Annotated in this window: 83 protein-coding genes and 2 pseudogenes (2 of these 85 running past the window's edge); 16 read left to right on the forward strand and 69 right to left on the reverse strand. The window is 49.4% G+C overall.

What is annotated here, in order from left to right:
- From mgtE to DWZ40_RS00690, 4 genes are all read right to left on the reverse strand, one after another.
- A protein-coding gene (mgtE, locus tag DWZ40_RS00675) for a magnesium transporter (protein WP_243035141.1) crosses the window boundary here: on the reverse strand, positions 1-315 show its 5' portion. 1,107 nt of this gene lie to the left of the window's left edge; 315 of the gene's 1,422 nt are visible here — the first part of the coding sequence; its start codon is at positions 313-315; its stop codon lies off the left edge, out of view.
- Positions 316-1,225: 910 nt separating this feature from the next.
- Positions 1,226-2,062, reverse strand: coding sequence for a YitT family protein (locus DWZ40_RS00680; protein ID WP_182431571.1), 837 nt, complete (start codon positions 2,060-2,062; stop codon positions 1,226-1,228).
- Between the two features lie 19 nt (positions 2,063-2,081).
- On the reverse strand, positions 2,082-3,371 hold the full coding sequence (locus DWZ40_RS00685; protein WP_118540228.1) for a 2-hydroxycarboxylate transporter family protein: 1,290 nt from the start codon (positions 3,369-3,371) through the stop codon (positions 2,082-2,084).
- 1 nt (position 3,372) lies between these two features.
- Entirely contained in the window at positions 3,373-4,749 is a 1,377-nt protein-coding gene (locus DWZ40_RS00690) for a M20/M25/M40 family metallo-hydrolase (RefSeq protein WP_118540229.1), read from the reverse strand.
- Between the two features lie 125 nt (positions 4,750-4,874).
- Between DWZ40_RS00690 and DWZ40_RS00695 the strand changes: the two genes are divergently transcribed.
- On the forward strand, positions 4,875-5,873 hold the full coding sequence (locus DWZ40_RS00695; RefSeq protein WP_118540230.1) for a LysR family transcriptional regulator: 999 nt from the start codon (positions 4,875-4,877) through the stop codon (positions 5,871-5,873).
- Positions 5,874-5,944: 71 nt separating this feature from the next.
- On the opposite strand, the gene DWZ40_RS00700 is transcribed toward DWZ40_RS00695, so the two are convergent.
- The 5 genes and pseudogenes from DWZ40_RS00700 to DWZ40_RS00720 form a co-directional block, all read right to left on the reverse strand.
- A complete protein-coding gene (locus tag DWZ40_RS00700) occupies positions 5,945-7,240 on the reverse strand; it encodes a TolC family protein (RefSeq protein WP_118540231.1) in 1,296 nt (431 codons plus the stop codon).
- A 14-nt stretch (positions 7,241-7,254) separates the two neighbouring features.
- Entirely contained in the window at positions 7,255-8,529 is a 1,275-nt protein-coding gene (locus tag DWZ40_RS00705; protein ID WP_118540232.1) for a TolC family protein, read from the reverse strand.
- Positions 8,530-8,606: 77 nt separating this feature from the next.
- Positions 8,607-11,620, reverse strand: a pseudogene (locus tag DWZ40_RS00710) (efflux RND transporter permease subunit).
- Positions 11,621-11,634: 14 nt separating this feature from the next.
- Positions 11,635-12,780 carry an efflux RND transporter periplasmic adaptor subunit gene (locus tag DWZ40_RS00715; protein WP_347560016.1) on the reverse strand — a complete coding sequence of 382 codons (1,146 nt, stop codon included), beginning with the start codon at positions 12,778-12,780 and terminating at the stop codon, positions 11,635-11,637.
- Between the two features lie 153 nt (positions 12,781-12,933).
- The gene (locus DWZ40_RS00720; RefSeq protein WP_118540233.1) at positions 12,934-13,356 is read right to left on the reverse strand and encodes a hypothetical protein; all 423 of its coding nucleotides are present in this window, start codon (positions 13,354-13,356) and stop codon (positions 12,934-12,936) included.
- Between the two features lie 242 nt (positions 13,357-13,598).
- On the opposite strand from DWZ40_RS00720, the gene DWZ40_RS00725 reads away from it, so the two are divergent.
- The gene (locus DWZ40_RS00725; protein WP_118540234.1) at positions 13,599-14,288 is read left to right on the forward strand and encodes a response regulator transcription factor; all 690 of its coding nucleotides are present in this window, start codon (positions 13,599-13,601) and stop codon (positions 14,286-14,288) included.
- Entirely contained in the window at positions 14,278-15,909 is a 1,632-nt protein-coding gene (locus DWZ40_RS00730) for a HAMP domain-containing sensor histidine kinase (protein WP_147354117.1), read from the forward strand. Before DWZ40_RS00725 ends, DWZ40_RS00730 begins: the two co-directional genes overlap by 11 nt.
- On the opposite strand, the gene DWZ40_RS00735 is transcribed toward DWZ40_RS00730, so the two are convergent.
- The 13 genes from DWZ40_RS00735 to DWZ40_RS00795 form a co-directional block, all read right to left on the reverse strand.
- Positions 15,890-16,810: an alpha/beta hydrolase gene (locus DWZ40_RS00735; RefSeq protein WP_118540236.1), complete on the reverse strand. Its 921-nt coding sequence runs from the start codon at positions 16,808-16,810 to the stop codon at positions 15,890-15,892. The genes DWZ40_RS00730 and DWZ40_RS00735 overlap by 20 nt on opposite strands.
- An 86-nt stretch (positions 16,811-16,896) precedes the next feature.
- A complete protein-coding gene (locus DWZ40_RS00740) occupies positions 16,897-17,427 on the reverse strand; it encodes a 4Fe-4S dicluster domain-containing protein (RefSeq protein ID WP_118540237.1) in 531 nt (176 codons plus the stop codon).
- Positions 17,424-19,559, reverse strand: coding sequence for a molybdopterin-dependent oxidoreductase (locus tag DWZ40_RS00745; RefSeq protein WP_118540238.1), 2,136 nt, complete (start codon positions 19,557-19,559; stop codon positions 17,424-17,426). Before DWZ40_RS00745 ends, DWZ40_RS00740 begins: the two co-directional genes overlap by 4 nt.
- Complete coding sequence (locus DWZ40_RS00750; RefSeq protein ID WP_118540239.1) at positions 19,552-20,811, reverse strand: NAD(P)/FAD-dependent oxidoreductase; 1,260 nt, start codon at positions 20,809-20,811, stop codon at positions 19,552-19,554. Before DWZ40_RS00750 ends, DWZ40_RS00745 begins: the two co-directional genes overlap by 8 nt.
- A 79-nt stretch (positions 20,812-20,890) precedes the next feature.
- Positions 20,891-22,204, reverse strand: coding sequence for an APC family permease (locus tag DWZ40_RS00755; protein ID WP_118540240.1), 1,314 nt, complete (start codon positions 22,202-22,204; stop codon positions 20,891-20,893).
- Between the two features lie 56 nt (positions 22,205-22,260).
- On the reverse strand, positions 22,261-23,436 hold the full coding sequence (locus DWZ40_RS00760; RefSeq protein WP_118540241.1) for a PatB family C-S lyase: 1,176 nt from the start codon (positions 23,434-23,436) through the stop codon (positions 22,261-22,263).
- 184 nt (positions 23,437-23,620) lie between these two features.
- Positions 23,621-24,352: a GntR family transcriptional regulator gene (locus DWZ40_RS00765; protein WP_182430489.1), complete on the reverse strand. Its 732-nt coding sequence runs from the start codon at positions 24,350-24,352 to the stop codon at positions 23,621-23,623.
- 262 nt (positions 24,353-24,614) lie between these two features.
- Positions 24,615-26,012, reverse strand: a complete 1,398-nt coding sequence (locus tag DWZ40_RS00770; RefSeq protein ID WP_118540243.1) for a phosphodiesterase — start codon at positions 26,010-26,012, stop codon at positions 24,615-24,617.
- 32 nt (positions 26,013-26,044) lie between these two features.
- Complete coding sequence (locus tag DWZ40_RS00775; RefSeq protein WP_118540244.1) at positions 26,045-26,848, reverse strand: shikimate kinase; 804 nt, start codon at positions 26,846-26,848, stop codon at positions 26,045-26,047.
- Positions 26,849-27,049: 201 nt separating this feature from the next.
- Positions 27,050-27,919 carry a DMT family transporter gene (locus DWZ40_RS00780; RefSeq protein WP_118540245.1) on the reverse strand — a complete coding sequence of 290 codons (870 nt, stop codon included), beginning with the start codon at positions 27,917-27,919 and terminating at the stop codon, positions 27,050-27,052.
- Positions 27,920-28,089: 170 nt separating this feature from the next.
- Positions 28,090-28,650 carry a chorismate mutase gene (locus tag DWZ40_RS00785; protein WP_118540246.1) on the reverse strand — a complete coding sequence of 187 codons (561 nt, stop codon included), beginning with the start codon at positions 28,648-28,650 and terminating at the stop codon, positions 28,090-28,092.
- A 76-nt stretch (positions 28,651-28,726) separates the two neighbouring features.
- On the reverse strand, positions 28,727-29,986 hold the full coding sequence (locus DWZ40_RS00790; RefSeq protein WP_118540247.1) for an FAD-dependent oxidoreductase: 1,260 nt from the start codon (positions 29,984-29,986) through the stop codon (positions 28,727-28,729).
- A 43-nt stretch (positions 29,987-30,029) separates the two neighbouring features.
- The gene (locus DWZ40_RS00795) at positions 30,030-31,490 is read right to left on the reverse strand and encodes an SLC13 family permease (RefSeq protein WP_118540248.1); all 1,461 of its coding nucleotides are present in this window, start codon (positions 31,488-31,490) and stop codon (positions 30,030-30,032) included.
- A 221-nt stretch (positions 31,491-31,711) separates the two neighbouring features.
- On the opposite strand from DWZ40_RS00795, the gene DWZ40_RS00800 reads away from it, so the two are divergent.
- Positions 31,712-32,611, forward strand: coding sequence for a LysR family transcriptional regulator (locus DWZ40_RS00800; RefSeq protein WP_243035151.1), 900 nt, complete (start codon positions 31,712-31,714; stop codon positions 32,609-32,611).
- A 68-nt stretch (positions 32,612-32,679) separates the two neighbouring features.
- Here the strand turns inward: DWZ40_RS00800 and aroE are convergent, their stop codons facing one another.
- The 6 genes from aroE to DWZ40_RS00825 form a co-directional block, all read right to left on the reverse strand.
- The gene (aroE, locus tag DWZ40_RS00805; RefSeq protein WP_118540382.1) at positions 32,680-33,552 is read right to left on the reverse strand and encodes a shikimate dehydrogenase; all 873 of its coding nucleotides are present in this window, start codon (positions 33,550-33,552) and stop codon (positions 32,680-32,682) included.
- An 86-nt stretch (positions 33,553-33,638) separates the two neighbouring features.
- Positions 33,639-34,550, reverse strand: coding sequence for an AEC family transporter (locus DWZ40_RS00810; protein ID WP_118540250.1), 912 nt, complete (start codon positions 34,548-34,550; stop codon positions 33,639-33,641).
- Between the two features lie 469 nt (positions 34,551-35,019).
- Positions 35,020-35,934 (reverse strand): calcium/sodium antiporter, encoded by a 915-nt coding sequence (locus DWZ40_RS00815; protein WP_118540251.1) that lies wholly within the window; start codon positions 35,932-35,934, stop codon positions 35,020-35,022.
- A gap of 125 nt (positions 35,935-36,059) precedes the next feature.
- Complete coding sequence (locus DWZ40_RS20265) at positions 36,060-36,191, reverse strand: hypothetical protein (RefSeq protein WP_279220615.1); 132 nt, start codon at positions 36,189-36,191, stop codon at positions 36,060-36,062.
- 57 nt (positions 36,192-36,248) lie between these two features.
- Complete coding sequence (locus DWZ40_RS00820) at positions 36,249-37,568, reverse strand: amino acid carrier protein (protein ID WP_118540252.1); 1,320 nt, start codon at positions 37,566-37,568, stop codon at positions 36,249-36,251.
- 72 nt (positions 37,569-37,640) lie between these two features.
- Positions 37,641-39,419 carry a sigma-54-dependent transcriptional regulator gene (locus DWZ40_RS00825; RefSeq protein ID WP_118540253.1) on the reverse strand — a complete coding sequence of 593 codons (1,779 nt, stop codon included), beginning with the start codon at positions 39,417-39,419 and terminating at the stop codon, positions 37,641-37,643.
- A gap of 244 nt (positions 39,420-39,663) precedes the next feature.
- Here DWZ40_RS00825 and DWZ40_RS00830 point away from each other — a divergent pair, with 244 nt between their 5' ends.
- From DWZ40_RS00830 to DWZ40_RS00850, 5 genes are all read left to right on the forward strand, one after another.
- A complete protein-coding gene (locus DWZ40_RS00830; protein WP_118540254.1) occupies positions 39,664-40,119 on the forward strand; it encodes a tripartite tricarboxylate transporter TctB family protein in 456 nt (151 codons plus the stop codon).
- A gap of 12 nt (positions 40,120-40,131) precedes the next feature.
- Positions 40,132-41,634 carry a tripartite tricarboxylate transporter permease gene (locus DWZ40_RS00835; protein ID WP_118540255.1) on the forward strand — a complete coding sequence of 501 codons (1,503 nt, stop codon included), beginning with the start codon at positions 40,132-40,134 and terminating at the stop codon, positions 41,632-41,634.
- A gap of 47 nt (positions 41,635-41,681) precedes the next feature.
- Complete coding sequence (locus DWZ40_RS00840; protein ID WP_118540256.1) at positions 41,682-42,731, forward strand: tripartite tricarboxylate transporter substrate-binding protein; 1,050 nt, start codon at positions 41,682-41,684, stop codon at positions 42,729-42,731.
- An 87-nt stretch (positions 42,732-42,818) separates the two neighbouring features.
- Positions 42,819-44,396 (forward strand): alpha-amylase family glycosyl hydrolase, encoded by a 1,578-nt coding sequence (locus DWZ40_RS00845; RefSeq protein ID WP_118540257.1) that lies wholly within the window; start codon positions 42,819-42,821, stop codon positions 44,394-44,396.
- A gap of 197 nt (positions 44,397-44,593) precedes the next feature.
- Positions 44,594-45,574, forward strand: a complete 981-nt coding sequence (locus DWZ40_RS00850) for a zinc dependent phospholipase C family protein (protein WP_118540258.1) — start codon at positions 44,594-44,596, stop codon at positions 45,572-45,574.
- An 87-nt stretch (positions 45,575-45,661) separates the two neighbouring features.
- Here the strand turns inward: DWZ40_RS00850 and DWZ40_RS00855 are convergent, their stop codons facing one another.
- The gene (locus DWZ40_RS00855; RefSeq protein WP_182431574.1) at positions 45,662-46,849 is read right to left on the reverse strand and encodes an MBL fold metallo-hydrolase; all 1,188 of its coding nucleotides are present in this window, start codon (positions 46,847-46,849) and stop codon (positions 45,662-45,664) included.
- 83 nt (positions 46,850-46,932) lie between these two features.
- Between DWZ40_RS00855 and DWZ40_RS00860 the strand changes: the two genes are divergently transcribed.
- Entirely contained in the window at positions 46,933-48,477 is a 1,545-nt protein-coding gene (locus tag DWZ40_RS00860) for a BCCT family transporter (protein WP_118540260.1), read from the forward strand.
- Between the two features lie 94 nt (positions 48,478-48,571).
- On the opposite strand, the gene DWZ40_RS00865 is transcribed toward DWZ40_RS00860, so the two are convergent.
- From DWZ40_RS00865 to DWZ40_RS00925, 13 genes are all read right to left on the reverse strand, one after another.
- Positions 48,572-49,519 carry a glycosyltransferase family 2 protein gene (locus DWZ40_RS00865; RefSeq protein WP_118540261.1) on the reverse strand — a complete coding sequence of 316 codons (948 nt, stop codon included), beginning with the start codon at positions 49,517-49,519 and terminating at the stop codon, positions 48,572-48,574.
- Between the two features lie 13 nt (positions 49,520-49,532).
- Positions 49,533-50,378 carry a LicD family protein gene (locus DWZ40_RS00870; protein ID WP_118540262.1) on the reverse strand — a complete coding sequence of 282 codons (846 nt, stop codon included), beginning with the start codon at positions 50,376-50,378 and terminating at the stop codon, positions 49,533-49,535.
- 84 nt (positions 50,379-50,462) lie between these two features.
- A complete protein-coding gene (rfbH, locus tag DWZ40_RS00875; protein WP_118540263.1) occupies positions 50,463-51,800 on the reverse strand; it encodes a lipopolysaccharide biosynthesis protein RfbH in 1,338 nt (445 codons plus the stop codon).
- Between the two features lie 105 nt (positions 51,801-51,905).
- Positions 51,906-52,964 carry a CDP-glucose 4,6-dehydratase gene (gene rfbG, locus DWZ40_RS00880; RefSeq protein ID WP_118540264.1) on the reverse strand — a complete coding sequence of 353 codons (1,059 nt, stop codon included), beginning with the start codon at positions 52,962-52,964 and terminating at the stop codon, positions 51,906-51,908.
- Between the two features lie 113 nt (positions 52,965-53,077).
- Positions 53,078-53,854 (reverse strand): glucose-1-phosphate cytidylyltransferase, encoded by a 777-nt coding sequence (gene rfbF, locus DWZ40_RS00885; protein WP_118540265.1) that lies wholly within the window; start codon positions 53,852-53,854, stop codon positions 53,078-53,080.
- A 147-nt stretch (positions 53,855-54,001) separates the two neighbouring features.
- Complete coding sequence (locus DWZ40_RS00890) at positions 54,002-55,879, reverse strand: hypothetical protein (RefSeq protein WP_118540266.1); 1,878 nt, start codon at positions 55,877-55,879, stop codon at positions 54,002-54,004.
- 30 nt (positions 55,880-55,909) lie between these two features.
- Positions 55,910-56,695, reverse strand: a complete 786-nt coding sequence (locus DWZ40_RS00895; RefSeq protein ID WP_118540267.1) for a glycosyltransferase family 2 protein — start codon at positions 56,693-56,695, stop codon at positions 55,910-55,912.
- A 133-nt stretch (positions 56,696-56,828) separates the two neighbouring features.
- Positions 56,829-57,482: an SIS domain-containing protein gene (locus tag DWZ40_RS00900; protein ID WP_118540268.1), complete on the reverse strand. Its 654-nt coding sequence runs from the start codon at positions 57,480-57,482 to the stop codon at positions 56,829-56,831.
- The gene (gene gmhB / locus DWZ40_RS00905; RefSeq protein ID WP_118540269.1) at positions 57,448-58,029 is read right to left on the reverse strand and encodes a D-glycero-beta-D-manno-heptose 1,7-bisphosphate 7-phosphatase; all 582 of its coding nucleotides are present in this window, start codon (positions 58,027-58,029) and stop codon (positions 57,448-57,450) included. The genes DWZ40_RS00900 and gmhB overlap by 35 nt, the downstream gene beginning before the upstream one ends.
- An 87-nt stretch (positions 58,030-58,116) precedes the next feature.
- On the reverse strand, positions 58,117-59,187 hold the full coding sequence (locus DWZ40_RS00910; RefSeq protein ID WP_118540270.1) for a GHMP kinase: 1,071 nt from the start codon (positions 59,185-59,187) through the stop codon (positions 58,117-58,119).
- Positions 59,181-59,906: a nucleotidyltransferase family protein gene (locus tag DWZ40_RS00915; RefSeq protein ID WP_118540271.1), complete on the reverse strand. Its 726-nt coding sequence runs from the start codon at positions 59,904-59,906 to the stop codon at positions 59,181-59,183. The genes DWZ40_RS00910 and DWZ40_RS00915 overlap by 7 nt, the downstream gene beginning before the upstream one ends.
- A 115-nt stretch (positions 59,907-60,021) precedes the next feature.
- Positions 60,022-64,050, reverse strand: coding sequence for a glycosyltransferase (locus DWZ40_RS00920; protein ID WP_118540272.1), 4,029 nt, complete (start codon positions 64,048-64,050; stop codon positions 60,022-60,024).
- Positions 64,051-64,161: 111 nt separating this feature from the next.
- Complete coding sequence (locus DWZ40_RS00925) at positions 64,162-65,622, reverse strand: ABC transporter ATP-binding protein (RefSeq protein WP_118540273.1); 1,461 nt, start codon at positions 65,620-65,622, stop codon at positions 64,162-64,164.
- A gap of 418 nt (positions 65,623-66,040) precedes the next feature.
- Between DWZ40_RS00925 and DWZ40_RS00930 the strand changes: the two are divergent.
- Positions 66,041-66,505 (forward strand): annotated as a pseudogene (locus tag DWZ40_RS00930) (ATP-binding cassette domain-containing protein); the annotation flags it as partial.
- A gap of 112 nt (positions 66,506-66,617) precedes the next feature.
- Here DWZ40_RS00930 and nrdD read toward each other — a convergent pair.
- Entirely contained in the window at positions 66,618-68,807 is a 2,190-nt protein-coding gene (gene nrdD, locus DWZ40_RS00935) for an anaerobic ribonucleoside-triphosphate reductase (RefSeq protein ID WP_118540275.1), read from the reverse strand.
- Between the two features lie 380 nt (positions 68,808-69,187).
- Here nrdD and DWZ40_RS00940 point away from each other — a divergent pair, with 380 nt between their 5' ends.
- Complete coding sequence (locus DWZ40_RS00940; RefSeq protein ID WP_118540383.1) at positions 69,188-70,567, forward strand: D-alanyl-D-alanine carboxypeptidase family protein; 1,380 nt, start codon at positions 69,188-69,190, stop codon at positions 70,565-70,567.
- Positions 70,568-70,673: 106 nt separating this feature from the next.
- On the opposite strand, the gene DWZ40_RS00945 is transcribed toward DWZ40_RS00940, so the two are convergent.
- From DWZ40_RS00945 to rpsL, 5 genes are all read right to left on the reverse strand, one after another.
- Complete coding sequence (locus DWZ40_RS00945; RefSeq protein ID WP_118540276.1) at positions 70,674-72,257, reverse strand: S8 family peptidase; 1,584 nt, start codon at positions 72,255-72,257, stop codon at positions 70,674-70,676.
- A gap of 397 nt (positions 72,258-72,654) precedes the next feature.
- Positions 72,655-73,848 carry an elongation factor Tu gene (tuf, locus tag DWZ40_RS00950; RefSeq protein ID WP_118540277.1) on the reverse strand — a complete coding sequence of 398 codons (1,194 nt, stop codon included), beginning with the start codon at positions 73,846-73,848 and terminating at the stop codon, positions 72,655-72,657.
- Between the two features lie 207 nt (positions 73,849-74,055).
- Complete coding sequence (fusA, locus tag DWZ40_RS00955; protein WP_118540278.1) at positions 74,056-76,176, reverse strand: elongation factor G; 2,121 nt, start codon at positions 76,174-76,176, stop codon at positions 74,056-74,058.
- A 15-nt stretch (positions 76,177-76,191) separates the two neighbouring features.
- Positions 76,192-76,662, reverse strand: a complete 471-nt coding sequence (gene rpsG / locus DWZ40_RS00960; protein WP_118531413.1) for a 30S ribosomal protein S7 — start codon at positions 76,660-76,662, stop codon at positions 76,192-76,194.
- 164 nt (positions 76,663-76,826) lie between these two features.
- Positions 76,827-77,252 (reverse strand): 30S ribosomal protein S12, encoded by a 426-nt coding sequence (gene rpsL / locus DWZ40_RS00965; protein ID WP_118540279.1) that lies wholly within the window; start codon positions 77,250-77,252, stop codon positions 76,827-76,829.
- Positions 77,253-77,567: 315 nt separating this feature from the next.
- Here rpsL and DWZ40_RS00970 point away from each other — a divergent pair, with 315 nt between their 5' ends.
- Entirely contained in the window at positions 77,568-77,927 is a 360-nt protein-coding gene (locus tag DWZ40_RS00970; protein ID WP_118540280.1) for a TIGR04086 family membrane protein, read from the forward strand.
- A 50-nt stretch (positions 77,928-77,977) separates the two neighbouring features.
- Here DWZ40_RS00970 and DWZ40_RS00975 read toward each other — a convergent pair whose 3' ends face one another.
- Both DWZ40_RS00975 and DWZ40_RS00980 read right to left on the reverse strand, forming a co-directional pair.
- Positions 77,978-79,291: a hemolysin family protein gene (locus DWZ40_RS00975; protein WP_118540281.1), complete on the reverse strand. Its 1,314-nt coding sequence runs from the start codon at positions 79,289-79,291 to the stop codon at positions 77,978-77,980.
- Between the two features lie 37 nt (positions 79,292-79,328).
- Positions 79,329-79,877 carry a signal peptidase II gene (locus tag DWZ40_RS00980; protein ID WP_118540282.1) on the reverse strand — a complete coding sequence of 183 codons (549 nt, stop codon included), beginning with the start codon at positions 79,875-79,877 and terminating at the stop codon, positions 79,329-79,331.
- A gap of 174 nt (positions 79,878-80,051) precedes the next feature.
- Here DWZ40_RS00980 and DWZ40_RS00985 point away from each other — a divergent pair, with 174 nt between their 5' ends.
- Complete coding sequence (locus tag DWZ40_RS00985; protein ID WP_118540283.1) at positions 80,052-81,878, forward strand: S8 family peptidase; 1,827 nt, start codon at positions 80,052-80,054, stop codon at positions 81,876-81,878.
- 70 nt (positions 81,879-81,948) lie between these two features.
- On the opposite strand, the gene DWZ40_RS00990 is transcribed toward DWZ40_RS00985, so the two are convergent.
- From DWZ40_RS00990 to DWZ40_RS01035, 10 genes are all read right to left on the reverse strand, one after another.
- The gene (locus tag DWZ40_RS00990) at positions 81,949-83,790 is read right to left on the reverse strand and encodes a trypsin-like peptidase domain-containing protein (RefSeq protein WP_243035142.1); all 1,842 of its coding nucleotides are present in this window, start codon (positions 83,788-83,790) and stop codon (positions 81,949-81,951) included.
- Between the two features lie 213 nt (positions 83,791-84,003).
- Positions 84,004-86,541 carry an LCP family protein gene (locus tag DWZ40_RS00995; protein ID WP_118540284.1) on the reverse strand — a complete coding sequence of 846 codons (2,538 nt, stop codon included), beginning with the start codon at positions 86,539-86,541 and terminating at the stop codon, positions 84,004-84,006.
- Between the two features lie 43 nt (positions 86,542-86,584).
- Positions 86,585-88,006: an undecaprenyl-phosphate glucose phosphotransferase gene (locus DWZ40_RS01000; protein WP_118540385.1), complete on the reverse strand. Its 1,422-nt coding sequence runs from the start codon at positions 88,004-88,006 to the stop codon at positions 86,585-86,587.
- Positions 88,007-88,223: 217 nt separating this feature from the next.
- Positions 88,224-89,213, reverse strand: a complete 990-nt coding sequence (locus DWZ40_RS01005) for a glycosyltransferase family 2 protein (protein ID WP_118540285.1) — start codon at positions 89,211-89,213, stop codon at positions 88,224-88,226.
- Positions 89,214-89,228: 15 nt separating this feature from the next.
- The gene (locus tag DWZ40_RS01010) at positions 89,229-91,433 is read right to left on the reverse strand and encodes a glycosyltransferase family 2 protein (protein WP_118540286.1); all 2,205 of its coding nucleotides are present in this window, start codon (positions 91,431-91,433) and stop codon (positions 89,229-89,231) included.
- Positions 91,434-91,516: 83 nt separating this feature from the next.
- On the reverse strand, positions 91,517-92,458 hold the full coding sequence (locus DWZ40_RS01015) for a glycosyltransferase family 2 protein (protein WP_118540386.1): 942 nt from the start codon (positions 92,456-92,458) through the stop codon (positions 91,517-91,519).
- A gap of 115 nt (positions 92,459-92,573) precedes the next feature.
- Positions 92,574-93,521 carry an NAD(P)-dependent oxidoreductase gene (locus DWZ40_RS01020; RefSeq protein ID WP_118540387.1) on the reverse strand — a complete coding sequence of 316 codons (948 nt, stop codon included), beginning with the start codon at positions 93,519-93,521 and terminating at the stop codon, positions 92,574-92,576.
- Positions 93,522-93,624: 103 nt separating this feature from the next.
- Positions 93,625-94,965, reverse strand: coding sequence for a class I SAM-dependent methyltransferase (locus DWZ40_RS01025; protein ID WP_118540287.1), 1,341 nt, complete (start codon positions 94,963-94,965; stop codon positions 93,625-93,627).
- Positions 94,913-95,851 carry an NAD(P)-dependent oxidoreductase gene (locus tag DWZ40_RS01030; RefSeq protein WP_118540288.1) on the reverse strand — a complete coding sequence of 313 codons (939 nt, stop codon included), beginning with the start codon at positions 95,849-95,851 and terminating at the stop codon, positions 94,913-94,915. The genes DWZ40_RS01025 and DWZ40_RS01030 overlap by 53 nt, the downstream gene beginning before the upstream one ends.
- Positions 95,851-97,806 (reverse strand): thiamine pyrophosphate-binding protein, encoded by a 1,956-nt coding sequence (locus DWZ40_RS01035; protein ID WP_118540289.1) that lies wholly within the window; start codon positions 97,804-97,806, stop codon positions 95,851-95,853. The genes DWZ40_RS01030 and DWZ40_RS01035 overlap by 1 nt, the downstream gene beginning before the upstream one ends.
- 470 nt (positions 97,807-98,276) lie before the next feature.
- On the opposite strand from DWZ40_RS01035, the gene DWZ40_RS01040 reads away from it, so the two are divergent.
- Both DWZ40_RS01040 and DWZ40_RS19315 read left to right on the forward strand, forming a co-directional pair.
- On the forward strand, positions 98,277-99,785 hold the full coding sequence (locus DWZ40_RS01040; protein ID WP_118540290.1) for a cell wall-binding protein: 1,509 nt from the start codon (positions 98,277-98,279) through the stop codon (positions 99,783-99,785).
- A gap of 296 nt (positions 99,786-100,081) precedes the next feature.
- Positions 100,082-100,405 (forward strand): hypothetical protein, encoded by a 324-nt coding sequence (locus DWZ40_RS19315; protein WP_182430481.1) that lies wholly within the window; start codon positions 100,082-100,084, stop codon positions 100,403-100,405.
- 77 nt (positions 100,406-100,482) lie between these two features.
- Here DWZ40_RS19315 and DWZ40_RS01050 read toward each other — a convergent pair whose 3' ends face one another.
- The 9 genes from DWZ40_RS01050 to DWZ40_RS01090 form a co-directional block, all read right to left on the reverse strand.
- Positions 100,483-100,836: a hypothetical protein gene (locus tag DWZ40_RS01050; protein WP_147354118.1), complete on the reverse strand. Its 354-nt coding sequence runs from the start codon at positions 100,834-100,836 to the stop codon at positions 100,483-100,485.
- A 10-nt stretch (positions 100,837-100,846) separates the two neighbouring features.
- On the reverse strand, positions 100,847-101,395 hold the full coding sequence (spoVT, locus tag DWZ40_RS01055; RefSeq protein ID WP_118540293.1) for a stage V sporulation protein T: 549 nt from the start codon (positions 101,393-101,395) through the stop codon (positions 100,847-100,849).
- Positions 101,396-101,541: 146 nt separating this feature from the next.
- Complete coding sequence (locus DWZ40_RS01060; protein WP_243035143.1) at positions 101,542-103,692, reverse strand: ATP-binding protein; 2,151 nt, start codon at positions 103,690-103,692, stop codon at positions 101,542-101,544.
- Positions 103,693-103,717: 25 nt separating this feature from the next.
- The gene (locus DWZ40_RS01065) at positions 103,718-105,916 is read right to left on the reverse strand and encodes an ATP-binding protein (RefSeq protein WP_118540295.1); all 2,199 of its coding nucleotides are present in this window, start codon (positions 105,914-105,916) and stop codon (positions 103,718-103,720) included.
- Positions 105,906-106,715, reverse strand: a complete 810-nt coding sequence (locus DWZ40_RS01070; protein ID WP_118540388.1) for a transporter substrate-binding domain-containing protein — start codon at positions 106,713-106,715, stop codon at positions 105,906-105,908. The genes DWZ40_RS01065 and DWZ40_RS01070 overlap by 11 nt, the downstream gene beginning before the upstream one ends.
- Before the next feature lie 196 nt (positions 106,716-106,911).
- On the reverse strand, positions 106,912-110,499 hold the full coding sequence (mfd, locus tag DWZ40_RS01075) for a transcription-repair coupling factor (protein ID WP_118540296.1): 3,588 nt from the start codon (positions 110,497-110,499) through the stop codon (positions 106,912-106,914).
- Positions 110,500-110,504: 5 nt separating this feature from the next.
- Positions 110,505-111,080 carry an aminoacyl-tRNA hydrolase gene (pth, locus tag DWZ40_RS01080; RefSeq protein WP_118540389.1) on the reverse strand — a complete coding sequence of 192 codons (576 nt, stop codon included), beginning with the start codon at positions 111,078-111,080 and terminating at the stop codon, positions 110,505-110,507.
- Positions 111,081-111,093: 13 nt separating this feature from the next.
- Positions 111,094-112,800, reverse strand: a complete 1,707-nt coding sequence (locus DWZ40_RS01085; RefSeq protein WP_118540297.1) for an AAA family ATPase — start codon at positions 112,798-112,800, stop codon at positions 111,094-111,096.
- Between the two features lie 180 nt (positions 112,801-112,980).
- On the reverse strand, positions 112,981-115,343 hold the 3' portion of the coding sequence (locus DWZ40_RS01090; protein ID WP_118540298.1) for a doubled motif LPXTG anchor domain-containing protein. 3,187 nt of this gene lie beyond the right edge of the window; the window shows 2,363 of its 5,550 coding nt (coding positions 3,188-5,550); its start codon lies beyond the right edge, outside the window; its stop codon occupies positions 112,981-112,983.

A 115,343-nucleotide genomic window follows, 5' to 3' on the forward strand; every position in this document is an offset into this window, starting at 1 on the left:
CTGATCAACTTCCATGCAGGAAAGAACCTCAACCTTCTTTCTTGCATTCAGTTCCTCAAAATAAATTTCTGCGTTATCCAGATATTCAAAAATATCAGAAAGCTGTTCCGCGTCTAAAATGCGGTATAAACGCTCTCTCTCATCTCTTGTCAGCACCTCGAAAGAGGATGCGATATCATTCTCATGGTAGTCGGAAATCCGGTCCTTTAATACACGCGGGGATACGTTGCTCCGCATGATCTGCTCCAGTTCCGTCTGGTAGTCACGTACCTGAACTGCCACGTCTTTGTTCTCGTTCTCGTTCATCTTTTCCATGTCTGCTCCTTTCTCTGCCTGCGCGAAAGTGTTTCTCTTTCTCACAGCGTTTTATTCTCACGGCTGTCATCCGTGGAACCGGAGCATTTTTGATCTGCGCAAACCTGCTGTATTTTTCCAGAAAAATCTCCTGTATTCTTCACGCTTTCTTAACAATAGATTCAAAAAACAAGAAAGAAAAAACAGCAGCGTGTTTCCGCAAATAAAAAATGCCATTACCGGTTTCATCTGAAAACGGGCAATGGCAGACACACGCAAATATAGCCTGATCCGTGCAGTACACCTGTGATGCAGGGACTACCGCTCAGACAGCTTTCCTATAAAAATCTAAACTCAATTCGTGTGAGAAAACGGACAGCGGATTCAGACAGGCTGTCGGTCTTCTTTTCTCTTCCATTGCCGCTCATTCGCTTATAACTGTCCGCGACGTCCATTCCCTCACCTCCTTATATGTGCACGATCAATAAATTCCTCCTAAACTATACTACAGCATTTTTTTCGCGTCAACCACCCAAATTTCCAAGTTGATATTTTTTCACTAGTCACATCACTTTTGATGTGATATATTAAATTTGTTACCGCCTCCAGACTGGTATGGAAAGGAGGTGTTCGGAATGGAATATATCTTATCCTTTATTGTCACCGTTGCGGCTGGTGTAGCTTGCCACTACATCATCAAATGGTTAGACGGTGACAAGTAGCCGGTAACTATAGCCTGTGGGCTTAAGCCTTCCCACTCCAGAAAACAGGAATAGAAAACCCCAGAAGTATGCGAGACTTCTGGGGTTTTCGTTTTGCTGTTCGCAATGGAACATCTTATCCTTTTGCCTAACGGCATTATATCATATGCGATTTTGAAAAACAATATCCTTTTTTGAATAAGATATTTTTTTAATTCTTAATCCACTTCTCAGCGCGGCAGCGTAAATCCTTTTCCCAACACCTCCTGTGTGGTATCCACCAGCACAAAGCTTTCTGCATCGACATTCTGGATCAGCTGTTTGATGTGCGGCAGACGGCGGGGCGCTGCCACACAAAGGATCGCTTTCTGGTTTTGATCTGTATACCCGGTTTCGATCGGAAACAAGGTTGCACCAACATCATTTTGCAAGAGCATTTTTTTGATGGAATCGTATTTTGAGCTGATCACCCAAAGTTTTGCCTGACTGTGTCCCATCATCAGCACCTTATCCAGTACGACAGACATGATCATGATCTGGATCAAACCATACAAAATCTGGTCCATGCTGGAAAACGGAATCTGCAGTACGACTACCACAATACTGATCCCCATCATGCAAACACCCACCGGCACTCCGAACAAACGGTTCACGATCAGCGGCGGAATGTCCAGACCGCCAGTCGAAGAATGTGCCCGCATCACCAGACCAATGCCGATTCCTGTAAGGATTCCCGCAAACACGGCACATAAAACCAGATCATCCGATAAGCCGCCTCCGCCTGATAAAACCTCCAGCGCACAAAGCATCGGCGGAAATATGACACTGGAAAGGATCGTCGTCAGTGCAAATTCCTTTCCCAGGATCCACAAGCCCAGAAAAAAGCAGATTCCATTCACAACCGCATAGGTTCCGGACACCGGCAGACCAGTCAACGCATATACCACCTTGCCGACTCCGGTTGTTCCGCCTGTGATCAGCCCGCTCCCTTCCAAAAAAGAAACGGTAGCAAAAGCAACAATCAGATTTCCGATCAGTACCATGCCTAGTTTTTTCCAATGACTCATGAACATTTCCTCTTCTTTATTATAAAAGCCATCCGGCCAGTAAACTCTGTATTACCAAAATGATCGCACCGCCAAGGCGGGATGAAATCTGTGCAAAAGACATCAGCTCCATTCTCTCTGCTGCGGTAAGAACATAGACATCTCCATTACCACCTGCGTTGCACATGCAAAGTCCTGCAGTGATCCCTGCTTCTACAAAGAAGAATTTCATCAGCATTCCTGCTGCCCCTGCGCCAATGGTTGCTGCTGCTACTACGATCAGACACATCACGACATATCCCGGGGAAAGTACTGCAAACAGAGATGCCAGATCAAACATGCAGATTCCAACACCTGCCATGATGATCACCGTAACATTGGCACGCATAAACTGATACCACTGTACCACACAATACTCCATGCGTTCCGGCAGGATTCCGAGAATTTTTACCAGGGCTACTGCAATGATCGTAAATGCGTATGCGTGGATCATCGGAACATAGCTTGCAATGATCCGTCCGAAAATAACGAACGCTGCTGTTGCAAAACATCCAATTCCCAGATCTTCTAATCTCAATGTAAAATCATAGGTTTTTCCTGCATCTTTTTCGCTGTAGCCTTTCATCAGGGTTCCATTTCCTGTCAGCTTCGGGAATTTCCAGCCCAGATTTTTTAAAATGATGCCGCCAAAAATCGCGAACCAGTTTCCAAGCGTCATGGCCGGAAGCATTTTGGAATAAAATGTATCCGCTGCCTGGCCACTTGCATTGGCATAAATTTCGGACATTGGAACAGCTCCGGCGCCATTGCCGCCGCCCATGATCGGCCCAACAATATAAAGCACTACATCACGAAAGCTGTAGCCAAAAAATCTGCCAACCAGTCCTGCTACTCCATAAGAGACCATGATACCGCCGGCGATTGGAACAAAATACCGGCTTCCGGCCTTAATTAACATTTTCCGGTCCATGCCAAGAATACTTCCGCACAGCAGTGCTCCTACATAAAATCCGAGCACATCTGTTTTTCCATTTATCGTATTGTTCACAATTTCAATGGCCGATTCCGGAATCAGATTCTTATAAACAAGGAATGCACAGATAAAAGGAACTGCAGCCATTCCAATTGTTTTTTGCAGGATTGATATTTTTCCTATGATAAAATATAAGAGATACCCCAGTGAAATGCAGACTGCCAGTCCTCCGATCAGGGAGTTTGGAAGCTTTTCCATATAAACTGCAACCGCGGTGATGGCCGCAAAGATTACAAAGAGCACCATTGGCATTTTCATAATGTTCATTTTACTGTTTTCATCATACTGAATCATCATATCATTCTTTCCCCCACTCGTACAAAAAAGCGATCATACATTTCAGTGAATTGAAATAATCTTCTATTGCCAGGTTTTCATTCGGTGCATGATGATTGGAGGCGGTGTTGCCCGGTCCTACGCCGATCACCGGCAATTCCGGCCACGCATTCCGAAATACAATCGCCGGCCCGGAACCCAACTGGGTCAGTTCCCGCATCATTGGTTTATGGTAAACAAGTTCGGAAGCCTTGTCCAAAACATCTGCTGCGGGAGTTTTTAATGATGTCTTCACCGGCCAGGTTCCCCCCAGATACTCCACTTCCACATCTTCAAATCCGTTCTTATCCAGATGTTTTCTCAGCTGTCCGGCGATCTTATCCGGATTCTGATCAGCTACGAGATACATGGAAATTCTCGCCCACGCCGTATGCGGAACAATGCCGCGCGGTCCATTGTACAATTCCCCGGCTTCCAATCCACAAACCGATAACGTTGGCTCCAGATAAACTCTTTTTTTCAGTTCTTCGCCGGAAGCCCCAAGCACAAACTGCTTCAACCCCAGTTTCTGTTTTTGCTTTTCTTCATCGTATGGAAACTTTTTCAGAAACTCCAGTTCTTCCTGCGTTGGCGGTATCACATCATCATAAAAGCCCTCGATCTGTACCTTTTCATCGCTGCTTTTCAGTGTGGAAAGCGCCCAGATCAGCCGCCAGGAAGCGCTCGGCACAGTCGCGCCCATCCTTCCATGTACATCGGTTGCTGCCGTCGTAACTTTCAGATTGAACGCGCAGGCTCCGCGTACACCAAACCGGCTCCACGGATTTCCCTCCTGGTCGTGCCGTCCATTTTCCCAGAAGCAGACATCTGCTTTCGTATGCTCCTGAAATTCTTCCATATGCATATTCTGATACCGCACCATAGACGGACTGGAAGTTTCTTCATCCCCCTCAAAGAAGAACTTTACATTGACCGGCAGTTCCCCGCTTACTGCAAGCAGCGCTTCCACCGCCTGAATTCTGGAAACCAAAGGTCCTTTATTATCCGATATTCCTCTGGCATACATTCTGCCGTTCTCGATTCTCACCCGGTACGGATCTCCTCCGTCCCACTTTTGCGGATCTCCCGGCTCGACCACATCGTAATGATTGTAGAAAAGAACCGTTTTATCTTTCGTTCCATTTTTCTGTGCAGCGATCATGTCATTGCCTTCTCCGCCGCCGACACGCTTTGCAGAAACTCCGGCTCTTTCCAGACGCTTCTCGATCCATGTTCTGGTATTTTCCAATGCTTCCGCATGAGCCGCCGTGCTTGGAAAACTGCAAATTTCGCCAAGATCCTTCAAATATTCTTCCCGATGTTCATCCACATAGGCAAACGCCCGCTCTAATACATCCATATGACCTCCACAAACGTTACTGGTTATTCTTGAAAAATATTTGCAAATACTTTATGGTCTCAGTATAATAGTTCCAAGAAGTTATGTCCAATGAGTCATTTTTCCATTTTCCATAATATTTTGTCATGGTTATTTCAGGAGGATTTTCTATGTTTGCCCATGCCTATGAATATGTCTGTGCGATTGCCGATTACCAGAATATTTCCAAAGCCGCACAGGCACTCTGCATCACACAGCCTGCTCTCACAAAATATATCAACCGTCTGGAGAAAGACCTTTCCATCCGGCTTTTTGACCGTACGGCCAATCCGGTCGTTCTCACGGAAGCCGGGGTGCGTTTCGTCCAAAAAGCAAGGCAGATCCGGCTTTTGGAAGCCGAGCTGATGGCTGACCTCAACCAGTTCACCCATTCCAGTCACGGAACCATCCGTCTCGGCATGGGGCCTGAGTTCTGCAGCACCACGCTTCCTTACCTGATCACGGCCATGAAACAACAATATCCAAATCTCAAGCTCAAATTAACGGAAGGAAACAATAAACAGCTTTTTTCTTTCCTGGAAAAAGGAGAGATTGATTTTGCGATCTTATCTTCCCAGCAGATTCCCGACAATCTGCAAAGTAAAATCATTCAGGTTGAGCCCATTGTTCTGGCAGTCCCAACCAGCCACCCGCTCTGTCAGGGAATGGATCTGACCGCCAATTCCCCGCTAACCCCTTACTACATTTCTCCAGCCCAGGTGAAAGGAAGCGATTTTATTGTCTGCAATCCCGATGTCGGCATGGGACAAACCGCTCACGCACTCTTTGACCGCTATCACCTTTCTCCTCACATCGTAATGGAAATACAGAGAAATGAGGCAGCACTCCGCCTCGCCTCCACCGGCATTGGTATGGTTTTCGTTCCGGTACGGACCGTGCTCCGCATCCAGCTCATCGCGCCCATGGCATATTTTTCCATTTCCAATCCGCTTCATTGCCGCAATCGCTACCTTTGCTATCAGAAAGACAATCCGCTTTCCGAGCCGGCAAACTGTTTTATTTTTCTTATCTCACAACTGTTTTCCGAAGAAAATGCCTTGCTCTCCCCGGTTTGCCAATTGCTTACACAGCCATCGGTTTCCTAGGTGATTTTTTATCTGCCAAAGCTGTCGCTGACCGCTTTTCTCAGATATATAACAACGAAAAAAGGAGTGTCCTAAGACACTCCCTTCACGGTCCAGCTGTAGCTTTCCCACGCCTGATTCAATTGAATGACTGCGCTCTCTTTTGCGTCCAGCGCACTGTAATAATCGGCAACGCCCTGCAGATAATCGCTCTGGGAAAGCATTCCGGCCTGCTGTTTTTTCTGCTGCGATGCGTACGTGATCGATGCGCTTTCATAAGCATTGGCTGCTCCTTCATACTGAAGCTTTGCAGCTTTTAGCTCATCATAAAGACTCTGCATCTGGGATCGCACCGTTCCCTCTGCCTGAGTCTCCTGATCGGATTTTACGGAAATCTCCGTTGCGGTTTCCGCGCTCTGATGGCGGGCATTCTGCACGCTGGAGCTGTTGCCGACTGCCGTTTCCACATCCGCAGCGAAATCGACCGCATCGATGGCTGCAAGATCCGGGAGCGGCACGCTTCCGATCGTGATCGCGGAATTATCTTCCAGTCCCAGATTGGATAACAGGTTAAACCGGGCATTCGCTGCCTGCTGCCGGTATGATTCATACCGGTTTTTCGCGCTTGCCATGGTGTCAGCAGCTGCCATCACATCAGCTGCTGTCGCCATGCCTGCACTCTGTTTTTTTAACGCTGCCTGGTAACTGCTCTGGGCTGCCTCGTATTTTTTCTCTTCCGCCTGCGCCTTAGTGTTCATCTGATTATAGCTGCGCATGAGGCTCTGCGCAGTCAGAACATAGCTGTCTATCGTCTTCTGCCTGCTTACCGACTGCGTTTTCGTTTCCAGGGATTCCAGCTGTTTGGTGATCTGGGAAATGAACATGCTGAGACGGGAAGCGTTCATTTTGTAAACGGCCTTCGTTTCTGCGTCATCCTCATACTTCTCCTGCATAAATTTCATGTAGTCCCGCTCGGTTTCCAGGGTGGAAAGCATGTTCTGGTAGGTTTCCTTGTTGGTGGTATAGTTTTCCAGGGAATTTTTTAAATTCCGGTTGTTTAGCACCAATTGTTCCAGGTTGTTGTAGTCTACTGAGGTTACGGACCGGGTGGTTTGTTCCGCATTTTGTTCTGCGGTTTCTGCACTCTGTCCGGAAGCAGTCTCTGCCGTCTCTTCTTCCGCAGTCTGGCCGGAACCTGTCTCTGCAACCTCTGCCCTCGCAGAAAGAGAAGTACAGGGAAGGCTGAGCATACCAAAAACAATCGCAAGAAGCAGTGCAGCCCGGATTCCAACCTTTTGGGGCATATGGAATCCCTGCTTCGCCTGCCGCTTCCAGCTTTGCGGACAAGACAATTCATGCAAACGATTTTCATTTTGTTTTCTCTTCATAGACCGCTCCTTTCCTACTCTGCCGATGCCAGTCCGTTTACACTCCAGTCATAATCGACCATGGCCTGAAGCAGAGACAGCTTCTGGGTCTGGGCTGTTACCTGGGCTGTAGTATAAGAAGCTTTCTGACTTTCATAGGTATTCTTTGTAATGGTTCCAGCCGCCAGCTTTGCATCCGCGGATTTCATGGAAACCTCCTGCAGAGCCAGCGCAGACTGTGCCTGCTCGTAATTGGACTGTGCCAGGATCAGGGAATCATAGGCGGACTTCACACTGTTGGAGATGGTCTCCTTCTGGTTTTTTGCAGTTTCCGTCAGCTTTTCTTTCACGGTATCGGTGCGGGCATTGGTAAGCTGCTTCTGTGTCAGGCGGTACGCATAGCTGTTATCCAGCGCCGTCTGAATGTCTGCGTTCACATCGATTGCCGCAATCTTTTTCTGGTCCGGCTCAGGAAGCTCTGCGATCTCCACATCGGCCCCATAGCTCCAGCCTAACATCAGACACAGATTTTCTTTTGTGGATGCCAGGTTGCTTTCTGCAGTCACCAGCGCCGCCTCTGCATTGGAAACGGCTTCTTTTGCACTTAATACCTTGGACTGAGTGGACATGCCTGCTGCCAGCCGGTTTTCTTCCGACTGACAGGAAAGCTTAGCCTGCTCGATGCGGGCCTTCGCGCTGTCCAGATTGTAGTACTGGGTCCAGTAGGTGATCATCAGACCCTCCGCCTGCTTGGCAAGCCGTGCCTCGGTCTGGTCGTACTGGATCCGTATGGTTGCCTGGTCATCGGTATTTTCATCGCCCTGCTCCATCAGACTCTTTGCCTGCTGCTCATTCCGGAGTGCGGCAGCCACCCCGCTTCCGTAGTTCTCACTGTCAGAATCCGGGTACTCAATGCTGGAATAAATCTCATTGGCACGGTCATAGTACTCCTGTGCCACATCATCGCGGTTTTTCGTCAGGTAATCTTTATAACTGATCGCGTTCTGGATGACGGTCGGGTTGTACTCATGGATCAGATCCTTGATCTCATCGAATTCCAGCTTGTTGTCCTTCAGCGTTGCCCACTTTTCTGCCGAGTAGGCAAATTCCGGGCTCTGCTGGGCGAAAGCCGGAAGCGGAAGCGCTGCAGTGACAAGAGCCGCCGCCAGGAAACTCCCCGCCAGTTTTCTTCCGGTCCGTGTCCAGTGACCGCCTGCATTCTGTCTGCATGATCCCTGGGCAAACGGCCTTTTGCCTGCACGGTGCACCGTTCCAAAGCCAGCGCACCGTTTTCTATTGTTCGGAAGCATTCTATCTCCTCCTTTTTTCGAATAACAAACGCAACTATTCCGTACATAATCACGCATCTAGTTTCAACGATCCAATCCTAAATATCCAGCACCTTCAACTCTTTCTTTCCGTTCATCAGTGCGTAGTAAACCGGCAGGATGAAGAGTGCCACTGCGACACCAACAGTCAGACCACCGATATTTACCACCGCAAGACCCTGGGTGGTAGAACCGCTGCTTCCGAATGCCATTGCCATCGGCAGCATGGAAAGAATGGTCGTTAAGCTCGTCATCATGATCGGGCGCATACGGGTCGCACCTGCCTCGATCAGCGCTTTTTCAGCGGCATCTCCATACGGTACTGGTTCACGGTATCGACATACAGAATACCATTGTTTACGACGGTACCAACCAGGATCAAAAATCCCAGGATGGAAGTCATGGACATGCTGACTCCGGTCAGCTTCAGAAGTCCAAAGGAACCAACCAGGCTGAACGGGATCATCGTCATAACCATGAAAGAGAACTTCGGGGACTCAAACTGCGCGGACATAACTACGAAGATCAGGAATACTGCTACCGCGATCGCATTGTACAGTCCGGAGAATTCCTCCTGCATCATACGGTCTCTGGAGTTGGTACCCCGGGTAATGGTTCCGGTTAAGTTCGGGCTGATGACCTCATTATCGATCTGGGTCTTCACAGCAGCGCTAGAAGCATTATCTACATAATCTGCGCTGATCGTGATCTGGTAGGACTTATCTTCTTTCTCGATGGAGGACGGGCTGTCCTTGTAGTAGATCTCAGCGACATCAGACAATGCCACATAACCGCCGGACGGCTTCTTTAAAATCATGCGCTCTAACTGCGGCACGGTCTTATACTGGTCCTCTGGATACTCTGCCTTGACGCTGATCTCCTGTCCGTCGACTTTTAAGGTAGTGACTTCTTCGCCGTCCAGCATCTGCTTCACCATAGTACCGATCTGCGCTGCAGTCAGTCCTTCCGCGGAAGCAGTGACCGGATCTACCTTTACAGCGACAACCGGTGCCGTGTTTTCAATACTGGAGTGGACATTCTTCACATCATCTCTTGCGATCAGCTCGTTTACGATCTCATTGCTGACCTCCTGAAGCTCATCGTACTGGGTTCCCTTTAAGATGGCCTCGTAGCCGCGGGACCGCCCCATCATGCTCATGGAAGTGGATGCCTCTACGGTAATGGTACAGTTCTCCAGATCTGCCATCTCATCTTCCCACTGGCTTACAACGTCATCGGTAGACATCTTCCGGTCATCCTTCAAATAGGCAGTAATAGTACCGCTGTCGTTGTTGTAACGGAGCATGTAGGAATCCACATCCTCATGGGCTGCCACAATCGCCTCAGCCTGTGCAAGGATTGCATCGGCCTGCTCGGTGATCAGCCCTGGCCGGGTCTCAATGCTGACTCTGACCGTACCGGTATCGTCGGCTGTCATCAGCTCGGTCTGCATACCGCTTGCGAGGAACAACGTCGCTGCGATGATGCCGACCGATGTAAGCAGCACGATTGCTTTATGGTTTAACAGTACCGGCATCAGCTTCCGATAGCCATCCTGCAGGAAAGCCAGCGGTCGGGAAGCCGGAGCAGAAGTGCGTTCTTTCGGCTTATACATCATGTAGCACAGCGGTACGATCGCGATCGCAGACAGCAGGGATGCACACATACAAAATACGATCGTGTATCCCATGGCGCCGAACATCTGACCGCTCATACCATTTAAGAATACCAGCGGAATAAATACAACGCAGGTGGTAACCGTGGAACCTACGATGGACGACACCACGATGTTCGTTCCTTCCAACGCCGCCTTTGCATAACCAAGCGCGCCTTTGTCTTCCTGCTTATCCATGGCTCTGAAACAGCTCTCCAGCACAACGATGGAGTTATCGACCATCATGCCGACACCAAGAACCAGTCCGCTCATGGTGATGATATTTAAGGTAAATCCTGCCCGCGTCATGACGATCAGAGACAACAGAATGGAGGTCGGAATGGAACTTCCGACGATCAGGGATGCCTTGAAATCGCCGAAGAACAGGAAAATGATGATCATGGAAATGACAACCGCCATGACCATGGTCTCTGCTACATCCTTAAGGGAATCCAGGATGGAATCCGCCTCATCTCGCGCCACGGTAATGGTCAGGTTCTCATCATCGCCCTCCAGATTTTTGATGACCTGCTTAACCTGTTTAGAAAGATCCATGGCGGTACTGCTCTGCTGCTTGGTTAAGGAAATGGAAATGGTCTCCTCGCCATTATAGCGGGATACGCCGCCCTTCTGCTCCTCTGCATAGGAAACCACGGCAATATCCTCGAGGTAAACAATCTTATTGCCTGAAACCGTGATTGGCATCTTTAACAGATCATCCAATGTATCGTGCTCTGTTAACGTGGAAACGGATAAATCCAGATTGCCGGACTCTGCGCTTCCGGACGGATAGGACAGGTTTGCCGCGGACATTGCGGACTTGATGTCGCTGATGCTTACGTTATACTGGTCCATCATATCGGACATCAGCTCGATTTTTATGTACTCGGAGGAACCACCCATGGTGGATACCTCTGCCACCGTTGTCAGTTTTTCCAGCTCCGGCACGATCTTCTGGTCTACATAATCATAGAAATTTTCCTGGGACGGGTTTGCAACGGTAAGCATAATGCTGGCCTGCGCGTTGTTGTTCATCTCCATGACGGTCGGCTCTACGTCATCCGGCAGATCCCGGATGCTGTTTAAGCTCTTGGTCAGGTCGCTGTAGGCCTCATCCATATCCGTGTCGTAATCATACTCCAGCATGATCATGGAACGGCCCTCACTGGTGGTGGAACTCATGCTCTTAACACCCTCGAGCGTGCTGACCTGATCCTCAATGAGCTGCGTGACCAGCTCATCCATATCCTCCGGGCTGGCGCCGGAATAGTTTGCCATAATGATCATCATCGGCTGATCCATATCCGGCATCTGCTCCAGAGTTGCATTAAATACAGAAGAAATACCGAACACGATCAGGCATAAGAGCGCCATCAGCACGGTGACCGGACGCTTCAGTACAAATTTAGTAACTCCCATTTACGTCTGCCTCCTTACTGTGCTTTCGGTGCGCCGCCTGCTACACCAGAAGCTTCTACCTCTGATTTCAAACGGATATCCGCACCCTCATACAGGTTGGAGCTCCAGGTGCTGACCACCATATCGTCTGCATTCAGACCGGAAAGGATCTGCGCGTTCTCGGAATCGTAAATGCCAACCTCAACGGAAGTCATCTTCGCTTTGCCGTCTTCATACAGATACACATACGCGTTCCCGCCGCTGTAATAGATCGCATCAACCGGAACCAGCATTGCATTTTCTGCACGCTCGGTCACCAGTTCAATCTTCACAGTACTGCCGATGGCAATCTCATCGCTTCCGGTCATATCGCCTTTCACCTTAAAAAGTCCGGTGGAAGCATCGACCATGTTGCTGATCTCAGTGATGTTTCCGGTGTAGGTAGTTCCATTCTTGGAAATTTCCAGTTCATCACCGGTCTTTAAGTTCTGCATCATGCGCTGGGTCACATAAAAAGTAATGCTGTTTTGACCTTCCCCTGCGATAACGCAAAGCTGCGCAGACTGGTTTACACGGTCATACACATCCACATCGACACTCTCCACGCGTCCTGCGATCGGTGCGGTGATGGTGCTGTATTCCACCTGTTTCTCATACTGCAGCTTTGCCGATTCGTACTGAAGCTCGGCAGACTTTAAGTTGTTCTGGTACTGCTCATATTCCTGGTCGGACAGATCGCCGCTGCCGTAGAGAATCTGCATTCTGTTTAAATTGCTCTGTGCCTGGGAAAGATTGACCTGTGCGGAATCCATGTTGTTTTTCGCAGATTCCACCTGCTCTGTGTTAATTTCCATCAGCACCTGCCCCTGGCTGACGATGTCACCAGCCTTCACATTCACTGCCGTTACATCGCCGCCTGCCTTGGCATAAACATAAACGACATCGGCTGCTTCCACCGTACCGGTCAGGCTGGAAGTAACAGATACATCACCGGTTGTCGGGTTTGCCGCATTGACGACGGTTACGTTCGATTCCTGCTGCATTCCGCCAGGACCTCCCATGCCGCCTGGACCTCCGTGCCCGCCTGCACCGCCTCTGCTGCTCAGGAAAAATGCTGCGCCTGCCAGAATGATCACTGCCGCGCCTGCTCCTGCCACGATCTTTTTCTTCTTATCCATCATGATGCACTACACTCCTTCACCGTTTTTTTCTAGTTTTATGTTTCGTTTCATACCTGTTTTTGTATCTGTTTTCAGCCATACACAAAATGTCATTTTTGCATAACTGTCTTTTCTGCACTGAATCCGCTGACACTTCTTTGTTCTTCCTGCCTCCTAGGTTTTCCCTTCCCTTAAGATCACCACCAGAACAATGACTCCGGCTACCAGAAAGGTTCCGCCTGCAATGTATGCCAGATGCAGATTTCCTGCAATCGATTCTGGAAGGATACCGCTCTCTTCCAGGAAAGAGACCGCTGCTAAAATCCAGATTCCCGGGTGATACAGCCAGCAAAAGGTCCTGAAAAACTCTGACTGTTCTGCTCCCGGGCGGAACCGGAATAGACATGCCGACATACCAAGACCGCCAATTGCCAGATAAAGCAGGGTGTTTGCCAGAGCCATGACCGTGAACGTCCGCGCAAGCATTCCCCCTGCACCAAGAAGGAGAAGAAGCACAAAACAGATTCCGGTATATCCCAGAATTTCTTTTTTCAAAATTCCGTCATCCGGCGGTCTTGCCGAAGATTTCTGTCCCATACAGCTGCTCCTTTCCATACATTGACATGTTAAAGATCCTAAAAAACAAATGTGAGAAAAATGTGAGAAATTCCGCATATTTCTGTGAGGAATCTTTCGGAGGCACCGGAAAGATGCTATACTTTTGGAAGAATGTAACTGTGAAGGTACTGAACCGTTACGAGAGAAAACAAAAAAGGCTGTTCCAGGCTTGCGGTCCTGTCTGGCAAACCGGGAACACCAAAAGAAGGAGGAAAATTTTTATGCCGCATATCCTCATTACCGACGATGATCCGCACCTGCGCCGTCTGGTGCGTACTTATGCCGAACTGGAGGGCTACGACTGCACCGAGGCTTTTGATGGCGCCGCCGCTGTCACCGCACTCAAACAAAAAGCGTGTGACCTGGTCCTCTTAGATGTTATGATGCCGGGACCGGATGGCTTTGAAACCCTGGAGGCAATCCGCCGTTTCAGCCAGGTACCGGTCATCATGCTGACCGCACGAAATGAAGAATACGATAAATTAAACGGGTTTCAGCTTGGCGTCGATGACTATGTCGCCAAACCATTCAGTCCCAAAGAACTTATGGCACGCATCGACGCGGTACTCCGCCGCACCCAGTCACGCGCAGAAACGCCCGCCCCGCTAAAACAGCTTACCTTTGACGGACTTTCCATCTTTCCGGATTCCCATATCATCACGATAGACAGTCAGCGTGTAAATCTTCCGCCAAAAGAATTTGACCTGCTTTTAAAACTGGCACAGAACGAGCATATTGTCTTAAGCCGTGACCAATTACTCGAGAGTGTATGGGGATACCAGTACTGCGGAGACGGACGCACCGTCGACACGCATATCAAATCCTTAAGGGAACACATCGGTGCTTACCGGAAGTTCATTCAGACTGTATGGGGAGTGGGGTATAAATTTGAAAAACCAGATGAAACTTAGATTTGCAGTCTTAAAAAACCGGATGGTATTCCGGCTCTGGGTCTTCATGATGATCCCGGTCATGTTCGGGATCGGCTTTATGTGGGTGGTACAGATTTTTCTTTTTGAGCAGAATTATGCCAATGCTTCTGTTAACGAAGCATTGAACCAGCTGTCTCCGATCATGGAAGATCTGCGCAGCCGCGACATCGGGGAAGATGAAAAATTCTTATCCTTTATCAGTCACATCAACGTCAATGGCGAGCTGCTTTTACTCTCGACGGATGGCACTCTCGTAAAAATGTATTCCTCCGGTCACCTGGTACAGCCGCAGGAATGGGAAAAAACATTAAAGACGCCCAGACTGCTTAGCGATCCATCCCGGTTGGATGAGCTGATGGCCGGGCGTCCTTACAAGCATATCGAAAAAATGCACGGACAGATCATCGGCTATGAACTTGGATTTCCGGTCACCTACCAGGGAGAACGGAGCTATCTGATTCTGCGCAAGGCCCTGCTCAGCCGGACGGTCCTGAATTTAAACCGCTCCCAGCTGATCGTCCTGAGCATTCTTTTAACCGGCATCGCCTCTGTCCTCGCCGCCGTTTTGTCCAAGCAGTTCACCCGCCCGATCTTTCAGATCAAGGAATCGGTCGATAAGCTGACGCAGAATGAATTTGACATCGGACCGAACCTGGACCGGCAGGATGAATTAGGGCAGCTTTCGCAGTCCGTTGGAAAGCTCGGAAAAGCGCTGCAGCGGCTGGATGTGCTGCGCCGGGAAGTCATCGCCAATGTGTCCCACGAGCTTCGTTCGCCGCTTGCCCTCATCACCGGTTATGCCGAGATGGTGCGCGACATCACCTGGAAGGACGAAGCCATGCGCAGCGAAAACTTAAACCTGATCATCAGCGAATCCAACCGCATGAGTGAGATGGTAACCGACATTCTGGACTACTCCCAGTTTTCGGCAGGCTACAGCAAGCTGAAGAAAGACTGGTATGATTTAAAAGATATCGTAAACGCAGAGCTGACCCGCTGCCGCCAGGCCGCCGCCGAGCACCATATTACCCTGACACTCCAGGCACCGGAAACAGAATTACAGTTCGAAGTCGATGCCTTAAAGATGAGTCAGGTCATGCGGAATCTCTTAAACAATGCCATCAACCATACGCCGGAAAACCAGGAAATTTTTATCCGGCTGCTACCAGAATCGCAAATCAGCCAGAAAACTGCTGGCAGCGAACACGCTGCTGACGTCTCCCAGATATGCAATGAAGCCACTGCCGCCTCCTCAATATACAACGCAAAAAAATGCCTGGCAGACCATGTGCCAGACGCTTTCCTTAATTTTTCAGATTTTTCGATTTCCAATTCTGCATCCGACCTGCAGTCCAGCCATGACTTCTGCCTGGTCGAGGTGATCAACCCGGGCGACCCGATTCCGGAAGAAGACCGGGAGATCATCTGGGAGCGCTACCAGCGCAGCCAGCACCAGAGCGGCCGCCGCCTTGGAACCGGCATCGGACTTTCTATCGTCAGCACGATCTTAAAGGCGCATGGTATGCCTTATGGCGTGGACTGTAAGGACGGTTACAATATTTTCTGGTTCGCCGCAGTTTCTACTGATAACGAGCCATGATTTCTTTCATGAACTGGTCTGCCGCATCGACTGCTTCCGGAGTCCAGAACTCCGATCCGCCATGGTCTGCGCCATCTACCAGATAAAGCTTTGCTTCTTTTCCGCATTCTTTTAACTTCTGGTACAGGCGCACACTCTGGTACGGGCTGACCTTGCGGTCTTTGGTTCCGTGCATGATGAACATCGGCGGAAGCTTTGTCTCCGGACGGATGTAGGTCACGGCCGTTGCTTTCTTTGCAAGCTCCGGATGCTCTCTTAAGTTCGCGCCAACTTCTTTTCCTTCCGGACTTGTTTCCAGATGGTGTTCCAGGGTGTCCGGATAATCATCCATCTCCGTCATGCTGACTGCACCATAATAATCCAGGATTCCCATCACATCTGCAGATACGCCCGGATAAACAGAAGCATCCAGCCACGGCTCCTGATCTGCCAGTGCTGCAAACACTGCGGTATGACCGCCTGAAGAGCATCCGCCCAGGAAGAAGTTCTTTCCATCCAGATGATACTCTGCGGCATGCAGGCGCATGAAGCGGACGGCATTTCTCGCATCCTGGATCGGTGCCGGGAAATGTGCAATACCCGAATGACGGTACTGGACCACTGCAACCACATAGCCGCGGGCTGCCAGTCTTGCATAATGCGGGCAGCTCTTATAAACATCCTGCGGTCCCCATGCGGAACCCTGCACAAATACAAAACACGGATGAAGCTTCTCCGGCTCATTTCTCGTGTATGGCTCCAGGATCTGGAGTACCAGCGTCTGTCCGTTTACTTCTGCGTACGGAATATCATGCCAGTGATAAACACCTGGCTCATCTCCGGTGGTCGGGATATGAACCGCTCCCTCCACCTCTTCGGTTAGTCCCGGATATTCATCGTATTCCCATGCTTTTACTTCCATTTTATATCATATTCTCCTTCGTTGTTCTTATGGAAACCCGGAATCTCCTCAAACACAGGAACAAACGAGATTTCGGGCATGTTTCTTTAAACCTGTGATTTGAGCATACCCATACTGGTCATTCTCAGGGAATGCTCTTTTGCAATCGGCTGCTCCTCTTCCGGTGCTTCGGTATCTACCAGTTTGAGCGCTCCAAACGGACACGCCTTCACGCATGCCGGAAGCATGCCGTTGTGCACCCGCACATAACAGCCGTCGCATTTGATCATCTTACCGTTCTCTCCAAAGGACGGGATGCCGTACGGACATGCCATCGCACAGCTGTGGCAGCCGATGCAGTTGGTGGTATCATAAACGGTAAAATTCGTTTCCGGATCTTTCCGCAAGCAGGCACTCGGACATCCTGTAATGCACGGCGCATCTTCGCAGTGCATGCAGGCGAGCGATAACCGGTGATAACTCACCCCTTCCTTCTTCTCCAGTTCCAGATCGAAAATATTTCGAAACGGGCGCTGCCCTTCTTTCACTTCATAATCATTCTGGTCCATACAGGCAACTGCGCAGGCACCACATGCCACACACTTGCTTAAATCCAGATCGATCGCGTACTTTTTCATGCCTGCACCTTCTTTCTCATTCCACACCGGGTCGAATTGTATGCCGGGAATCCGGAATAAGGATCCACATGTGTCCCGGACATCAGGGAATTGACATCTGCCTCGGAATAACCGTGATAGAAAAATACTACGGATTTTGGCACCTTATGGGTCGGTTTTGCTTTCACGCAGATGCATCCGCGCTCCGTAAAGAGTTCCATGTCATCGCCCTCTTTAATTCCAAGCTCCTTTGCATCCTCCACAGACAGTTCTGCGGTCGGATACGGACGCAGGCTGCGCGCCCATTTCACTTTATGGAAACGGGAATGGATCGCATTCGGGATTCGGTCGCCGGAACACAGACGGTACGGATACACAGCCGGATCTGCATCGTCAAGCGGCTCACAGTAAGTCGGAAGTGGATCCAGATGCCACTCCGGATGAGATGCGATCAGCTCCGAATAGAGTTCAAATTTTCCGGTCGGTGTCAGAAGTCCCCGTTCCAGATGCTCACCAGGTGCAGCATGCTTTACATTCGGCACGCGGACCGGCACATCGCTGATCTTTAATTCTTCCACGGTAATATCCAGATCTTTCAAAATGAAGTCCAGATTCTTCTCATATCCGGCTTCCAGTTCGGCATCGCCAAGCTTTAATTCTTTTGCCAGATCGCAAATAATCTCTGCATCGGACTTACTCTCGCCTACCCGGTCGATCGCCGGCTTTGTGTACCAGGCATAACAGCCCGGATAGGTTTCCAGCTCCCCGCGCTCATAAGAGGTGCATACCGGAAGGACAATGTCCGCAAGCATCGCCGTATCCGTCATAAACAGATCGGTATCGACAAAGAAATCCAGCTTTAAGAGCGCTTTGCGGACGGTTTTGTCATCCGGGAGCATCCGGTAATTCATGCCCATCGCAAAGATCGCCTTGACCGGATATGGTTTCTCCTCCAGGATCTGTCTTGCCAGATCCACACACTGCATTTCCTTTTCCATATAATACCACAACGGGAAGCGCTCAGCCCCGACTGCTGGTTTTGTATCTTTCGGCTCAGTCACCTCCGCGAATTCCTCATCGCGGGTCGTAAAGCCTGCCATCTGGTGCGTGAAGCTGTGAAGTCCTGGAAGCTGGCCGCCCTCGCGGTCATAGTTTCCGGTCAGTGCAAGCAGCGCCATGATCGCACGATAATTCTGGAATCCGTTTTTGTGATGCGGGATCGGTGCACTGTTCTCGTTGATGCACATGGACTTACTCTCATGGATCATGCGGCAGGCCTCGAAGACTTTCTCATACGGCACACCGGTCAGTGCTTCCACGTTGGTGCTGTTAAACTGTTTTACATATTCTTTGTACTGTGCAAAACCATGAACATATTTCTCAATATAGGGCTCATCGATCCAGCCATTCTCGATCAGGATATTTCCCATGCAGAGTGCCAGGGCCCCATCGGTTCCCGGATACGGGCGCAGATACAGATCACAAAGGCGCTCCACTGCCGGTGTGATCTTCGGATCAATGACGATCACCTTCATGCCCTTTGCACGGCGGTTTTCGATCGCCGTTGCCTTGCCATAACCAGAATAATACGGATTCAGCGCCCAGCCCAGATACAGATCGGAATGCGCCATATCCGGCCGTGCCAGCTGTCCCGCTGCCGTCTTCCACGCCATCCATCCAGCTGTCATGCAGGTGCTTGACTCTGTTCCAAAATTCATGGTTCCGAAAGAATGGGCCAGGCGGCGCAACCACGGACGGTACCACTTATTATATCCGCCAAAGAACGCTACCGCATCTGCCCCGTATTCAGCCTTGATCCCGGTAAGCTTCGCGGCAATCTCCCGGTAAGCCTCCTCCCAGCTGATCGGTTCAAATTTTCCTTCTCCCCGCTCACCGGTTCTTCGGAGCGGAGTTAAAATCCGGTCTTCCCGGTATGCAAACTGGCGGCCCGAAAGACCTTTTACGCAAAGGCGGCCCTTACTCTGCGGATGCTCGTCCATTCCTTCCAGTTTTACCATTTTTCCATCTTTTACATACGCGTTTACGCCGCAGTTATTCGCCGGACTGCAGATCGCGCAGACCGTATGACAGACTTTGATGCCCGTTTCCGGACATGGGATTTTTGCCTTGATTAATGCTTCCAAACTATCCATGCATCTTCTCCTCAATCTCATCAATAAACGTTTCTGACAACCCTGCCTTTTCCAGCATCGCCCGCTGGTAATCCGGCAAAGTAAACTCTTCTCCTGCAAACAAACGCAGCATATAGTTCTTTATGATACCGCTGATCCGGTAGTTATCCAGGATATTGGCACCCACAATTTTCTTTCCATCCAGTACCAGGCGGACGTAAAGGTCGCCCTCCAGACTGCCGTATTCCAATACTTCCCCCTCCAGACGGTTATCGCCAAATCCGATAAAGTCCATGTTCATGAAATGAGTGATATTGTGGAGGATATTTCCTTTGTAGGTTTCATCCTGTCCTGCCATGTTGGCTCCGGCGGTTTCTCCCTGATGGTTGGCATTCGCCCACAGACCGATGATCTGCGTCTGACCGCTCTCGATGTTATTGCCCTCACAGCAGTCCCCTGCCGCAAACACACCGGGAACTGAAGTTCTCATATGATCGTCCACAATGATGCCGCGCCCGATGGCAACCTCATCCTGAACGGTTTCGGTAATGGCTCTTGTACCAATGCAAAGCCCAACAATATCCGCCGGGATCCGGCTTCCATCGGTCAGTACCGCAATATTTTTTCCATCTTCCTGTTCCATATGGTCGATGGTCGTTCCAAATTTCAGATGAACGCCCTGCGCCTCTACACGCTTTTCAATTTCAGCAGAAACTTCCGGGTAGGCAGCCAGCGGGAAAATATGCTTGGCAAGATCCAAAAGCCAGGTCTCGATCCCATACTTGTGAAGGACTTCCACAACCTTGATTCCCGCCATGGATGCACCGATCACAACCGCGTGCTTCACATTCTGCTTTTTTAAACGTTCCTTGAAGCGGATGGCATCTTCCACGGTGCGCATCAGAAATGCGTCTTCCGGATCCAGTCCTTTTACCGGCGGTGCAAACGCCCTTGCCCCGGTTGCGATCAGGATGCGGTCATACGTTTTGATTCCTGCTTCTGTTTCAATGCTGTGTTCCTCTGCATGTACCTTTTTTACCGTTTCCTGGCAAAGGTGAAATGAAATTTCTTTCTGGATCTTTTCCAGATCCCCAAACGGGAATAATCCTTCAAACTCCAGTTTTCCAAATGCGTAATACGTTGTCAGCATCGGATTGTACGGTGCACGGTTTGTATTACTGTATACGTCAATCTCTCCGTCCGCATCGTACTGACGGATGGTCTTTACTGCATGGTACCCGGCTGTTCCAAAGCCTACCACTGCATATTTCATGCTTCTGCCTCCTCTCATATGCCGAAAAAGCCACTGCGCAAAAAACGGTCAGTGACTCATTCGGTTCCTTGTTTGATTGTTATGCGTTCTGCTGTTCCATCTTTGCTTTTACGTTCTTATAACGCAGCAGCATGATAATGATGGAAACCAGAATGAAAATAGCAATGTACAGATAGTGTTTCGGTTTCAAACTGGACAGACTTACGAAGGAAGTTACGATGGTAACTGCCAGGCAAACACAAAGGATTGCATGCAGCTTCTTCGGGTCTGTATGCAGTACAGATTTCTCATAAGCCTCCGGGAACATCTTAGGAAGTCTCCAGCATGCACAGATGGTGAACAAACCGGTCAGCTTGCTGCATCCAGTACCCATGTTGGAAATATCCGTGGTATCCATACCGGTCAGGATCGGGATCAGGCCTACGATAAAGAAGAAGAAAAGCAGCAGAACCGGAGTGCCATTCTTATTCTCTTTTGCGCAGATTTCCGGAAGCCATCCATCCATCGCTGCTCTCTGCAGGGAACGGGTGGTCCAGGATAAGGTTCCGTTTAAGGTGGTCAACAGAGCGAACCATGCACCGCCGATAACGAAGAACAGGTAAACCGGTGCCGGGAATACTTCTTTTGCTACAACGGAAATATTCACACCTGCAATCTGGTCCAGCGGAAGTACGCAGGCTGCAACGATACCAACCAGTGCATAAAATACTGCAACAATTGCGGTAGAAAGGATCATGGCTTTCGGAATGTTCTTGCCAGGATTCTCAATCTCTCCACCGTTTTCTGCCAGGAAGCTTGCACCGCCGCAAGCAAAGGAAAGAAGGGTTGCACCCTGTAAAAAGTTCTTCACGCCATGCGGCATGATGTTGGAAGCGCTGAACTCCATTGCGGACCAGTCAACCTTCGGAAGACCGAATACGATGTAAACAAACAGAGAAATCAGCAGTAAAGATACCATGACCTTCTGAACTTTTGCAGAAGTCTTTAAACCAATCAGGTTTACGATTACGGCTGCAGTCAGTGCACCAACTGCTACGACCGTCTGGTTCACGGACGGGAAAATCACACCAACATAGCTTGCGAAACCAATTGCAAACGTGGATACCAGTACCTGCTGCAGGATGAACATGAGCAGGAATACAAATGCGATTCTCGGTCCAAGTAACTTTTTCGCGTATACATAGCTACCTCCGGTAGCCGGCATACTCGAAGAAAGAGTTGCCATCGGGATCAGGCTGATCAGAGAAATGATCGCTGCCAGAAAATATCCGTACGGTGCACCGTGACCGGTCAGACCGATCACGATTGCGGTCAGAACGAAAACACCAGATCCTACAATCTGCCCAATACAAAAGCCCATGCAATCCCAGAAATTTAATTTTTTATTCTCCATCACTTATGCCTCTTTATTGCTGTTCACGCTTTTATGTCCAGCAACACCTTTTCTTTTTATTTTCTGTGATCTGCCACAAACTGTGCCAATTTTTCCATACCTGCTTCCAGCGTTTTTCTCGGGCATCCGAAGTTGAAACGCAGGAAATGCGCACCATCACCACCGTAGGAAGCGCCGCCGCCTACTGCAATGCCATAATGGTCTGCCAGGCACTTCTGAATCTCGTCAGAACTCATGCCAAGTGCGCTGCAGTCCAGCCACATCAGATAGGTGCCTTCCGGCTTCACCGGTTTGATCTCCGGTGCGTGTTCTGCAAGATACCGGATGATAAACTCTGCATTTTCTGTCAGATATGCGTTCTGCTCGTCGACCCACTCATCTCCATAGGTATAGCAGGCTTCAATGGCTGCGTTGCAAAGGCAGTTCGGGCTCATGAGCCATGCTTCTCTTAAGGAAGCCTCCTGCTTTTTCCGGTATTCCGGATTCGGAATGATGCTGCAGGAAGAATGCAGACCTGCCATATTGAAAGTCTTGCTGATGGCGGTGTAAACAATCATCTTGTCGTAAACATCCGCAAAGCATGCTGCGGAAGTATACTGGTTGCCGTACAGTGCCACATCCCCATGGATCTCGTCTGAGAACAGCCATACGGAATATTTCCTGCAGAGCAAAACAACCTTCTCAACCTCTTCTCTGGTCCAGATCCGTCCCACCGGATTGTGTGGGTTACAGAAGATGATCGCCTTCACACCACCTGCCAGCTTCTTCTCAAAATCTTCCCAGTCAATCTCATAGCGTCCGTCTTTGTAGAGCAGCGGGCAATCCACTTCCTTGCGATCCTGTGTGCGGATCGCTACAAAAAACGGATCATACACCGGTGTAAAGACTAAGACCTGATCACCCGGCTCGGTAAATCCACGCAGGGAAAACCAGATGGATGTCACAACACCCTCGGACGGGGAAAATGCCTCAATCGGAAGATCAACGTTGTGACGGCGCTTGTACCAGGCACGTACCGTCTCCATGGTTTTCTTGCTTGTTGATGTATAACCAAACAGCGGATGATCCAGACGCTCTTTCATTGCGGTGACTGCTGCCGGAAGTGTCGCAAAATCCGTATCTGCGATCCAGAACGGAATCAGTCCGGTCGGCACACCAAATTTAAACTGTCTGTCCCATTTGATGGAATCTGTGTTCACACGATCCCATACCTTATCGAAATCGTATTTCATGTTAGTACCTCCAACCCCTTTGAGTACTTGTAATCTATGTTCATTTCCCGGAAAAACGGGCCCTGTCCCCCGGGAAAAATGACATCTATTTCTAGCGCCGCCTGTTATAAGAAAGAATGTGCCTTGGCACATTCTCGCGGAGCGTTTTTGTTTCATAGGACACATCTTCCTATGAAATAAAAAATCAGCGGCAGAATTCTTCAAAATAATGCTTGTATGTTGCGTAAATCCAGTCACAATGCTGCAGCATATGAAAATATGCATACTCCGGATCATGGTTTTTCACCGCTTCCAGAATATTGCCATGCTGTTTGCGGATCTCCGACTTGTAGCTTTCCTGACGGACCGGTACAATGAGCGGAAGTGCGGTGATCGCATTGGACGGCGGCACCGTTGTATCCCAGATCTGCTTTAAAAGCGGATTCTTTAAAATCTCCCACAAGCATCCGTGAAAAGACTGAAGACCGGTTCCCTTTGCGATGTAGATATCCGTCTCCTCTTCACTGACTGTCTCCTTGTCATGGGCGTAAGCAAATTCCAGGTGACGGACATCTTCCTCCGTTGCCATGATAGCTGCCTGCTTTGCAATAGACGGCTCAATCACACGCCTCGCCTTGGTGGAATACTCAAACTGACGCCAGTATTCCTCAGCCTGGTCTCTCAGTTCACCAGGGCTTAAAAGACCGTTCCAGTCAACAACCACAACGCTTCCTTTTCCTTTGTAAGTCTCAATGATGCCGCTGTCGCTCAGCAGTTTCAGTGCCTGGCGCACCGTCACACGACTGACCCCCGTCAGCTCCATCAGTTCCTTCTCACTCGGAAGAAGATTTCCCTTTTTATAGTCCCCATTGCGGACTGCATTCTTGATCTGTTCGAAGACCTGTTCATACAGCGGACTGTTGGATAATTTATTCACAATCTCATTCTCCTTTCCCGTCATCTGAATGCATTTTCAGCATACAACATATATTATAATAAGTCAAGTTTCTTTGGTTATTATTTCTGTTTATTCTCATTTTCTTTTTCATTTTCTGTCGTTTTATTCTATTCTCTCTGCGATTTTTCTCTTTTTTGTGTATCTTTTCTCAACTCTTCCTAACTTGCATTAATACAACTTAGTATCAAAAAAGCGTATGATGCTCAAAAAGGCTCATACGCTTTTCCTAACAGACCGTTTTTTATCGTTTCAGTTTTTCCCGTTCCTGATCCAATATGATTTTTGTCTCATCCATGGACTTTCCCAGCACACCGGCAAGAAGCTCCTGCGGAATCGTCGGGGAATAGTAAAAGCCCTGCTGATAAATACATCCGAATTTTTCCAGAATATCTAACTGACGCTGTGTTTCCACACCCTCAGCGATCAGACGTTTGCCCAGTTTATCGGCTGCCTTGATCAGACATTCCACGATCGGTTCCGATCTTGGATCGGTCTCCAGCTGCCACATAAACATCCGCTCAAACTTTAAGGTATCGACCGGAAGTTCCAGGATCTTGCTGATGCCGGAATAGCCGGAACCGAAATTATTTAAGATCAGCTCTACACCGAGTTCTTTCAGCTGTTCCATGACGATTTCGATGGTCACCGGAGCAGTTGTAAGTGCATATTCATCGATTTCAACTGCAAGCTTTCCGGACGGGATCTGATATTTTTCAATCATGCTCTGTACGGTTGCCACAAAATTTTCCTGGATCAGCAATACCGGAGAAACCGGAACTGCGATCGATTCATATTCCACACCTTTTCGCTCAAGCTCCGCGATCTCCTGTGCCACACGCTCCAGCGCATAATATTCCACGCTGCTGATCTGGCCGGTATCCTCCGCGATCGGAACAAACTCTGCACTTCCTACCATGCCGACATCTTTTACAAACATGCGCATGTAATACTCGGCGCGGGTAAAACGCTCTTCCTTCGTATTATAAGTCGGGCGGAAGCGGATCTCCAATTCGTGATTTTCCAGTGCGGTGCTGATGTACTTGGCAATCACCTGTTTGCGTAAAAATGCTGCATGCAGCTTTGTATCGTAGACTGCATACTGGTTGATTCCTGTCTCAGCTGCCTTGCTGACTGCCAGATCCAGACATTTTAACAGCTGGTCTGCGCTGTCTGCATAACCCGGATAGGAGCAAAGACCGATCTGGCAGGAACACATGCAGTCTGTCCCGTCGATCTTCCAGCTCTGGGAGAAACGGTCCAGAATACTTTCTGCCAGCCGCATGGCCTGTCCCTGTGTCCTGCCCTGCAAAATGGTGATGAATTCCACACCCACATAGCGGTACACGATACTGCCGGTTTCTTCCCGGAAATACTCCAGAATCTCTTTTAACAGTTCCTCGCAGTAAGAAAATCCAAACAGTTCATTCATCTGTTTGAAATTCTCGATGTAAAATTTCATGACCACACCTTGTCCGTTTCCGGATATGGCCCGTTCTAACTGGTGACGGCAGACCATGCGGTCACTGTGCATCTCGCCTTCCTCTGTATAACCATCCGTCTGAGCTTTTGCCTCAGGCTTTGTCACTGTCGGTTCTTCCACCTGTGCGCCTGTTTTTTTTCGTCCAAATAAGCCCATCATCGAATCCCCCTTTGTATATATTTATCTCTATCTTACACATTTACTGCGCTGGTTGCAATATCCAACTGGGTCAGTTTCTCGACAATTTCGCGGCAGATCTCGTCTGGAGTCTTTCCATCCGTCGGAACGACTACATCGGCTGCGGTTTCGTACATGGTCCGTCTCTTTTCCTGAAGGTTCGCGATAAACTCCACATTCATGTTGTCATTCAGGATTGGACGCTCCGTACTGTCCTTTACACGGCTGTAAACCGTCTCCGGAGTTGCAGTCAGAAGCACAACTCTTCCGTGCTTTCTCATGTGGTCCTTGTTGTCCTCACGCACAACGACACCGCCGCCGCAGGAGACGATCGTCTGTTTGCGCTTCTGAAGTTCAATGAGCGTATTGCTCTCGAGATTTCGGAAGTATACCTCGCCGTACTCTGCAAAGATCTCGGAAATGGACATGCCCTGTTTCTCCACGATGAGCTGGTCCATCTCCACATAGTTCATCTCCAGCTGACGTTTCAGTTCTTTCGCAACCGTACTCTTTCCGGCACCCATAAAGCCGATCAGGAAAATGTTGTAATCGAACAGGGCTTTTGCCTGGATCTTACGGCTGTTCTTTACAATGTACTTGAAGATGTTGAGGATTTCTTCCTCGAATGCATTGTCACCCAGCTTCTGTTTTAAATTGTTCTCCTGCTTCTTCTCCTGTTCCGGCTGCAGGATCGGGATACCATTCTGCTTTTTATAAGCAATGATCTCCTGGATGCATTCCATACGGTCAACCAGCTGCTTGATGATGATATCGTCACATACTCCAATTTTCTTACGGATCTCCTCAATTCTGTCCATTGCACATTCTCCTCTTCCAGCCATGACCGAAACTCCTCTTTTGACCATGCCTGACCATTCCTGTTTTTTTCATTATAACAATTCCGGACACCCCGCAGGTCTGCCTGCGGAATATCCGGAACCTTTATTCTACTTTCTATGCAATTATATCAGCAGTTGCAGAAACGCGCAATGATTTTATCACTTTAAAGTGCTGATTTTTCATTTTTTTGTAGGTAAAAACGTTACGACAATACCGGAACAGATGAGGATTGCTCCAACCACGAACTGCCAGGTGATGACCTCATGCAGCAGCACAACACCAAGCACAGCAGAAACCAGCGGCTGTAACGGATAAAACATGGAACAGGTGCTTGCATTTAACATCTGCAGGCTCTTATTCCAGCAGGTATGTGCCACGGCGGTTCCGAATACGGCAACGAACACGCATGCCAGAAGGGCCACAGCCGTAGGATGGCTTCTTGTCATGAACACATTTTCAAAGACTGCTGCCGGAATATTTAACACCAAGGCAATCAGCATACCATAAAGCGCTGTCTGCACTGGATCATAATATCCGGAAATTTTGCGGATCGACACAGATGCAGCAGACCACAAAACAACAGAACCTGCTGAGAGTACAATGCCGACCGGATTAATGACGGATGCACCGTTTCCAAGAATAATATAAACACCGATCAGTGAAACAATGATACTCACTACATTTTTCCAGGTGATCTTCTCCTTTAAGAAGATTGCCGCAAAAATCGAAATCATGATTGGGTTTAAGGAATTCATTAAGGATGCAAGGGAACCGGAAAGCAGTGCAGTTCCGCCAAGCTGCAGGATGATTGCAGCAAAATAGCCAAGTCCGCCCAGAATCAGCAGATACGGCCAGTGTTCCTTCGCAATTTTCTTCTGTCCGCCTTTCCATTTCAGGATTCCATACAGACAGATGACAGAGATCAGATAACGGCAAAATGACACCGTAACCGGTCCCATTACGGCAAGTGCATACTTGCTCACAACATAAATGCTTCCCCAACAGAAAAAGGTGATCAGTAAATAAAGATATCCGGCATTTCGCTTCATGATAAACTTCCTTCCTTATGTACATATGATTCGTCAACTAACGCAAAAGCTGCTGCTCACGCGTTGCGTAAACAGCACAAAACCTCCATCAGCCGTTCGGAACGATATCCCGAACGGCTGATGGATTGTATTCATATCGGGGATGCGCCAGTGAGCGACGCATCCGCTGATTACTGCAGCGCAGTAATTTTAAATTCATTTGCTTCTTTGCCAAGCTGACATAACAGTCTTCTCATATCCGGCTCTTTGATATTTCCGTGCAGCTTCAGCACTACCTGTTGCTCATCGTCCCGGCTGGTTACTTCCATGGCATCGATCAGGATGTCGTTTAAACGGACCATGTTCATGTAAAGATTCAGTTTGCTGTTTTTACGGCTGTCAGTAAAGTATACCGTAATCTGTTCATGGTCTGTGTTTTCATCAAGACCAGCTGCCTGCAGGGCTTGTGCGATCACCGTTTCCTGCATTCCGGTCAGGATCCCGTACTGGTATCTGCGGCACACACTCATCAGGTGGCGCAAAAACATGTCATATTCTTTCTTCACCTTTGCGTCAACATCCGCCGTGCGTTTGGCAATGATCTCATCTTCTCTTACAGGGACAAATACATCCGATCCATTCTCCGCTTTTGCTGCTGCCACATGGTCTGCACAGGCCATGCGCTGTAAAAACAATGGCTTGATCTGGGTATCTACCCGGTCAATCTCTTTTCTTACCTCTTCTAAAGTCATCTTTCATCCTCCCATTTGCATTGCTGCAGATGTACTGCCGTGTCCTATCTGACAGATGACGACACAATATCTTATTTTACACCAATGCCCCCTGTTTTTTCAATACTTCCTGGACATGTTTTACATCCACCGTTCCGTCCAGAGCCTGGCATGCTGCTGCAACTCCGGCTGCGTGTCCGGTTGCAAAGCAGGTTCCCATAACACGGACTGCTGCAAATGCCGCTTCATCAGAGGAAATCATACGGCCTGCGCCGTACAGGTTTTCAATATTTTCCGACTGCAGCGCACCAAGCGGAATATCAAAATAGCTTCCTTCCTTTACCTCCAGATAGGTTGCCATCTTATTGACGTCTTTGTGGATCTCCGGTTTCCACCCGCCGCGCGCCACGCTGTCCGGACATTTTTTCCGGGTAAGCACATCATCCACAGTAATCGTTTCTTTTCCAACCAGCTTTCTGGTTTCCCGAAAACCGATGGACGGTCCGATCACCGCTAACTCCGCACGCTCCATGCCCGGCATATAAGTTTTTAATGCCTTCACATAGCTGAGCACCTGTTTTCTGGTCTCCCGCTCCATGCTGGTAAGGTCTGCTGCCGTCAGTCCCTCCGGGATGACACTTGGAAGCAGGACACAGACAATATCAGAATCTTCTTTTTTCAGGATAAAGCCTTTTTCTTTGGTAAGATTCGGGATACCGGCCTCTTTTGCCTTTACTACGGCGCGCTCCACGGCTGCCGGTGACATATCACAATTCGTGTCTACACCGCTTAAGCGAAACGGTAAGGTTGCCGCCTGCGGACATCCGTCTTCACCACCCCAAACCAGCTTTGCACCGGCAAGGTGGGAGAGGTTGGCATCTCCGGATGCATCCACAAAGGTTTTAGCCGTTACAGTAAAACTTCCCTCATCATCAGCACACTGGATGGATTCAATGGATCCGTTCTCCATCTTCGCACTGATCACATGCGTATGTAAGAAGTAGTCCACACTCTCTTTTTCAAGCAGATTGTCCATTGCGCATTTTAAGTATTCCGGCTGGAAATTGATGTTGCGGTTTCCAGTTGCGGAAATGACATAATCCACGGTCGGCCCAAGCGCCTCCATCTCGTTTAAGACGAGCTGTCCAACACCCTCCACAACACGGATTGGATTCTCTCCGCATGTAAAAAAGCCACAGAAAGCACTGACTCCGGAATGGGTTGCCTCTCCGCCAAGATAGGCATTCCGCTCTATTAAAAGTGTTTTCGCTCCTGTCTTTGCAGCTCCAACCGCAGCAGATACTCCGGCGGTTCCTCCTCCGACAACAACGACATCATACTGATACAAACGTTCCATATTGCTCTATACTCCTTTTTTTGCCAATGATGAGGTTCTCTTTTTAACCAATGACCAATGCTCCCAGCGGGTATGCAAAGAATGTCAGGACAAGCAGTGCCATCAGTGCGAAAATACCGCCCCAGATAAACATATCTTTCGTCGTGGTCCACCCGGAACCGATTGCCACGGTGTTGATGGTACTCTGACCTGCCGGTGTCATGTTGCAGACTGCTGCTGCGATACCAACCATACATACTACAGAACCAACACTTACGCTTCCAGCCGGAAGTGCAGTTAAAACAGACAGTGCGACTGCACTTACTACGGTTGTGGTAACAATATTGGAAGAAAAGTTTGTCTCAAGCAGTGCCCACAGCATGAAGAATAAGATCATACCGGTAAGCGGAAGTGCTGCAGTCAACGGAGACAGGGATGCAGTCAGCCAGTCGCTGATACCGATATCTGCGTTGGTCAGGCAGGAACCAAGCCAGGTTGCTGCGCCGGTCATAAGGATACTTCCCCACAGAATTCCTTTGGTAACGCCTTCCTTGAAGTTTAAGATGCGCTCGCCATCCACTTTGGTGATGAACAGAAGGATGCAGCCTAATAACGGAGGCATTGCGGTAGACCAGCCATTGATGGTCTTGTAAAGATCCGGGAAGCTGCCTTTGATCAGGCTCGGACCAACCCATAAAAATACGGTTAGTCCTACAACACCAAGAATGATTTTCTCTTTGGTGTCTGCCTTCGGAACCGTTCCACGCAGTCCCATTGCGTTCTCCGGTTTGATCTCATGGATATCATCCGGGCGATAAATGAACTTAAATACCAGGATCAGCAGGATAATGAGGAGAATACCGGTCGGAATTCCCATTGCCATGAACTGGAACTGATTGACATCATTTCCGGTTGCTGCATTATAATAACCAATTGCCATAGTCGGCCATACATGTCCGATTGCCGTCATACCGGAAGAAAGGCTGATGCAGAAAGCGGTTCCCATCATGATCATGTTGCCGGTCTTTCCGCCCTTCTTCACACCGAGTACCTGGAAGATATCCTCAAGGAATGGCATGAATGCAACGAACAAAACAGACGGGGATACGAATAAGCCCATGAAGGTAACTGCTGCAAACAGGAAGCAGACAAAGTACCATGGTCCCTTTCTTGCAATCTTGTTTGTGATAAAGGATACCGTACAGCGCCTTACAAAGTTTGTCTTGGAAAGCGGATATATCAGCATAAAGGTAAAGATCAAAAATGCTACCGTCGTGTTGCCAAATGCTCCTGAAAATGTTTTTGAAAAACCAAACGTTGGCAGAAAGCCAAGTGCCATTAACGTGATCATGCTCGGCCAGTCAATGGAAATGGTGATCCACATGATCAGGGAACCGAAGAATACGCCAAGTACTCCGATTGCCTCAGAGGAAAGTCCTCCAAACTCCGGGACAAACCGTGACCCGATGATGATTGCCAGCGACAGGATCAAAAAGATTGTGTCTTTGCTGCTTTTGCTTTTCATAATAAAACCCCTTTCTTTGTTGCCGTTTCCGGATTCGTCAACCTCGACCGCAACTTTACTCCTTTGTTTTTGTATTTTTTATGATACAAAGGTTATTGACATTTGTAAAATATCATAATATTATCAAATCGATAAGTTATTCCTATATCACCGTATTTTTTTAGATACATATCACAAAAATTTTATTTTTTCACGCAAAAAGGAGCTTTTTTCTCATGCAAATGCAACAATTACGCTACTTTCTTGAAATTGCCAAGGAGAAAAACATCTCTGCGGCAGCGAAAAATCTGTACTTGTCGCAGCCCTCTCTTTCCCAGCAGATCATGAAACTGGAACAGGAACTGGAGGTACCGCTTCTCATCCGCCACTCCAAATCGGTTTCCCTGACCGATGCCGGGGAACAGTTTGCCCACCATGCACAGAGAATCTTAGGCGGCGTGGACCAGCTCACAGAACTGATGCACAAGCAGAGTATCCTGGAAGCAGGAACTTTGCGAATCGGCCTGTTGTGGATCGCCGGTTATACCAATCTGCTAAAAATTCTGAGCGATTACCACTGTCTCCACCCGAATTTAAACTATTCCTTTTCCGTAAACGGCAGTGCCCATCTTCAGCAATTTCTTTTGGAACGCAAAATCCACGCCGCATTTTTGATTGGAACAGAAGAACAGCTGGAACAAGAGCCAGATCTCGCCTACTGTAAAATTCAGGAAGATTTCTACTCTGTCATCATTTCCCGCCAGCATCCACTGGCATCCAGAAAAATCATTTCGGTTGAAGATCTCAAGGATGATCCCATCATCATGCCTTCACCTGCATCCGTATTCCGAAAAAGCCTGGACCGTATTTTTGAAGAACACAATATTGTCCCAAACATTCTCTGCGAAACCAGCCAGTCAGATATGGTCATCCAGCTTGCCGCACAGAACCTCGGTATTGGTTTCTCCTCCAAAGGCATCGCAGCCAGCATGCAGGATGGCACTTTCAACATTCTTCCATTTGAAAACCGCCTGCACCGCTCTATTTATTATGTAACGTTAAAAGAGCTTCTGGATTATCCATCCATCCGCTCTTTTACCAGGTATGTGAAACGTTATCAGTTAGAAAGGAAACCGCTATGAATCGAACAGGCGGCAGATACCCAAAACGGATATCTGCCGCCCATTTTTAATTTTCTTGTTTGTCGTACTTACTCAGCGAAGTATTTCTCCATGACTTCCTGTGCCGGCATCTCCTGTCCGGTGTAAAGCTTGAACGCTTCGGCACCCTGCCAGAGCAGCATGCCGATTCCAGGAATCGTCTTGCAGCCAGCAGCGGCTGCCTCTTTTAAGAGTTTGGTCTCCCGTGGATTGTAAACCACGTCGGAAACAACCAGATCCTTGCGGAACATGCCCGGATCGGTGATCAGACTCTGGTCATCCATCGGCTTCATGCCAACACGGGTTGCATTGGTGAAGATGTCGCTGTCCACGATTTCCTTTCGAAATGCCTCCTGGTCGTCAAGATCAAACAGGTTCACCGTGCAGGACGGAACATGTTCGCGGATCTTCTCTACCGTTGTCTCTGCGTTTGCAAAGAAAGAATCCTTTCTTGCAAAGATAGAGATTTCCCGCATGCCTTCCAGTGCTGCCGTAATCTCAATTGCAGTTGCTGCACCGCCGGAACCGGCAATGGTCATCTTCTTTCCTGTGATTTCGAAACCATGTTCACGGCAGTTTCTGACCCAACCCAGACCGTCCGTATTGTGACCGATGAGCTTGCCATGGTCATTGACTACGGTATTGACTGCTCCGATCAGTTCTGCTGCTTTCGACAGTTCGTCGCAGCATGCCAGGGTCGCAGTTTTGCATGGCATGGTAATGTTGAAGCCTTTTACATTCAGCAGGCGAAGTGCCTTTACTGCCTCTGCAGTCTCCTCTTCCTTGATATCATAAGCAAGATAAGCATAATCCAGTCCAAGCTTCTGGAAGCTGTAATTGTACATGGCCGGGGAACCGGAATGTCCTACCGGACTTCCAATCAGGCACAGCATTTGTGTATGTCCGCTAATTTCCATCTTAATCCTCCCATTCAGCAATGATTTGTGCTTTATTTTACTCTGATTTTTGCATACTGGCAAGTCATTTATTGAGGAATCTGCTTTTTACCTTACAAAACCAAAACCAGCGTCACCACGATGCAGACGATACTGATCATCGCAGAAAGCGTGTTGATCGCGCTGGAAAAGCCATAATCTTCGCCAAGATTCGCCGTAAAAGCCGGAACTGCAGCGGAAATCGGGCTGAACACTAAAAATGCAAGTGCCTGACGGTACTCCAGCTGGAAAGGGAGCAGACGAAAACATGCTACTGCCAGCAAAACAGAAATTCCGTAGCGAAACACAAGAATGCGCACCATGTCAGCAATCTGTTCCCGGTTTATGGACAATTCCATGCCGACGCCCAGCATCAGCATTGCCAGAAACGGGTTCGCATTTCCGATCACCCCGGCAAATGTGACAACCACCTCTGGCAGCTTTACATGAAACAGGTTCAGCGCCGTCATAATAATGTAGGTATCAAAGGGAACAGAACGCACCAAAGTACCGGCAATCTGTTTGAGATCCATTTTTCCGTCTCCATGCTTGATCATGGAAGCGATGCAGTAGGAACCGCCCAGGCACATAAACGCATTGCCGGTATCAAACAGACTGGTCGTCATCATGCCATCTGTCCCCAGAAAGCTCTGTACAAACGGCATTGTAAAAGTTCCAATATTATATCCGGAAATATTGAGCACTTTAAATGCCCGTTTTTCCTTCGGTGCGCGTAGGTTCAGCACATACATGACTGCCATATAAATCACACTGCCGCCAAATCCAAATAAACACAAAACCAGCATGGAAGGAGAAATCTCCTTTCCTGCCACACTGCTTACCAGCGCTGCCGGCAAAGTAACCTTTAAAACAAGTTTTGAAAGTACATGAAAATCTTCTTTCTGAAATACACCAATCCGGCGCAGCATGTATCCCAGCAGGATGATGGCGATAAAACATCCCGCTTTCATAAGTATTGCAGTCATAAATAACTTACCATCCTTCTTTTATCTTCCGCAGTTCATTGTGCATCAGAATTTCCCGGATAGCAAGCTGTTTTTTGTTTTATTCGGTCTTGCTATGCTGCATGGTTACTGTTCACGCACAGATCCGTAACCCTGCATTCCCTGCTTGCCCGGTTCTGTTATTCATATTTCGTTCACAATTCATTCAAAAACCTTTTACAGATTTAACATGATTTCTTCACGATTTCTCCCTATACTATAACCATAAACAACAAGAGCAAACGAGTTGTTTATAAAACGCTTAAAAGATTTTTTTCATAATACTCGAGCTGATAACGCAGGTTATCAGCTCTCCTCCCTTTTTATAACGACAAAAAGCAAGTGCATTTCCCGGCACTTGCTTTTTTTGTATCTTTTCTTCTTTTTCCCATTTGTTCAGGGCGCGAAAATAACCATGCGGGGACATTCCTGCATTTCCACGCGTTCCATGTTACCGCATACAAATATAGACCAGATACCCTGCATACATAAGCAGCATGACCACGCCTTCCATCCGGCTGATGCGCAGCTTGCTGCGGCATAAAAACCAGGTAAGCACACTGGCTACAATCAGACATGCCGTGTCGATGACCGCAAACGGTGTTACCGCGATCGGATGAACCGCTGCGGAAGCCGCAAGCACCATCAGGATATTAAAAATGTTGGAGCCGATGACATTTCCGAGCGCCAGTCCGTTTTCCCCTTTTCTGGATGCCACCACAGAAGTGACCAGCTCCGGCAGGGAAGTTCCAAGTGCTACAACCGTCAGACCAACCAGGGTCTGGGAAAGACCGAAGGAAAGTGCAATGGCTTTCGCGCTGTCTACCACCAGATTGCCGCCACATACGATCGCTGCAATGCCGCCAAAAATATAGATCACACTCCAAAGCGGGGAAAGCACGGAAATTTCTTCATCTGCCTCAGTCCGGTTTGTGAGCGCATCGCGGATTGTCAGGGCAATAAAACCGGCAAACAAGACCAGTAAAAAAACAGCTTCCGGGCGACTGATGAAGTGGTCACGGACGATCATAAAAAACAGAACCACTGCCACACCAACAGACGCTGCATAATCCCAGCGCAGCTGTACCGCGAACGGACGGATGACCCCGCAGGCTCCGAGAACCACCAGAAGGTTAAACAGGTTCGATCCGATGACATTGCCCACCGCGATCTCATTATTCCCGGTCAGCGCAGCCGTTGTGCTGACTGCCAGCTCCGGCGCGCTGGTTCCAAATGCCACAATGGTAAGACCGATAATAATACTTGGAACACGGAGTGCCCGTGCAATGGAAGAGCTCGCCTCCACAAAATAATCCGCTCCCTTGATCAGAAGCACAAAGCCGATGATCAGCCAGACGTACATCATAATCTTTCCTCCTGCCCTGTCCCCAGGTTTTTGTATTCTTTCCTAAAGTGAAATACAGTATAGGTGGTTTTGATGTACTTGTCAAGGCGGTGCCGGCTTTCTCCATGCACTTATCGAAAATCTGTTTATTCCGTTTCTTCTCCGTTATCCTTCGGAAGGATCGTGTTCAGGAAGATTGAAAGAATGGTGGTCACCACAACGGAGGAACCGCCGAAGATGATGGCCGGTGTGACGCAGCCCACAATCATGGCTACCACATGCTGGAATGCCAGCGGAAGCAGGTCTCAAGACTGATTTTATTTTTGTCTATATAACTATTTTTTAGATTTTATTTTCGGGAACTGTACATGGTCTGCCAGGAGCCACAGGGATAGAAGATTTGGATATGCCATCAGGCCATTCACCAGATCCGACATAAGCCAGACAAGCTCCAGACGGCAGATGCACCCCAGCCAGACTGCCAGAAGATAAAGAATGATATACAGATATTCCGTATTTACACCAGGACACAGGTACTCTGCTAGATAAGAAAACATCTGTCTTCCTATATAGTACCAGCCAACAATCGTGGCAAAAGCGAACGCAGCCATGCTGATGGACACCAGAAATCCGCCAAAACTGCCGAGAATTTTGGTAAAACAAAAGGAGGTAAGAGCAGCGCCATCCAGACCAGACTCCATTCCTGCACACAAAATCACCAGAGCCGTCAGCGTGCAGATCACCATCGTATCAACAAACACCTCAAACATGGCCCACATGCCCTGTTCCTCCGGCGTGGTATCCTCGGCCGCGCCATGCAGCACCGCAAGCGTTCCAAGTCCCGCTTCGTTGGAAAACACCCCCCGGGCCAGGCCAAAACGCACACTTCGTGAAAACAGAAATCCGGCAATTCCACCGCCGGCCGCCCCTGGTGTCCAGGCTTCTTTTAAAATCTTCCCAAGCACCACCGGAATGCTGCGTCGGCACACCACCAGAACCCTCACGGAAAAGAAAAAATAAATTCCCGCAGACAGCGGAACAAACCAGGAAGTCATCCGGGAAATGCGCCGGATCCCTCCCCACACCACTGCAGCCGTCAGGGCCGTTACCAGAACTGCCGCAATTTCCTGCTTCATGCCGGCTTCATAGCAAAGCGTTTCACTGACCGCATTCGCCTGCACCATGCTTCCCATCCCCAGAGACGCCAGTACCGCAAACAGCGCATAAATCAGTCCCAGGCTCCGGCAGCCCAGTCCTCGCTCCATAGACACCATGGGACCACACTGCCACGTGCCATCCGGCCTGCGATAACGGTACTTCTGTCCCAGGCTGGTTTCCGCGTAAGCCGTGGCCATGCCAATGAGGGCTGAAATCCAGAGCCAAAACACGGCACCGGGGCCGCCGGCAGTCAGAGCCGTGGCCACTCCGACAATATTGCCTGTGCCAATGGTAGCAGCCAGCGCAGTGCAGGAGGTCTGGAATGAAGAAATCGAACCTTTTCCAAGACTTCCCACCGTCTTTTTCCACCAGTATGGTAGTTTCCGGATCTGAAATCCACCAGACTTCACGGTAAAGAACAGTCCTGTCCCCAGAAACAAAAGCATCGTCCACGGCCCCCAGACGATTTCGTGTAACAGTTGCAATGTCTGCTGCATGGTTATCTCCGGATATTAGCTTTTCTATTCATCTTATGCAGAAACGTTCCTTCTTTTGTCACCCATGAAATCTTATTTTTGCAGCATACGCCACAAGGTAGTACGACTGATCTGCAAATGCTCTACCGTTTTTGTTCGATTCATATTTTCCTGTTCAAGAACAATTTGGGCAATATCTCGATTGATTTCCTCTAGGGATTGCTCCAGATTGATTATGGCATATCCTGGCTGAAGCACCGGTACAAATAATTGTGTTTCCTGATGTAACGCTGTCCGGAGCTGATCCACTGAAATATAATCCCCATCTGTCTGTACAATTAATTCTCGTATCATTCTTTTAAACTGGGCGAGATTCTGAGACCAGCTAAAAGATCGGATCAGGTCCATGGCTCCTGATTCGAATCCTACAACCTGTTTTCCGAGTTCCGTATTTGCCTGACTGATATACAGAGTTGCAATATTAGAGAGATCTTCGACTCGTTCCCGAAGTGGAGGCAGCTGAAGCTTCAAACACAACAGTTCCGTTGTCAAATATCGAAGGATATAATTATCAGCAGCGGTGTAGGCACTAATTGTATAAGAAAACAGAAATCGGTTTTGCCTATGCCCTTCATTGCTTTTCAAATATAAAAATAGTTTCTTTGCAACCGCTTCGTTCAGTACATGAATGTCTTTGATAAAAATAGTGCTATTTAAATCATTAAATGGAGAATCCGGATGGTCCATATAATAAGACCATTTTTTATTGTTTGTAGTATTGCAATCAATGACACAATACGGATTACTTTTGTATGCACTCTGGCTTTGTATAAAAGCAGCCGCCTGATCCTTTCCGGTTCCATATTCCCCTAATATTAATACAGATTGGCGCGTATCCGCATACGATTCAAGAATCATGCGCGTTTTGCCGATCATATTCGCATTTCCATAAGAATCGCTTTCAAAACTGATTGTTTCTTTTTCTTCCGTAGCAGAAAGAGGATCGTCATTTTTCTGCTGCGAAGCCAGCTTTCTGGTCAAAAAAATACAGAAATATTTTTTCTTTTCCACAAAAATATGTGCCGAACGGAAAGAAAGAAAAAACCGATCCGTCTGTTCTTCTAAACAAAAAGAATTGTCTGAAATAAAAGAATCCAGATGTGTTTTTATGATTTCAAAAATAGCTTTGTTATCCGAGATGTTCTGTAAATTACTGAATACACAATCAAAATCCCTATCATAAATCATTACATATTCGTGGCTTTGTGAAAAAGCAGCTTCCAACAGCTTTGCCTGATGACGGTAAAATGTTACCTGATGAGCCTTCAATAAAGCCTGCTTAAAAGCAGTTTCAATGCTCTCTCTACTGGAGGTAATCAAAATATGGTTCAAACCAAGCTCATAAGCAATATGCGAGGTACTATAATCGCAGAGGACCATTTCATATCCATCTTTCCGAAGTTCTGATATTTCAGCCTTAAAATCAGAATAATCATTCAAAGTAACCGTCTTGATATTATATTGCATGAGATTACACAATAAAGTAGCATTCTGCGTAATAGCCGAAATACCAATAATAGCAAATCTGCTGGTATAATTTTCAGCTAGCTTAATCGCACGCAGAATATCATATGTAGTAAGTTCTATTTTGACGACGGGAATATCCATGCTCTTTTGTAATCGCTCTGCTGTACCTCCGCGCGCAATGATCACATCCAGTTCATCCGGAGCATAGGACCGCGCTATTTCTACTGCCTTTTCCAAGCTGCTTATCCGGACCGTCAATTCAATATCCTCGTACTGCGTGACAATATCATTTAAAATCTGCTGCATGCCAGGATATGGAACGATTGCAAGAATACGAGTTTTCATAATTCATCTCCAATCAAAATAGTCATCTGGTTTGGTTTTGTATAAAAATCATATCACAAATCATCAAATGTTTCAATACTAAACATCTAAATACAATTATCAACAATATTTCCCTTCCAAAATTGTATAAATTGTGGAAAATATTATTATGTTTAATAATGAAACATTTTTGTCTGGTCAAAATGTTGAATTTAGCAACATTATAGTTTAAGGTGTAAGCAAATGAAGGGAGGAACAAACAACTATGAAAGGTAAGCTTAAACTGAATTTTCTTTTTCCATTAATCATGATCGTGGCATCCGCTGTATGGATTTACAAAGGAATTACAGAGTATGGATTATGGGATTCAGCTGCTGGTGCTCCAAAAGACGGTTTTTTCCCAGTTGTCATTGCAGCTGTTCTTTTAATAGCCAGCATATTTAATTTTATCAGCAGTTTTAAAGAAGAAGCTGTCACAGTAGATTGGAAAGCCTGTATTCTTCTGGGCGCGATTGTGCTGGTTTATTTCTTCACCAAATATATTGGATTTCTTCCAGCACTATTTGTCTTCTATGTATTATGGTTGAAACTGTATGCGAAAGTTAACTGGAAAACTACGATAATTGCGACAGCAGCTATGTTTGTCATTATCTATTTTGGATTCGGTCTCGGCCTAAAGATCCGGTTTCCAAAAGGCGCATGGTTGAAATTGTTAGGATAGGAGGAGACTTGTATGGAAACTTTGAATTATCTGCTTTCGGGATTTCAGACAGCATTGACATTTCAAAATGTCGGTGCTGCTGCCATCGGTGCTGTTCTTGGACTCATCGTAGGTGCAATGCCTGGTATCGGTTCCTTAGTCGGAATAGCATTATTATTACCACTGACCTACGCGTTCAACCCTACAACAGCCATTATCATGTTAGGTGCTATCTATTACGCTAATATGTTTGGCGGTGCTTTTAGTTCTATTTTGATCAATGTCCCTGGAGATGCACCTGCTATTATGACAGCTCTAGACGGTTATCCGCTGGCTCGAAAAGGAAAACCTGGTAAGGCATTAATGGTATCAAACATGTCTTCCTTTGTCGGCGGACTGATCGGCATGGTCATACTGACCTTTTTCGGCCCGGCACTGGCTGAATTCGGTTTAAAATTTGGCCCTGCTGAAATGACTACGCTGATGCTTGTGGCATTAAGTTCCATTAGCTGGCTCATTGAAGGAAATGTGTTAAAGGGACTGGCGATCACCTGCATTGGCATTCTCATTGCAACCATTGGAATCAGCACAAACACAGGAGAAGCCAGATACACATTTGGAGTTGTGCATTTGCTGAGTGGAGTCAATTTCATTCCTCTGGTCGTAGGCTTTATTGGAATGGCACAGGTATTTAACCTGGTGACACAGGAAGAACGTGAGAACGAGCTTGTCGTAAAAAAGATTGGCATAAAAGATTGCAAACTAGAAAAAGAAGATATATCCAGAATAAAATCTCCCGTTATCCGAGGTGGAATCCTTGGTTCTGTCATTGGCTTTATTCCCGGTGCTGGAGCTACAATGGCATCTATTGTGAATTATACGATTCAGAAAAAGTCAAAAAATAAAGAACCGCTTGGTACCGGTGCAATTGAAGGAATTGCCGCATCAGAAGCAGCAAATAATGGAGCAGCAGCAGGTGCATTTGGTCCGCTTCTTGCGTTAGGAATTCCCGGAAGCGGCACAACAGCTGTACTTCTTGGTGGGTTAATGATGTGGGGCTTACAGCCAGGACCAAGATTATTTATTGACTCTCCTGACTTTGCCTGGGGCTTGATTTCATCTTTATATGTTTCCAATATCATTTCATTAGTGTTTGCGCTCGTTATGATTCCAGTCATTATGAAGGTGATCTGTATCCCCAATAAAATCCTGATTCCAACTATCACAATGGTATGTTTTGTTGGATCCTATGCTTCCACAACTTCCATGTGGGGAGTTCTGATCATGATCATCGGCGGAATCCTCGGGTATCTCTTCCAGCGCTTTGGCTATTCCGCATCACCGATGCTGCTTGCCACCATTCTTTCTGTAACATTTGAGATTAATCTTCGCAGAGCATTAAATATATCGGGGGGAAGTCTTAGCATTTTCGTGGAAAAACCTTTATCACTGGTTTTCCTGTTGATTTTCATCGGTTTGATGTTTAGTCCTGTTCTCAAAAAGATTTACAAAAAAGCCAGACAGAAAAACAGATAAGAATTGCAGTAGCAATCTATATAATAATTCATTCAGGAGGAATTAACATGAAAAAATCAACCGTAGTATCTCTTGGCGCACTCTTGACCTGTGTAATGTTGGCCGGATGTGGAAGCAGCGAAACTGCATCAAAACCGGCAGCCGATACAACACAGAATGCATCTGTGTCAGAAAGCTCTGAAGAAACCGCAAAAGAAGAATCTACAGAAGAAGCAAAATCTGCGTGGGAACCTAGCGGTACGATCACATTTAACATCAGTTCTAAAGCAGGTGGAAACTCAGATTTGTTTGCCCGTACAATTGCCGATATTTGTACAAAAGAAGGACTTGTTAAGCCTACGATTGTCATTAACAACAATTCTGATGGTGGTGGAAATATCGTGAGAATTGAAACACATGATACCTCTGATCCTGACAATACATTACTTTGCTTTTCTTCCGGTGACATGCAGAGTATGTTAAGTTCAGACATCGGATTAACCATTACCGACTTTGCTCCGCTTGCAACACTGGCCGCTGATAAACAATTAATCTTCGCCAGCACAAATAGTAAATATCAAAGCTTCGATGACATTATGTCAGCAATTGAATCAGGAACAAAATTAAACGTTGGCGGAACCAAGAGTAATGAAATGACTGCCTTTAATATGTTTGCGGATGAGCTCGACAAAGCAGATGGTTTCAATTACATGATGTATGATTCTTCTTCAGAATCTATTACTGCATTGATGGGTGATCACATCGAGCTTGCAATGGGTTCTCCTGCAGCTGCAATTTCTTATGTAGAGAGCGGAGATATTACTCCAGTTGTAGCATTATCAAGCGAACGTTTTGAAGCCCCGCTTGACACTGCACCTACTATGGAAGAGCTTGGATATAAAACAGTTGAGAATCCAATGTGGAGAAGTGTGATCGCATCCGCTTCCATGAGCGAGGAGGCTCAGCAATATTGGAGTGATGTATTTAAAAAAGTGTCTGAGAGTGACGCATGGAAAGAATATCTTAGCAAATATTTATTAAGTCCATATTACAATGATTTGGAGACAACTCGCCAGATCATGACTGATGCAAACGATGCATATCTTGCAGATAAATAATCAAAAATAAAAAGTCGGCTGTGTTCTGACCAAAACTGCTTGGCATGGGAAGACCACAGCCCTTTTTCTATCAGGAGGAGTGATACTATGCCAAAATGGCTGGAAAATGCAGTATTCTATGAAATATATCCGCAAAGTTTTTGCGACAGTAACGGAGATGGAATCGGTGATATTCCTGGAATTATCAGTAAACTTGATTATATTAAAGAGCTTGGCTGCAATGCAATCTGGATGAATCCCTGTTTTGATTCTCCTTTTTTTGATGCTGGATATGATATTCGAGATTACTATAAAGTTGCGCCACGCTATGGGACGAATCAGGATATCGCCAATTTATTTGAAGAAGTACATAAAAGAGACATGCATATCATCCTGGATCTGGTTCCCGGCCATACGTCAATTGAACATCCATGGTTCAAAATCTCAGCTTCAAGCTTAAAAAATGAGTACACAGAACGATATATTTGGACTCCCTATCGAAAGGTAAAACCTCAAATAGATCAGCCTGGTGAAAATAATTATAATATTCGTGGATTTATTATTGGTTTTGGAGGCAGACCAGGATGCTGCGCTGTTAATTTCTATTCTACACAGCCTGCGTTGAATTATGGTTTTGCAAGAGTAGATGACCCCAGCTGGCAGTTGCCCATGGATGCCCCCGGTCCGCTTGCAACAAGAGATGCATTAAAAGACATCATGCGGTTTTGGTTGGAAATGGGATGTGATGGTTTCCGGGTTGATATGGCCGGAGAAGTGATAAAGAACGACCCAGATCAGGAAGGAAATGTTCGATTATGGCGATATTTTCGTGATTTTCTTGATCAGGAATTCCCAAATGCGGCCATGATCTCCGAATGGGGATATCCTTCTTACTCCATTCGTGGAGGCTTTCATATGGATTTCCTTTTAAAGAGAGGGAAGCAGCACTATTGGGAACTCTTCCGTTCTGATACCCCTTACTTTTCCAGAGCCGGAAAAGGAGATATTTCCGGTTTTGTAGAAAACTTTTGTAAAGATTATGAAATGACAGATGGAAAGGGATTAATCTGCACACCTTCCGGGAATCATGATATCAGCAGAATCCGCGAGCATTTAGATGATGAAGAAATAAAAATTGCCTTCGCATTCATTCTATCTATGCCAGGAGCACCATTTCTTTATTACGGTGATGAAATTGGAATGAAAAATCTGGACGGATTGGATTCTGTCGAAGGCAGTGAAGAAAGAACACAGTGCAGAACTCCTATGCAATGGAATACAAAAGTAAATGCCGGATTCTCCGCTGCTGGTACAGATAAATTATATGCACCAATCGATCCAGATTGCAACAGACCTACTGTAGAAGAACAGATGACTCGCCCAGATTCACTCTGGCATGAAATACAGGAACTGATTCATATTAGAAAAACACATCCTGCCTTACAGTCATGTCCATCCATCCGATTTCTGTATGCCGAAAAAGGAAAATACCCTCTTGTCTACGTAAGAGAATGCGAGACGGAGAAAGTGTTGATTGTTCTTAATCCGAAAGATAAAGAAGCAAGTTGTAAACTTACAGAAAAAGTATATGTAAAATCTGTCATTTATTCAAACCATGGAACAGCAAAAATCCAGGCAAACACTTTGACTGTCCCAGCGGCATCCGCATCATTTTTTGCAATTTAAGAGAACTGAAAAAGCACGGGCATGCAAACGGTAGAATTTACTTTTGAAAGTTTCAGCTGAAAAACACAATCTTGCCACTCTCGTTTTTTTATGCTTCATATGATATAATCTATCTATAGAAAATGCCTGTTCCGACAGGCTTAAAATACTTGCGTCTGCTCTTATCGGAAGCACTCCGCAGAAAACGAGGTGGCTTTATGCCCGGATTTACTACACACTATATCTTAGGAATGAAGGCCTACAATGACCTTCCCAACAATCAGCTAAAATATATCATTGCCAAATACCGCTGGCTCTACCAGCTAGGCCTGCAGGGGCCGGATATGTTTTTCTACAACATTCCCGTTCTGCGCCACCGGGACTACCGCAACGTTGGCTCCTACATGCATGAACATCACATCCAGGACTTCTTTGTCTGCTATCTGCAGCATTTAAGCGAAGTGAAATCCCGTCAGCAGAGAGAAGAAGGACTGGCCTACTTCTGTGGCTATTTAAATCACTACATCGGGGATTCCATCTGCCATCCTTATGTATATGGACGCATCGGCTACGATGCCAAGTCTCCAAACAGCCAGGCCCATGGCCGCCACGCTTCCCTGGAGAATGACATTGATGCCATACTCCTGTGGAAATACAAGCACAAAAAACCATCCCAGTTCAACCAGGCAGCAACCATCTGCTTAAACGGCATGGAAACCCAGTTTATCTCCCGTTTCCTTGCCGACTGTATCAATGAGACGTACTATCCCATCACCTACAGCAACAACTTCCAGGTAACCCCTGCCATGATCCACCGTTCCATTCTGGCTCTGCGCTTCGGCTGCCGGACCCTGGCAGACCCAAAGGGATCCAAACGCAATAAAATTGCCTTCGTGGAGAAGCTGGTCCTGAAAAATCCGGTGGCATCCCAGAAGCTGGTCACCGACGAGATCAATAACCCACGTGAAGTCCTGAACATCGACCACGACATCTGGTGCAACCCCTGGGACCGCAGGCTTGCCTCCCGCGCATCCTTCCCGGATCTGTTCCGCCAGTGCCTGCATAAAAGCAATGACGTTTATGCCATCATCAACTCCTATCTGACTGGTGAACTGCCATCCACAAGAGAAAGCATGGACCGGTTGTTAAATGAGCTTGGGAGTTATTCGTATCACAGCGGACTGCATGTGCCGGATTAAGCATATCGGATGAAGGAATTAACGGCCGTGCCTGGCTCATCCGCAATATGCAGTACAAACAAAAGAAAAGATGGAGACCAGCGATCCCTACCGGATCACCTGGTCTCCATCTTTCATACAGTAATGCTTTTCTACATTCAGTTCTTTCATCCACGCCTTGGTCTCCGGCGTTGTATACTGATCTCCTTCATTGTCCCACAGCCACTGCGGTGTCGGCCACATACAGATCTTTGGGCTGACTGCCTCATAAAACTCCTTTGTCACAGCATGCTGTCCGTGGTGCGCCATCTGAACAATGTCGGCTTTTAAATCTTCCTTTGCAACGGTTTCCAGCACATGGTTTCCTCCATCTACTTGCAGATCGCCGGTAAACAGAATCGTCACGCCATTGACTAACATCCGGTAAACCATGCTGGCATCGTTTCCGTCCCGCTCGCCGATGTGGTCATCATCCGGCTCGTAGCGGTCATTTAACACGGTAATGCAGACATCGTCCACCAGGATCTCATCGTCCTTTTTCACCGGGCATGCCTCTCCCTTTGGAAGGGCCGCCAGTGCCTTGAGGATCGCATCTGCGGTGCCAAGATCCCCCAGTTCATGGGTCTTATACCAGTCCAGGGATGCAAAATCATAGTAGATATGGTCGATGGTGATGCCGCTGTCCTTTCCCTCTGCCTCGCTCTGCAGGATGTTTAACAGGGCTCCCACATGATCGGTGTGGGCGTGAGTCAGAAACCAGGCGCTGACATGACCGCCGCGCTTTTGGATCTCTTCGGTCAGATGATCTGCATCATCCCACCATCCGCCGTCTACCACGATCAGGCTTCCCTCTTTTGTTTCCAGCAGAAAGGACATCATCTGGGCCTTGGTCTGTCCGGCTAACATGGTAAGCTCGGCTCCTCCAAGGATCGGTTCGGTCAGCGCATCGATTTCCTGCTCGCTTTTTCCCTGCGTCTCCAGCTCTTCTCGCTTTTCCCCTTCGGTCACCAGCTCTACGTTTTCGTAAGTTCCGCTGTTTCCGGTCTGCTCCGTCTTGTGGGCAGATTCCGTCGCTTTTCCCTGTTTTGCCCGCACTGCACCGCGTACTGCAAACACAATGCCAAAAACCAGCACCAGCACCAGAACGATTCCAAGGATCAGACTCCACACGTTCCTGTGCTGCCGGTAGCTGCGGTATCGTCTCGATGCGGCACGGTCGATGGACATTTCCATCTGCCAGCCGATCTTTCTGCTTCCGCTTCTTCTAAATCTGTGTCTTCTGCCAAATCTTCTCATATAATCCCCTTGCTTTTTCCGCATTGCTGTGCTATGATGTTCAATATAATTCAATTTTAAGTTTTTTTGAACAGGAGGCCGCTATGAAACATCAAACTGACCACTCCCTTTCCGAGAAAAAATCACTGCTCGGACAGATTGACTGGTTTACCACACTAGTTCCCTTTTTCTGCATCCTGGCGCTCTGCGCCTGGTTTGTCGTAAGCCCGGAGCAGTCCACCGCTGCCATCGGCGCAGTCCGCAATTTCCTGGGCGATGAGATGGGCAGCTATTACCTCATCATCGGACTGGGCGTCTTCGTCTGCTCCCTCTACATTGCCTTTTCCCGGTTCGGCCAGATCCGCTTAGGCGATGCAGAGCGCCCGTTGTACTCCGGGTTCCAGTGGGGTTCCATGATCTTCACCGCCGGACTGGCGGCTGACATCCTGTTCTACTCCTGCTGCGAATGGATCTTATATGCATCAGATCCTCATACAGCGGAAATGGGAACGGTACATGAGTGGGCTGCCACTTACCCGCTGTTCCACTGGGGACCGATCCCGTGGGGCTTCTATCTGGTGCTGTCCGCGGCATTCGGCTTCATGCTCCATGTCCGCAAACGTTCCCGCCAGAAATACTCCGAAGCCTGCCGTCCGGTTCTGGGAAACCGTGTGGATGGCTGGGCTGGAAAGCTCATCGACCTGATCGCAGTCTTCGCACTCCTCGCCGGAACCGCCACAACCTTCTCCCTGGCGACACCGCTTCTGGCAGGTGCCATCAGCAATGTGACCGGCATTCCGCAGAGCACCGGTCTGACCCTGGTCATTCTGGTTGTCGTATGCGCGATCTATACTTTCAGCGTCTACTTCGGCATGAAGGGTGTCCAGCTCTCCGCAGCAACCTGTACCTGGCTGTTCTTCGGTCTCCTGGCTTATGTATTCTTTTTTGGCGGCCAGACCCGCTTCATCATTGAAGAAGGCATCACCGCTTTGGGAAATATGACCCAGAACTTCATCGGTCTTTCCACCTGGACGGATTCCCTCAGGACCTCCTCCTTCCCGCAGACCTGGACCATTTTCTACTGGGCCTACTGGATGGTATGGTGCGTGGCTGTTCCGTTCTTCATCGGTTCCATCAGCAAGGGCCGCACGCTGCGCCAGGTTATCCTGGGCGGCTATGTATTCGGTCTTTCCGGAACCTTTACTTCCTTTATTATTATGGGAAACTACGGACTCGGCTTGCAGATGCACGGAAAGCTGGATGCGCTCTCCTCCTACGCCGCAGACGGAAACCTCTATCAGGCGATCCTGGATATTTTGGGACAGCTGCCGCTCTCCAAAGCCGTGCTCGTCCTGTTAGTCCTGTGCATGATCACCTTCTATTCCACATCCTTTGACTCCATCACCATGGTGGCTTCCACCTACACGTATAAGGAGTTAAAGAGTGATGAGGAGCCGCACCGGAACGTGAAGCTGTTCTGGGCGATCTTCCTGATTCTGCTGCCGCTGGCCCTGATCTTTTCCGAGAACTCCATGTCCAACCTGCAGACTGTATCCATCATCGCGGCCTTCCCGGTCGGCATCATCATGCTGCTGATCATCACATCGTTCTTTAAGGATGCGGATGCGTACCTAAAAGAGCAAAAATAAATCCATGAAAAATTGCCTGCGGCAATGGGATTTTTGCTTTCCAGCCCATGTTTTCGTACGGTCAGCGCAGTGAATGCGCAGACCTACTGAACAGTTATTTATTTTCTTTGCTACACGCAACAATATTCTGCGTTTCCTCCACGATGTAGATCGGCCGGTCTTTCAGTTCGCTGAACAAAATCGCGATGTACTCTCCGATAATGCCAACGATCAGAAACAGGATCGCAAACATAAAGCAATTTAAGATCACGATCGTGGCATAGCCGCTCGGCGCTCCCTGGCGGGTAAACAAGGTGTAGACCATCACCACCACACCCAGAAGTGCCGCAAATGCTCCGGCATAGATACCGAGTTTTAACGGCAGGTTGGAAAAGCACATGATCGTGTTCATGGAGAACGCAAGCAGCTTTCGCAAGCTGTACTTGCTCTCTCCTGCCACCCGGTCGTGCGCCTCGTAGGTGATGGTTGCCTTCTGAAAGCCGATGCTCTGGACGTATCCCCGCAGGAAGCGCACCTTCTCACGGTAATTCTTCCGGAGCACATCTGCCGCTTCCTTCGATACTGCAAAAAAGTCCGATGCGTTCGGCTCAAATTTCACGTCGGAAAGGGTGTTGATGACCCAGTAAAAGCCAGCCGATGTGATGTTCTTGATCAGTCCTGCGGATTTGTTTTTTGTGCGCACCATGCTGATGACGCCGCAGCCTTCCTCAAACTTGCGCACAATCTCCGGCAGACATTCCGGCGGGTGCTGCAGATCTGCATCCATGCAGACGATCCCGTCGCCCTTTGCGTAATCGATTCCGGCGATCATGGCTGCCTCATGCCCGAAGTTCCGTGAGAAAGAAACAACCTTCACCTTCTCATCGTGGGCTGCAAACTCCCTTAGTATGGAAAGGCTGTCATCGCGGCTTCCGTCATTAACAAAGAGCAGCTCATAGTCCCATGGCAAAATCTCCAGGATCAGCTTCGTTGTCTCGTAAAACAGCGGCAGGGCCTGTTCTTCGTTGTAGACCGAAACCACTATCGATAATTTCTTTTCCATCATGCTTCCTCGTCTATGCTTCTTCGTCAAATACTTTGATGTCTACGGTGGAATGGGCTGGTACGCGCTCTGCCTCAGGCGGCAGCTTCATGTAGTCGCCGTATACCCATGTCAGAACCTCATGCGCATGCTTCGATGCCATCAGTGTGGTGCCTGCAAATTCCACATCCGTAATTTCTTCACACCATTCCTTCTGGATCGTCACATACAGATAATCCGGCTGATAGTTGCTGTAGTAGCGCAGACTGCTGCGCCCATGTTTATCTTTTAAGGCTGCTGCATGCTGGAGCTTAAAGATCAGATTCATCGGAATCAGCTTTCCAACTGCAGATCCTCCACCCACCGCCAGCTTGTGGAACAGACTGTACTTGGAAAAATCCAGGTGATAACGGTGTCCCATTGCCAGCAGGTAAATGCTCTTGTGAAGCAGACGGGTAAACCCTGCTGCTGCCTTATTCTCCGGGAGCTCGTCGATGATGAACAGATCTACCCAGAGGTGGTTTAACTTGCCCTCGTAATACTGCACCTCCGGCGTATTCTCATGGCGGCGGCTGTTTTTATAAATGACGCGGGCTGTAAAGTCAAAGAACGCTTTGCCTCCCTGGAAATCCTCCGGCATCAGAAGCTCCATGGTATCCGGAAGTTCCCGTTTTACTACCTTTAAAAATGCCTCATAGTTGCTGCGGGTAAATGCAATATCCGCATCATCATCCCACGGGATGAAGCCTTTGTGGCGGACTGCTCCTAAAAGCGTGCCGCCGTCCAGCATATATTTAATCTTATATTTTCTGCAGATCCGGTCAATCTCCTTTAAGATTTTCAAGTTGATCTCATGGACCTTCGTTAAATCGTACTGCATATTCGCCCTCTTTTCCGGCTGTCGGATTTTCTTCTCAGCGAATCTGCCCGGCAGCCTGAGACTCTGTCCCGTTTTCCGAAATGATTACTGGTTGATTGCCTCACGGATCGTCTTAGCCATGTAATCGATCATCTCATCGCTCATGCCCGGGTACACACCCACCCAGAATGTATCCTGCATGATGCGGTCGGTGTTCTTTAAATCACCCACAACACGGTAGCCGCGATTTTCTGCACGCATCTGGTCGAAGCACGGATGCTTGGTTAAGTTTCCGGCAAACAGCATACGGGTCTGGACACCTTTCTTCTCCACGTACTGGACCACTGCGTTGCGGTCCACGCCTTCCTTGCAGGTGATGAGGAATCCAAACCAGCTCGGTCTGGAGTTTTCACACGGCTCTGGCAGGATCAGCTTGTCTGTCGTATCGGCCAGAGCTGCCTTTAAGCGGTCGAAGTTATGGCGTCTGCGCTCTACAAAACCCGGGAATTTATCCAGCTGTGCACATCCGATGGATGCCTGCAGGTCGGTTGCCTTTAAGTTATATCCGAAATGAGAGTAAACATACTTGTGGTCATAGCCCAGCGGCAGCTCGCCGTACTGGCGGTCGAAGCGGTGTCCGCACAGGTTGTCCTTGCCGGACGGGCAGACACAGTCACGTCCCCAGTCACGGAAGGAGCGGATGATCTTATTGAGCAGCGGGTTATCGGTATAGACAGCACCGCCCTCGCCCATGGTCATATGGTGCGGCGGATAGAAGCTGGAGGTTCCGATATCACCCACGGTTCCGGTAAACTTCTCCACGCCGTCCAGTGTATAGCGGCTTCCCAGTGCATCACAGTTGTCCTCGATGAGCCACAGGTTATGGCGGTCACAGAACGCCTTCACTGCCTTTAAGTCGAACGGATTTCCCAGGGTATGGGCGATCATCACCGCCTTGGTCTTCTCAGAATAAGCAGCCTCTAACTGAGTCACGTCGATATTGTACTGCGGAATGGTCACATCCACGAATACCGGAACTGCGCCATACTGGATGGCCGGAGTCACGGTCGTCGGGAAACCGGCTGCCACGGTGATGATCTCATCGCCCGGGCGCACCTGGCGCTCCTTTAAGAGCGGGGAGGTCAGCGTCATAAACGCTGTTAAGTTTGCGGAGGAACCAGAGTTTACCAGTGCACAGTAGCGCACACCCAGATACTCTGCCAGCTTTGCCTCAAACTCATCGGTGTAGCGTCCGGAGGTCAGCCAGAATTCCAGTGCGCTGTCCACCAGATTTACCATCTCTGCTTCATCGTAAACGCGGGATGCATACGGAATGCGGTCTCCCGGTTCGTATTTCTTCTTATTATTAATATGATAGGTTCTGCAGTAATCCGCTACCAGGTCAAGGATTTCCTGGCGTGCCTGCTCCTGTGTTTTTTCCATATATTCATCTCCTATTTTGTTTCAATCAACGGGCAAAATCATTTTGCTCATCACCCATGGAAACTGGCAAATCCTTGCCAATCTCTGCCCTAGTCCTTACCGGTTTCAATATTCCTGGATCTGCGCATCCATTACCTGCTTCATGTCCTCACCGGCCAGATACGCCTTCGACCAGACAATGGTCTTCTCGATCGCATCCTCAATATGCCAGTGCGGCTTCCATCCAAAGGTCTTCTTGATCCTGGAACAATCAAGCTTTAAGAAGTTTGCCTCATGGGGGCCTCCGTCATGCTTGTTGACCCAGGATGCACCCTCACCCCAAAGTTTGCAGAACAAGGTTACCAGCTCACCGGTTGTCACGCAGTCGCACTCATCCGGTCCTACATTATAATATCCCTGGTAAGTCCGGTCCTCATACTGTCTCTGGGCAATTTCCAGATACGCAAACAGCGGCTCCAATACATGCTGGAATGGTCTGGTAGAATACGGGTTTCGCACCACGATTTCTTTTTTTGCTGCCATGGCACGCACGCAGTCCGGAATGATCCGGTCGTTCGCAAAGTCGCCGCCGCCGATGACATTACCCGCGCGTGCGGTAGAAATTGCACAGTGTCCATCCGCAAAGAAAGATTTCTGGTAGCTGTGTGTTACCAGCTCCGAGCAGGATTTGCTGTTGGAGTAAGGATCGTAGCCATCTAACGGATCGCACTCCCGGTACCCGTACTCCCACTCCCGGTTCTCATAAACCTTATCCGTGGTGACATTTAAAAAGGACTTCACCGATGGAGTCTGACGCACGCACTCCAGCACGTTCACCGTTCCCATGACATTAGTCTCATAGGTATAAACCGGATCCTTGTAGGAATCGCGCACGATCGGCTGTGCCGCCAGATGCAGCACGATTTGTGGCTGTACCCGTTCAAACACTTCCTTCAAATGCTTCAAGTCCCGGATGTCCCCGATCACACTGTCCATGGTTGTCTCCAGCCCGGCGATGGAAAATAAAGCCGGGTCAGTCGGTGCCTCGGCCGCATAGCCTGTCACCTGTGCTCCCGCAAGAGTCAGGATCCGGCACAGCCAGGAGCCTTTAAAACCAGTGTGTCCGGTTACCAGGACCTTCTTTCCCTGATAAAATTCCCTGCATGCATTCAGATCGTAATTCATATCATTCTCTCCCAATGGCCTCTGCATGTCCGCAGCCAGCCCATTTTGTTTTTGCAGCATCTTGCATGTTTTCTATTTCTTCCAGATTTTCCATGGTGCTTTGCGCCGCACATTTATTCCTTCCAGATCTTCCACGGTGCCTTGCCGGACTGCCACAGCTTCTCTAAAAGCTGCATTTCCCGCTGGGTGTCCATGCACTGCCAGAAGCCATCGTGGTAGAAAGACATCAGCTGTCCCTCAGCTGCCAGGCGGCTCATCGGCTCCTGCTCAAACACCGTGGTGTCATCCTTTAAATAGGAAAAGACTTCCGGATTCAGCACCATAAAGCCGCCATTGATGATGGCTCCGTCCGAAGCTGCCTTCTCGCGGAAGGAACGGATCTCGTTATCCGGTCCGATATCCAGCACACCTTTCTGCTGGTCGATGCTGACCGTTGTAATGGTTGCGGTCTTTCCATGGGATTTGTGGAACTCTACCAGTCCCTTTAAATCTACGTTGCAGACACCGTCACCGTAGGTCAGCATAAACGGCTCATCCCCGATATACGGCTGGATCCGTTTCACGCGGCCGCCGGTCATGGTATTTAACCCGGTATCAACCAGAGTTACCTTCCACGGCTCCGCATAATTGTTGTGGACCTCCATCTTGTTGTTCGCAAGGTCAAAGGTCACGTCGGAGGTATGCAGGAAATAATCTGCAAAGAACTCCTTGACCACATACTGCTTATATCCCAGGCAGATCACAAAATCGTGAAATCCAAACTCAGAATAATATTTCATGATATGCCATAAGATCGGCCGTCCGCCGATCTCGATCATCGGCTTCGGCTTTAAATGACTTTCCTCGCTGATCCGGGTTCCCAGACCACCAGCCAGAATTACAACCTTCATCTTCTTTCCTCCGTTTTTTCCTCTCCGACCATTTCAGTCTCAAACTGACGGTTTTGTCGGTCGTACTCATTTTCTGTCGACGTCCTGTGCGCAGTCTCATTCCGTCTCCATCTCCTGCACATGCTGCGCACAACAGCTATGTTTATCTTAGTCCGCTGTCATTTTCAGTAACACTGCCAGACGGGTCACACCGCGCTTCTCCAGTGCATTCGGCACAAAGAAGTTGCTCTCGAACCGCAGTGTCACCGGCTCATACGGATCTACCTGGATCGTGCATTCCTCATTCTGCTCCGTAAAGTTGATGTATTCCTTTGGCTCGCCGTTCACATACACGGTCAGCCACTGGTCCTCTGTCAGGTCACGCGGATAGTTGAAATTCAAATGAATCTCTCCGGTGCTTCCTGCCATCACCTGAACCGATGCGCGCTCATCCAGCCAGCCGTCGTCGTAAAATCCGTAGATCGGACGGCACTTAAATAATGAAGCTGCATGCGTGATATCCTGGAAGCGGTTGTTTTCCGGGTCTTCCTGGATCACCAGCATGTCATCGGTAATGAGTCCGATATCTCTCAGATCCTTGATGTGGACAACCTTCACGCAGTCCTCGCGGTTTAACCGGTCAAACACCCGGAAGAACTCTGCCTGGGTAAAATCATCCATCTCGAATTTATCGCCTACAATATAGATTGTTTTTCCGAAAATCCCAACACCGTACTGCCCGTAGGTTTCCTCTGCCAGCGCATTGTAGCGTTCCTGGTCAGCCCAGTAATACAGGTTCGGGAAAAGTCCCCGGTAATAATGCTCCACCGGAAGCATGAACAGCACATACAAGGTAAACAGGCTTAAGTACGGAAGCGCCTGAACCCAGCGGCCCCGCTTTGCCATCTGCTCCGTCAGCGTGCCGTACATCCAGGAAAGGAATAACAACGCTGCCGCCAGGGAAACATACACCCAACGCATCTCCACACGGATCGTCACACTGGAGCAGACGATGCAGGCACCGATAAATGCCACAAACAAAAATGCTTTCTGCAGGTACGGCACGATTTTCTTACCCTTGTGCAGGACACGGATCACAAACGCCAGAACCAGAAATGCGATCATCAGGTCTGCCAGGGCAATGAGAATCGTTACCCACAGCGGAGCTTCCCGGAAGTTCTGCCCGTTTAAATGCTCCGGACCTGCGTTGATTCCAAAGATATAAGCGATCTGGCTCAGCACAAAATGCAGAACTGAACTGATCGACATGGTATCCACCACATCCGTTCCGCCGGTTCCTGGCGGGGAAATGGTTCCGATAAAAATAAAACGCAGAAGCTGGATCAGGGCAAAACCGACTGTCGGCGCAGCCCAGAGCTTCCAGTTCTTTGAAAGCTTAAATACCAGGGAAAAGTAAAACAGCGGAAGCAGCACCATGTAGCGCTCATGAACCAGGCAGACACAAAAATACAAAACTGCAGCCAGATAAAATTTCCGGCTTCCTTCTGTCTCATCCTCACTGCTTAAATACTCCAGAAGGAAATACAAAATCCCAAGCGCCATCCACATCGCCATGGTTTCCATGAGTCCCAGTGCCTGGCCGATCTGATAGTAGGACATGCGGGACATCAAAAACATGACCGCACAGAGAATTCCCACATACGCAGAATGGCTGAACCGTTTTGCCATGCGGTAAAGATTGTAGGCAAGGCAAGCGTTCAGCACAATGTTAAAGGGCACATACCAGTTGATATGGGTGCCGAATAATTTCATTTCCGTCCATGCCACCAGATTGTACAGGGCACGGAAACGGGTTCCGCCGCTGGTAAACACCGCCGCGATAAACGGGTTATCATGAAAGCAGAACCACTGATAGAGATCGTCCATATAAAGGCCCTTGATCTCCATATGGCGGTTTACTACAAAGGCAAAAGCCGTCAGCAGAATCAGGATCAGGGCTTCGCTTTTCAAAACATCAGCCCGTTTGGTCCACTGGTACTGCATGGCCTCCGCCTTCTGCTTTCCGCTAAATTCCATCTTTTCCATAATTATACTCCAAATTATTTATAACGATTATCATTTTTCATACGCAGAATATGCCTTGCGGTAAAAATGCATGAGCAGCTTTACTACAGGCTTCGGCCAGATTTTTGCATACATAGCCGTCTCATCTGCGGCACGCTGGTGATTTTCGATGCAGGCCTTCGTCGTTGCCCCATCGTGGATCCGGTAACGAATCAGCGGGCGCTCCACGCACACGAAACGACCCGGGCGCTCTGCCAGCTTCCACATGGTATCCCAGTCCAGCGCAAATTTATAAGGAGAATCAAACAGCGGTGCACCAAGCACTTCTTTATTATAAGTACAGGAAGGACAGATGATGGGATTTCCAAACATCAGCGCCGCTTTCTTCACCCAGGTCCGGTCTGCCAGAACGTGCAGACGCAGCGGCAGGCGCAGAAGCATTTTGATAAACTGGATCATGCCCGGACGCATTAAGGTCTCCCCTTTTAAGATCGCGCAATCCGTGGTAAACACAGTCGTATCCGGATAGCGTGCCCAGCATCGTTTTACTTCCGCTGCGTAATCCCGGTGATAGCAGTCATCCTGATGTGCGATCGTCACCAGACGGGTATCCGCCTTCTCGTATGCGAAATTCCAGTCATCCTGGATATCGCTCTTTCCCTCCCGCACATAGAGCGGGATATCGTGGATCCTCGACATCGCCTCCAGAAACGGACTCGGTGTGGAAGTGCAGAGAATGATCTTTGACTTTACCGACTGCCGCTTCAGGGAGTGGATGCAGGCATCCAGATACGGAGAATCCTTATAAGCGCAGATTGCAAAGGTATGATCGGGCATCCTAACGGCCTCCTTCCTGTTTTTACTTTGTTTCTCTTTTTTGTTTTGTTATTTGTTTTCTTTCCAGCCTTTCCGAAAGCATTCTTCTTTCGTACCGGTTTTTTCTTTATTATCTATGGGATTTCTCGTATACTTACTCTTCAAAAAATGCCTCTTCCAGCATCAGACACAGTGCATGATAAATCGGAAGATGCAGTTCCTGAATCTTAAATGTCTCAGGCTCCGGCACAATGATCGCCACATCGGCACGTTTTCCTAAAAGACCGCCGTCTTTTCCGGTCAGACCGATGACGCTTAAGCCTTTCGCCTTCGCAACGGTCACGGCATAATCCACATTTTTGGAATTTCCGGAGGTAGATATCCCCAGGAATACATCGCCTTTGTCCCCATATCCACAGACCTGCTGGGCGAAGATCATATCCGCATCTACATCATTGGCAAATGCCGTGGAAAGTCCCGGGTGTCCATCTAAGGCAATCGCCCGTAAACTGCCCTGCAGACTGCGTGCGAGCTCTGCCCCGTGACCGGCATGCTCCTCTGCCAGGCGTTTCTGCAATTCTTCGCTTAACGGGCGACGCTTTTTAAAGCCCTTCATCAGCTCGCCAACGATGTGCTCCGCATCCGCGCAGCTTCCGCCGTTTCCGGCAACCAGAAGCTTTCCGCCGTTTTCATAGCAGGCTTTTAACAGCTCATAAGCCTTCAAAATATCATCCCGGTTCTTATTTAAGACCGGGTAACGCACAAACAGTTCCTCAAAGATTTCCTGCTGTTTCTCTGTTAATTTCATCGTATGCCTCCAACAAATCTTCTGCGTACAGATCGTAGGGGAAATCTCCCTGTTTTTTCTGCTCCTCATGAACCCCGGCGCCATACCCGGTTCCCACCAGCACAGTGCGGACTCCGTAATTGCGTCCGGCTTCGATATCGATCAGCTTATCACCGATCATCCAGGACTTGCTTTTATCCACATCAAAATCCTGCTCTGCCATCTCAAACATGCCGGTCTCCGGCTTTCTGCAATGGCACTGGATCTTGTACTTTCCGATGCCATGCTCCGGGTGATGCGGGCAGTAATAAAATGCGTCAATGCCCGCTCCCGCTTTTTCCAGCAGCTCGTTCATGTAACGGTGCAGTTCTTTTACATCGTCCTCGGTATAGTAGCCGCGGGCCACACCGGCCTGGTTGGTGATCACCACCAGCTTATAGCCCTGCTCTTTAAATGCCTTTAAAGCCTCCGGCACTCCGGGCAGAAGCACCAGATCTTCTTTGCGGTGCAGGTAGTTGACTTCTTCATTCAGCGTACCGTCCCGGTCCAGAAATATTACTTTTTCCATGCTATGTTCCTATTTCTACGTGCTTCCCGGATAGACAAAACTTTTCCCGTCCGGATCTCGTTAAATTCTTTCCAATTTTCCAAAATACTACAATTTGAATTCGTAGTCTCCGTTTGGCAGATGCACCTTCACCTCGTTGTAGTCCCAGCGGTTTTCATCCGCGATCCAGGACTGGGCGCCGCGCAGCTCAAAGTTCCAGTCTGCCAGCTGACCACCCATCTGCTCCATGCGGTCTGCCACCTTGTGCTTGACATTGTACGGGCAGTACATCAGAAGGTAACCGCCGCCACCGGCGCCAAGAAGCTTTCCGCCCAGCGCACCGGCCTTAATGGCCTCATCGTAAAGCTCGTCGATCTGCGGGTTGGTGATCTTGCTGCTCATGCGCTTTTTGCTCTGCCAGCCATAGTCCAAAAGCTTACCAAAGCTGTGCAGATTGCCGCGCAGAAGCTCATCTTTCATCGCGTAGGCAAGGGCTTTCACCTCGCACATGGCATCGAAGGCATCTTTCTTTTCGTAGTTTTTCACCTGATCCTTGATGATGTTCGCCGACACATGGATGTTGCCGGTGTAACATAAGAGCAGGTTGTACTGCAGTTCGTGCAGAATATCTTTCTTGATGCGCAGCGGGTTTACCACCACGTTGTTGCGGCCGTGGAACTCAATAAAGTTGATGCCGCCGAAGGTTGCCGCATACTGGTCCTGATAGCCGCCGTCGATTTTTAAATCCTCACGCTCGACCTGGTAAGCCAGATCTGCCAGGCGGTACGCATCCATCTCAATGCCCTTCCAGCGCGCCATGGCCGTAAGTAAGGAAACCATAACGGTAGAAGAAGTTCCAAGACCGGAACCGGCCGGAGCATCACACTGTAAGTAAACCTCGCAGCCCTGATTGATATCCATGGCCTTTAAGGCAGCGGTTACCAGGTCCAGCCGTCCATCGTAAACGAAGTTCTCCTTCGCATTGTATTTGACGGTCATATCAAAGTCCAGAGAGTGGACAATAATCTGGTCATCCTCTCTCGGAACGATGGAACAGTACGCATATTTGTTGATGGTGCTGCCGATGATGGCTCCGCCCTGCTCTACGCAGAAAGGTGCCACGTCTGTACCGCCGCCGCCGAAGCTGACACGGAGCGGTGCACGTCCTCTGATTACCATACCACAACTCCTTTCTTTACATCTTCCATAAACTGATAATATGCCTCCGGAATGCCGATGTCGATAAAGTAACCGTCATTGACAAAGCCGCCTAAGCGCCGGCCCTCCTTCAGCCATTTCGGGATCATCTCGTTTTCCAGGGAAACCTTTCCCGCCGGAATCTCGTCCAGCAGCGCACGCTTCATCAGGTACACGCCACCATTGATGGTGCCCGGCTTTGCCTCCGGACTCTTCTCATTAAAGCCGGTGAGCCGTCCATCTTCCAGAATGGCTGCCCCGTAACGGGAAATGTCCTGCACCTCGCGAAGCACCAGTGCCATGTCAAGATCCGACTCCTGCTGCATGGATACCAGACGGCTGTAGTCGATCTGGTAAAAGGTATCCGCATTCAGGACGAAAAAGCTGTCCTCGGTCACAAATCTGCCGGCATTTTTAATGGCCCCAGCTGTTCCGAGAAGTTCTTCCTCATAAGCATAGTGAACGGTGATGGGTGTTCCATCCGGAGCTAAAAACCCGCTCCCGTCCCCGAAATACTCCTCCACCATGGAACCCTTATAACCCACGGCAAAGATAATATCCGTGATGTCATGCTTTGAAAGTTCGTGCACCACATACTCCATAAAAGGCTTCTCGCCGATCAGTGCCATCGGCTTCGGGCGGTCACTCACCACACTCCGAAGCCTGGTACCCAGACCGCCGGCCAGTAAAATTGCCTGCATTTCTTCCTCCTGCGCCGCCTAAACGGCTGTTTTCTTTTTTCAAGCTCTGCTGCTGTCTGCGCATGCATGCACAGCAACCAAATTTTCCATCCGGGCAATCCCAGCCCGGAATCCATTATCGTTTAAAATCATCCTCGATAACCTTCCATGCTGCATCCATGCTGAAATGCGTGCGGATGTAGCTCTGGGTCTTCTCGCAGAGTGCCTTGCAGCCCTCCAGACTCTGGTAAAGACGGGTCACGGTCTCGGCAAATGCCTCCGGCTCGTCCTCCACCAACAGGACATCCTCCACCTGCGGGATTCCCTCCGCACCGATGGATGTCGTCACGATCGGGGCACCGTTGTAGATTGCCTCGACCACCTTGCCCTTCACGCCTGCACCGTAACGCAGCGGTACAACCACCACGCGGCAGGTCGCATAAAGCTCACTCAATTCTTCTTCGGATACAAAGCCCTTGATGATGATGCCATTGCCCGGCTGCTGCAGAGCTTTGATTTCATCGGTTACCTTAGATCCAACCACAATAAACTCTGGCGGAGTGACTCCGGCTGCCTCCATCTTCTGACGGATGCGCGGGTAAATATCCTTTGCAAACCAGAGCACTGCATCTGCATTCGGCGGATGTGCGAAGCCACCGACGAATAAGAGACCATTGCGCTTCGCAAAGTCTTCCTGTATGTCGGACTTGAACTCATCAAACACATACGCGGTGATATCCTTCACGTTGATGGTTGGGTCGATCTCATGGATCGCATCACGCTCAATGTAAGACGGGTAGTAAGAAACGGCCGCCTTGCTCATCAGCGTAAACTCAATGGATTTCCAGTATTCCGCATCTTCGCGGATCTTCGGATCTTTCGTGATCTGGTACTCACGGCTTTCCCGCAGCCAGTGCAGGTCATGTCCGTAATAGATCACCTTGATATCGGTATTGTCTAAAATATAATCAATGTATTTGGATGCGATGTGCGGGCGGTTCAAGTACGCCACTGCAATGTCATCGCCGTGGTCACGCAGCCAGTCCCAAATCTTGACCTGGTACTCCGGTCCGTATAACACCTCGATGCCCATCTGCTCCAGCTCGCTGGTATACGGCTCCTCGTTCATAAAGTTATCACCGAGGAACTTCACCACATAGCCCTTCTTTAAGAACATCTTTAAGTACTGGTACGTGGTCTTGGAACCGGCGTCCTTATCGTAGGTCGGCACATAGTGGTCCACCACCAGGATGATCGGCTTGCCCATGCTGCGCTCTCTGGCACGGAACGGATCCGGATTGCCATCGTTCTCGCACTGCTTTGCAAACTCGTCTGCCCATTTTTCTTTCAGCTTCTTGCTGTTGGCAACCTGGTAACGCTTTAAGCCGGTGCCCTGTACATCGGTACCGTTGGAAACACCCTCAAAGTGGATGACCTTGGACTTCGGCTGATATACGACACGGTAACCTGCCTTGCGCACCTCAAATGCCAGGTCAGAGTCCTCGCAGTAGGCCGGTGCAAACCGGGTATCAAAGCCGCCGATCTGGTTCCACAGCTCGTTGGAAAGCAGGATCGCTGCACCGGAAATGTAGTCCACGTCCTTGACGTAGTTGTACTCCGGCTTATCCGGATTATCCAGACGGCCATAATTCCAGCCGGAACCATCGCTCCAGATGATGCCGCCTGCTTCCTGCAGACGTCCATCCGGGTAAACCAGCTTGGAGCCTACCATACCGATGGTCGGGTCAGACTCGATGAGCTGAACCAGGGAAGAGAGCCAGTTTTCGGTCACCTGGGTGTCGTTGTTTAAGAACATCACATACTTACCACGGGCATGACGCGCTGCGTTGTTGCAGTTGCGTAAAAAGCCCTGGTTTGTGCTGTTTCTGCAGATGACCAGTCCTTCCGCGTACTCGGAAAGATGCTCGGTCGCATCCGTGGACACATCGTCCGCAATGATGACCTCATAAGAAACATCCTTCGTGTGCTCTAAAATAGAAAGCAGGCACGCGTAGGTATAGTGAATCTGGTTGTATACCGGAATAATGATGGAAACGGTCGGGTTCTCCACCTTCTCAAACTTCAGGCGGCCGTGTTCCCGGTAAATCTCACCGATGTTGAAATCGCCATCACGCAGGTTTCGTCCCTCCGGTGTCGAGTAAAGCTTCATGGAGCGAAGCGGATGCAGCATGTATTCTTTCTTATAATGAAGCTTCTTTCGCTCTACCGATCCCTTTGGATACTTCTGGTTAAACTTATCACCCAGCTTCCGGCGGATCTTAAAGAGAATCGCCTCATGCTTATTTAAGTAATTCAGGGTCTTTGCCATCTCCCCGATCTCATGCTCATGGTTATGGATGATGGCCTCTAAGTTCGTTACATGGTTGTTAGTCAGACGCTGAACTTCCGTGATCTTGCGGATGGTCACATCCTTCTCACGGCTGTGGATCTTCATCTGCTCAATGCGCTCCCTTGCCCGCGCAAGGTCACTCTCCGTCTGGCGGATGTCACGCACGGTACGGGAATAAACCATGTAATTGCCCAGGTACAGCTGCTGGTTCTCACCGTGCACATAATTCTGGAAGTTTACCTCCATCTTCCGGTATACTTCTGCCATCTCCGGCGTGATACCGAACGAATCCAGGATCTGCTCTAAGGTCAGCTGTTTTAACACACTGCTGTACTGCTCATGAAAATAGTACAGAATGCGGTATTTCACAAAATGCTCCGGAACCGGGAATAAGAACACCCACTCGTAGTCCAGACAGTAGATGCCCTCCCGCGTCAGCAGCATATTTTCAAACAAGGCATCGATGTTGGAAACCTCGCAGGCGGTATCGGAAAGCAGCAGATTCTGCTCCTCCTCCGTTAAGTCCGCGCCAAACACCTCATCGAACTCTGCGGTTCTGGTAAACGCACTGCGGCACTCCGGGCTGATGTCGTAGATCTGGTTCATGACGATCTGCAGCACATCCAGCGGAAGCTGTCCGCCCTCTAACTGCTCACCCAGCTTCTCCGCACAGGTCTGCCCCACAAGATACGGGAAATAAACCGAATTGCGGTGCTCGGCAAACTTTGGCTCCGTTACCTTTAAGATCCGGTGCTGCTTCGTCAGCTTTTCATATTTTTCTTTGAAAGAAGCGATGTGGGCGCTGCCATCCAGGCTTAAAGCAGCTTTTTCCACGTAGCGCTCTTTTTTGACCGGTGCTGCTGCACTGCTGTTTCCAGCCGCTGCACCAGATGTTTCCGACATTCCTGCTGCATTTCGCTCGCAGATACAGGTCTTGATCTGGAATTTTTCTCTTCTTGTCTTGTTATATTTGATAAAAATCCGCTCATCATCCTTGTGAAGCTGCTTTGGATCTGCGCTCCAGAACACCAGATAAGCGTTTGCATATAAGTCGAACAGCCCTGCCTCGCAGACCGTGTCAAACTTCTCGCCCATCTCCATCATGTGATATGGCGGGTAATCGTACGCCGGGGTTACCCGGGTCAGATCGCCCTTCTTCGGCAGATACGCGTCGGAATAAATGCTCACCGGAGTCTTATAGTCCGGCATCGGATAATAAAACTTCAGGGCACCGCTTTCCTCTGCCATGCTCTGTGTCTCTTTTTCGCCGCAGAGAAGCTCCGTTAACTGGCGCTTCGTCAGGGCATTCTCCTCCTCGGAAGTTCCAGCAAAATACTTCATGCCAAGCGCATTGGCTGCTGCCACGATCAGAATGCCGGTCGGCTTCAGCAGCGATTTTGCCGCACGGATATGCTCCTCATACGGTGCTGCCAGTGTTCCGGCAAAAATCACATAGTCGTACTTTTTCCCCTCGGCGCAGGCTTCCCCTGCAAAGCCCATCAGGCTGTCCTTGCAATAATAAATGTTTGTTGCACCCGGATAACGCTGTCTTACCGTCTCCAGCGCAGACTCCGTCTCATCCAGCACAGTGACCTGCTTCACGCTGGTGCGCAGCAGTCCGGTCAGCGCACCGTAATCGGCACCAACCTGCAGCACCTCTGCATCCGGCTCAAACTCATACCACTCAAGCAGGAGCTCCCGCTGGGAAGAGAGGGCATACAGAAGGTCCAACCGGTGGTTGTCCTGTAAGATGGAGCGGATATCCCCGCGGTGCTCCGAAAGGAGCGCCTGTATCTCATCATCAATCTTTCTCATGCTCTAAAAACCTCTTTCTTATGTTCACGTTCCGTATTCTGCCAGCTGCAATGTGCGATTCCGTTCTTGTTTTCCCACATTTCTGGCCTGTTTTTTTGGCTCACGCAATTTCTAACTGTTACTGTTCTGTGTTTCCGTTTCCGCCGGTTTCAGCACAGCCTCCACCTCAGATTCCATATCGTACACACCCACGGTATTCTTATTCGAGATAACCGTAATGTTCGCTACATCGTACAGCCGGTGATACACCGTATGCTCGCCCTGCTCAAAGCCGGTGCAGCTCATGGAAAGCAGATATTCACCGCCCTGGAGCGTCATCTTCTGGCGGAAATTCACCTCGTACTCATCGCCGTTCTTCACCGGACGGATCTCGGCACCCTCAAACATCGTGTTGGTTCCGGTTAAGTCCGCACCCTTTTTATCTTTGATCGTGTAAGTAAAGATTGGTGACTGGATGCTGTCATGGAAACGGATCTTTTCCTTGATTGTGAAATACTCACCCTTTAACAACAGATTCGTCAAGTTGCCACGTTCATCGAACATGCCAAGGTCGTAGATCTCGGCCTTGCCGTTTCCGTACTCGGTGCGGTTCGGGTTGATGGTCAGCTTATCTTTCATGAGACCGCTGTGCTTTTTATGCGCATGGCCTGCTGCGCCGTCCTGACCCTTTGCCGTTCCTGCTGCATTTTCGCTGGTATCTGCGCCAGCTCCTGCGGATCCGTCTGCTTTTTCACCAGACGCGCTCTTCGCACCGGCTCCTGCCGCGTTAGAGTCCATCCCGCCGGAAAAATCATTCATCTCCAGCAGTTCTTCTTCCAGATCATCCATCTGGTTTGCCAGGATCTTCTTATATAAATCCACCATCTTGCCCGGCGCGCCTTCGGCTACATAGTGTCCCTTATTTAAGAGCACAACCCGGTCACAGTATTTGATGACACTGCCCATATCGTGGGTAACCATAAGAATGGTCGTGCCGTTTTTGCGGATTTCCTCCATGCGGCGGTAACACTTGGACTGGAAGAAGACATCTCCCACGGAAAGTGCCTCATCGACAATGAGGATTTCCGGCTCCACGTTGATCGACAGCGCAAAAGCCAGCCGCACAAACATACCGCTGGAATAGGTTTTTACCGGCTGGTAAACGAAATCTCCGATATCCGCAAACTCCAGGATATCCGGCAGTTTTTCATCCATCTGCTTCTTGGAAAAGCCCATCATGGTTCCATTCATGTAGATGTTCTCAATGCCGGTGTAGTCCATATTAAAACCGGCTCCCAGCTCTAACAGCGCTGAGATGACTCCGCTCACCCGGACCTGACCGCTCGTCGGCGTTAGGACTCCGGTAATGATCTTTAAGATCGTCGATTTTCCGGAACCATTGGTTCCGATGATGCCCACCGTCTCGCCCTTTTTTACGTTAAACGAAATATCGCTCAACGCGAAAAAGTCCCGGTGGTAATTTTTATGGGTTAAGCTGAGCGACTCCTTTAACCGGTCGATCGGTTTGTCGTACAGCTTATATATCTTGCTCACGTCCTGTACCTGGATCGCGTATTCATTGTTTGAAGACATGGGATTCCTTTCATTTGCAAAGTTCCAGGGCAGTCACAGACATCTTTTCATACGATTGCTTCTTGCACAGCCAACACATTGATACGATGCGCAAAACCGCCCAAAAAGAATCCTGCTTTGCAGGATTCTGCCGCCCCTGTGGCCCTGCAAGCCGCAATACGGGTAATTTACCACGACAGTATACCATTAATTTTCCTCAGGTGCAAGGCACGTACGCCTGAGCGCAGTAAATTTCATAAAATCCTTAGAATTTCGCAAGATTGCAAAACTATGCAGAATGATTGACTTTGCAGCCTTTCCGCCTTAAAATAGTTGTAGATACAACTATTCACAGCAAAGGAGACAGCCAGATGAAGCGCATCTTACCTTATCTGAGACCATACGTGCCGCGTATGAGCCTTGGATTCGCCATCAAATCTGGCTTTTCACCGGAACCATTAAGGAAAATATTGCCTATGGCTGTCCGGATGCCACGCAGGAAGAGATCGAGGCAGCTGCCAAAGCAGCCCACATCCACAGCTTCATCACCTCACTCCCGCAGGGTTATGATACCCTGCTGACCGAATCCGGCATCAACATTTCCCAGGGACAGAAACAGCTGATGACCATTGCGCGCGCCATGCTCTTAAGATCCCAGATGCTGATCCTCGATGAAGCAACCAGCAATGTTGATACGCGTACAGAAATCCAGATCCAGTCTGCGATGCGAAAACTGATGGCCGGAAAAACCTGTTTCGTCATCGCGCACCGCCTTTCCACGATCCAGAACGCTGACAACATCCTGGTTGTAAAAGACGGAGATATCATCGAGCAGGGCACCCATGCACAGCTGCTGGCGAAAAACGGATTCTATGCACAGCTGTTTTACTCGCAGTTTGCATAAGTTTTCTCACAATCATAAAATCCATATATTTTACCCAAAAAGGGGGTCTGACAGATATCAGATCCCCCTTTTCTATGAACAATTGTTCATTTACCATATACAATTCAGATTTTTACAGATGCAGTACCCGGTCACGGATCTCCTGGGTACGTCCCTGGTTCCAGAACTGGGTTCCAATGTAACCACAGGTGCGGCGTGCCACAGACATCTTGTCCTGGTCACGGTTTCCGCAGTTCGGGCACTCCCAGACTAACTTGCCGGATTCGTCTTCGACAATCTTAATCTCACCGTCGTAGCCGCAGCACTCGCAGTAGTCGCTCTTGGTATTCAGCTCTGCGTACATGATGTTCTCGTAGATGAACTTCATGACAGAGAGAACGGCCGGGATATTCTGCTGCATGTTCGGTACCTCTACATAGCTGATTGCTCCGCCCGGAGACAGCTTCTGGAACTCAGACTCGAATTTCAATTTACTGAACGCGTCAATCTCCTCGCTTACATGCACATGATAGCTGTTGGTGATGTAGTTCTTATCGGTAACACCCGGAATGATGCCGAAACGCTTCTGCAGGCATTTTGCGAACTTGTAGGTGGTAGACTCCATCGGCGTTCCGTATACGGAATAGCTGATGTTCTCTGCCTCTCTCCACTCCTTGCACTTGTCGTTCATCTTCTGCATGACAGCCAGAGCGAACGGTTTTGCAGCCGGATCGGTATGCGGCTTTCCAGTCATGCGCACGCACATCTCGTGGAGACCGCAGTAACCAAGAGAAATGGTGGAGTAACCATTAAACAGGAGTTTGTCAATGGTCTCGCCCTTTTTCAGTCTTGCCAGAGCACCATTCTGCCAGAGGATCGGCGCTACATCGGAAATCGTTCCAAGCAGACGCTCATGACGGCAGCGCAGCGCGCGGTGGCAGAGTTCCAGGCGCTCTTCAAAGATCTCCCAGAAACGGTCCATATCGCCCTCAGAGGAACATGCTACATCCACCAGGTTGATGGTTACAACCCCCTGGTTGAAACGTCCATAGAACTTATGGCTTCCATCCGGATTTCTCTGGGAATCCTCGACCGTCAGGAAAGAACGGCAGCCCATGCACGGGTAAACGTTTCCATTTTTCATCTCTTTCATGATCTTTGCGGAGATGTAGTCCGGAACCATGCGCTTTGCAGTACATTTTGCAGCAAGTTCAGTCAGATGCCAGTACTTGGAATCCTCCGTAATGTTGTCCTCGTCCAGAACATAGATCAGCTTCGGGAATGCCGGAGTGATCCAGACACCTTTTTCATTCTTAACACCCTGCATTCTCTGGATCATGACTTCCTCGATGATCATGGCAAGATCGTCACGGGTACGGCCTTCCGGTACCTCGTCCAGATACATGAACATGGTTACGAACGGAGCCTGTCCGTTACAGGTCATCAGGGTGATGAGCTGGTACTGGATTGTCTGGATACCGCTCTTGATCTCATCGCGCAGTCTGCGCTCTACCACACGGTCGATGATCGCATCGTCCAGGGATTCTCCGCACTCCTTGCGCTCCTCAATGACATTCTTGCGCAGTTTCTGACGGCTGATGTCCACAAACGGAGCCAGATGCGCCAGAGAGAAGGACTGTCCGCCATACTGGTTGCTGGCTACCTGAGCCACGATCTGGGTGGTAACGTTGCAGGCCGTGAAAAAGCTGTGCGGCTTCTCGATCATGGTCTCGCTGATGACGGTGCCGTTCTGGAGCATATCTTCCAGATTGATCAGGTCACAGTTGTGTTCTTTCTGTGCGAAATAATCGGTGTCGTGGAAGTGGATGATGCCCGCCTCATGAGCGCGCACAATCTCCTCCGGGAGCAGAACACGGCGGCTTAAATCCTTGCTGACCTCACCAGCCATGTAGTCACGCTGGGTGGAATTGATCACCGGGTTCTTGTTGGAGTTTTCCTGTTTTACTTCCTCGTTCAGGTGCTCGATCAGTGCCAGGATGCCATTATCCGTCGTATTCGATTTTCTGGTCAGTTCTCTCTTGTAACGGTAACGCACATACTTCTGTGCTACCTCGTAACCCCGCATCTCCATGATGCCGGTCTCTACCATATCCTGAATATCTTCTACGTTTACCGCATGCGTAGCCTCTTCCACCTGTTTTGCGATCATATCTGCCACTGCGTTGATCTGATACTCATTCAGCTGATGAAGATGATCGACGCTGGCATTCGCCTTGGTGATCGCGTTCACAATCTTAGAGACATCAAAAGAAACCTCTTTGCCGTTTCTCTTGATCACATTTGTCTTAACATCCGTAGTCATGCCCAAACCCCTCTCGTATATACTATATCTTGTATTTTATTGCGTTATAAACAACTATATGTCGTAGCAGAATTTATGATACTACAAATATGGGGAAAATGGAAGTGGCAATTTCACGAATATTTCATGGAATATTTGGTTGAATATTTATTTTACATAAGGTATGATTAGACAGGTCCGTTTTGCCAAAATGCGGGAAACACCGCAGAGTTCCTTGCTTTTGAACTCAAACCGCAAACGGAAAAAGAACACAGGAGGTTCGCACATTGCTGAATAAATGGAAACAAAAGATAACAAAATTTGTATGTTTTGCCCTAACATGCCAGTTGTTCATTCTGACAGCCTGGGCTAAACCCGACTGGCCTTCTGATACCGGCATTATGGCAGAGGCCGGAATTGTCATGGATATGGATTCCGGTGCCATTTTATACGGACAGAATATCCACCTGGCTTATCCGCCAGCCAGCATCACCAAGATTCTGACAGCACTCATCGTCCTGGAAAATTGCAATCTGGATGATACTGTAACATTTTCTACGACCGCTGTCAACCAGGTGGAAGCAGACAGCGGAAATAAAATCAGCGTCGTAGCCGGAGACCAGCTCTCCGTGGAAGACTGTCTCTACTCCATGCTTTTGGTATCCTGCAACCAGGCAGCCAATGCCCTGGCAGAGCACACGGCAGGCAGCATTCCCGCCTTTGTGGACATGATGAACGAAAAACTGGTAGAACTGGGATGCCAGGAAAGCCATTTTGAAAATCCATCCGGTTTAAACGGAGATAATCAGTATGTTTCCGCTTACGATATGGCCCTGATCGCGCAGGCCGCATACGACAATGAGACCATGGTAGAGATCAGCTCTGCCACGACACATAAGATCGCACCGACCACCCAGAATCCGGACGGTTTCACCATCCGCGGCGAACACCGTCTCTGTGTCACCGAAGATCAGAGCAGTCCCTACTACTATCCGGAAGCAATCGCCGGAAAAACAGGTTATCTGATCAAAGCCGGAAACACCCTGGTCACCTACGCAGTCAAGGATAACCGCCGTCTGGTCTCTGTCATCTTAAAAGGACAGCCGCGTCAGTACTTCGTAGATGGAAAAGCACTCCTGGAGTTCGGCTTCCGTTCCTTCCAGAACTACACCGTAGCCGACTACGAAAGCCGCTACGTCACCGGAAACGAAACCATCAACCTGGACAAGGGTTCTTTCCTGGCTTCCGATCTGATGATCGACCCGGACAGCGTCATCACCCTTCCAAACGGTGCTTCTTTCGAGGATGCCGACATTTCCCTTGGCGCACTGCCGGAAGTCAGCCCGGACAATGCCGTGGCCCTGCTCACCTACACCTACAATGACCGGGTGATCGGAACGGCCTATCTGCTTGCCAAAGACGGTGTCACCATCGATAACGGCGACAGCAGCACCGATTCTTCATCTGCAGCCGGAAATGGCAGTACCAACACTGCTGATTCTGCAGATGACGCAGGCAGTTCCCTGGCTACCAGCTCCGGTGCATCCGATTCACAGCGCACCCACGGAAACTTTTCCATCGTCGGCGTACTGGTCACGATTCTGATCGTGCTCCTCGTCCTTGCCGTGATCGGAATCGCAGGCTGGATCGTCTACTCCAGAAAGCAGGAAGCAAAAGCCCTCGCCGAGCGTCGTGAACGCAGAAGACAGAGACTGCAGCGTTCCGGTGATGAGGAAGAGTTTGAGCGGCTGCTGGAAGAATACAAAAATAAGAAGAAATAAACAATATTGCACAGTAAATCAAAGGGGCGAAAGTTCCCGCAGCCGCCATGTATGGCGGCTGTGGAAACTTTCGCCCCTCGTTCGTTACTGTGCAATATTGTTTCATTTACTGTCCCAGCCGGATTGGCTCTCCGCCTCCGGCCGTAATGGTTTTTGACGTGGTTGTCTGGGATTCTGTCTGGGCTGCATCTCCGGAGTTTTGTGTTTCCTGTCCGGATTGTGCGCTTTCTGGATTTTCAGTATTTCCTGCAGCCGCTGAGACATCGGCTCCGGTGTTATCGGTGCTGCCGCTGTTTCCTGCATCCACGCTTTCTGTCGTATTCTCTGCTGTACTTTCAGCCGTGTTTTCTGTCGTTCTTCCGTAATTCAGGGCCGCGTACACATCCAGCATGCCGTTGCTGCTGAGTTTGCCTTCCAATGGCGGGATCTTGCGGGCGGTTTCTAACAGGACTTTACGGATATCGGAAAGCTGCAGGTCGGTGCGGTAGGAATACAGGAATGCAGCCGCACCGGTTACCATCGGTGCAGACATGGAGGTGCCGGTCATAAAGCCGTATCCGCTGTTTGCAATGGTGCTGACGATATAAGTGCCGGGTGCTGCGATATCTACGCTCTTAGCGCCATAATTGGAGCTCTCAGCCAGGTTTCCGTCGAACATCAGGTTCGCAACGGATATCGCATTATCTAAGTCAAAGGAAGACGGATAATCCGGTTTCTGATCCGTATCCTCTCCGATTCCTTTCGCGTCTCCGTTTCCGGCTGATACCACAAACAGCATCTTCGATTCGCGCATGACCTTTTCCAGTTCCGGATAATATTCGGTCGTTCCAAAACTGAGGTTGCAGATGGAGGCACCGTTTGCTTCCGCGTAGCGGATGGCTTCGATGATTGCCTTTTCCTCACCCACGCCGTACTGGGTTCCCAGCGCTTTTAGAGACATGATCTTGACATACTTGTTATCCGCGATTCCAGCAATGCCGCCATTTCCACGGGTCGCGGCAATGGTTCCTGCCGCATGGGTTCCGTGATCGTCCTCGCTGCCCTTGCAGAGTTCATTGTTTCCATCAAAGAAATTCCAGCCGTGCACATCGTCGATATAGCCGTTGCCGTCATTATCGATGCCATCTCCCGGAATTTCGTCTTCGTTGGTCCAAATGGCATCTTTCAGATCCGGATGATTGATGTCGATTCCGGTGTCAATGACCGCAACTACCACCTGACGATGTTCCTCTGTGCTTGCATCATAAAGGTTCCATGCAGGAAGAACATCGATATCTACTCCTTTTCTGGCACGGATTTCTTTGATCCGGTAAGCATCCGGACCAGCCACCGGTGCCGGCATTCCCAGATAGTTTGCCAGGTCAATGAATGTGGCAAGCTTCGGATTACTGTCCTTGAAGCGGTTGATAATCTCGCTGTACTGAAGTTCCGCATCATTTTTCAGACCCCACTGGTACCTGGAATAGCTGTCGGAAGAAGACAGATTGGTTACGCCCGGACCGTAGACATCTGTAGAAAATGTATATCGCTCCGCATCGTAGGCTGACGTTTCCTGTGTCCGATCTGACGTAGTTTCTGTCTGCCCCGTAACCCTTCCGGGTATCCCCGGTCTTTCCGGCTGGTATGCTGCCAGACTGGCGCCGCAAAGGCATAGTGCCAGACCGGAAACTAATTTTCGTTTATAGTTCATTCATTTACTCCTTGTTCTGCTACCCATTTTATGTTATCCACTTGCTGTGTTATCCATGAATCACTTCTATGTGATAATGCCTAATCTTACATTTATAATACAGTTTCTGATTATAACATAAGTTACCAGTTCTTACTTTGAAAAATGTGTGAATTTTCCTTACGTTTTTACCCGTGATAGTAGCGTCCTTGCTGATGCTGTTCTGATTGCAGTTCCAATACACATCTGCCGGACCTGTCCATGACATTTGGCAGGTGCCAGATAAAGTTTTTCAGGTGCCAGATAACAGAAAAACCCGTGGAGAAAAATCTCCACGGGTCCTCTTACGTTTGGACACAGTAGGCGCACCAGGCGCATCTACATTATATGAAAATTTCGATTAATTTCTAATTAGAGATTATTCGCAGATAGAAACAACACGACCTGAACCTACGGTTCTACCACCCTCACGGATAGCGAAACGAAGACCCTGCTCCATAGCTACCGGATGGATCAGCTCAACGGTCATCTCTACGTTATCACCAGGCATGCACATCTCGGTTCCTTCCGGAAGCTCGCAAACGCCGGTTACGTCAGTTGTTCTGAAGTAGAACTGCGGACGATAGTTGTTGAAGAACGGGGTATGACGACCACCCTCGTCTTTGGTCAGAACGTAAACCTGTGCGGTAAACTTGTTGTGGCACTTTACAGATGCCGGCTTACACAGAACCTGTCCACGCTCGATCTCAGTTCTCTGGATACCACGAAGCAGAGCACCGATGTTATCACCAGCCTGAGCCTCATCCAGTAACTTACGGAACATCTCGATACCGGTAACAACGGTCTTCTTGGTCTCCTCGTGGATACCAACGATCTCAACCTCATCGTTCAGATGAAGAACACCACGCTCTACACGGCCGGTAGCAACGGTACCACGACCGGTAATGGTGAATACGTCCTCGACTGGCATCAGGAACGGCTTATCAGTCTCACGCTGCGGATCCGGGATCCAGCTATCAACTGCATCCATAAGCTCCATGATCTTGTCGCCCCACTCGCCCATCGGATCTTCCAGAGCTTTCAGAGCAGAACCCTGAATGATCGGGGTGTCATCGCCCGGGAACTCGTACTCGTTCAGCAACTCACGGATCTCCATGTCTACTAACTCAAGCAGCTCCGGATCGTCAACCATATCACACTTGTTCATGAATACAACGATGTACGGTACGCCTACCTGACGGGAAAGCAGGATGTGCTCTCTGGTCTGAGCCATAACACCATCGGTTGCTGCTACTACAAGGATAGCGCCATCCATCTGAGCTGCACCGGTGATCATGTTCTTAACGTAGTCAGCATGTCCTGGGCAGTCAACGTGTGCATAGTGTCTCTTCTCAGTCTCATACTCAACGTGTGCGGTAGAAATGGTGATACCACGCTCTCTCTCCTCCGGAGCCTTATCGATGTTCTCGAAATCGGTAGCGGTGTTACCAGCAACTCTCTCAGACAGAACTTTGGTGATTGCTGCGGTCAGAGTGGTTTTACCATGGTCAACGTGGCCGATGGTACCAATGTTACAATGCGGTTTGGTTCTTTCAAACTTTGCTTTTGCCATTTTATAACGTCCTCCTTGATTTGCCCGCCTAGTACGGGCGATTGATTATATGGTTAGGCTGTTCTTTATTATATGCTATTTGCGCAATATTTTCAAGCCTTTTCTCTATTCCGGGCGGCAGTCCCGCAAAGCCTCTCAGCCGGAGCTGGAGATACATTCACGGAATGCCTGTGCCGGAAATTAGATTTGATTGTAATTAAGGTTTAATTACTTTTTGTGCTCGTTGATAACCTTCTCCTGTACGGACTTCGGAACCGGCTCGTACTTCTCGAAGAACATGGAGTAGTTACCACGTCCCTGAGTCTTGGAACGAAGGTCGGTAGAGTAACCGAACATCTCGGAAAGCGGAACGTATGCTCTTACGATCTTACCGCCGCCTAAGTCATCCATACCCTCGATACGGCCACGACGGGAGTTGATATCACCGATAACATCACCCATGTATTCCTCTGGCATGGTAACCTCAACCTTCATGATCGGCTCAAGCAGGATAGCGCCTGCCTTCTGCATAGCCTCCTTGAATGCCATGGAACCGGCAATCTTGAATGCCATCTCGTTAGAGTCGACCTCATGGTAAGAACCATCGTATACGGTAGCTTTTACGCCGAGTACCGGGAATCCAGCAAGGATACCGGACTTAGCAGCCTCTTCGATACCAGCGCCAACTGCCGGGATGTACTCTTTCGGGATAGCACCACCGACAACGGTAGACTCGAACTTGAAGGTCTCTTCTGCGTTCGCATCCATCGGCTCGAAGTGAACTTTACAGTGACCGTACTGACCACGACCACCAGACTGCTTCGCATATTTGCTGTCTACGTCTACGGCCTTGGTGAAGGTCTCTTTGTAAGCAACCTGCGGAGCACCAACGTTAGCTTCCACGTTGAACTCTCTCAGAAGACGGTCTACGATGATCTCCAGATGTAACTCACCCATACCGGAAATGATGGTCTGGCCAGTCTCCTGGTTGGTGGATGCACGGAAAGTCGGATCCTCCTCTGCAAGTTTTGCAAGTGCCTCACTCATCTTGCCCTGACCAGCTTTGGTCTTCGGCTCGATAGCGATATCGATAACCGGCTCCGGGAACTCCATGGACTCCAGGATAACCGGATGATTCTCATCACAGATGGTATCACCGGTACCGGTAATCTTAAAGCCTACTGCTGCAGCGATATCGCCGGAGTAAACTTTGTCGATCTCCTGTCTCTTGTTAGCGTGCATCTGAAGGATACGGCCAACACGCTCTTTCTTGCCCTTGGTAGCATTCAGAACGTAAGAACCGGAATTCATGGTACCAGAGTACACACGGAAGAATGCCAGTTTACCTACGAACGGGTCAGTCATGATCTTGAATGCCAGAGCTGCGAAAGGCTCTTCGTCGGAAGAATGACGGAATACTTCATTGCCGTCCATATCGGTACCCTTGATAGACGGGATATCGGTCGGAGCCGGCATGAACTCGATTACAGCGTTCAGAAGTCTCTGAACACCTTTGTTTCTGTATGCACTACCACAGCATACCGGAACAGCAGTACACTCACAGGTAGCTTTTCTTAATACTTTCTTCAGATCCTCGATAGACGGCTCTTCGCCTTCCAGATACTGCATCATCAGATCGTCATCCAGCTCGCAGATCTTCTCTACCAGCTCGGTGTGATATAACTCTGCATCATCCTTCATATCATCCGGGATTTCGCAAACAGTAACGTCGTCGCCCTTATCATCGTTGTAGATGTAAGCCTGCATCTCGAACAGATCGATGATGCCCTTGAACTCGTCCTCTTTACCGATCGGCAGCTGTAAGCAGATAGCGTTCTTACCAAGTCTGGTACGGATCTGCTCTACTGCACCGTAGAAGTTCGCACCCAGGATATCCATCTTGTTGATGAATGCCATACGCGGTACGTTGTAGGTATCTGCCTGACGCCAAACGTTCTCGGACTGCGGCTCTACACCACCCTTTGCACAGAACACGCCGACAGCGCCGTCCAGTACACGAAGGGAACGCTCTACCTCAACAGTAAAGTCTACGTGACCTGGGGTATCGATGATGTTGATACGATACTCCGGCTGTCCTTTGATCGGACGGTTGTCCTGACCATGAATGGTCCAGTGACAGGTAGTAGCTGCTGAAGTAATGGTAATACCTCTCTCCTGCTCCTGCTCCATCCAGTCCATGGTAGCAGTACCTTCGTGAGTATCACCGATTTTGTAGTTTACACCAGTGTAATACAGGATACGCTCAGTCAAAGTGGTCTTACCAGCATCGATGTGAGCCATGATACCAATATTTCTGGTTCTCTCCAACGGATATTCTCTTCCAGCCAAAGCTTTTTCCTCCTATTAGAATCTGAAGTGGGAGAAGGCCTTGTTAGCCTCTGCCATCTTATGCATGTCTTCTTTACGTTTTACAGATGCACCAGTGTTGTTTGCTGCGTCCATAATCTCGTTTGCCAGTCTCTCTTCCTGGGTCTTCTCGCCTCTCTTACGGGAGAACATGGTGATCCAGCGAAGTGCAAGAGTCTGACGTCTCTCCGGCTTAACCTCGATCGGCACCTGATAGGTAGCACCACCGATACGTTTTGCCTTAACCTCCAGAACAGGCATGATGTTGTTCATAGCCTCTTCGAAGACTTCCAGAGCCGGCTTGCCGCTCTTCTCTTCTACACGGTTAAATGCACCGTATACGATTTTCTGTGCAACACCCTTCTTACCATCAAGCATGATGTTGTTGATCAGCTTGGTTACAACCTTGTTGTTGTATAAAGGATCTGCTAATACATCTCTTTTCTGAATATGTCCTTTACGTGGCACGTTACTTCCCTCCTTAATTATAGAAATTAATTCATAGGTACTCACATGTTTCCATAAAAATGTGTTCGCGCACGGTTCTATCTATTCCTGCAACCACAGGCAATATCATCCCGGCACTAACTACTTTTACTTACGTTAGTGGTACTACTAGTGTAAGTTATTACTTATTTCTTCTTAGCGTCTTTCGGTCTCTTAGCGCCGTACTTGGAACGAGCCTGCTTTCTGTTGGCTACGCCTGCGGTATCAAGAGTACCTCTGATGATGTGGTATCTGGTACCCGGAAGGTCCTTAACACGACCACCACGAATTAATACTACGCTGTGCTCCTGTAAGTTGTGTCCCTCGCCCGGGATGTAGCTGGTTACCTCGATACCGTTAGAAAGACGTACTCTGGCGATTTTACGAAGTGCAGAGTTCGGCTTCTTCGGGGTTGCAGTCTTAACTGCGGTGCAGACACCTCTCTTCTGCGGTGAAGAAGTATCAGTTGCACGCTTCTGTAAGGAGTTGTATCCTTTCTGCAGAGCCGGTGCAGTAGACTTCTTAACTGCGGTCTGTCTTCCCTTTCTCACTAACTGGTTGAATGTTGGCATTCCTTTCACCTCCTGTGATATTGTCTGTTGGTTGCTGTATTTCTTTTCAGCTTTTTTGCGCATCAAAAAATCCTGCGATTTTCGCACGCCATTCTATTATATCCATTCCCACATGTCATGTCAAGGATATTTTTGTAATTTTTCGATACATTTTTTGCTCCTGTTTTCGCCATTTTCCCGCACTTTTTCTGCTGGTATTTTTATAACTTTTCCAGAACTTTTCCAAGAAGCTTTCCCGCATCTCTTTTTGGACATTTTCCCGGACAACACAGAATAAAATGAACTGATCAGAGTATTTCCAAAAGGAGAACTTTTATGCTTCCATCCCGCCCAAAGGCCCTGTTAATTTCCCTGGTTGCCTCTTACCTGCTGTCTGCCGTGCTGCTGTTTATCCTGACTTTCATCCTCTATAAGCTGAAGCTTCGGGAATCGCAGATCACACCGGCGGTCTATCTGCTCTATGGCATTTCCTGTTTTGCCGGCGGTCTGCTCTGCGGGAAGGCACTGCGCACCCGGCGTTTTTTCTGGGGACTGCTTACCGGGGTTTTGTATTTTCTGGCACTCTTTGCCGCTTCGATTCTGCTGCGCCAGGGCAGAGTCCCGGATATTTCCCACGTACTGCCAGTGCTTGCATGCTGCGTCGCAGGCGGAATGGCAGGTGGAATTCTCAGTTAACACAAAAATTGCGTGTGAAACAATTTTCACACGCAATTTTTCTCCTGATGCTATTCATTCTCTTCTTTCTTTTCCGATTCTTCCTCTTCCGTTTTTTCCGGATGATGGATCTGAATGCGGATCTTGCCGATCCGGTTTTTATCCATATCTTCTACTTTTAAATGAAGATTCTCGTAATCAACTTCTTCCCCGGCTTCCGGCAGATGATCCAGAAGCCCGATCAACAGACCTCCAATGGAATCGTAGTCTTCTGACTGCAATTCCAGACCAAGCCGGTCATTTAAATCATCCAGTTTGGTGGAGCCATTGACCAGATACTCATCCGGACCGATTTCTTTTACCTCGTCCTCTTCGTCCTGATCGTATTCATCTCGGATTTCTCCAACGATTTCCTCCAGCATATCCTCCAGTGTGATCAGACCGGCAGTTGCGCCGTATTCATCCAGCACGATAACAATGTTATTGAAGGTCTTGCGCATTTCCATCATCAGTTCCGCTGTCTTCTTGTATTCATACGTGTAGAGCGGCTGGCGCAGATAATCGCGGATGGAGAAATTCTCTTCTTTGTCGTGATCGAATAAAATGAAATCTTTCATATTAACAATGCCAATGACATTGTCTGTATTTTCTTCGTAGACCGGGATACGGGTAAAGCGCTCCTTCTGAAACAGCTCCATAAGCTCATCGAACGATGCCGTAACATCTATCATGACCATGTCGATACGCGGAACCATAACATCTTTTGCAACAGTATCCCCGAAATCGAACACATTATTGATCATCTTTTTTTCTTCGCTCTCGATCACACCTTCCTCATGGCTGACTTCCACGATGGTACGCAGTTCATCCTCTGTGATGGGATCCTGTTTTTTGTTTGGATCTACCCGCAGTAAAAACAGAACGCACATAGAGAGCTTATTCACGATAAAGATGACCGGAGTCAGAACAACCATCAGTACATGAATGATTCCTGCATAGGCAAAAGAAATCTTTTCCGCATACAGCGTAGACATCGTCTTTGGCGTAATCTCACCAAATACCAGAATCAAAAGCGTCAGTACACCCGTTGCCACACCGACAGCTGCATTGCCAAAAAGACGCAGCGTCAGTGTCGTCATCAAAGATGAAGCCGACAGGTTCACGATGTTGTTGCCAATCAAAATGGTACTCAGCATTTTGGCAGGATCTTCAATCACTGCAGCCACCATCGCGGCGCGCTTGTCGCCGCCCTCAGCCAGAGTCCGCACTCTCACCTTATTTACCGTGGTAAGCGCAGTCTCTGCCGATGAGAAAAACGCGGATAGCATCAGCAGAACCAGAACCGCCGCCAGTTGTATGCCCGTACTGTCTCCCGAATCTAACATAAGAATTTTTTCGCTCCTTTATTTTTTTCATACGATTTTACATGGTTTCCTGGCCGCTGTCAACCAGACTTTTGATGCTGTTTGCGCGCTGTTCAGACAGCAATGACGTTTCTTTCGGAAAGACGCCGCGGATTTCTTTGATCACTTCTGCAGTGAACAGAATGCCAGAGCCAAGAAATACAAAGATATCTCCAAGATTGAAGACCACTTCTTTCAGTTTTCCACACTGAATACTGAAATAGTCCACAACATAACGCCGTACCAGACGGTCATAGAGATTGCTGATGGCGCCGCCCAGAATAATGGCAATGCCAATCTTTTGCACCCGTTTTCCTTTCTGTGGAAGCAGCGCAGTCAGAAAACCGAAAAGTCCGGAGATGACTGCCAGCGGCAGCATCCGTACTACTTCCCCATGCTTTTCCAAAAATCCAAAAGGAAATCCCGCGTTATGATTTCGATACAAAAGGATTTTTCCGCATGTGTGACGCAGTGGTTTTGGAAAATCCTCCGGTTTTTCCCGTTCAATCAGCCATTTGATCCCAAGGTCCAGCGATGAAAGCGCTGCAATGATTCCGGTATAGATCATGATGTTTCCTTCCTCCTGATGTTTTTATTTTCCATTCTCTTCCTTTATAACTGATTCTGTCTGCAGATATCGCTCCATAGATCACGTTTTCTATTTTCACGATCATCTCCATTGTACTATTGAATCACCGCCGCGTCAAACAGCATATACTATGAAAAACCGTGCGGAGCACCTATGATTCCATGCAATATTTCCCCTGCTTCTGAAGATTATGCAGATTTCATTGTCCGCTATTCCCCCAGAGCCGTAGAATCCCTCTATGAACTGACCGGGACGCAGTGTGTCAATCTGGTCAGCCAGGAATATGCCATCGTCCATGTGCCACTGGCAAATGTTCTGCCATTAAGTTTTACACAGCAGACCTATTCCGCGATCCCAAAACTCTACGGTCTTCAGGATACCACCGCCCTGGAAAGCGCCGGCATTCTTCCTGTCTTTTCCCAGCCAAATCTGACAAGTACCGGTCAGGGAATTCTCATCGGACTGATCGACACCGGAATCGACTATACCAATCCGCTGTTTCAAAACCCGGATGGGACCAGCCGTATCCTAAGCATCTGGGATCAGACCAGACAACGTGATTTCGTCCCGGAACCGGTCGCCGGCTTTCAGCCTTTTTACGGTACGGTATACAGCCGCGAAGATTTAAACCGGGCACTTGCTTCGGAAGATCCTCTCTCCGTAATTCCCCCGACGGACACAAACGGACACGGGACGTTTCTCGCCGGTGTGGCCGCTGGTAACCAGACCGACACCATTCCATTTTCCGGCGCCGCGCCAGATGCCACACTGGCCGTTGTACGCCTGAAACCTGCCAAGCAGTATTTAAGGGATTTTTTTGCAGTCTCCCCTGAGGCAGATGCTTACCAGGAAAACGACATCATGGCAGGAGTCGCTTTTCTCCTTGGTATCGCCGGACAATACCAGATGCCGCTTGTTCTCTGTCTCGGAGCCGGCACCAGTCAGGGCAGCCACAGCGGCGTTTCTCCCCTGTCCATACAGCTGCAGGCTTTAAGCGGCACCCGCGGCTTTGCCTGCGTCCTAGGTGCCGGAAACGAAACCGGCTTTGGGCGGCATTACACAAACCAACTGCCTCAGGAACAGAAATACGATGACGTCGAACTCCGCATCGCTTCTCCCGGCCGCAGTTTTTCCATGGAGCTGTGGGCAGATGCCTCGGAACTTTATACCATCGGCTTTGTCTCGCCTTCCGGTGAAGTGATCGAACGGATTCCCCTTGCAGTCGGACAGGAAACCACCCTTTCTTTTCAACTGGATGCCACCCGGATCTTTGTCAGCTATCAGATCACAGAATCTGTTTCCGGGCGTTTTCTTGCCTTTCTCCGTTTTACGGATCCGATGCCAGGCATCTGGCATATCCGGGTTTACCCCACCCTCTACCTTACCGGGCAGTTTCACATCTGGCTTCCCCTCCAGAGTTTTCTCTCAGATGATACCCGTTTTCTCCGCCCTGATCCCGACATCACCATCACAGACCCTGGAAATGCGCCGCTGCTTCTGACTGTCAGCACCTATAACCACATCACAAACAGTCTCTACATTCACAGCAGCCGCGGTTTCACTGCCACTGGTCAGATAAAGCCAGATCTGGCCGCCCCAGGTGTCGATGTACAGGGGCCGGCGCTGCAGCGCCAGGCAAGTTCCCCTCCGGAGCAGCGTGTACCGGCCGGGTCGTTTTCCCGTTCCAGCCAGCTTGGGAGAAGTCCGGTTTCTGACTCCGGGCAGGCTTCGCCACCCGGTCAGCTTTCCCTCACACGGCGCACCGGCTCTTCTGTCGCGGCTGCTCTCACCGCCGGAGCGGTTGCTTGTCTTTTTTCCTGGGGATTCACCCAGGGCAACGATGCAACACTCACCAGCATCTCCGTAAAATCTATTCTTATCCGTGGGGCAGACAGAAAAGAAGCGTTCCAGTACCCCAACCGACAGTGGGGGTACGGAACGCTCAATCTGTATCAGTCCTTTTTACTGATGCGGGAGTGAAGGAACAATATTGCACGATAACGGCTGCGGGAACTTTCGCCCCTTTGACTTACTGTGCTAAATTGTTAATTTAGTTCGTTTCACCGACCGGCTTGGTTCCCAGTGTAATCTGGACGGTACGCTCGGTGTACTGTCCATTTTCCAGGGACTGTACGGTCAGGTTTACGGTGTCGCCGCCTTTATAATAGGTCAGCATATCTTTCAGATCTGCCATCGTGCGGACAGTCTGACCATCAAACTTGGTAATGATATCTTTCTCATGTAAATCTGATTTCGATGCGGCACTGTCTTCTACAATCTTGTATACATAGATACCTCTCGGCATACCATACATACTTGCCGCAGTTTCATCGATGTTCTGACCCTGAATGCCCAGATAACCCTGCTGTGTCTCATCAACCGCAACACGGGTCTTCTTGTTCATCAGTTCATTGATGATATCCTGTGCCTGGGAGATCGGAATTGCATAGCCCATGCCTTCTACTTCCGTAGAGGAATATTTTGCAGCGTTGATACCAATGACCTCACCCTTCATATTCAACAGAGCGCCACCGCTGTTGCCAGGGTTGATTGCTGCATCGGTCTGAAGCAGGGTGCGGGTTGTCTGATCCTCTGCCTTAACCTCACGGTTCAGGGCGCTGACATAACCAACGGTTACCGACTGACCATAGCCAAGGGCATTGCCGATCGCAACGACACCCTGACCAACCTTTAATGCATCAGAATCACCAAGAGTTGCAACCTTGATCTGACTCATGGTATCAGATGGGATATCCTTTAACGGAATGGCAATGACTGCCAGGTCTGTCTCGGAATCGGTACCTTTGATTGCTGCTGCGACCTGCTGGTTATCGATAAAGGTAACCGTCAGCTCCTTGGAGTCCTCAACTACATGGTTGTTGGTAACGATTAAAAGTTCCTCGTCGTTCTGACCAACAATGATGCCGGATCCACTGCTCGGAACCTCGACAGTCTGACTCGGTCCGAACCAGGTCTGCTGCTGCATAACCATGGTATTGTTGATGGCAACAACCGATGGCATTGCCTTCTCTACGATGGAAGAAACATCCGTCTGAATTGCTGAGGTAACCGGTGCTCCCGCGGTGGTGCTTCCATCGCCAGAATCCGACTCGGCAACTTTCACCTGTGCCTGGGTTTCCGTCTGACCGATGGTAGTATACTGTCCTTTCAGATACTCGCCCATAGTATCGACTGCAAACATCGTTCCGCCTGCTACCGTACCAAACAAAACTGCTGCTGCCGTAACCGCTGCAACTTTTTTCGCCATACCATGACCGCTGCGTTTTGCATGTTCCGGTTTCTGATGCGCATTATGATGAAACTCCGGTCTGCGCGGTGCCCAGCCACCGGTTGTATGATGGGTCTGTGCCTGTGCGTCTGCCTGCTGTGTGCTTTCCTGGGCTGCGTGCTGTGCGCCCCATGCAAAATCCTGGTTCTGTCCGGATGCCTGGCCGCTACTCTGCGGTGCAGACTGCCATGCATCTGCACTGCCACTCTGGCTGCTTCCCTGTGCTGCAGACTGCCATGCACCTGCATTGCTACTCTGGCTGCTGTCCTGCGGGGCAGACTGCCATGCACCTGCACTGCCACTCTGGCTGCTTCCCTGCGGGGCAGACTGCCATGCACCTGTGCTGCTGCTCTGGCTGCTTCCCTGTGCTGCGGACTGCCATGCACCTGTGCTGCCATTCTGGCTGTTGTCCTGTGCTGCAGACTGCCATGCACTGGCACTACTTCCCTGGCTGTTTTCCTGTACAGAGTTCTGACTGCCTCTTACTTCCTGGCTCTCTGCGCCCTGCACGGTGTTGTTGCGGTATTCCATATGTTCATCGTCGCGGTTCTGATAACCAGCTTCCGAATAATCTTTTCTGTTATCTCTGTCTTCTTCGTACATAATGATGATCTCCTTTCTGTACTTCTTTTCTTAACTCTGTAAAGAACTATAACAGACAATTGTGATACAATTGTGTTCGATTTTCAATTTAATTGTGAACGGTAAACAATTTAGCACAGTAAGTCAAAGGGGCGAAAGTTCCCGCAGCCGCCATGCATGGCGGCTGCGGGAACTTTCGCCCCTCATTCGTTATCGTGCAATATTGTTCAAAATTTACTGCCCCGGTCCTGCCACCATTCCGGAAACCGCGGAAGATGATGAGTTGCCGCTTCCGGATGGTCCCGCAGAGGACGGGTTGCCGGAACCAGTCGGGGTTGTGGATGTATTTCCCGGATGACTTGCTGCGCTTGTCGGCGTCGTGCTGCTTCCCGGGTGGGATGCTGCCGTCGGAACCGTACTGCCACCACCCGATGTGGTAGTCTCCGTATTGCTGCCCGGATGGGATGCCGCACTGGTTGGCGTCGTACTGCTTCCCGGATGGGACGCTGCACTGGTTGGGGTTGTACTGCTTCCCGGGTGGGACGATGCGCTTGTCGGCGTCGTGCCGCTTCCCGGGTGACTGGCAGAACTGCTCTCCGCAGTGCTTCCCGGATGAGAGGCAGATGTCGATTCGGATGACGTTCCCGGACGGTCTGTTACCTTAGAATCTGCAATTCCGGACTCACCGGTTGAAGACTCATTGTTCTTATGACTGTTGCCGCTTTCCGATTCCTTCAGTTCTCCATTCTCGTCCGTCTCTGCTTTGGAGGCATGGCTGCTGGAGATGGTCTCGTCTTTTACCAGGAATCCGTCCGCGTCGGTCTCATATTTTACATATTTGCCGTCCGCATCCGTTTCCATCTTAAGTTTTTTGCTGACTTTTTTGCCATTCTTGTCATACTCGTATACGGTCTGATAGCCTTCTTCCTCTTTGCTTTCCGCTTTGTCAGAGGATTTGATGGCTGCTGCCGTCGTTTTCTGCGGTTGTACGACTCCGCCGCCCGTTCCTACATTTCCTACAAACTGGCCTTCCTTGTAGATGCCGGTATCCGAAGAAATCTTTGCGCTGATCTTCTTTACCGTATCGGAAGGTGTATAGGCTTCGTCACCAAACAGGAATTTGTGCAGTTCAATGACGTTGCTCTCCAGGGTTGCCGGAACAACAACCGCACCCTTCTTGCCCATATTGGCATCGCCGCGGGCCTGCGGGAATCCGGTTGTCTCACCCAGATGGAACTTGCTGATATTTCTCGCATTGCTGACCAGATCGTCAACGCCGATGCTGGTCGATACCTGCGGAAATACTGTTCCGATCAGGGTATAAAGCGTCTGGAAATCTGCTTTCTTTGATTTTTCGAAAGCCTGTGCAATGATCTTGCGCTGACGCTCAGTACGCGCGTAGTCGGTATCCATCAAACGCAGACGACCATATGCTACCGCCTGGACACCATCTAAATGATTCATGCCTGCATGGGTCAACTGGTGGGAACCAATTCCGGTTGCTTTTACCGTTTCCGTGATAAAGGAGTTGATATAGAAAAACTCTACCTTGCTCAGCTCAATGTCCACACCGCCAAGCACGTCGATCGCATTGGCTACGGCTTTCCAGTTAAAGGTCATGTAATCCTGGATCTGAAGGTCAAGGTTGCGGTTTAAAGCCTCTACTGCCTGCTTCGGACCGCCCACAAAGTATGCCTGGTTTGCCTTGGCATAAGATCCCTTATCATTGATATTTAAATAAGAGTCACGGTATACTGATACCAGCTTGATCTCACCGGTATCGCGGTTGATGTTGCAGAGGATGATAACATCCGAGTTTGTGGATTTCTCGATCGCGTTATCACGTGCATCGACACCAAAGATGGCAATGGTCCAGTAACCCTTCATGTTTTCTTCTGCATCTACTGCAATGTCATTGGTCTTGATCTCACTGATCTGGAACTCTTCCGAACGCTGGATCTGGGACATCATGCGGGCCATAAAGGCATAGCTGAAAATCGCCACCAGCGCAATGCACTCTGCCACGATCATGGCAATGATACGGCGTCTGCGCTTTCTCTTTGCCTCGCTTTTGCCAATCTCCAGACGTCCGCCTCCTCCTGCTTCCGCATTTCTGCTGCCGCGCTGACTCCGTCCGTTTTCTGTGTTTCTGGTGTTTTGCCAGTCTCCTGCTGCCTCTGTATTTTTGCGACGGCTTCTTCCTGCCCCGCTATCCCTGGTATTCTGCCAGTTTTCTTCTGCCCCGGCATTTCTGCGCTGGTTTCCACCGGCTTCGCTGTCCAGTCCGGTTTCCCAATTTTCTCCAGAATTTCCCATACGGCGGCTGCTTCCGGCCCCTGCTTTCGCAGCTGCTGTCTCGCGCACGGCACGGCTTCCGGCTGTCTCCCGCACGGCACTGCTGCGCGTGCTTTCATCCGATGCACCGGTCTCGTAATCTGCGCTGTTTCTGCGGCGGGATGAGGCACGCACACGGCCCATCTCCAGTTCGTCAAGCATATCCGGTTCTTTGGTGCTTCCGGAAGCTTCCGGTTCATATTGGCGTTTCGGCTGCTTGGGAAGCGCATAGATCCGGGAATCTCCCATAACATCCAGTTCCCGCTCCGCAGCCTCCTGGCGCTGTCTCTGGCGTCTCTCCCAGCGTTCCCGTTCATTTGCGTAACCGCCTTCCCGATCAGAAGACGCATACGCTCCGGAACTGTCTCGCATATGGGGATTTCGTCTGCTGCGTCTTTCTGTACTGCGCTCTAACTCATCGTCATAATCGTGACTCATGTTTTGTACCTCATCTTAATTCCTGCCTGCTCCGGCAACCGGGTCAATAGGCGTTCTTATTAATAAAGCCTTTGAAAAATGTCAGAAACAATATCTTAAAATCAAATCCCAAAGTCCAGTTTTCAATGTAATAAAGATCATGCTCGATCCGTTTGGTAATCGAAGTGTCACCCCGGTAACCATTCACCTGGGCCCAGCCCGTCATGCCCGGCCGCACCTGGTGTTTGATCATGTAGCGGGGGATTTCTTCCTTAAACCGCTCCACAAAATAGGGGCGTTCCGGCCGCGGTCCCACCAGGCTCATGCTGCCAAACAGGACGTTGAAAAGCTGCGGCATCTCATCAATACTGGTTTTTCGGATGATCCGTCCGATCGGTGTTACCCGCGGGTCACGTTTGGTCGTCCACTCGCTCTTTTCTTTTTCCGGTGCCTGCACTTCCATGGAACGGAACTTGTACATTTTAAATGGACGGTTGTGAAGTCCTACCCGTTCCTGACAATAGATCAGCGGTCCCGGAGAAGTCAGCTTGATCAGCACGGCCGTCACCAGCATAATAGGGGAAAACAAAATCAGTGCAACAACCGCACCAAAAATATCAACCACACGCTTCATTGCTGCATTCAGCGGATCGTTTAACGGAACATGGCGGATATTGATGACCGGCAGTCCCTGTAAATCCTCCGTATATGGCCTGGTCGGGATCACATTGTTATAGTCCGGAATGAACTTCGTGTGAACCCCGGATTTCTCGCAGACTGCCACGATCTTTTCCAGACCGGCATACTCCTTCAGGCTTAAGGTAATGGCAATCTCATCCAGGCGGTTCATGTCCAGGATCGGCTTTAAATCCTTTAATGTGCCGATGACTTTGATCCCGCGGTAATCATATCCCCACTGCTTATGCTCATCGAGAATGCCGCGCACGCGGTATCCCCACTCCGGGTTTGCCAGCACACGGTCAATATAACCTTCCGCTGCCCGGCTGTAACCCACCAGAATAATATGTTTCTGATTGTAGCCCTTTGCACGCATGGAGCGCAGCACAGTGCGGATCAGATTCCGTTCCAGCGTTTCCGCGGTAATGTTGGTCAGAAAGAAGCCTGCTACAAGCCTTGCCGAGAACTCCCGCAGATAAGGGTTCTTTCTTCCTACATACAGGATTGTTCCAAACAGGAACAGTCCGATCAGATTTGCCTTGCAGATGTTCGCAAACTCCTGACGTCTGCCCTGCACCCGCTTCGGCGTAAACAAATGAAAGATTGTATACAAAAGCAGATAGACTGGTATGATCACCACAAGGACCCGCATATAAAACCAGGTCGGCAGGATACCAGCCTCCAAATCTGCTCCGAACAATCCGCTTTTCAATGTAATAAACCAGCTGAACACATAGGCGGCTGCAATCACCAGTGCATCCAGAAGCACATGCAGCCGGTTCAGTCTGGTCTGATTATCTTTTATCATATAGTCCACCCTGATTTTCAGATTACTGTCCATGTATGGCACAGACAGCAACGGATTTTGCCAGGATCCGCGCAAACTGGCGGTCTTTCGGCATCGTAATGGAATCGTAACGATTATACACGAATTTACTGGATTGAGATATTAAATTTCTCTTAACTTTTCTCCCTGCAGCCAGAATCTGCCGTCTGTTCACGCAAGGATGTGCAGCCGGCAGCGCTTAAGCACGCTTGCCTGCCTTCTTCACCTGGCGTCTGGAAAACTCGTAAATATACAGTGCCGCGCCATAGATCAGCTCCCACTCAATGGCAAGATAATTCGTGAAATCTTCCTTGCGGTAAGGAACCTTGCGCGTCTTTTTTACGGTTTTGATTCCCTCAAAAATCCCGGCAATATAGTCTTTTTCAAAACCGAGTTTTTTGAAAAACAGGTACTTTCCGACGATGCCCATGGCGATCGGGATGCTGTTCACCAAAAGCTGTGGTGCCGGCATATTTTTGTAATTCAGATATACGTTATTGCGCGCTGCCAGCTTCACCTTAAAGGAATTATACTTAGAGCCGCTGGTGCCGCTTCCCACATGGAACACCTTCGCAGACGGGCAGTAACGGTTATAGTATCCCGCAATTTTTGCCCGGTATCCCACATCAATGTCTTCCAGGTAGGCAAAATGCATCTCATCGAAATATCCGATCTCGTCAAATACCTCCCTGCGGTAGATTGCCGCACCGGCACAGGCCGAAAAGATATGGCAGGGGCGGTCATATCGTTCGATTTCCTGCCCCACGCCCCGCTGGTATGCCCAGCCCATAATGCTGTACATATCACCGCCGTCATCCATCAGATCCTTATGGTAAAGCTGGATCATCTTCGGGCTCACGGAGAAGATCCTCGGAGAGCTTTCTATGGCTTTTAAAAGTTCTCCGACATACTCCGGCTCCGCTTCCGTGTCATTGTTTAAGAGGATCACATACGGTGTTTTTGCTGCACGGATTCCCACATTGACCGCACCGGAAAAACCAGTATTGGTTTCGAGGAAAATCGATGGAAGCCCATGCTCCTTCAGCCATTCCACGCTGCCATCGGTGGAACCGTTGTCCACCACCAGCAGCTCAAAGTCCCGGCAGATCTGCCGATCCAGCGCCGCCATACAGGGTTCCATGAATTTCAGACCATTATAGTTTGGAATGATGATCGATACTTTTTTCATACGTGCTCCTCCATCCTACTGCTCTTTCAAATCCGGAAGCTTATATGGCTCACCGATCTTCTCTTTTAAGAGATCCCGCAGGGAAAAGTCTGATTTTCGCAGGGTCAGGTTCGGATTGTAGTAAGGATCCCCGTTCTTTAAGACATCCGGCCAGCGGCTTGCCACCAGTGCCCACTCCCGGTTGAAGCGTGCTACCTTCTCCGGTGTATCCTCCAGACCTCGGGACTTGGACTCATAGTGATGCATCACTGCATACGGTGCGTAAACCACCAGATATCCGGCTGCCCGCACTTTCAGGCAGAAGTCCACGTCGTTAAATGCCACAGCCAGCTCCTCAGTCAGACCACCGACTTCATGGAAGACCGACTTTTTCACCATCAGGCAGGCTGCCGTTACGGCACTGTAATCCTGTGCGCACATTGCACGGTGGAAATAACTGTTTTCCGCTTCATGCAGACCAATAAAGGTATGACCTGCCACGCCGCCAAAACCGATCACAACTCCGGCATGCTGGATCGTGTCATCCTCATAGAGCAGTCTGGCACCGACAATGCCGACCTCTTTCCGCTGGCAGAAGCCAAGCATCTCCTCAAACAGGCGCGGGGCAATGATCTCGGTATCGTTGTTTAACAGCATCAGGTACTCGCCCTTTGCAAAGGAAGCTCCGAAGTTGTTGATCGCGGAATAGTTGAACTCCCGTTCCCAGCGAACGACCTTCACCTGTGGGAATTCCTTCTGGATCTTCTCATAATACGCGAAGGTCTCCGGCTCGGTGCTGTTGTTCTCCACCACAATAAACTCCAGGTTTTTGTAGGTGGCACGCTCGATGATGGAGCGGATGCAGAGGTCTAAGTCCACGCTGTGATCCTTGTTCGGAATGATAACCGACACCAGCGGGTCGCCCTGGATCTTAAAGGTCGTGTGGTAGATTCCGTAATCGACGCCCTTCTCTACTTTCTCAGCCGGGATGCCCATGCGCTCATAGTGTGCCATGATCGCGCGTGCACCTGCCTCAAACGCATACAGCTTGCTCTCCGGGTTGCTGGCTGTAGACTCCTGGTGACAGCGCCAGTGGTACAGCACCTTCGGGATATGGCAGATTTCTTTCGCATTCTCCGTGCAGCGGAAAATGAAATCGTAATCCTGGGCACCGTCAAACTCGTGGCGGAAGCCGCCTACTTTGTTCAGCAGTTCCTGCTTCACTACAAACAGATGGCAGATATAATTGACGCTGGTTAAAAGGTCCGGGTTAAAATCCGGTTTGAAATGCGGGTCAAACAGCGCACCGCCGTCCATATCCAGCTTATCTTCATCGGAATAGATGACATCGCAGTCCGGGTGCTCGTTGATGGTCTTTGCCACCTCATACAGAGCATGCTCCGGAATGGTATCGTCGTGGTCAGCCAGAATGATAAAGTCACCCTTTGCCATCTCCAGGGCCGCATTGGTGTTGCCGGAAATTCCCAGGTTTTCCCCAAGCTCCGACACATGGAATCGGCTGTCCTTCTTTGTATATTCCGCCATAACGCGGCTGACAATGGCTCCCTCGCCCTTCGGGCTTCCATTTGCCACGCAGACTTCCCAGTTTTTGTAGGTCTGCGCCAGAATGGAATCCAGCATCTCCCGCAGGTATTTCTCCGGAGTCTTGTACGCCGGAATGACAATGGATAACAGCGGCTCCTTCGCAAATTTTGTCTCACGCTGAGCAGCCAGTTCTTCTTCCTTCGGGCGGGTCAGCTCATACCACTCACCATAGTCATAATCATTATCCAGACCCTGCAGCTTGTGGCGGGACTTCAAAATCAGCGCCTTTAAGCCATGCTTCTTTCCAAACTCCAGTGCCACATGAACCGTTTCCATGTTCATAAGATCCTTGATCTTTTCCATGCGCTTGTGTGCCACACTGGCGCGCTTTGCGATCAGCTCCTCATTGTATTTCACACGGGCAGTCTTTCCATCACAGCGGATCACCAGCCAGTAGTCCGCCCCACGCTCATACGGGAACTGGATGTCAAAGCCATAATCCCGGTCATAGACCTGCTTATAGTAGATCTGGCTCACATCATCCCTGCGGGTTGCCACATATTTGATCGAAAGCGGCTTTTTTTCCTGATCCAGAACCTCAAATTCCGCTTTGGACTCCGGTGTCTTTCCGATAACCCAGCCATTTAACTGAATCGAATTTTCCCGGATCCGCACTACGTCAATCTTGTATTTCATATGAATTTTTTCTCCTCACAACGGCTCCACACCGTTTCCGCATGGACCGTTATTCCTCCTCAAACAGTTCTGTGTCCGAACCATTATTTCTCCTCAAAATTCAGGCGTTCTTCCTCCACGACCAGCGGACGGTGCATCACGCGCTGGTTAATGGAGAGCACATACTCGCCCACCATGCCGATGAAGAAAATCTGCACTGAGCCTAAAAACAGCATACCGATCAACATCGGTGCCATGCCTGCCGGGAAACGGTCCCACCAGATCAGCTTCATGACCAGGTAAATGATCGCAACTACTATACTTAAAAATGCGCTGATGGCTCCCACAAACGTAGCCAAACGTAAGCCTGCTTTCGTGTAAGAAGTCACACTGAGCATGGCTGCATCGTACAGACGGTAAAAGTTATTGTGCGTTTTTCCGGCACGGCGTTTCGGCTGCTCGTACGGGATTTCCTTCCGCTTATAACCAAGCTCCGCCACAATTCCGCGCAGAAACGGGGTCGGATCATCCAGATTTCTCAGCACCTCGATAAAATCCCGGTCATACAGTCCGGAACCGGTAAAGTGCTCAATCTGCTCCACGTCAGACAGCTTCTTGATGGTTTTATAATAGAAACTTCTGAGCGCATACATGATCTTGTTTTCCTTGCTGCTTGTCTTGATGCCGATAACGATCTTGTAGCCCTCTTCCCAGGCTTTCACGTATTTCGGGATCATATCCACCGGATCCTGGAAATCTGCCACCATCTCAATGACGCAGTCTCCAGTCACCTGCAGCATGCCGTAATACGGAGAATTGAACTGTCCGAAATTGCGGGCATTGAAGATGGCCTTGATCTTCGGGTTTTCTGCACAGAGTCTGCGCAGGATCGGGCGGGTTTCATCGGTAGAATCGTTGTCGATGAACACCAGCTCATAGTCGTACTGCGGCAGATCCCGTGTCAGGGTCTCCAGTACCGCCTTGCTGATTGCCTCTACATTTTCCTGCTCGTTGTAGCAGGGGATCAGCACACTGATCTTTTTCATAATCGTTTCCTTCCATATCGTTTCTTGTAACTTGTTTGCCATCGCTGTCATTGTCCAGATCCAGAATGACAATTTTCCACAGAAGTTGATGCTTCTGTTTGTTTTTTCCACATTTTTATGCCAGTATCTGTGGAAGCATCCTTCGGATTCCCTCCGCAAAAGAGACCTCTTCCTTCCAGGTTCCGTCCGTCAGTTTCTTTATATTTTCATTGACCGGACAGATGGAAAGGGCACCTTCCTTTGCCTGAATAAAGCTTCCGTATTCCAGGTTTCCGCGACCGCCGCACAGCGTGTGGATCTCCTCAACAAAGTCCCGCAGTACCCGAGTATCTTCCGAAGCCACATTCACAGCATGGCATTCGCCCGGATGGCTGTCGCTGTAGCGATACAGTTCTACGACTGCCCGGGATGCATCTGCGATATCCATAAAATTCCAGCGGTGCCTGCAGGCACTTAAGGAAACCGTTTTTCCTTCCGGCAGTTCCCGCGTCAGCGTGGAAATGATGGACCACGGATGGTCCCCTTTTCCGTAAACGCTGAAGAAACGCAGGTGATAATAGGTCATCTGCATGTCCCGGCAGAGTTTTTCTGCCTGTTCAAAAAAAGCAAGCTTTGCCTTCCCATATTCATTGACCGGATGGCACGCCATGGACTCTTCCATGGTGCCATCGGAAGTAATGCCATATTCTACCCGGGAACCGGCATCCATAAACACCTGGCAGCCCAGAAGCTTTGCTGCTTCCAGGCAGCGAAGCGATCCATCAATATTCGTTTTCTGTACTTCGGGTGAGTCAATCTCCTGGCGGTTCACGCCGCGCCACGCAAAATGCAGAAACGCGTCCGCATGTCCGATCTGCGGGACACACGCTACCGCCTCATCCATCTGTGCGGCGATCCGGTGCAGGTGCTCATGCACCGGAAGACAGTCTGTTTTTTGCGACTGCGGGCGCACCAGGCAGTAAACCTCCGCACCCTCTTCCAAAAACCGCTCTGCCACATGGCTTCCGATAAAGCCGGTAGCTCCGGTCATCACGATCCGTTTTCCGGAAAGATTCTGTATCATATTCCATACTCCTGTCGTTTTCTGCCGTTCCTGCTTTTTTACTCCATGCCAGATCCTGTGCAGGCACTGCATGAATCAGTAACGTTTCTTCTTCCTTGCTGCCTCAGAGATGCTCAATCCGGTTCGTACGCAGAGTCATGACTTCCACACCCACACCGAACTTTGTTCTTATGATACCCGCGATCTCATCGGTATAACCCGGTGCCACGATCAAAACTGCATCCACCGGTTCCCCAAAATAATGGTCCGGCGCCACGATCGGCACATGGGAAGCCGGTGCAAAACGCCCCTGTTTAAACGGAGCAGAATCGATGATATAAGTCAGAGACTCCCCAAGACCAGAAGTCGATGCCAGGGTAAATCCCTGATGGCTTGCTCCCCACATGGCAAGACGTCTGCCTTCCCGGTTCAGACGTTCTGTCAGTGCGCGGATTTCTCCGCTTACCACCGCATAGCCGTCGGTCAGAGGGGCGATGATGCCTGCATCTGCAGCGTCTTCACGCTGTGCCTTCGCTGCTTTTTCTGCATGTTCTCTCTGTGCACCAGTTTCTGCTTCCAGACATTTCGAAGTTGTCTGTACACCTGATGCTGCGCGTTCCAGACCCGCAAGATCATCCTGCTCCATTTTCCCGTCTTCCGGCATGGCGGTTTTTCTCACCACCATGGAAAGTGTATCGCGGTTGATCATCTCCTCCTCGAGCACCTCAAAACCGCAGTGGTTTAATAATGCACGAAGTGTATCAAACGTGTAATAAGCGATATGATCACGGATCAGTTCATAATAGCTTTCCTTCTCCAGAATGTATTCCAGGCTCGGCACGGTGACCAGCCCCATGCCGTCCTCAGCCAGATTGTTCCAGATGGCTTTCAGCATAACATCCGGTCTTGGCTGGTGCTCTAAAAAGTTAAAGGATAAGAACACATCAAACGGTTTTTCCGGTACGCTCCAGCCACGCTCCGGCAGCATGGAGGCTTCCTCAGAATGTCCGAATTTCTGGTTTTCCCGCTCCGGGAACTCTCGCCAGACACGAAGTCCCTCTGCCTGCGCTGCCGCAACCAGATCCGCCTTGTGCTCTATTCCGTAAATCTCAACCGGAAAGTCCTGTAAAAACTTCAAAAATTCACCCCGGCCGCAGCCAGCCTCCAGAAAGGTCTTTCCCTCCAGATGGTAGGTTTCGATCAAATGACGGTACTGGCTGGTCCGTAATTCCCGCATCGTGGAAGAACCGCCTCCGGCGCGGATCACATCGCGGTAATAAGCCACCGGTTCACAGTCAAACTGAACCAGTCCGCAGCCGCTGCACTGATGCAAATGCAGGGCAATGCCCTGATCGTCCTTCACTTCATCCGTATCCGGAATGTCCTGCGCCGATGCCGGTGCATTTTTCAAACTAAAGAGACTCTTTTCCGGCAGGATCTTCCCGCAGGCTATGCAATGTTTCATAAATTCCCTCCGCAAATGTCCTGGCAGGGCGCCAGCTGGTTTCCCGCAGGATTTTGCTGATATCCGGCATCAGATCTGCCGGACCTTCCGCATTCTGCGGCCGTTCTCCATAGGTAAAACTCCCCCGATGTCCGCACAGTGCATACATTTCTTCGATATAATTCCTAAGCGGTCTGGTATCGCTGCTGCCAATATTATAGACGCCGGTGCTGCCTTCTGTCAGCAAAGCAGCGAGTGCCGCCACCGCGTCATCGATATAAAGAAAATTCCAGTTCTGTGTACACTCGCCCAGTTTCATGCTGCCGCCCTCCAAAAATGTGCGAAGGCAGGACTGAACCAATGAATATGGGTGGTCTCCCGGACCGTACACGCTGTATATTCTCGTATGAATATACTCCATATTCTTCCGTTTGCAAAGTATTTTCGCTTTTTCGCAAAAATCAACCTTTGCCTTGCCATATTCAGACACCGGATGACAGGGGGTATCCTCTGCTACTGTCTGGTGCCAGACTCCGTATTCCGCCTGGGATCCAGTAAACAAAAAGCGGCGGCACCCAAGCGCTGCTGCTGCCTCCACTGCATCCAGGGCATATGTGACATTTTTCTGCTGCACGTCACGTTTGGTCCGGTTGTCGCTTCCGGCACCGTCCCAGCCGGTGTGGATCCAGGCATCCGCAGCAAAACCGGTCAGTTCCCGGATATTTGCCAGGTCCAGCTGGCGGATGACAAGGGACCCACGGTCTATGCCCTCCGCCATCTTTTCCAGATGCTTCATATTAGAAGAAGCGGGGCGGACCACCGCAAAAACCTGGTGCCCCGCCTCTAAAAGTTGTCTTACTGTTGCCGCGCCGATAAAGCTGGTCGCGCCTGTTACTACAATTCGCATTATTTTATCCTCGGAATGATCATCAGTTTGTCCATCTCCTCATCTGGAAGGAATGGAGAAAGATCCTCAAGCGGCGGAGATACTAAAGTACCGTCCGGCAGACGCTTTGCGGAGGACTTCGGCTCAAAGTTCTGGTCTGTCGTCACAAACAGCTCACAGATAGCCGGTCCCTCCATGGTCAGAGTCTTTTCTACTGCATCAGGCAGCTCCTCATTGTGATATGCTGCCACATACGGATAACCGTAAGCCGGGGCAAGTTTTCCCATATCCGGGAAGCTTAAATCGTGGCTGTCTGCGCCGATTCCGACCAACGGCTCCCCGAAGAAATTCCGCTGGGTCTGGCGGATGGAATGATAGCCGCCATTGTTGATCAGGAAAATCTTGATCGGCATCTTGTGGTGGATGATGGTCTGCAGTTCCTGAAGATTCATCTGGATGCTGCCCTCACCGGTCAGCAGGATGATGTCGTGCTGGCTGTATCCGTCCCCCTCAAATTCCGGATCATGGGCTGCCATGCAGGCACCGATCGCTGCCGGCAGATCGTAACCCATGGAAGCAATCGCGGAGTTGGATAAGAACCGCTGTCCTTTCTTCATGATATAAGCATGTCCTCCGACCACGCAGGCAGAACCATTTCCGACTACCGTGATCTGATCCTCGCTCAAACGGCTGCTGAGTGCTTCTACCACCGCGTAAACATTCGCCTCGCGGGTCGGATCCGGTTTTAACTGTTCTTTGCGGATCGTCGGATATTTCTCCCGGTACATCCGGCAGGTCTCGCTCCAGGTCATACCCGGAAGGCCCTCGCCGCCGTCAAATACCGGTTTTTTGTCGTATTCTTCCCGAAGAACGGCTGCCATCGTCTCCATGAGATCCTTTGCATCTGCCTGAACCGGCATATCCACATGGACACTCGGCTTCTTTAACTCCTCCGGATCGATATCGTTCATGATCACATACGCCTCGCGCGCCCAGGTCTTATAATTGTATCCGACCTGACGGATGCTTAAGCGGCTTCCCACGGAAAATACCAGGTCACTGTTCTGTACAGCCAGGTTGCCCGGACGGTCGCCCATATTGCCCGGTCTGCCCACATACCACGGACAGTCATCGTACATGCAGTCATTTGCATTCCAGCCTACGACTGCCGGAATTCCCAGACCGTCTGCCACTTCCATAAAGGCATCAAACGCACCAGCAATACGGATTCCGTTTCCGGCATACAAAATCGGACGTTTCGCATTGCGGATTTTCTCGATGATCTCTCTTGCCAGTTCTTTCGAAACCGGTTTCGGAAGTACCTGACGGTGCTCCCCTTTTCCAGCGTAATCCTCCTGGATTGCATGAGCCGGTTCAGCTTCTGCCCAGCCGGTGCCGCCAGCCTCATAATCTGCCGCATCAAATCCAACCAGGTCATCGGTATCTACATATGCGCCCTGGACATCTAACGGAATGTCCAGCCAGGTCGGACCTGGACGCCCGGAATAAGACAGATAAATGGCTTTTTCCAGACAATAGCGGATACGCAGCGGATCGATCACCATCTCGCTGTACTTGGTCATGCAGTCGATGGATTTTACAATATCAAACTCCTGGTCACCCATGGCACGGATGCCGACACCAGACCAGCGTGCAGTGGTGTCGTAGCGCACCTGACCGGATAAGATCAGCATCGGGATGGAATCGAGCCAGCCGCCAACTACGCCGGTGATGGCATTGGTACCGCCAGGGCCTGTCGTCACGCACAGTGCTCCGATCTTGTTGTGGATTCTGGCATAGGCCTCTGCCGCAATGGCACATGCCTGCTCATGGTGCTGGTACAGGCAGTGCAGCCCTTCCTGATGGCCCAGTGCATCGTTCAAATGCATGGCGCCTCCTCCTGTAACCGTAAAGACCTGATTGATCCCTGCCTCAACCAGCTTTCCGGCAATGTAGTTTGATACCTTGATCTTCATTGGGAATCTCCTCCTGTTTTCATATTCTCTCATTCTTATATCGGTTCCTGTTCACGCGTTGCGCAAACAGAAACTTATATCGCACATCTGCCACTTCACGTTTTCCGTTCCCGTTTGCATCTGCGCGTCAATAACATCTTTAATAGCAATAGTATACCATATTCTCCCGTATCCTGCACCCAAAAATCACAGCACTTCACACGTTGCGCAGACAACCGCGGTTTTTTCCAATTTCTGCATTCCAGATCAGCCGGTTTTCCCTGTTGGCAGCACGTGGTTTTCTTTCCAGTAACCTTCACTTTTCAAGATGTATGAAATCCGCTATAATCAGCACCGTAATGCAACTGCGGATTTTCGGCCAAACTGCAAACCGGCTTCGTCCGTCTGTGAATGCTTTCCTTTCTGACAGGCAAACATCCAGGCATCAGACGTTCTCGGTTTCCACAAGAAAAAAGGAGAATCATAAAGTTATGAACAAACATTGCAATTTACTGGCTGTATTATCCACCGCGGCAGCAATGTCAGCGGCAACCCCTGCACTCGCGCTTTCCATTCCGGGCAGCGTTTCCACCGTTCTGGCAGCAACTGCCGGATGGCTCACGGAAGACGGAGAACTCCGCTACAAGGACAGCGAAGGCTACTACCTGACCGATTCCTGGAAAAAGAAAGATGGCGAGTGGTATTACTTAAACGAAGACGGCTACCTTTCCCGTTCCTGCAAAATTGATGAATATTATGTAAACGAGGACGGCCGCCGCGTCATGAACCAGTGGATCAGCGAAGCAAACGAGGATGAGTGGGATTCTGACGCCCCGGATACTTACTGGTACTACTATGGAAAAGACGGAAGAAGCGTCATCTCCAAATGGCAGGAGATTGACGGAAAGAATTACTATTTTAACGAAGAAGGCCACATGCAGACCGGCATGCTGGAATTAGACGGTTTTACCTACTACCTCGGAGAAGAAGGCGACGGCGTCATGAAAACCGGCTGGATCGAACTGGAAAATGAAGACGAGGAGCTGGATCAGGATACCGTATGGCATTTTTTTGACAACAATGGCCGTATGGTCATGAACCAGATCGACCGCAAGATTGCCGGTTCCTACTACACCTTCCAGAACGGGATCCTGCAGACCGGATGGTTCCGGGTACCGGAAAGTGTTGCTGACAGCGCAGCAAATGCTGCTCTAGCTGCTGACGACACAAACTCTGAGATCAGCGCAGACACAGCCGACAGTTCTGTTTCCACTGACATCGCAAGCGCAAAAAACAGCTCAGATGCTGAAACCGCAAGCAATGCCAACGCTGAGACAGTCAATCACACCGACAACATTGACAACGTCCAGGTCACTGCTCCGCTCATCGCATCCTACCAGTTCTACGAGGCAGACGGAAAGCGCGGAAACGGCTGGTACCAGATGGAAGGTGCACCGGAGATCAGCGAAGAAGGCGAGACCTTTATCTTCTATATGAAGAATGGTCGTCCTTACTACGCAACCCAGGGTGTACAGGTCTTCACAGTCGATGGAAAACGCTTCGGCTTCAATGACCGTGGCGAACTGCAGACCGGACTTCAGAGTGTCATTACCGAAGACGGACAGATCTGCAATTACTACTTTGGTACTGACGGTATCATGAAGACCGGCAAGCAGACCATCTACGATGAAGATCTCGGTGAAAACCAGACCTGGTTCTTCTACACCGACGGCGGAAACAAGGGACGCGGGTTCCACGGCGTCCGCGACAACAATGTTTACGTGCAGGGACTCCGCCAGGATGCAGACCGCGACCTGCGTTTTGCTCCTGCCCAGTTAGACGGCGTATCCTACCTGGTCGGTACCAATGGTGCCATTCAGAAAGCATCTTCCTCCTCCAAGTCTGCAATAAGATCTGATCTTGGAAGCGGCTATAAAGATGTCAAAGACTCCAACGATAAAATCTGGACCGTTGACGTCAATGGAATCATCCAGGAATAAAAACCATAAACCGCAACCTGAAATTAAACAAAAGGACATTCCTGTACAAACGAAAAAAGTAAAAATATTTCATCCGTTCACACAAAGAGGGCATGTCACCGGCATGTCCTCTTCTCTTTGTTCTTTTCCATTTGTTCTTTTCCCTGATCTTCTCACTGCCTCCTCTCTTCATCTTCTCTCTGTTCATAACGTTTTTCTTACGATTCCACCTATTTCCTTACAATCCCGCCTTTCCTCTTGTCAGCAGAAAACATGGCTGTTATAATGAATTTGCAGAGAGAGAAAGGATGATCACTATGAAGAAAAAAACAGGACTCACCCTCATCTTAACCATCCTGTGTTTTCTGATGAGCGCATTCCCTGCTATGGCAGGTGAGTGGCACAAAACCGCAGAAGATCAATATCAATATATCAAAGACGACGGAACCAAGGCAACCGGTCTTCTGGAACTGAAGGACGGCACTTATTACCTCGACGAGAAAGGCAACCGTAAAACCTCCTACTGGCTTCGCTACAAAGGCGACTGGTATTTCTTCGGAGAAGACGGACAAATGGTTACCGACGCCTGGGTCGACAATTACCATGTTGACTCCGATGGACAGATGGATAAGATGCGTTAGGCGAAAAAACAGGGCAACAGATTTCCCTATTTGAAATCTGTTGCCCTGTTTTTATTATGTCTCTCACCAAACCAGACCTATCCCAGCAGGATCAGCCGCGCTACTGCCAACGGATCATCCTCCGGGAACGACTGGACGCAAACCATGATATCCCGCACCAGTTGTCCCTCGATACCAAGCATGGAGGCGATTTCCTCTGCCTGATGTCCTGCCCCGGAAAGCTCCATGACCTGTTTTACCTGTGCAGACATTTCTTCCAGCTGTCCGGCAATCCCAGTTCCAGCTGACAAACCAGACTGGTTTTCCGGTGCTTCCTCTGGCTCCAGGAAATCCTCCAGACGAAGTTCCTTCTTTCCATCTTCTTCCTTATAATATGCTTCTGACAGTTCCCAGTCTTCCTGCTGTCCCGTTATATTTTTCTTTTGCATCATGCTCTCTCCTTTACCCTTCCATCTGCCGCCCCAGAAAACCGGCGGCAATGGAAACCAGCTTAAGTTCCGTATCTCCCGGCTTTGTTTTTGGATCGCGGCTCAAAAGTGCAACCGCTCCGATCGAGTCACCCTCACAGATGATCGGCGCGATCACCTCTGCGGTCACTCCGTCTATCTCATCTCCCGCAACCGGAATAAAGTTCTTGCTATCCCGTTCTGCCACAATGGTTTCCCGCTCATGAATCGCCTGCTCCAACGGCTTACTGATCATCTTCTGCAGCACGTCTTTTTTCGGGCCGCCGGAAACCGCGATCACCTGATCCCGGTCTGTGATACAGACCAGCATGCCGGTGGACTGCGCCATCGCATCCGCGTACTGCGTGGCAAATGCTGCCAGCTCCACCATGGGAGAATATTTTTTCAGGATGATTTCTCCCTCGCGGTCTGTAAAAATCTCCAGCGGAGTTCCCTCCCGCAGTCTCAGTGTCCTTCGTATCTCCTTCGGAATCACGACACGTCCCAGATCATCGATCCTTCTCACAATTCCTGTAGCTTTCATAATGTTCCTCCTGCATACCGCTTACTCTGTCAAGAAACGGTTCATACCGCTTCTTAACATCCTTTCCATATCGTGTGTCTTATGGACAGTATGTGGAAACATCTGAAATTTATGCATAAATTCTGGTCAAAAACCGGATTCGACCATCAATATCCGGTACCAATGATCTGCTCCAGCGTGGTAAACAGCGCCTGCACGTCCACCGGCTTTGCAATGTGACCGTCCATCCCTGCTGCAAACGCTTTCTTCCGGTCTTCCTCAAACGCATTTGCCGTTATGGCAATGACCGGAATCTTGCGGTACCCATTCTTCATGGCACGAATCGCTCTGGTGGCTTCATAGCCGTCCATGTTCGGCATCTGAATATCCATCAATACTGCATCGTAATAATGCTCCGGTGCGCTGTTTAACAGTTCCAGACACCGTACACCATCTTCCGCACGCTCAGTCTTTACCCCATGCTCTTCCAGTATCGTCATGGCAATCTCCGCGTTTAAGTCATTGTCCTCTGCCAGAAGAATGCGTTTTCCATGAAGATTCTCCGCCATGATCTCTTTCTGCTTCTCCAGACTCTTTTGAATCTGACCTTCCGAAGCGATCGGGAAGGACAGGTAAATGAGAATTGTAGTTCCCACGTTCACCTGACTTTTTACAACGATTCTGCCATCCATCAGATCGATGAGGGTCTTTACGATCGGAAGTCCCAGACCGGCACCCAGCACTTTACTTTCTGTGCTGCTCCGCTCCCTGGTAAACTCCTCGAAAATATGCGGCAGATACTCTTCACTCATGCCAATTCCGGTATCTTCTACCAGAATCCGGTAAGAAGCATACTCCGGATGTTCTGGCTCTGTTTCCGTGATCGTAAGGGTCACCGTTCCGCCCTCCGGCGTATATTTGATGGCATTGCTCACAATGTTCATAAGAATTTCCCGAAGTTTGGTCTTATCACAAAGCACATATTCATGCTTCTGCTCTAACGTACATTGGAATTTCAGGTTTTTCTGTACTACTACCGGTTCAAATGCTGCCTGTACCGCATCCATGAGCCGTCTTAACTGACCCACCTCCGTTTTCAGCGTCGTTTTTCCGCTCTCAATCCGCGCTATCTCCAGCACGTAATTGATGAGGGAAAGCAGCATTTCGCTGGAGGAACGGATTTTTTCGATATACTCGCTCACCCGGTCTTTTTCATCCAGATGCTTCTCCAGAAGATTGGAAAAACCAATAATCGCATTCATCGGTGTCCGGATATCATGGCTCATGTTGAAAAGGAACCGGCTTTTTGCTTCGCTTGCCGCCTCGGCGCGCTTGGCCGCCTCTTCCATTTCCATGGAATGGAGCACATCTTTTCTGCGCCACTGCTCAAACTGCCAGTACACAACCGTCAGAAGAAATGCCATGCTTCCTGCCAGAATCAATTCCGCAATCCTCTGGGTCCGGGTGATCCAGCCGTTTTTCGGTACAATTTCAAAATACCAGGTATCATTTGGAACGGCACAAGGCACCTGATACGTATCCCCCTTTGCAGGTGTGGTGCACTGCGCAATGACGATCTGTTCTTCTGTCTCCAGGTTTTTCTTCCAGATCTGGTAATGATAAGACGCATCTTCCAGACGGTCCAGGTCAATTTCCTCCAAAAAACGCTCCCAGTTGATCACCAGAATGGAAAATCCCCAGAACCGGGACTGACCATCCTGATCCGGCAAATAGATCGGATCAAACAAAAGTGCTCCCGTACCGCCCTGCCGCAGCGCAAACGGTCCGGCAATGGTATACTGTCCGCTGTCCCGTGCCAGCCGTGCTTCTTTGCGGCGCGCCGGATGCTCCAGCATATTTAAGCCCATGGCTTCCTCATTGCCCTCAAGCGGATAAATCCGGTTTACGATGCCATCTTTTGCGAGCTCATGTGCCTCAATCACATGATTTTCATCCTGCATCAGAGCGGAAAGAATGTCAAATTCTTCCTCAGTCACCTCATAGCCGCTCTCCAGCATCCGCTTCATCAGATTGGACTCTGCCAGATATTTATTCAGTTGAGATTCGACCCGGCTTACCGTAGATTCCGCGGTAAATGCCGCCTGGATTTTTTCATCGTTTTCCTGATTTTTATTCACCAGACTGGCACAGCCAAGAACTGCCAGAAATGTGAGCATAAATACCATCACGATACGCAAAAAAGCCATTTTTTTGTTCTGTATAAGAAATCTTTGCACAACAGAACCTTGTTCTTCCTGTGCTTCCTGCTTTTTCAATTCATCTTTCATCTTACTGTTTTGTCCCACTTGTCTTTTCATTTTCCTGCCGCATTGCACCGTCCTGCTATGCTTCGTGCTCTGTCTGCGATTCCCCGCCCGGCTGCGCCTTCTCCCTGCGGTAGTTTGCAAGCACTTCTTTCATCTGCCGGCTCTCAAGGGGCTTTGCCAGATGCTCATTCATGCCTGCCTCAAACGCACGCTTACGGTCCTCCGCAAATGCATTGGCTGTCATGGCAATGATCGGAATTGTTTTCGCATCTTCCCGGTCAAGCGCACGGATCGCCCTGGTTGCCTCAAATCCATCCATGACCGGCATCATCACATCCATAAGGATCACATCGAACGTTCCCGGTGCAGAAGCCTGAAAACATTCCAGGGCTTCTTTTCCGTTCATGGCACGGCTTAGTACTGCCCCGGCACTCTCTAAGACAAACTGGGCAATTTCCATGTTCAGTTCATTGTCTTCCGCGATCAGGATATGCATGCCGCAGATCGATGTGTTCTTTTCTTCCGGCACCATGTTTTCCCGTGCTGCGGCATTCTGATCAATCTTTAAGGGCACTGTGAGATAAAACGTACTGCCCACGCCTGGTTCGCTCTCAAAAGTAATGGTACCACCCATTTTTTCTATCAGGTTCTTTACAATGGCGAGGCCCAGACCGGTGCCGCCGTAGGAAGTCCGCGCTGTATTGGATTCCTGCACAAACGGGTCAAACACGTGCTTTTGGAACTCCGGTGTCATGCCGATACCGGTATCCCGGCAGATAAATGCAATCTCGGCAATATCTTCCCGGTTGCTGATCTCCCGGCACTCCACAAAAATTTTTCCTTTATCCTTATTATATTTCACGGCATTGCTCATGATATTCATATAAAGCCGTTTCAGATGAAGGGGACTGCCAAGCAGATGCCAGTGACGGACTTCATATTCCCGGACCACGATCTCGATTCCACGCTCTCTCGCCTGTTTGGATACGATTTCTACCATGCCATCCAAAAGTTCTTTCAGTTCAAACGGCCGCTCCTCCAGGGTTACTTCTCCGGATTCCAGCTTTCCCATATCCAGTACATCGTTGATCAGTTCCAGTAAAAAGCCCGATGCCTCCCGTATTTTATTCCGGCACTCCGTCTGCTTTTTCAGGTCATCCTGATAATAATCCGCCATCTCCAGCATACCGCGGATTCCGTTGATCGGAGTCCGGATATCATGGCTCATGCGCTGTAAAAATTCCGTTTTCGCATGATTTGCCCGCTGTGCCTCCCTGGCTTTTTCCTCCAGATTTTTCTGGTATTCCCAGTCACGGCGACTCTGCTCCTGCTGGTACTCCTTTGCCGCTTTCTGACGCAGCACCAGCGCCACCAGAAGCACCAACGTATACAAAATCAGAACAGAAAATACGTTGGATTTCAAATTTGTAAAAATAGAAGCTTCATTAAAATACACATAAATATAGTAATTCCGCCCAACAGCCCGGCCGCCATAGTAGCCGGCAGAATCCGCATGAATATGGATCAGCTCACCAGCCCGCTCATCCTGACCGCGCAGCTGCGCAAGGACCGGCTGGTCTTCCACCTGCATCCCAACCAGGTTTTCTTTATTCGATGCAATGATCCGGTTTCCATCGGTAATGGCTATGGTACTGCTTGCATAGGCACTGTAACCGGAAAGCACACTCTGGATCGACAGCTTATAATTCCGGCTGTACTGAAGCGGCGTGTGATAATAACACACAACCACACCCGGCATATTTCTGCGCGCAGTTGCTGCCAGATCCGTCAGGGAACCATCGGAAATATCCAACCGGGTCGTATAATATTTCAGTGGATAACGGGCAGCATTCAGAAGCGCCTCTTTTTTCAAATGCTCTTCCAGTTCGTCCCAGCCTTCATCATTCTGGCGATATTCACAGGTAATGTTTCCTTCTGGGTCCAGAAGAACAATTCCAGTCAGACGAAGATCTTCCGCACAAGCCTTCAGCACTTCCTCGTTCACATGATCTCCCACCAGTTCCAGGTCCCTTCGCACCTGGCGCACCCGCTCTACCATACGGTCCAGGCTCTTGGTCGTACTGTCTGCGTTGAATTTATCGCAGATGATATACTGACCGCCAACATAATTGATGGTATCCTGCATAACCCAGGCTGCACGTCTTAAATCCGCACGGTATGAGACAAAACCAACGCCGCAAAGAATCATAACACCAAGCAGCATCATAACACGGAAAAATCGTTTATCCTGAAAAACCAGCTTATTAATCTTCACTTTGCCCTACCTCCAGATATTTTTCCGCATCTGGCAGATAGTGCCCTATGATCTGTGCGGATGTCCCATCACGCCGCATCTGCTCCAGCGTTTCTGACAGCTGCCCGGCAAGCTGCCGGTCATCGTCCCGGTCGAATGCCACTCCGATTCCGGTCGTCAGGATTTCCTCGTCCAGAATGCGGAAATCTGCCCCGTAGTCTTTCATGTACTGGGCTATGGCAGTCTCGTGGGCCGCGATAGCATCCACATACCCTTTTCCCAATGCTGTGTAGATCAGTTCCCGATCCTCAAAGCTGTATACACCGCCCACTTCCGGAATTTTGCCCTCATGCTTTAAGAATATATCCTCCGGCTTTGTGGTCGACTGGACTGCGATCATCTTTCCCTTCAGGTCATCCAGATGGTAGATCTCGCTGCGCCGGTCCACAGCCACAACCTGGCGGCTTACCATATACGGTCCAGCCCAGAGATAACGGTCCTCCCGCCCATTCATCGAAAAACAGCCCCAGACACAATCCACGGCTTTTTCCTTCAAAAGACGGTCTTTTTCCTCCCAGTCTATGCCGACAAACACAGCCTGGTAGCCCATCCGCCCAAACGCCTCCCGCGCCAGTTCCACATCGATTCCGGTTGGGGAACCATTTTCATCCATATAATTATAGGGCGGGTATACATCACTTCCTACGATGATTTCCGGACGATGATCCACCTGTCTGGTCCCAATCGTCGAAGAAGTACAGCCACAGACTAGACACGCTCCCAGCCATGTCAACACCAGAATCCTGAACATTTTTTTCATATCACCAGTTCCTTTTTTCCTGATATTTCTGAACTGCCACACATTTTATAGAAATATCAGGGATTTTCATTCCTTACTTCCTATCATTATAAAAAAAACCAATGCGTTTTGTCCATTGCGTTTTCCGGTAACGTCGTTCATTTTCTGACAAAAGCATGCACGGAAATGACAAATATTTTTTTTGTCTTGTCATCCGTTATTCCAAAGTCTCCGAACCCGTGACTTCCCTGTTCTCCCCGGTCTGCACAGTTCCAGGCTCAGCCAGCGCTCCTAACTGTCCAAGCATCGTCCGCGCAAGCTCCATTATCGCCACGCAGTCCTTCTGTTTATTTCTGCGGTCCACATATAAGAAATACGGCTGCTCCGTCATGGCAAACTTCAAATCTCCGCCATAGGAAGCTACAAAATCCGGGATTCCCTCTGTATTTAACTTCGCATTCTGGTACATGGTAAGGCGGATTTCCTGCCGGTTGATGCGCACCTCGGTCACATACGCCCTGTGCGCCATCGCTTTTAAGAGCGCTACCTGCAAAAGATTTGCCACCGCCTTCGGAATATCGCCGAAACGGTCCAGCAGCTCATCCTGCATGTCCAGGTACTCTTCCTCATTCTCAATGCCGGAAATACGCTTGTACACATCCAGCTTCTGATACTCATTCTTAATATAGGAAACCGGAATGTAGGCATCCACATCGCACTCCACCGTGGAAGTAAAGTCTTCCGTCTCGTCCCGGCGCCCCTGGATCGCCTGCACGGCCTGGTTCAACAGCTTACAGTAAAGATCGTAGCCCACCGCTTCCATGTGACCATGCTGCTCCGCACCGAGGACATTGCCCGCGCCGCGGATCTCTAAGTCCCGCATGGCGATCTTGACACCGGAGCCAAGCTCCGTAAATTCACGGATCGCCTGCAGACGCTTCTCCGCCTCTTCTTTTAACAGCTTGTCACGCTTATACATCAAAAATGCATAAGAAGTCCGACTGGAACGTCCCACACGACCGCGCAGCTGATACAGCTGGGACAGACCCATGCGGTCCGCATCCTGGATGATCATGGTGTTGGCATTGGGGATATCCAGCCCCGTTTCAATGATCGTGGTGGATACCAGCACATCGATGTCGCCGTTCACAAAGTCAAGCAGGATCTGCTCTAACTTATGCTCCGGCATCTGCCCGTGCGCATAAACGACCGTGGCATCCGGCACCAGTTCCTGCACATGATGCGCCACTTCCTCGATGTCCTTTACCCGGTTGTATACATAGTAAACCTGTCCGCCGCGCGCCAGCTCCCGGTTCACTGCCTCGCGGACCATCTCATCGTTATGCTCCATGACGTAGGTCTGGATCGGTACACGGTCCACCGGCGGCTCCTCCAGCACACTCATATCGCGGATGCCGACCAGGCTCATGTGCAGCGTCCGTGGGATCGGTGTTGCTGTTAAAGTCAGCACATCGACATTTTCCTTCATCTGCTTGATTTTTTCCTTGTGCGCCACGCCGAAGCGCTGCTCCTCATCGATGATCAGAAGACCAAGATCCTTGAATTTCACATCCTTGGAAAGCACACGGTGGGTACCGATGACAATGTCCACCTGCCCTTTTTTCAGATCCTCAATCGTCTTTTTGATCTGCCCCGGCGTGCGGAAACGCGACATAAGCTCAATGCGCACCGGGAAATCCTTCATGCGCTGCACAAAGGTATTGTAATGCTGCTGCGCGAGAATGGTCGTCGGCACCAGGTATACTACCTGCTTGCTCTCCTGCACCGCCTTAAAGGCCGCGCGAAGGGCAATCTCGGTCTTGCCGTAGCCCACGTCCCCGCAGATCAGACGGTCCATGATCCGGCGGCTTTCCATATCGCGCTTCGTATCCTCGATCGCCGTCAACTGATCCTCCGTCTCCTCGTAAGGGAATAATTCTTCAAACTCCTGCTGCCATACCGTATCCTCGCCGTACTGGTAACCGCCCAGCTCCCGGCGTGCCGCATAAAGCTGCACCAGATCCAGTGCGATTTCCTTCACGGCCGTCTTGACCTTCGCCTTCGTGCGGTTCCACTGCTCCCCGCCCAGCTTGTTTAACTTCGGTGCCTTTGCATCGGATCCCGCATACTTCTGGATGCCATCCAGCCGGGTTGCCGGAAGATAGAGACTTCCATTGTCCGCATACTCCACCTTCAGGTAATCCTTCACGACACCGTCGCGCTCAATCTTCTCGATTCCGCGGTAAATACCAAGACCGTGATCCTCATGCACCACATAGTCCCCCACGGAAAGTTCGGTAAAGCTCTGGATCTTCTTGCCCTCGTACGAAGTCTTCTTCCGCTTGCGCTTTTTCTTCTCCTTGCCGAACATATCGCCTTCGGTGATGACCGCAAACTTGATCTGCGGGTACGCAAAACCGCGGTGCAGGTTTCCGAAGGTCACCAGGATCTCGCCCGGCTGCACCTGCCGCTCCTCATCGTCCGTGCAGAACGCACTTAAGTCATACTCCCGCAGGTCCTCCGCCAGACGGCTGGCACGCGTGCGGGAACCCGACAACAGGATCACCCGGTAGCGTTCCTTTTTCCAGCTGGTCAGATCCTTGATCAGCATCTCGAAGCTGTTCTGGTAAGAATTCATGTTCTTAACATCGAACGAGAACCGCGCCTCGGTCGTCATGCCCGGAAGCTTCTGCTCCAGGCCGGTCAGATAAACCGTATCCTTGCGCTGCGCCCTTGCCAGGATCTCTCGCGCCGAATACAAAATCCCCGTCTGCCCCGGAAGCAAATATCCCTTCTCCAGACGATGCTCCATGCTCTCCCGAAACTCCAGCTCCACAGCCTCGCCCTGCTCCTTTAACCGCAGCGGCTCGTCTAAAAAGATCATGCTGCGCTCCGGGTCAAAGTAATCCAGAAACGAAACCGTTTCCTTATTAAAATACGAAATCCAGGCATCCAGACCAGTCTGTGCCAGACCTTCCCCGATGCCCTCTGTCAATTCCTGTGTAATCTGGGTAATGCGGTACGCTTCCTCGGTGCTTCCCTGCTTTCTCAGCTTTTCCGCAAAGGTCTTCGCCTCTTTGCGGATGCGCTCCACACCTTCCTTTGCCTGCTTCTTCGTCAGCACGATTTCCGTAGCCGGATAGATGTCGATCTCATCTAACTGCTCGATGGAACGCTGACTCTCGATATCGAACGTGCGGATGGAGTCCACCTCGGTGTCCCACAGTTCAATGCGCACCGGAAGCTCCTCCGTCAGCGGATAAATATCGAGAATGCCGCCCCGCACGGAAAACTGCCCCATGCCGTCCACCTGCGCCATGCGCTCATAACCGAGCTCTGCCAGGCGGATTTTCCACGCCTCCAGATCCAGCTCCTGTCCCGCTTCCAGATGCAGCACCTGCTCTTTCATGCAGGCAAGCGGAAGCAAATGGTCCATCAGGCCGTCCATAGTGGTCACCACCACGCCGCCCGCATCCTCCATCAGATGACGCAGCACCTGCAGGCGCTCCCTTGTGATCAGGTTTCCATGGATATCCGCACTGTAAAACAGCAGGTCCTTCGCCGGATACAGCCACGCGTTCTCCGTAAAGCATCCGAAATCCTCATAAATCTCTTTCGCCCTGGCATCGTCATAGGTCACAACCAGCTTCCATGGACACTCCGCCATGGTCTCGTGCATCAGGTGCACCTTCTGGGAATCCAGACAGCCGCTGACCTGCACCGGTCCCTTCTTCTTTTTCAGACTCTCCTGAAGCTGTTCAAACTCCGCCAGCTCTGTAAGTGGATTTGCAAATCCTCTGCTCATGATACCTACTCCGCTTTCTTTTTGGCGTTATAATGATTCATGGCACGCTCCGCTCCTGTCGTCATCATCATGACAGCCGCCTCAGCCGCCTCTTGAAACGCCTCATCCATCACCTTCTGCTCCTCCGCGCCAAAGCGGCTCAGCACATAGTCCGCCAGATCCATCTTCGGCGGCTTCGCGCCGATGCCAACCTTAATGCGCGGAAACTCCTGCGTTCCCAGGTGCGCGATGATGTTCTTAATGCCATTGTGCCCGCCGGCACTTCCCTTTAACCGGATGCGCAGCTGCCCCGGTTCCAGGCTGATATCGTCATAAATGACAATGATCTCCTCCGGATCGATCTTGTAATAATCGACCGCCTCCCGGATGCTCTCGCCGCTTAAGTTCATAAAGGTCTGCGGCTTCAAAAGAAGGACCTTCTCCCCCTCAATGATACCCTTGCCGCACAGCGCCTTGTGCTTGCGGTCGCTTACATCAATATTGTATTTGTCGGCCAGCACATCGATCACCGAAAAGCCGACATTGTGTCTCGTTTTATCATATTCCCGTGTGGGATTCCCAAGTCCTGCAATTAAATACATCATTTTATCCTTCCTATAGTTGTTCCGCAATAACCCGGCACCGTTTTTTACAAAACGCGATTCCATATGCCAGAATATCACTGCGACCGTCATTTTTCAAACGGTCCGCATATCTTCGGTCTTTAATCTGCTCCATCGCCTTTTTACAGGCATTTTCCAAACCGGAAAAATCAGATGCGTACTTTAACTCAATCACAATTCCCATATCCGGATCTTCCGGTTCAATCAAAATATCACTGAATCCATCGCCAGACTCTGCATTTGACAAGATCAGCCAGTCAGACTCACTGCGCAGCAAGCCAAGCAGCAGCCCATGATAAAATATTTCTTTTTCCTCATTTCGTGCCTTTGTATCCAAAATGCTGATCATATTGTTCAGAATCCTTGTTAACTGCTTTTGAATTTCATCGGAATCCCGCTCCAGAAATGCCTTGCAAAATGTCTGCATGGATCCCGTTTCTTTTCTGATTTTTTCTTTAAACCACTCCTGTATCTGGGTGATATAAACCTCCCGCACCTCTCTGTTTGGAATAGCCAGCCGATAAATGCCATTTACAGGTTTTCCGATCCTTGTCAGATAACCGGTCGTAAACAGCACACTCCATAAATTGTCAATGCTCTGATCAATCTCGTCATACGTTAATTCCAGACGTATTTCTTTTTCCACGGATTCCCCGGCAATCAGTCGTTCCATTTCATCACGCGTTGTCTTATCTGCCCTGTTCACAAACCGCTTCACCAGATCATTCCCGCTGGTATTGATCCAGTAGGATTGCGGCTGCGCCCCCGGTTCTCCGCGAAGCCTGTCCACATGATTGATCACATCCCATGGACAATAAACATCTGCACCGCCAATATGATATCCATCGTACCATTCTTTTGTTTCCGCCTGATGTTCTTCCAGGTGATACGTCTCCAACAATTCTGACACTTCCTGTTCCGTAAAGCCAAATTGTTCATCAAAACGGGCATCCGTAATAGCGAGTACTTTAAAATTATTCAGTCCTGTAAAAATACTTTCCTTCGATACCCGCAGACATCCCGTCAATACCGCAAACTGCAGCGCATCATTGGTTTTTAAAGCCTGTCCGAATACTCCACGGATCAGTGAAACCATTTCCTTATAATAGCCATGCTGGAATGCTTTGTCCAGTGGAACATCGTATTCATCTATCAATATTATGGTTTTCTGTCCGTAATGTCTATATAAAAGCTGTGACAGTAGCTGCAGACTGGACACAAGAATTGTCTCATCCATAGTATAACGCCCATGGTCAAGCGCAATCAGGGCCTGATACCTGCTTTTTTCATTTTCAGAAAGCTTTTTACTATCTGACAAAAATAAAAAGCGCTCCGCTTCCGCAGCAACCAGTTCTGTCAGGCGATACTTTGCATCTGCAAAAGTAAGACCATCCACATTCTTCAAAGAAAAAAACACCACCGGAAACCTTCCCATATAGGCATTGCAAAGTTCCTGATTTTTTGAAATGTCCAAACCGTCAAACAAAGAACGATCTGCTCCTATTTCAAAAAAACAGCGAAGCATGCTCATATTCAAAGTCTTTCCAAAACGGCGCGGCCTGGTAAACAGATTCACCTCTCCCCACTGTTCCAGAAGCTGCTCGATCAATGTGGTTTTATCCACATAATAAAATCCATCTTTCCGGATTTTCTCGAAGCTGTCTACCCCCACCGGCAATTTTAATAATGACGATTTCATGGCTCACATTCCCTTCTATGCTGCTTTCTGTAAACATGGTTTTTATGAATATAGAATAGCAAAATTCGGAATGTATTGCAATGAGAACGGCTCGACAAACTTTTAGATACCAGAAAAGCACCGGGAGCATTTTCGCTCCCGGCGCTTTCTCTGTAATTCTTATGGTTGAAAACGATTCCATTACTTATCGTCTTCGCGTTTCTTGCTGACTGCCACGAATGCTGCGAGCATCATGCTGGACAGGAAGAGTACCAGTCCGCTTGCTCCACTCTGACCGGTCTTCGGAAGTGCCGCTAACGGAACGTCCTCATCGTCGATCACTAGCAGATCAGCTGCTCCATCTTCGTTCGGCAGGTTTGCTAACGGAACTGCATCCGGATCAATGGTTACGGTTGTTGCTCCCGGGCCACCGGACGGTGTAGAACCGTTGTCTCTCGGGCCAGAAGAACTTCCGCCGCCACCGCCAGAGGAGCTTCCGCCACCTCCGCCGCCGTTACCGCCGCCGTTACCGCCGCCATTGCTGTTGGCAGCCCACTGCGCGGTGTAAACAATGTCACCAGTTACTCTGGATTCAATGGTCTTATCCCAACCAGTGAATCTGTAGTTACCATTTGCAGTCTTGTCACCACTGAATCCCGGAGTCTGACTTCCGTAAGATACGGTGTAGGTCTGAGATTTGAAGGAACCATGATCACCAGGTGCGTAAGTTACCTTAAATACCTGTTTGTAGTAAACCTTCAGTACCAGGCTGTTGTCACCAGCAATTGTACCGCTCAGTACATTTGTTGCGTTCTGATCGAATACATAGCCGCTAGTCGGCAGATAAGTCTCTGCTGCTACAGTTGCCTTCGTATCAGTTGTACCTGCCAGAGTTTCGGTCTTGCTCGGAACTGTTGAATACTTGCCCTCATACTCGTAGTAAACTTCTACATTGTAGGTAGTTGCATCACTTGCAACGAAGTGAGCCGTAAACTCGGTATCCTGAGTAAAGCCTGCAGCCCTTATTGCTGCTACGTCTTTAAACTTAGCATTGGTTGCACTGCTCTGCTGAAGGATTCTGCTGAATACAGCTACAATGTTTGCAGATGCTTCTGATGGATTCTTAGAAGTCCAGTTTACAAACTTGTAACCAGCGTCAGGTGTTGCCACAATGTTTTCTGCAATTGGATAAGCAGGAGCAGTTGTACTGAATTTCTTATCACCCTCATATCTGGTTACAACTTCTTTCAGCATACCAGTTACTGTTCCGTGATCATCTGCGACATAGGTAAATACAATCTGATATTTATCTGCAATTCCATCCGGCTTATTCGGATTGGTTGGATTTTCCGGATTGGTACCGAGTTCATCCAGTGCATAATAAACATCAACATTATTCTTTGTTGCAACATCCGTCACAATTGCTGTTTTGCCTGCGCCCTGCGTATTTCCAAATACCACCTTATCCAATACGAAATTATGGTCTTTTCCATCAATCGCATACTTTTTCGGTGAAGTCGTATTATATGGAATTACTGACTCAAACTCAGCTAAAACATTTTTAACAGAATCATCTGCGTAAATCTCATTGCCCTTTGCATCTTCGTAATGGTATGTTACGAAATACGGGTATGAATTCTTAACAAATGAACCGGTTAACTCAACATCTTCTGCCGGCATATTAAATGTGCTTCCTGCATTGGATGTTCCACGATTCCAACCATTGAATGAATAACCCTTAATTTCTGGTGTCTCTTCTACATTCACCGGCTGATTCTTTACATACTCTGCAGTGACAGGTACCTGAGGTGCATTCGACGGAATAATAGAACCTACATATTTGTAAGTTACTTTATACTTCTGCACTTTGATGTTTTCTCTTGTCCACTCGCCAGTTACCAAAACATCTCTTTCTCCCATAACTCCGTTATTAGGATCGTTCCATGTTCCAAGTGTATACTTCGCATTTCTGTTTCCATACCCGTCATGCGTATATACCGCGATTTTCTCTTGGCTTCTATTAATCTGGTACGGCTGACCCTTTACCAAACCATTAATACCGGTCGGAAGCTCTGGTACAACTGCGACATCTGCTTCATCATATAATGTTGCATTCTCTGGCAGACCACTCCACTGGTAGCTTACATTGTGCTGAGCCACGCTTGTTTCTTCAAATTTCCAGTTACCTTTAATCTCAAGATTTTTCTGGATTCTTCCTGGCTGAGTGTCCCATCCGCTAAACGTATAAACACCATTCACATTGTGATATCGATCATACGAATTCACGGTGTAGTCTTTTCCATAAGTAATATCTACCTCATACGTCTCATTATTCTTATAGCTGTGGTTATCGTTCGGTAATGTCACTCCATCCGGCACAGTTCCTGTCCAGCTATATACAATGCGGTATTCCGGTACATTTACCACTTCTGAAGTCCAGATACCAGTTACCAGAACATTGCTTTCTCCCATAACACCATTATTAGGATCATTCCATGCTCCAAGTGTATACTTTGCATTCTTATTTCCAAACTCATCATGCGTATATACTACGGTTCCCGGCA

Source organism: Clostridium sp. AF32-12BH (genome assembly GCF_003477935.1).
Classification (GTDB): domain Bacteria; phylum Bacillota; class Clostridia; order Lachnospirales; family Lachnospiraceae; genus Brotaphodocola.

Excerpts from the sequence above, each read along its gene's own strand:
- DWZ40_RS00680 (WP_182431571.1), bottom strand. The coding sequence starts at position 2,062 with ATGAGTCATTGGAAAAAACTAGGCATGGTACTGATCGGAAATCTGATT.
- DWZ40_RS00685 (WP_118540228.1), bottom strand. The coding sequence starts at position 3,371 with ATGATGATTCAGTATGATGAAAACAGTAAAATGAACATTATGAAAATG.
- DWZ40_RS00690 (WP_118540229.1), bottom strand. The coding sequence starts at position 4,749 with ATGGATGTATTAGAGCGGGCGTTTGCCTATGTGGATGAACATCGGGAA.
- DWZ40_RS00695 (WP_118540230.1), top strand. The coding sequence starts at position 4,875 with ATGGTTATTTCAGGAGGATTTTCTATGTTTGCCCATGCCTATGAATAT.
- DWZ40_RS00700 (WP_118540231.1), bottom strand. The coding sequence starts at position 7,240 with ATGAAGAGAAAACAAAATGAAAATCGTTTGCATGAATTGTCTTGTCCG.
- DWZ40_RS00705 (WP_118540232.1), bottom strand. The coding sequence starts at position 8,529 with ATGCTTCCGAACAATAGAAAACGGTGCGCTGGCTTTGGAACGGTGCAC.
- DWZ40_RS00715 (WP_347560016.1), bottom strand. The coding sequence starts at position 12,780 with ATGATGGATAAGAAGAAAAAGATCGTGGCAGGAGCAGGCGCGGCAGTG.
- DWZ40_RS00720 (WP_118540233.1), bottom strand. The coding sequence starts at position 13,356 with ATGGGACAGAAATCTTCGGCAAGACCGCCGGATGACGGAATTTTGAAA.
- DWZ40_RS00725 (WP_118540234.1), top strand. The coding sequence starts at position 13,599 with ATGCCGCATATCCTCATTACCGACGATGATCCGCACCTGCGCCGTCTG.
- DWZ40_RS00730 (WP_147354117.1), top strand. The coding sequence starts at position 14,278 with ATGAAACTTAGATTTGCAGTCTTAAAAAACCGGATGGTATTCCGGCTC.
- DWZ40_RS00735 (WP_118540236.1), bottom strand. The coding sequence starts at position 16,810 with ATGGAAGTAAAAGCATGGGAATACGATGAATATCCGGGACTAACCGAA.
- DWZ40_RS00740 (WP_118540237.1), bottom strand. The coding sequence starts at position 17,427 with ATGAAAAAGTACGCGATCGATCTGGATTTAAGCAAGTGTGTGGCATGT.
- DWZ40_RS00745 (WP_118540238.1), bottom strand. The coding sequence starts at position 19,559 with ATGGATAGTTTGGAAGCATTAATCAAGGCAAAAATCCCATGTCCGGAA.
- DWZ40_RS00750 (WP_118540239.1), bottom strand. The coding sequence starts at position 20,811 with ATGAAATATGCAGTGGTAGGCTTTGGAACAGCCGGGTACCATGCAGTA.
- DWZ40_RS00755 (WP_118540240.1), bottom strand. The coding sequence starts at position 22,204 with ATGGAGAATAAAAAATTAAATTTCTGGGATTGCATGGGCTTTTGTATT.
- DWZ40_RS00760 (WP_118540241.1), bottom strand. The coding sequence starts at position 23,436 with ATGAAATACGATTTCGATAAGGTATGGGATCGTGTGAACACAGATTCC.
- DWZ40_RS00770 (WP_118540243.1), bottom strand. The coding sequence starts at position 26,012 with ATGATGGGCTTATTTGGACGAAAAAAAACAGGCGCACAGGTGGAAGAA.
- DWZ40_RS00775 (WP_118540244.1), bottom strand. The coding sequence starts at position 26,848 with ATGGACAGAATTGAGGAGATCCGTAAGAAAATTGGAGTATGTGACGAT.
- DWZ40_RS00780 (WP_118540245.1), bottom strand. The coding sequence starts at position 27,919 with ATGAAGCGAAATGCCGGATATCTTTATTTACTGATCACCTTTTTCTGT.
- DWZ40_RS00785 (WP_118540246.1), bottom strand. The coding sequence starts at position 28,650 with ATGACTTTAGAAGAGGTAAGAAAAGAGATTGACCGGGTAGATACCCAG.
- DWZ40_RS00790 (WP_118540247.1), bottom strand. The coding sequence starts at position 29,986 with ATGGAACGTTTGTATCAGTATGATGTCGTTGTTGTCGGAGGAGGAACC.
- DWZ40_RS00795 (WP_118540248.1), bottom strand. The coding sequence starts at position 31,490 with ATGAAAAGCAAAAGCAGCAAAGACACAATCTTTTTGATCCTGTCGCTG.
- DWZ40_RS00800 (WP_243035151.1), top strand. The coding sequence starts at position 31,712 with ATGCAACAATTACGCTACTTTCTTGAAATTGCCAAGGAGAAAAACATC.
- DWZ40_RS00810 (WP_118540250.1), bottom strand. The coding sequence starts at position 34,550 with ATGACTGCAATACTTATGAAAGCGGGATGTTTTATCGCCATCATCCTG.
- DWZ40_RS00815 (WP_118540251.1), bottom strand. The coding sequence starts at position 35,934 with ATGATGTACGTCTGGCTGATCATCGGCTTTGTGCTTCTGATCAAGGGA.
- DWZ40_RS00820 (WP_118540252.1), bottom strand. The coding sequence starts at position 37,568 with ATGCAGCAGACATTGCAACTGTTACACGAAATCGTCTGGGGGCCGTGG.
- DWZ40_RS00825 (WP_118540253.1), bottom strand. The coding sequence starts at position 39,419 with ATGAAAACTCGTATTCTTGCAATCGTTCCATATCCTGGCATGCAGCAG.
- DWZ40_RS00830 (WP_118540254.1), top strand. The coding sequence starts at position 39,664 with ATGAAAGGTAAGCTTAAACTGAATTTTCTTTTTCCATTAATCATGATC.
- DWZ40_RS00835 (WP_118540255.1), top strand. The coding sequence starts at position 40,132 with ATGGAAACTTTGAATTATCTGCTTTCGGGATTTCAGACAGCATTGACA.
- DWZ40_RS00840 (WP_118540256.1), top strand. The coding sequence starts at position 41,682 with ATGAAAAAATCAACCGTAGTATCTCTTGGCGCACTCTTGACCTGTGTA.
- DWZ40_RS00845 (WP_118540257.1), top strand. The coding sequence starts at position 42,819 with ATGCCAAAATGGCTGGAAAATGCAGTATTCTATGAAATATATCCGCAA.
- DWZ40_RS00850 (WP_118540258.1), top strand. The coding sequence starts at position 44,594 with ATGCCCGGATTTACTACACACTATATCTTAGGAATGAAGGCCTACAAT.
- DWZ40_RS00855 (WP_182431574.1), bottom strand. The coding sequence starts at position 46,849 with ATGAGAAGATTTGGCAGAAGACACAGATTTAGAAGAAGCGGAAGCAGA.
- DWZ40_RS00860 (WP_118540260.1), top strand. The coding sequence starts at position 46,933 with ATGAAACATCAAACTGACCACTCCCTTTCCGAGAAAAAATCACTGCTC.
- DWZ40_RS00865 (WP_118540261.1), bottom strand. The coding sequence starts at position 49,519 with ATGGAAAAGAAATTATCGATAGTGGTTTCGGTCTACAACGAAGAACAG.
- DWZ40_RS00870 (WP_118540262.1), bottom strand. The coding sequence starts at position 50,378 with ATGCAGTACGATTTAACGAAGGTCCATGAGATCAACTTGAAAATCTTA.
- rfbH (WP_118540263.1), bottom strand. The coding sequence starts at position 51,800 with ATGGAAAAAACACAGGAGCAGGCACGCCAGGAAATCCTTGACCTGGTA.
- rfbG (WP_118540264.1), bottom strand. The coding sequence starts at position 52,964 with ATGAATTACGATCTGAATGCATGCAGGGAATTTTATCAGGGAAAGAAG.
- rfbF (WP_118540265.1), bottom strand. The coding sequence starts at position 53,854 with ATGAAGGTTGTAATTCTGGCTGGTGGTCTGGGAACCCGGATCAGCGAG.
- DWZ40_RS00890 (WP_118540266.1), bottom strand. The coding sequence starts at position 55,879 with ATGGAAAAGATGGAATTTAGCGGAAAGCAGAAGGCGGAGGCCATGCAG.
- DWZ40_RS00895 (WP_118540267.1), bottom strand. The coding sequence starts at position 56,695 with ATGCCCGATCATACCTTTGCAATCTGCGCTTATAAGGATTCTCCGTAT.
- DWZ40_RS00900 (WP_118540268.1), bottom strand. The coding sequence starts at position 57,482 with ATGAAATTAACAGAGAAACAGCAGGAAATCTTTGAGGAACTGTTTGTG.
- gmhB (WP_118540269.1), bottom strand. The coding sequence starts at position 58,029 with ATGGAAAAAGTAATATTTCTGGACCGGGACGGTACGCTGAATGAAGAA.
- DWZ40_RS00910 (WP_118540270.1), bottom strand. The coding sequence starts at position 59,187 with ATGGTAATCAGAGGACGTGCACCGCTCCGTGTCAGCTTCGGCGGCGGC.
- DWZ40_RS00915 (WP_118540271.1), bottom strand. The coding sequence starts at position 59,906 with ATGCAGGCAATTTTACTGGCCGGCGGTCTGGGTACCAGGCTTCGGAGT.
- DWZ40_RS00920 (WP_118540272.1), bottom strand. The coding sequence starts at position 64,050 with ATGAGAAAGATTGATGATGAGATACAGGCGCTCCTTTCGGAGCACCGC.
- DWZ40_RS00925 (WP_118540273.1), bottom strand. The coding sequence starts at position 65,622 with ATGTCTTCAAACAATGAATACGCGATCCAGGTACAGGACGTGAGCAAG.
- nrdD (WP_118540275.1), bottom strand. The coding sequence starts at position 68,807 with ATGACTACGGATGTTAAGACAAATGTGATCAAGAGAAACGGCAAAGAG.
- DWZ40_RS00940 (WP_118540383.1), top strand. The coding sequence starts at position 69,188 with ATGGCAGAGGCCGGAATTGTCATGGATATGGATTCCGGTGCCATTTTA.
- DWZ40_RS00945 (WP_118540276.1), bottom strand. The coding sequence starts at position 72,257 with ATGAACTATAAACGAAAATTAGTTTCCGGTCTGGCACTATGCCTTTGC.
- tuf (WP_118540277.1), bottom strand. The coding sequence starts at position 73,848 with ATGGCAAAAGCAAAGTTTGAAAGAACCAAACCGCATTGTAACATTGGT.
- rpsL (WP_118540279.1), bottom strand. The coding sequence starts at position 77,252 with ATGCCAACATTCAACCAGTTAGTGAGAAAGGGAAGACAGACCGCAGTT.
- DWZ40_RS00970 (WP_118540280.1), top strand. The coding sequence starts at position 77,568 with ATGCTTCCATCCCGCCCAAAGGCCCTGTTAATTTCCCTGGTTGCCTCT.
- DWZ40_RS00975 (WP_118540281.1), bottom strand. The coding sequence starts at position 79,291 with ATGTTAGATTCGGGAGACAGTACGGGCATACAACTGGCGGCGGTTCTG.
- DWZ40_RS00980 (WP_118540282.1), bottom strand. The coding sequence starts at position 79,877 with ATGATCTATACCGGAATCATTGCAGCGCTTTCATCGCTGGACCTTGGG.
- DWZ40_RS00985 (WP_118540283.1), top strand. The coding sequence starts at position 80,052 with ATGATTCCATGCAATATTTCCCCTGCTTCTGAAGATTATGCAGATTTC.
- DWZ40_RS00990 (WP_243035142.1), bottom strand. The coding sequence starts at position 83,790 with ATGTACGAAGAAGACAGAGATAACAGAAAAGATTATTCGGAAGCTGGT.
- DWZ40_RS00995 (WP_118540284.1), bottom strand. The coding sequence starts at position 86,541 with ATGAGTCACGATTATGACGATGAGTTAGAGCGCAGTACAGAAAGACGC.
- DWZ40_RS01000 (WP_118540385.1), bottom strand. The coding sequence starts at position 88,006 with ATGATAAAAGATAATCAGACCAGACTGAACCGGCTGCATGTGCTTCTG.
- DWZ40_RS01005 (WP_118540285.1), bottom strand. The coding sequence starts at position 89,213 with ATGAAAAAAGTATCGATCATCATTCCAAACTATAATGGTCTGAAATTC.
- DWZ40_RS01010 (WP_118540286.1), bottom strand. The coding sequence starts at position 91,433 with ATGAAATACAAGATTGACGTAGTGCGGATCCGGGAAAATTCGATTCAG.
- DWZ40_RS01015 (WP_118540386.1), bottom strand. The coding sequence starts at position 92,458 with ATGAAAAAGATCAGTGTGCTGATCCCCTGCTACAACGAGCAGGAAAAT.
- DWZ40_RS01020 (WP_118540387.1), bottom strand. The coding sequence starts at position 93,521 with ATGATACAGAATCTTTCCGGAAAACGGATCGTGATGACCGGAGCTACC.
- DWZ40_RS01025 (WP_118540287.1), bottom strand. The coding sequence starts at position 94,965 with ATGAAACATTGCATAGCCTGCGGGAAGATCCTGCCGGAAAAGAGTCTC.
- DWZ40_RS01030 (WP_118540288.1), bottom strand. The coding sequence starts at position 95,851 with ATGCGAATTGTAGTAACAGGCGCGACCAGCTTTATCGGCGCGGCAACA.
- DWZ40_RS01035 (WP_118540289.1), bottom strand. The coding sequence starts at position 97,806 with ATGAAGATCAAGGTATCAAACTACATTGCCGGAAAGCTGGTTGAGGCA.
- DWZ40_RS01040 (WP_118540290.1), top strand. The coding sequence starts at position 98,277 with ATGAACAAACATTGCAATTTACTGGCTGTATTATCCACCGCGGCAGCA.
- DWZ40_RS19315 (WP_182430481.1), top strand. The coding sequence starts at position 100,082 with ATGAAGAAAAAAACAGGACTCACCCTCATCTTAACCATCCTGTGTTTT.
- DWZ40_RS01050 (WP_147354118.1), bottom strand. The coding sequence starts at position 100,836 with ATGATGCAAAAGAAAAATATAACGGGACAGCAGGAAGACTGGGAACTG.
- spoVT (WP_118540293.1), bottom strand. The coding sequence starts at position 101,395 with ATGAAAGCTACAGGAATTGTGAGAAGGATCGATGATCTGGGACGTGTC.
- DWZ40_RS01060 (WP_243035143.1), bottom strand. The coding sequence starts at position 103,692 with ATGAAAAGACAAGTGGGACAAAACAGTAAGATGAAAGATGAATTGAAA.
- DWZ40_RS01070 (WP_118540388.1), bottom strand. The coding sequence starts at position 106,715 with ATGAAAAAAATGTTCAGGATTCTGGTGTTGACATGGCTGGGAGCGTGT.
- mfd (WP_118540296.1), bottom strand. The coding sequence starts at position 110,499 with ATGAGCAGAGGATTTGCAAATCCACTTACAGAGCTGGCGGAGTTTGAA.
- pth (WP_118540389.1), bottom strand. The coding sequence starts at position 111,080 with ATGTATTTAATTGCAGGACTTGGGAATCCCACACGGGAATATGATAAA.
- DWZ40_RS01085 (WP_118540297.1), bottom strand. The coding sequence starts at position 112,800 with ATGAAATCGTCATTATTAAAATTGCCGGTGGGGGTAGACAGCTTCGAG.